Source organism: Mesorhizobium sp. M1050, assembly GCF_040318715.1.
Classification (GTDB): domain Bacteria; phylum Pseudomonadota; class Alphaproteobacteria; order Rhizobiales; family Rhizobiaceae; genus Mesorhizobium.
Map to the genome: position 1 here is coordinate 56306 of NZ_JAMYMV010000001.1, position 110014 is coordinate 166319.

At 62.8% G+C, this 110014-nt stretch carries 117 protein-coding genes and 2 pseudogenes (2 of these 119 cut by a window edge); 68 read left to right on the forward strand and 51 right to left on the reverse strand.

What is annotated here, in order from left to right:
- From NKH57_RS00280 to NKH57_RS00300, 5 genes are all read left to right on the forward strand, one after another.
- On the forward strand, positions 1-90 hold the end of the coding sequence (locus NKH57_RS00280; protein ID WP_352940792.1) for a hypothetical protein. It extends 888 nt beyond the left edge of the window; only the last 90 of its 978 coding nucleotides appear in the window; its start codon lies off the left edge, out of view; its stop codon occupies positions 88-90.
- Positions 91-484: 394 nt separating this feature from the next.
- Positions 485-919 (forward strand): CBS domain-containing protein, encoded by a 435-nt coding sequence (locus NKH57_RS00285; RefSeq protein ID WP_023761851.1) that lies wholly within the window; start codon positions 485-487, stop codon positions 917-919.
- A gap of 125 nt (positions 920-1044) precedes the next feature.
- On the forward strand, positions 1045-1956 hold the full coding sequence (locus tag NKH57_RS00290) for a hypothetical protein (RefSeq protein ID WP_023761852.1): 912 nt from the start codon (positions 1045-1047) through the stop codon (positions 1954-1956).
- Between the two features lie 200 nt (positions 1957-2156).
- Positions 2157-2513: an SPW repeat protein gene (locus NKH57_RS00295; RefSeq protein WP_023761853.1), complete on the forward strand. Its 357-nt coding sequence runs from the start codon at positions 2157-2159 to the stop codon at positions 2511-2513.
- A gap of 242 nt (positions 2514-2755) precedes the next feature.
- The gene (locus NKH57_RS00300; protein ID WP_352940794.1) at positions 2756-3673 is read left to right on the forward strand and encodes an NADP-dependent oxidoreductase; all 918 of its coding nucleotides are present in this window, start codon (positions 2756-2758) and stop codon (positions 3671-3673) included.
- Between the two features lie 56 nt (positions 3674-3729).
- On the opposite strand, the gene NKH57_RS00305 is transcribed toward NKH57_RS00300, so the two are convergent.
- Together NKH57_RS00305 and NKH57_RS00310 are read right to left on the reverse strand one after the other, a co-directional pair.
- Positions 3730-4023 carry a hypothetical protein gene (locus NKH57_RS00305; protein WP_352607870.1) on the reverse strand — a complete coding sequence of 98 codons (294 nt, stop codon included), beginning with the start codon at positions 4021-4023 and terminating at the stop codon, positions 3730-3732.
- Positions 4024-4302: 279 nt separating this feature from the next.
- Positions 4303-4752, reverse strand: coding sequence for a GatB/YqeY domain-containing protein (locus NKH57_RS00310; protein WP_352940796.1), 450 nt, complete (start codon positions 4750-4752; stop codon positions 4303-4305).
- Positions 4753-5030: 278 nt separating this feature from the next.
- On the opposite strand from NKH57_RS00310, the gene carA reads away from it, so the two are divergent.
- Positions 5031-6248 carry a glutamine-hydrolyzing carbamoyl-phosphate synthase small subunit gene (gene carA, locus NKH57_RS00315; RefSeq protein ID WP_352828838.1) on the forward strand — a complete coding sequence of 406 codons (1218 nt, stop codon included), beginning with the start codon at positions 5031-5033 and terminating at the stop codon, positions 6246-6248.
- 59 nt (positions 6249-6307) lie between these two features.
- Here carA and NKH57_RS00320 read toward each other — a convergent pair whose 3' ends face one another.
- Complete coding sequence (locus NKH57_RS00320; RefSeq protein ID WP_502905912.1) at positions 6308-7609, reverse strand: TCR/Tet family MFS transporter; 1302 nt, start codon at positions 7607-7609, stop codon at positions 6308-6310.
- A 119-nt stretch (positions 7610-7728) separates the two neighbouring features.
- A complete protein-coding gene (gene ypfJ, locus NKH57_RS00325) occupies positions 7729-8643 on the reverse strand; it encodes a KPN_02809 family neutral zinc metallopeptidase (protein WP_352607861.1) in 915 nt (304 codons plus the stop codon).
- A gap of 240 nt (positions 8644-8883) precedes the next feature.
- Between ypfJ and NKH57_RS00330 the strand changes: the two genes are divergently transcribed.
- Positions 8884-10953 carry a hypothetical protein gene (locus NKH57_RS00330; RefSeq protein WP_352940799.1) on the forward strand — a complete coding sequence of 690 codons (2070 nt, stop codon included), beginning with the start codon at positions 8884-8886 and terminating at the stop codon, positions 10951-10953.
- Positions 10954-11029: 76 nt separating this feature from the next.
- Here the strand turns inward: NKH57_RS00330 and mntR are convergent, their stop codons facing one another.
- Complete coding sequence (gene mntR, locus NKH57_RS00335) at positions 11030-11485, reverse strand: manganese-binding transcriptional regulator MntR (protein ID WP_023761861.1); 456 nt, start codon at positions 11483-11485, stop codon at positions 11030-11032.
- Between the two features lie 236 nt (positions 11486-11721).
- Here mntR and NKH57_RS00340 point away from each other — a divergent pair, with 236 nt between their 5' ends.
- From NKH57_RS00340 to NKH57_RS00350, 3 genes are all read left to right on the forward strand, one after another.
- Positions 11722-13086: an Nramp family divalent metal transporter gene (locus NKH57_RS00340; protein ID WP_023761862.1), complete on the forward strand. Its 1365-nt coding sequence runs from the start codon at positions 11722-11724 to the stop codon at positions 13084-13086.
- Between the two features lie 90 nt (positions 13087-13176).
- Positions 13177-14031: a protein-L-isoaspartate O-methyltransferase family protein gene (locus tag NKH57_RS00345; protein WP_352941021.1), complete on the forward strand. Its 855-nt coding sequence runs from the start codon at positions 13177-13179 to the stop codon at positions 14029-14031.
- 109 nt (positions 14032-14140) lie between these two features.
- Positions 14141-14791, forward strand: coding sequence for a dihydrofolate reductase family protein (locus NKH57_RS00350; protein WP_023761864.1), 651 nt, complete (start codon positions 14141-14143; stop codon positions 14789-14791).
- A 290-nt stretch (positions 14792-15081) separates the two neighbouring features.
- On the opposite strand, the gene NKH57_RS00355 is transcribed toward NKH57_RS00350, so the two are convergent.
- The gene (locus NKH57_RS00355; protein WP_023761865.1) at positions 15082-15951 is read right to left on the reverse strand and encodes a LysR substrate-binding domain-containing protein; all 870 of its coding nucleotides are present in this window, start codon (positions 15949-15951) and stop codon (positions 15082-15084) included.
- 96 nt (positions 15952-16047) lie between these two features.
- Here NKH57_RS00355 and NKH57_RS00360 point away from each other — a divergent pair, with 96 nt between their 5' ends.
- Positions 16048-16647: a LysE family translocator gene (locus tag NKH57_RS00360; RefSeq protein ID WP_023761866.1), complete on the forward strand. Its 600-nt coding sequence runs from the start codon at positions 16048-16050 to the stop codon at positions 16645-16647.
- A 216-nt stretch (positions 16648-16863) separates the two neighbouring features.
- Here NKH57_RS00360 and NKH57_RS00365 read toward each other — a convergent pair whose 3' ends face one another.
- Entirely contained in the window at positions 16864-17658 is a 795-nt protein-coding gene (locus tag NKH57_RS00365) for an SDR family NAD(P)-dependent oxidoreductase (protein ID WP_023761318.1), read from the reverse strand.
- A gap of 216 nt (positions 17659-17874) precedes the next feature.
- Between NKH57_RS00365 and NKH57_RS00370 the strand changes: the two genes are divergently transcribed.
- Positions 17875-18330 carry a MarR family winged helix-turn-helix transcriptional regulator gene (locus NKH57_RS00370; protein ID WP_023761317.1) on the forward strand — a complete coding sequence of 152 codons (456 nt, stop codon included), beginning with the start codon at positions 17875-17877 and terminating at the stop codon, positions 18328-18330.
- Between the two features lie 10 nt (positions 18331-18340).
- Here the strand turns inward: NKH57_RS00370 and NKH57_RS00375 are convergent, their stop codons facing one another.
- Positions 18341-19519, reverse strand: a complete 1179-nt coding sequence (locus tag NKH57_RS00375; protein WP_352940803.1) for an MFS transporter — start codon at positions 19517-19519, stop codon at positions 18341-18343.
- Between the two features lie 190 nt (positions 19520-19709).
- Between NKH57_RS00375 and NKH57_RS00380 the strand changes: the two genes are divergently transcribed.
- The 5 genes from NKH57_RS00380 (at position 19710) to NKH57_RS00400 (ending at position 27493) form a co-directional block, all read left to right on the forward strand.
- The gene (locus NKH57_RS00380; RefSeq protein ID WP_352940805.1) at positions 19710-20066 is read left to right on the forward strand and encodes an ArsR/SmtB family transcription factor; all 357 of its coding nucleotides are present in this window, start codon (positions 19710-19712) and stop codon (positions 20064-20066) included.
- A 66-nt stretch (positions 20067-20132) separates the two neighbouring features.
- Positions 20133-20891, forward strand: a complete 759-nt coding sequence (locus tag NKH57_RS00385) for a metallophosphoesterase family protein (RefSeq protein WP_352940808.1) — start codon at positions 20133-20135, stop codon at positions 20889-20891.
- Between the two features lie 245 nt (positions 20892-21136).
- Positions 21137-22027 (forward strand): SH3 domain-containing protein, encoded by an 891-nt coding sequence (locus NKH57_RS00390; RefSeq protein WP_352940810.1) that lies wholly within the window; start codon positions 21137-21139, stop codon positions 22025-22027.
- Between the two features lie 224 nt (positions 22028-22251).
- On the forward strand, positions 22252-25755 hold the full coding sequence (gene carB / locus NKH57_RS00395) for a carbamoyl-phosphate synthase large subunit (RefSeq protein ID WP_352940812.1): 3504 nt from the start codon (positions 22252-22254) through the stop codon (positions 25753-25755).
- A 184-nt stretch (positions 25756-25939) separates the two neighbouring features.
- Positions 25940-27493 (forward strand): hypothetical protein, encoded by a 1554-nt coding sequence (locus tag NKH57_RS00400; RefSeq protein ID WP_352940814.1) that lies wholly within the window; start codon positions 25940-25942, stop codon positions 27491-27493.
- A gap of 52 nt (positions 27494-27545) precedes the next feature.
- Here the strand turns inward: NKH57_RS00400 and NKH57_RS00405 are convergent, their stop codons facing one another.
- The 10 genes from NKH57_RS00405 to NKH57_RS00450 form a co-directional block, all read right to left on the reverse strand.
- Positions 27546-27938 (reverse strand): RidA family protein, encoded by a 393-nt coding sequence (locus NKH57_RS00405; protein WP_352940816.1) that lies wholly within the window; start codon positions 27936-27938, stop codon positions 27546-27548.
- Between the two features lie 291 nt (positions 27939-28229).
- A complete protein-coding gene (locus tag NKH57_RS00410; protein ID WP_352940818.1) occupies positions 28230-28691 on the reverse strand; it encodes a DUF6644 family protein in 462 nt (153 codons plus the stop codon).
- Positions 28692-29081 (reverse strand): DUF6152 family protein, encoded by a 390-nt coding sequence (locus NKH57_RS00415; RefSeq protein WP_352940820.1) that lies wholly within the window; start codon positions 29079-29081, stop codon positions 28692-28694. It lies immediately after the preceding gene.
- 183 nt (positions 29082-29264) lie between these two features.
- On the reverse strand, positions 29265-29801 hold the full coding sequence (locus NKH57_RS00420; protein ID WP_352608484.1) for a DUF4142 domain-containing protein: 537 nt from the start codon (positions 29799-29801) through the stop codon (positions 29265-29267).
- A 95-nt stretch (positions 29802-29896) separates the two neighbouring features.
- Positions 29897-30640 (reverse strand): DUF899 family protein, encoded by a 744-nt coding sequence (locus tag NKH57_RS00425; protein ID WP_352940822.1) that lies wholly within the window; start codon positions 30638-30640, stop codon positions 29897-29899.
- A 133-nt stretch (positions 30641-30773) separates the two neighbouring features.
- Complete coding sequence (locus NKH57_RS00430) at positions 30774-31199, reverse strand: lysozyme inhibitor LprI family protein (RefSeq protein WP_352940824.1); 426 nt, start codon at positions 31197-31199, stop codon at positions 30774-30776.
- Between the two features lie 152 nt (positions 31200-31351).
- Positions 31352-32176 carry a carbohydrate ABC transporter permease gene (locus tag NKH57_RS00435; protein ID WP_352940826.1) on the reverse strand — a complete coding sequence of 275 codons (825 nt, stop codon included), beginning with the start codon at positions 32174-32176 and terminating at the stop codon, positions 31352-31354.
- 1 nt (position 32177) lies between these two features.
- Positions 32178-33140 (reverse strand): carbohydrate ABC transporter permease, encoded by a 963-nt coding sequence (locus NKH57_RS00440; protein ID WP_352940828.1) that lies wholly within the window; start codon positions 33138-33140, stop codon positions 32178-32180.
- A gap of 52 nt (positions 33141-33192) precedes the next feature.
- On the reverse strand, positions 33193-34461 hold the full coding sequence (locus NKH57_RS00445; protein WP_502907253.1) for an ABC transporter substrate-binding protein: 1269 nt from the start codon (positions 34459-34461) through the stop codon (positions 33193-33195).
- A gap of 216 nt (positions 34462-34677) precedes the next feature.
- Entirely contained in the window at positions 34678-35580 is a 903-nt protein-coding gene (locus NKH57_RS00450) for a transglycosylase SLT domain-containing protein (RefSeq protein WP_352940830.1), read from the reverse strand.
- Positions 35581-35761: 181 nt separating this feature from the next.
- Here NKH57_RS00450 and NKH57_RS00455 point away from each other — a divergent pair, with 181 nt between their 5' ends.
- Positions 35762-36331, forward strand: a complete 570-nt coding sequence (locus tag NKH57_RS00455) for a methylated-DNA--[protein]-cysteine S-methyltransferase (protein ID WP_352940832.1) — start codon at positions 35762-35764, stop codon at positions 36329-36331.
- Positions 36332-36338: 7 nt separating this feature from the next.
- Here NKH57_RS00455 and NKH57_RS00460 read toward each other — a convergent pair whose 3' ends face one another.
- A complete protein-coding gene (locus NKH57_RS00460; protein ID WP_352608493.1) occupies positions 36339-36668 on the reverse strand; it encodes a hypothetical protein in 330 nt (109 codons plus the stop codon).
- Positions 36669-36945: 277 nt separating this feature from the next.
- On the opposite strand from NKH57_RS00460, the gene NKH57_RS00465 reads away from it, so the two are divergent.
- From NKH57_RS00465 to NKH57_RS00475, 3 genes are all read left to right on the forward strand, one after another.
- Entirely contained in the window at positions 36946-37158 is a 213-nt protein-coding gene (locus NKH57_RS00465) for a cold-shock protein (RefSeq protein WP_010910991.1), read from the forward strand.
- Between the two features lie 275 nt (positions 37159-37433).
- A complete protein-coding gene (locus NKH57_RS00470; protein WP_352940834.1) occupies positions 37434-37628 on the forward strand; it encodes a hypothetical protein in 195 nt (64 codons plus the stop codon).
- On the forward strand, positions 37625-37879 hold the full coding sequence (locus NKH57_RS00475; RefSeq protein WP_352940836.1) for a type II toxin-antitoxin system RelE family toxin: 255 nt from the start codon (positions 37625-37627) through the stop codon (positions 37877-37879). Before NKH57_RS00470 ends, NKH57_RS00475 begins: the two co-directional genes overlap by 4 nt.
- Before the next feature lie 92 nt (positions 37880-37971).
- On the opposite strand, the gene NKH57_RS00480 is transcribed toward NKH57_RS00475, so the two are convergent.
- From NKH57_RS00480 to NKH57_RS00490, 3 genes are all read right to left on the reverse strand, one after another.
- Positions 37972-38580 carry a glutathione S-transferase family protein gene (locus NKH57_RS00480; protein WP_352940838.1) on the reverse strand — a complete coding sequence of 203 codons (609 nt, stop codon included), beginning with the start codon at positions 38578-38580 and terminating at the stop codon, positions 37972-37974.
- Positions 38581-38687: 107 nt separating this feature from the next.
- Positions 38688-39536: an EAL domain-containing protein gene (locus tag NKH57_RS00485; RefSeq protein ID WP_352940840.1), complete on the reverse strand. Its 849-nt coding sequence runs from the start codon at positions 39534-39536 to the stop codon at positions 38688-38690.
- Positions 39533-40426: an EAL domain-containing protein gene (locus NKH57_RS00490; protein WP_352940842.1), complete on the reverse strand. Its 894-nt coding sequence runs from the start codon at positions 40424-40426 to the stop codon at positions 39533-39535. The genes NKH57_RS00485 and NKH57_RS00490 overlap by 4 nt, the downstream gene beginning before the upstream one ends.
- A gap of 219 nt (positions 40427-40645) precedes the next feature.
- Between NKH57_RS00490 and NKH57_RS00495 the strand changes: the two genes are divergently transcribed.
- Complete coding sequence (locus tag NKH57_RS00495; protein WP_352941027.1) at positions 40646-41848, forward strand: pyridoxal phosphate-dependent aminotransferase; 1203 nt, start codon at positions 40646-40648, stop codon at positions 41846-41848.
- Between the two features lie 176 nt (positions 41849-42024).
- Here NKH57_RS00495 and NKH57_RS00500 read toward each other — a convergent pair whose 3' ends face one another.
- A complete protein-coding gene (locus tag NKH57_RS00500; RefSeq protein ID WP_352730090.1) occupies positions 42025-42420 on the reverse strand; it encodes a (R)-mandelonitrile lyase in 396 nt (131 codons plus the stop codon).
- Positions 42421-42732: 312 nt separating this feature from the next.
- Between NKH57_RS00500 and NKH57_RS00505 the strand changes: the two genes are divergently transcribed.
- Positions 42733-44784, forward strand: a complete 2052-nt coding sequence (locus tag NKH57_RS00505) for an elongation factor G (protein WP_031260751.1) — start codon at positions 42733-42735, stop codon at positions 44782-44784.
- Between the two features lie 721 nt (positions 44785-45505).
- A pseudogene (locus tag NKH57_RS00510) lies at positions 45506-46002 on the forward strand (methyltransferase family protein).
- A gap of 166 nt (positions 46003-46168) precedes the next feature.
- Here the strand turns inward: NKH57_RS00510 and NKH57_RS00515 are convergent.
- Both NKH57_RS00515 and trxB read right to left on the reverse strand, forming a co-directional pair.
- Positions 46169-47065, reverse strand: a complete 897-nt coding sequence (locus NKH57_RS00515; protein ID WP_023761285.1) for a LysR family transcriptional regulator — start codon at positions 47063-47065, stop codon at positions 46169-46171.
- A 79-nt stretch (positions 47066-47144) separates the two neighbouring features.
- The gene (trxB, locus tag NKH57_RS00520) at positions 47145-48119 is read right to left on the reverse strand and encodes a thioredoxin-disulfide reductase (RefSeq protein ID WP_023761284.1); all 975 of its coding nucleotides are present in this window, start codon (positions 48117-48119) and stop codon (positions 47145-47147) included.
- 243 nt (positions 48120-48362) lie between these two features.
- Here trxB and NKH57_RS00525 point away from each other — a divergent pair, with 243 nt between their 5' ends.
- On the forward strand, positions 48363-48842 hold the full coding sequence (locus NKH57_RS00525) for an Lrp/AsnC family transcriptional regulator (protein WP_023761283.1): 480 nt from the start codon (positions 48363-48365) through the stop codon (positions 48840-48842).
- A gap of 223 nt (positions 48843-49065) precedes the next feature.
- Complete coding sequence (locus NKH57_RS00530) at positions 49066-49860, forward strand: glycosyltransferase family 2 protein (RefSeq protein ID WP_352940846.1); 795 nt, start codon at positions 49066-49068, stop codon at positions 49858-49860.
- A gap of 4 nt (positions 49861-49864) precedes the next feature.
- Here NKH57_RS00530 and NKH57_RS00535 read toward each other — a convergent pair whose 3' ends face one another.
- From NKH57_RS00535 to NKH57_RS00550, 4 genes are all read right to left on the reverse strand, one after another.
- A complete protein-coding gene (locus tag NKH57_RS00535) occupies positions 49865-50524 on the reverse strand; it encodes an HAD family hydrolase (protein WP_352940848.1) in 660 nt (219 codons plus the stop codon).
- Positions 50517-51089, reverse strand: a complete 573-nt coding sequence (locus tag NKH57_RS00540; RefSeq protein ID WP_352940850.1) for a D-sedoheptulose-7-phosphate isomerase — start codon at positions 51087-51089, stop codon at positions 50517-50519. The genes NKH57_RS00535 and NKH57_RS00540 overlap by 8 nt, the downstream gene beginning before the upstream one ends.
- Before the next feature lie 7 nt (positions 51090-51096).
- Entirely contained in the window at positions 51097-52590 is a 1494-nt protein-coding gene (rfaE1, locus tag NKH57_RS00545; RefSeq protein WP_352940852.1) for a D-glycero-beta-D-manno-heptose-7-phosphate kinase, read from the reverse strand.
- Positions 52591-52730: 140 nt separating this feature from the next.
- Complete coding sequence (locus tag NKH57_RS00550) at positions 52731-53363, reverse strand: LysE family translocator (protein WP_352603366.1); 633 nt, start codon at positions 53361-53363, stop codon at positions 52731-52733.
- 163 nt (positions 53364-53526) lie between these two features.
- On the opposite strand from NKH57_RS00550, the gene rfaD reads away from it, so the two are divergent.
- From rfaD to waaC, 3 genes are read left to right on the forward strand one after another with little or no spacing between them, the layout of a single operon-like run.
- Positions 53527-54495, forward strand: coding sequence for an ADP-glyceromanno-heptose 6-epimerase (rfaD, locus tag NKH57_RS00555; RefSeq protein WP_352940854.1), 969 nt, complete (start codon positions 53527-53529; stop codon positions 54493-54495).
- A complete protein-coding gene (gene waaF, locus NKH57_RS00560; protein WP_352940856.1) occupies positions 54468-55475 on the forward strand; it encodes a lipopolysaccharide heptosyltransferase II in 1008 nt (335 codons plus the stop codon). The genes rfaD and waaF overlap by 28 nt, the downstream gene beginning before the upstream one ends.
- Positions 55472-56446, forward strand: coding sequence for a lipopolysaccharide heptosyltransferase I (gene waaC, locus NKH57_RS00565; RefSeq protein WP_352940858.1), 975 nt, complete (start codon positions 55472-55474; stop codon positions 56444-56446). The genes waaF and waaC overlap by 4 nt, the downstream gene beginning before the upstream one ends.
- Before the next feature lie 137 nt (positions 56447-56583).
- Here the strand turns inward: waaC and greA are convergent, their stop codons facing one another.
- Together greA and NKH57_RS00575 are read right to left on the reverse strand one after the other, a co-directional pair.
- Complete coding sequence (gene greA / locus NKH57_RS00570) at positions 56584-57057, reverse strand: transcription elongation factor GreA (protein ID WP_013530066.1); 474 nt, start codon at positions 57055-57057, stop codon at positions 56584-56586.
- 273 nt (positions 57058-57330) lie between these two features.
- The gene (locus NKH57_RS00575; protein ID WP_352940860.1) at positions 57331-57864 is read right to left on the reverse strand and encodes a tetratricopeptide repeat protein; all 534 of its coding nucleotides are present in this window, start codon (positions 57862-57864) and stop codon (positions 57331-57333) included.
- A 146-nt stretch (positions 57865-58010) separates the two neighbouring features.
- Here NKH57_RS00575 and NKH57_RS00580 point away from each other — a divergent pair, with 146 nt between their 5' ends.
- The 6 genes from NKH57_RS00580 to NKH57_RS00605 all read left to right on the forward strand — a co-directional run bounded on the left by NKH57_RS00580 (position 58011) and on the right by NKH57_RS00605 (position 63007).
- A complete protein-coding gene (locus tag NKH57_RS00580) occupies positions 58011-58436 on the forward strand; it encodes a DUF3775 domain-containing protein (RefSeq protein WP_023761271.1) in 426 nt (141 codons plus the stop codon).
- A gap of 186 nt (positions 58437-58622) precedes the next feature.
- Positions 58623-59693, forward strand: coding sequence for an extensin-like domain-containing protein (locus NKH57_RS33805; RefSeq protein WP_502907256.1), 1071 nt, complete (start codon positions 58623-58625; stop codon positions 59691-59693).
- Between the two features lie 115 nt (positions 59694-59808).
- Positions 59809-60612 carry an extensin-like domain-containing protein gene (locus tag NKH57_RS00590; RefSeq protein WP_352940864.1) on the forward strand — a complete coding sequence of 268 codons (804 nt, stop codon included), beginning with the start codon at positions 59809-59811 and terminating at the stop codon, positions 60610-60612.
- Between the two features lie 72 nt (positions 60613-60684).
- A complete protein-coding gene (locus NKH57_RS00595) occupies positions 60685-61386 on the forward strand; it encodes an LssY C-terminal domain-containing protein (protein ID WP_352940866.1) in 702 nt (233 codons plus the stop codon).
- A 43-nt stretch (positions 61387-61429) separates the two neighbouring features.
- Complete coding sequence (locus NKH57_RS00600; RefSeq protein ID WP_352940868.1) at positions 61430-61621, forward strand: hypothetical protein; 192 nt, start codon at positions 61430-61432, stop codon at positions 61619-61621.
- A 75-nt stretch (positions 61622-61696) separates the two neighbouring features.
- Positions 61697-63007, forward strand: a complete 1311-nt coding sequence (locus tag NKH57_RS00605; RefSeq protein WP_352730114.1) for a hemolysin family protein — start codon at positions 61697-61699, stop codon at positions 63005-63007.
- A gap of 27 nt (positions 63008-63034) precedes the next feature.
- On the opposite strand, the gene NKH57_RS00610 is transcribed toward NKH57_RS00605, so the two are convergent.
- Positions 63035-63289 (reverse strand): DUF1127 domain-containing protein, encoded by a 255-nt coding sequence (locus NKH57_RS00610; protein WP_352940870.1) that lies wholly within the window; start codon positions 63287-63289, stop codon positions 63035-63037.
- Between the two features lie 127 nt (positions 63290-63416).
- Between NKH57_RS00610 and NKH57_RS00615 the strand changes: the two are divergent.
- Positions 63417-64933 (forward strand): annotated as a pseudogene (locus tag NKH57_RS00615) (winged helix-turn-helix domain-containing tetratricopeptide repeat protein).
- Positions 64934-64970: 37 nt separating this feature from the next.
- Here the strand turns inward: NKH57_RS00615 and NKH57_RS00620 are convergent.
- Positions 64971-65849 carry a DMT family transporter gene (locus tag NKH57_RS00620; RefSeq protein WP_352829036.1) on the reverse strand — a complete coding sequence of 293 codons (879 nt, stop codon included), beginning with the start codon at positions 65847-65849 and terminating at the stop codon, positions 64971-64973.
- Positions 65850-66403: 554 nt separating this feature from the next.
- A complete protein-coding gene (locus tag NKH57_RS00625; protein WP_352940872.1) occupies positions 66404-67009 on the reverse strand; it encodes an NADPH-dependent FMN reductase in 606 nt (201 codons plus the stop codon).
- An 89-nt stretch (positions 67010-67098) separates the two neighbouring features.
- Here NKH57_RS00625 and NKH57_RS00630 point away from each other — a divergent pair, with 89 nt between their 5' ends.
- The gene (locus NKH57_RS00630; protein WP_023761258.1) at positions 67099-67467 is read left to right on the forward strand and encodes a winged helix-turn-helix transcriptional regulator; all 369 of its coding nucleotides are present in this window, start codon (positions 67099-67101) and stop codon (positions 67465-67467) included.
- 34 nt (positions 67468-67501) lie between these two features.
- On the opposite strand, the gene NKH57_RS00635 is transcribed toward NKH57_RS00630, so the two are convergent.
- The gene (locus NKH57_RS00635) at positions 67502-67897 is read right to left on the reverse strand and encodes an acyl-CoA thioesterase (RefSeq protein WP_023761257.1); all 396 of its coding nucleotides are present in this window, start codon (positions 67895-67897) and stop codon (positions 67502-67504) included.
- 104 nt (positions 67898-68001) lie between these two features.
- Positions 68002-68943: a phosphoribosylaminoimidazolesuccinocarboxamide synthase gene (locus tag NKH57_RS00640; RefSeq protein ID WP_352940874.1), complete on the reverse strand. Its 942-nt coding sequence runs from the start codon at positions 68941-68943 to the stop codon at positions 68002-68004.
- 270 nt (positions 68944-69213) lie between these two features.
- Here NKH57_RS00640 and NKH57_RS00645 point away from each other — a divergent pair, with 270 nt between their 5' ends.
- Genes NKH57_RS00645 through NKH57_RS00655 form a run of 3 tightly spaced genes read left to right on the forward strand, consistent with a single transcriptional unit; the run spans position 69214 to position 72952 of the window.
- Positions 69214-70830 (forward strand): GMC family oxidoreductase, encoded by a 1617-nt coding sequence (locus NKH57_RS00645; protein ID WP_352940876.1) that lies wholly within the window; start codon positions 69214-69216, stop codon positions 70828-70830.
- Positions 70827-72038, forward strand: coding sequence for a mandelate racemase/muconate lactonizing enzyme family protein (locus NKH57_RS00650; RefSeq protein WP_023761254.1), 1212 nt, complete (start codon positions 70827-70829; stop codon positions 72036-72038). Before NKH57_RS00645 ends, NKH57_RS00650 begins: the two co-directional genes overlap by 4 nt.
- Complete coding sequence (locus NKH57_RS00655) at positions 72035-72952, forward strand: NAD(P)-dependent oxidoreductase (protein WP_352828926.1); 918 nt, start codon at positions 72035-72037, stop codon at positions 72950-72952. Before NKH57_RS00650 ends, NKH57_RS00655 begins: the two co-directional genes overlap by 4 nt.
- Positions 72953-73032: 80 nt before the next feature.
- Here the strand turns inward: NKH57_RS00655 and NKH57_RS00660 are convergent, their stop codons facing one another.
- Positions 73033-73971: a diacylglycerol/lipid kinase family protein gene (locus tag NKH57_RS00660; RefSeq protein ID WP_352603395.1), complete on the reverse strand. Its 939-nt coding sequence runs from the start codon at positions 73969-73971 to the stop codon at positions 73033-73035.
- A gap of 689 nt (positions 73972-74660) precedes the next feature.
- On the opposite strand from NKH57_RS00660, the gene NKH57_RS00665 reads away from it, so the two are divergent.
- The 3 genes from NKH57_RS00665 to NKH57_RS00675 all read left to right on the forward strand — a co-directional run bounded on the left by NKH57_RS00665 (position 74661) and on the right by NKH57_RS00675 (position 76946).
- Positions 74661-75095, forward strand: coding sequence for a DUF4383 domain-containing protein (locus NKH57_RS00665; RefSeq protein WP_352940879.1), 435 nt, complete (start codon positions 74661-74663; stop codon positions 75093-75095).
- A 6-nt stretch (positions 75096-75101) separates the two neighbouring features.
- Positions 75102-76232 (forward strand): hypothetical protein, encoded by a 1131-nt coding sequence (locus NKH57_RS00670; protein ID WP_352940881.1) that lies wholly within the window; start codon positions 75102-75104, stop codon positions 76230-76232.
- Between the two features lie 192 nt (positions 76233-76424).
- Positions 76425-76946 carry a hypothetical protein gene (locus NKH57_RS00675; RefSeq protein WP_352828931.1) on the forward strand — a complete coding sequence of 174 codons (522 nt, stop codon included), beginning with the start codon at positions 76425-76427 and terminating at the stop codon, positions 76944-76946.
- A 67-nt stretch (positions 76947-77013) separates the two neighbouring features.
- On the opposite strand, the gene NKH57_RS00680 is transcribed toward NKH57_RS00675, so the two are convergent.
- The 3 genes from NKH57_RS00680 to NKH57_RS00690 form a co-directional block, all read right to left on the reverse strand.
- On the reverse strand, positions 77014-77544 hold the full coding sequence (locus NKH57_RS00680) for a dihydrofolate reductase family protein (protein WP_352940883.1): 531 nt from the start codon (positions 77542-77544) through the stop codon (positions 77014-77016).
- Positions 77545-77639: 95 nt separating this feature from the next.
- Positions 77640-78272: a hypothetical protein gene (locus NKH57_RS00685; protein ID WP_352730135.1), complete on the reverse strand. Its 633-nt coding sequence runs from the start codon at positions 78270-78272 to the stop codon at positions 77640-77642.
- A gap of 18 nt (positions 78273-78290) precedes the next feature.
- The gene (locus tag NKH57_RS00690; protein WP_352730137.1) at positions 78291-79913 is read right to left on the reverse strand and encodes an FAD-binding oxidoreductase; all 1623 of its coding nucleotides are present in this window, start codon (positions 79911-79913) and stop codon (positions 78291-78293) included.
- Positions 79914-80110: 197 nt separating this feature from the next.
- On the opposite strand from NKH57_RS00690, the gene NKH57_RS00695 reads away from it, so the two are divergent.
- The gene (locus tag NKH57_RS00695) at positions 80111-80605 is read left to right on the forward strand and encodes a YegJ family protein (protein ID WP_352730139.1); all 495 of its coding nucleotides are present in this window, start codon (positions 80111-80113) and stop codon (positions 80603-80605) included.
- A 13-nt stretch (positions 80606-80618) separates the two neighbouring features.
- Here the strand turns inward: NKH57_RS00695 and NKH57_RS00700 are convergent, their stop codons facing one another.
- Entirely contained in the window at positions 80619-81587 is a 969-nt protein-coding gene (locus NKH57_RS00700) for a hypothetical protein (protein ID WP_352940886.1), read from the reverse strand.
- A 64-nt stretch (positions 81588-81651) separates the two neighbouring features.
- Positions 81652-82707 carry a CapA family protein gene (locus NKH57_RS00705; protein WP_352940888.1) on the reverse strand — a complete coding sequence of 352 codons (1056 nt, stop codon included), beginning with the start codon at positions 82705-82707 and terminating at the stop codon, positions 81652-81654.
- 107 nt (positions 82708-82814) lie between these two features.
- Between NKH57_RS00705 and NKH57_RS00710 the strand changes: the two genes are divergently transcribed.
- The 10 genes from NKH57_RS00710 to NKH57_RS00755 all read left to right on the forward strand — a co-directional run bounded on the left by NKH57_RS00710 (position 82815) and on the right by NKH57_RS00755 (position 94420).
- Positions 82815-84071: a hypothetical protein gene (locus tag NKH57_RS00710; RefSeq protein WP_352603412.1), complete on the forward strand. Its 1257-nt coding sequence runs from the start codon at positions 82815-82817 to the stop codon at positions 84069-84071.
- A gap of 434 nt (positions 84072-84505) precedes the next feature.
- Complete coding sequence (locus tag NKH57_RS00715; RefSeq protein ID WP_352940890.1) at positions 84506-86149, forward strand: DUF2778 domain-containing protein; 1644 nt, start codon at positions 84506-84508, stop codon at positions 86147-86149.
- A gap of 125 nt (positions 86150-86274) precedes the next feature.
- Positions 86275-89475, forward strand: coding sequence for an excinuclease ABC subunit UvrB (uvrB, locus tag NKH57_RS00720; RefSeq protein WP_352940892.1), 3201 nt, complete (start codon positions 86275-86277; stop codon positions 89473-89475).
- Positions 89476-89602: 127 nt separating this feature from the next.
- Positions 89603-90508: a DMT family transporter gene (locus NKH57_RS00725; RefSeq protein ID WP_352940893.1), complete on the forward strand. Its 906-nt coding sequence runs from the start codon at positions 89603-89605 to the stop codon at positions 90506-90508.
- Positions 90509-90812: 304 nt separating this feature from the next.
- Positions 90813-92339, forward strand: a complete 1527-nt coding sequence (locus NKH57_RS00730; RefSeq protein WP_352940895.1) for an ABC-F family ATP-binding cassette domain-containing protein — start codon at positions 90813-90815, stop codon at positions 92337-92339.
- 139 nt (positions 92340-92478) lie between these two features.
- The gene (locus NKH57_RS00735; RefSeq protein ID WP_352940897.1) at positions 92479-92760 is read left to right on the forward strand and encodes a type II toxin-antitoxin system RelE/ParE family toxin; all 282 of its coding nucleotides are present in this window, start codon (positions 92479-92481) and stop codon (positions 92758-92760) included.
- A gap of 9 nt (positions 92761-92769) precedes the next feature.
- Complete coding sequence (locus tag NKH57_RS00740) at positions 92770-93069, forward strand: HigA family addiction module antitoxin (protein ID WP_023761235.1); 300 nt, start codon at positions 92770-92772, stop codon at positions 93067-93069.
- 141 nt (positions 93070-93210) lie between these two features.
- The gene (locus NKH57_RS00745) at positions 93211-93384 is read left to right on the forward strand and encodes a hypothetical protein (RefSeq protein WP_352940899.1); all 174 of its coding nucleotides are present in this window, start codon (positions 93211-93213) and stop codon (positions 93382-93384) included.
- A gap of 162 nt (positions 93385-93546) precedes the next feature.
- The gene (locus NKH57_RS00750; RefSeq protein ID WP_352828951.1) at positions 93547-93969 is read left to right on the forward strand and encodes a VOC family protein; all 423 of its coding nucleotides are present in this window, start codon (positions 93547-93549) and stop codon (positions 93967-93969) included.
- Between the two features lie 97 nt (positions 93970-94066).
- On the forward strand, positions 94067-94420 hold the full coding sequence (locus tag NKH57_RS00755) for a DUF1428 domain-containing protein (RefSeq protein WP_352940902.1): 354 nt from the start codon (positions 94067-94069) through the stop codon (positions 94418-94420).
- Positions 94421-94429: 9 nt separating this feature from the next.
- Here NKH57_RS00755 and NKH57_RS00760 read toward each other — a convergent pair whose 3' ends face one another.
- Together NKH57_RS00760 and NKH57_RS00765 are read right to left on the reverse strand one after the other, a co-directional pair.
- A complete protein-coding gene (locus NKH57_RS00760; protein WP_352940904.1) occupies positions 94430-96082 on the reverse strand; it encodes a tetratricopeptide repeat-containing sulfotransferase family protein in 1653 nt (550 codons plus the stop codon).
- A gap of 170 nt (positions 96083-96252) precedes the next feature.
- Complete coding sequence (locus NKH57_RS00765) at positions 96253-96477, reverse strand: hypothetical protein (protein ID WP_352487115.1); 225 nt, start codon at positions 96475-96477, stop codon at positions 96253-96255.
- A gap of 327 nt (positions 96478-96804) precedes the next feature.
- Between NKH57_RS00765 and NKH57_RS00770 the strand changes: the two genes are divergently transcribed.
- From NKH57_RS00770 to NKH57_RS00790, 5 genes are all read left to right on the forward strand, one after another.
- Positions 96805-97011 (forward strand): cold-shock protein, encoded by a 207-nt coding sequence (locus NKH57_RS00770; RefSeq protein ID WP_352603432.1) that lies wholly within the window; start codon positions 96805-96807, stop codon positions 97009-97011.
- 144 nt (positions 97012-97155) lie between these two features.
- Positions 97156-97425, forward strand: coding sequence for a hypothetical protein (locus tag NKH57_RS00775; RefSeq protein WP_352603434.1), 270 nt, complete (start codon positions 97156-97158; stop codon positions 97423-97425).
- Entirely contained in the window at positions 97422-97688 is a 267-nt protein-coding gene (locus NKH57_RS00780; protein ID WP_352603436.1) for a hypothetical protein, read from the forward strand. The genes NKH57_RS00775 and NKH57_RS00780 overlap by 4 nt, the downstream gene beginning before the upstream one ends.
- Positions 97689-97729: 41 nt before the next feature.
- Positions 97730-97867: a hypothetical protein gene (locus tag NKH57_RS00785; protein ID WP_164482279.1), complete on the forward strand. Its 138-nt coding sequence runs from the start codon at positions 97730-97732 to the stop codon at positions 97865-97867.
- Between the two features lie 99 nt (positions 97868-97966).
- Positions 97967-98191 carry a hypothetical protein gene (locus NKH57_RS00790; RefSeq protein WP_352603438.1) on the forward strand — a complete coding sequence of 75 codons (225 nt, stop codon included), beginning with the start codon at positions 97967-97969 and terminating at the stop codon, positions 98189-98191.
- A gap of 187 nt (positions 98192-98378) precedes the next feature.
- Here NKH57_RS00790 and NKH57_RS00795 read toward each other — a convergent pair whose 3' ends face one another.
- Positions 98379-98777 carry a Kazal-type serine protease inhibitor family protein gene (locus NKH57_RS00795; protein WP_352940908.1) on the reverse strand — a complete coding sequence of 133 codons (399 nt, stop codon included), beginning with the start codon at positions 98775-98777 and terminating at the stop codon, positions 98379-98381.
- 502 nt (positions 98778-99279) lie between these two features.
- Here NKH57_RS00795 and NKH57_RS00800 point away from each other — a divergent pair.
- From NKH57_RS00800 to NKH57_RS00810, 3 genes are all read left to right on the forward strand, one after another.
- The gene (locus NKH57_RS00800; protein WP_006202520.1) at positions 99280-99492 is read left to right on the forward strand and encodes a cold-shock protein; all 213 of its coding nucleotides are present in this window, start codon (positions 99280-99282) and stop codon (positions 99490-99492) included.
- A 317-nt stretch (positions 99493-99809) separates the two neighbouring features.
- Positions 99810-100022 (forward strand): cold-shock protein, encoded by a 213-nt coding sequence (locus tag NKH57_RS00805; RefSeq protein WP_008877668.1) that lies wholly within the window; start codon positions 99810-99812, stop codon positions 100020-100022.
- A 184-nt stretch (positions 100023-100206) separates the two neighbouring features.
- Positions 100207-100638: a BA14K family protein gene (locus NKH57_RS00810; RefSeq protein WP_352940910.1), complete on the forward strand. Its 432-nt coding sequence runs from the start codon at positions 100207-100209 to the stop codon at positions 100636-100638.
- Between the two features lie 120 nt (positions 100639-100758).
- Here NKH57_RS00810 and NKH57_RS00815 read toward each other — a convergent pair whose 3' ends face one another.
- From NKH57_RS00815 to NKH57_RS00825, 3 genes are all read right to left on the reverse strand, one after another.
- A complete protein-coding gene (locus NKH57_RS00815; protein WP_352603444.1) occupies positions 100759-101397 on the reverse strand; it encodes an MBL fold metallo-hydrolase in 639 nt (212 codons plus the stop codon).
- A gap of 139 nt (positions 101398-101536) precedes the next feature.
- Positions 101537-101854: a hypothetical protein gene (locus NKH57_RS00820; RefSeq protein WP_023761220.1), complete on the reverse strand. Its 318-nt coding sequence runs from the start codon at positions 101852-101854 to the stop codon at positions 101537-101539.
- A gap of 145 nt (positions 101855-101999) precedes the next feature.
- Positions 102000-102893 (reverse strand): branched-chain amino acid aminotransferase, encoded by an 894-nt coding sequence (locus NKH57_RS00825; RefSeq protein ID WP_023761219.1) that lies wholly within the window; start codon positions 102891-102893, stop codon positions 102000-102002.
- A gap of 245 nt (positions 102894-103138) precedes the next feature.
- Here NKH57_RS00825 and NKH57_RS00830 point away from each other — a divergent pair, with 245 nt between their 5' ends.
- The 4 genes from NKH57_RS00830 (at position 103139) to NKH57_RS00845 (ending at position 107072) form a co-directional block, all read left to right on the forward strand.
- A complete protein-coding gene (locus NKH57_RS00830) occupies positions 103139-103672 on the forward strand; it encodes a MarR family winged helix-turn-helix transcriptional regulator (protein ID WP_352940913.1) in 534 nt (177 codons plus the stop codon).
- On the forward strand, positions 103659-104378 hold the full coding sequence (locus tag NKH57_RS00835; protein ID WP_352603446.1) for a response regulator: 720 nt from the start codon (positions 103659-103661) through the stop codon (positions 104376-104378). Before NKH57_RS00830 ends, NKH57_RS00835 begins: the two co-directional genes overlap by 14 nt.
- A 49-nt stretch (positions 104379-104427) precedes the next feature.
- Positions 104428-105843, forward strand: coding sequence for an ATP-binding protein (locus NKH57_RS00840; protein WP_352603448.1), 1416 nt, complete (start codon positions 104428-104430; stop codon positions 105841-105843).
- Between the two features lie 206 nt (positions 105844-106049).
- The gene (locus NKH57_RS00845) at positions 106050-107072 is read left to right on the forward strand and encodes a glycosyltransferase family 4 protein (protein WP_352940915.1); all 1023 of its coding nucleotides are present in this window, start codon (positions 106050-106052) and stop codon (positions 107070-107072) included.
- A 54-nt stretch (positions 107073-107126) separates the two neighbouring features.
- Here the strand turns inward: NKH57_RS00845 and NKH57_RS00850 are convergent, their stop codons facing one another.
- From NKH57_RS00850 to NKH57_RS00860, 3 genes are all read right to left on the reverse strand, one after another.
- Entirely contained in the window at positions 107127-107486 is a 360-nt protein-coding gene (locus NKH57_RS00850; protein WP_352940917.1) for a tRNA-binding protein, read from the reverse strand.
- A gap of 19 nt (positions 107487-107505) precedes the next feature.
- Positions 107506-108006, reverse strand: coding sequence for a type III secretion system chaperone family protein (locus NKH57_RS00855; protein WP_013893499.1), 501 nt, complete (start codon positions 108004-108006; stop codon positions 107506-107508).
- 344 nt (positions 108007-108350) lie between these two features.
- A complete protein-coding gene (locus NKH57_RS00860) occupies positions 108351-108653 on the reverse strand; it encodes an accessory factor UbiK family protein (protein ID WP_352940919.1) in 303 nt (100 codons plus the stop codon).
- A 169-nt stretch (positions 108654-108822) separates the two neighbouring features.
- Between NKH57_RS00860 and lgt the strand changes: the two genes are divergently transcribed.
- Complete coding sequence (gene lgt / locus NKH57_RS00865; protein WP_352603456.1) at positions 108823-109677, forward strand: prolipoprotein diacylglyceryl transferase; 855 nt, start codon at positions 108823-108825, stop codon at positions 109675-109677.
- Positions 109674-110014: the 5' end (the start) of a class I SAM-dependent methyltransferase gene (locus NKH57_RS00870; RefSeq protein ID WP_352940921.1), read on the forward strand. 760 nt of this gene lie beyond the right edge of the window; only the first 341 of its 1101 coding nucleotides appear in the window; the start codon lies at positions 109674-109676; its stop codon lies beyond the right edge, outside the window. The genes lgt and NKH57_RS00870 overlap by 4 nt, the downstream gene beginning before the upstream one ends.

Below are 110014 nucleotides of genomic sequence, written 5' to 3' on the forward strand. Positions count from 1 at the left end.
AGAAAGACCCTCGAGCCGATCATCGCTCAGTACAGCAAGGACCACCCGGCACCACCTCCGCAGCCGGTGCCGATTTGCAAAGGGCCATGAAGCTCACACCGTGCGGACTTCACTCAGCCATGCCGAGGCTCAGCGTAGAAAACCGAGCACGGCCCGCGTGAAATCGGCTGGATACTCCAGCCAGCAAGCGACCTCCACGACACCGGCGTGACGCTGCGGCTGCCTCGGTCGTGAATGGATCAGCCGCAATGTCGGCAGCCGGCGCTTGTCCTGCGCCTTCACAGCGCTCTTCAAGGTTCGGCGATTTTGCCGCGCATGGCGCATTCTCCTTCGACCGTCGCCGACGGTGGTTCGCACATGAAAAAGGGGACCAAAGGGGGCCGGCAGGCTATTTGCTCGTGCAGACCGAAACCATGGAACGTTTTCCAAGGGCGCTCATTCAAGCATCAGCTGGCGCGGGGCCGCGGAACTAGAGGAGGTTACGATGAGAATTGCCGATTGTATGACGAAAGACGTCCAGATCGCCAATCCGGAGCAAACCATACGCGAGGCCGCTCGAACCATGGGCCGTCTCGACGCCGGCGTCATGCCGGTGGGTGAGAACGACCGGCTCGTCGGCATGATAACGGACCGGGATATCGCGATCCGCGGCATCGCCCAAGGCAAAGGACCCGACGCCAAAATTCGCGAGGTGATGACCCCTGACGTCGAATATTGTTTCGGTGACGAAGACGCAGACGACGTCCTTCACAGAATGGGTGAGCTTCAAGTAAGGCGCCTGCCGGTGTTGAACCGCGACAAGCGGCTGATCGGCATTGTTTCGCTGGGCGACCTCGCCATGAATGGCGAATCGGCAGAAGCGGGTGAGGCATTGAGCGGCATCTCGCGGCATGGCGGACAGCATTCGCAGTTGCATTGAGGTCAGCGAACAAGGGCGGCGTTGGCTGCGGGCTGCCGACCAGATTGCGATAGCCAGCCCAAACAGAGGCGGATATCGCCCGGTATGCCGCAACCGCATGGCCTATCCGTTCGGGTTTGGTGCCAATGTTGCGTGACGTCGACTACGTGCTGCGAAAACTCGATTGGATGCGCGCCGAAGGCATCTGGCCTAACGGCTTGCGTTATCTCTGGACCGATGCGTTCGGGGTCGTGCTCTACGTCTCACTCTACACGGAAACCGGCGAGACGCGCTGGCTGGATGAGGCTGAGCGGCTGGTGGCCGATGTAGAGCGTGTGCTCGGCCGTCGGCGTGGATTGAGGATCGGGGAAGCGGCTGATCGTGACGGTCAGTACTTCCACTACCTGGCGATGTGGCTGTTTGCCTTGGCGCGTCTCGGGGATCTGAAACCGCGATACCGCGCGCGCGGTGTCGCGCTGGCGCGTGACATTCACCCGGCTTTTGTGATCCCCGGCCGCGGTGTGGTCTGGAAGATGCAGGAGGACTTGAGCAGTCCTTATCCCGGCTATGGCCTCGGCAGCATGGACGCTTATGACGGCTATGTCTCCTACCGGATTCTCGATGAAGACGAGCTGGCGCCCGAAATCGCGCAGATGCGTGACCTGATCGAGCACGATTGGCAAACGCTCGATATCGAACAGGATCTCGGTCTCGGCATGATGCTGTGGCTCGCCCACTTCTTCCCCGCTGAACCATGGGCCGAAGCCCAGACGAGGCGATCGCTTAGAACCCTGGAAACGATGTGGGTCGACCCGCCAGGTTATTTCAGCCGCACGCCGTGGCTGCGCGACACGAAGTTCGCTTTCACCAATTTTGGCGTGTCACTAGGGCTGCAGGCCAGCGACGTCTGGCCCGAGCGTGTCGGCACGTTGAACGCCTTCTTCGAGGACTGGCGCTCTGGTGACGAATATGATCGAGAGGCGATCACATGGGTGATGGCCTGCACCTCGCACCTTCCCGCTGCGTTTGTATCTCGCGGGCCGATCAAGAGTTGCTGAATGCTCCCAGCCGAGGAAAAAATGCCCGCCACCACGCTCAGCGGATGGTGCTCCAGATTTGTTGATTGGAACCAATGGCCTGCAATACAGTTACAGAGCCAGCAAGTCCGGTTGTAGCCATGCCGCCATATGGACCGGCGGTTTCAAGCCAGCCGACTGAGCTTCGGAAGCGTGGAAAGCACGCTTGATGGAGAAAAATCATGAACCAGTGGTCAAACGCCAAGCTTTGTGACGTGGCAAATCTAATCCTCGGAGCAGTTCTCTTCTTCTCTCCCTGGATATTCGCCTTCGCGGCGGGGACGCAGTCCCAGAATGCCATGGGCAGCGGCATCGTGATTTTCTTGCTTTCGGTTGCCGCCCTCTCCGCCTTTGCTATTTGGGAGGAATGGTTGAACCTCGTTGTGGGTCTTTGGGTAATCGTGTCTCCCTGGGTGCTTGGATTCCAGGCAACCACGGCCATGAGCGTGCATGTGGTAATCGGCGTTCTGGTCGCGGTCCTTGCTGCGATCGAGCTGTGGATGATGTACCAGAACCCTCCAACGCAATCTACGGCCTAGCAGGACTGGCGTCGCTGCGGCAGCGAGTGTGATGAAGCCGATTTGGCGGTCGAACCAAGAGGAAACAGATGCCTCTGACCGCCAGGCCTACGGCCTGCCCGTTCGAATGGCCGCCGCCAAATCCGGCGCTCTGTTCATCGCCGATGAACGCCCTCGGACGCCATAGCAACCGGAGCGGCTAGCGGCTATCGGCGACCCGCTGACCCCGTCGCCGACTGCCAGCGAAGAGGAGATATGTCGACATGAAAGCAGTCCGCATCCATGCTTTTGGCGGACCTGAGGTTCTTTCGATCGATCAAGTCCCCTTTCCTCAGCCCGTTGACGACGAGGTTGTGCTCAGGGTCCGCGCGGCGAGCGTCAATCCGGTTGACTACAAGACGCGCAAGGGTTCGGCGGGCCATGCATTGCCCGTTACATTGGGGCGTGACGTGTCCGGCGTGGTGGAGACATGCGGTACGCGGGCTCATACGTTGAAGAAGGGCGACCCGCTATTTGCCATGCTTGGTCATGATCGGGGCGGCAATGCCGAATATGTCGTGGTCAAGGCGACGGAGGCGGCTGCGAAGCCGGAACGTCTAAGCCACGTCGAAGCGGCTGCGGTGCCGCTTGCGGGCATCACTGCTTGGCAGGGCCTGTTTGAGCATGGCGGCCTCAAATCCGGGCAAAGGGTTCTCATCCATGGCGGAGCCGGCGGCGTTGGCCATCTGGCGATCCAACTGGCCAAGGCCGCCGGCGCGTTCGTCGCCACAACCGTCTCCGCCCAAGACTTCGTTTTTGTCCATGAGCTAGGTGCAGATCAGGCGATCGACTACAAGGGTCAGCGTTTCGAAGAGATTGTCGATGCGGTCGACCTGGTGTTCGACTTGGTAGCGGGTGACACCCAGGAACGCTCCTGGGACGTTCTCAAGCCAGGTGGGACGCTCGTTTCCACTCTTTCTCAACCCTCACAGGAAAAGGCACAGTTGCGTCGGGCACGTGGTGTCTCCTATATCGCCGAGCCGAATGCGGCGCACCTCGCGCAGATCGGCCGTCTCATCGACGCCGGCAAGGTCACCCCGTTCGTGCAAGCCGTCTATCCGCTTGGAGAGGTCGCCAAGGCGGAGGAACGGCTGGAAAACGAGCATGTGCGCGGCAAGATCGTGCTTGAGGTGTCCGCCTAAGCTTCCCGCCAATGGCCCGGTTCGGCCGAGCGCTCACTTGCTGAATTGGGTTCCCGTTACCGCCCGCTCTTCGGAGCCTTGGCATCCTTTGAACGACGCTCGGCGACCGCTGGACTGGCGCTGGACGCCCTTTGTGTCGCGGCACTCGGCGCGGCTCGCCTCGGCGGGTTTTGTCCCTCCGACTGGCGGGTTCGGTCTTCCACTTCGCCCATCCGGCGGGTGAGCCCCATTCCGCCGGCAGGCTTCTTGTTGCCGGCCGCGTCCTGGGAGAATTCATCGGAAGCGTCGGCACCGGTCTTTGCCGGATACTTCGTCGCGCCGGTTTCATAGCGGGTTTCGTTCTCAGTCATGACATCTCTCCAGTTGCATGACGGATAAACATCTCGGCGATATCCGAGTTCCAAATTTCAGGACTTGGATTCGCCAGGTGGGGCCAGAGATCACCGGCAGCACCATCCAAAAGGCAATCAGATGGGTTTCCGATTCCACATCCTGTTGCCCACGCATCTGGCGTGGCAGGTCTGAAGCAGCGTTTTTATGGCTTCCACATGCGGCGTGGAATATTGGATTCTAATGCTGCCTGTCGGCACGTCGGTCATGCTTTCCCGGCGACGAGACGAGCAGCACCCCTACTGCAGCAACCCCTTGACGATGCCGCTCGCCTTGCCGAAATCCATCTGGCCGGCATATTTCTGCTTCAGCGCAGCGATCACCTTGCCCATGTCCTTCTGGCTGGCCGCACCCGTCGCCGCGATCGCCTCGCGCGCCGCAGCCTGGATGGCGGCATCGTCAAGCTGCGTCGGCAGGAACGCGCGGATGATCTCCATCTCGCCGCGCTCCTGTGCGGCCAGTTCCGGCCGCTTGCCGTCATCGAATGCCCTAGCCGATTCCTCGCGCTGCTTCACCATCTTGGCCAGGATCTGCAGGATCTCCTCGTCGCTGGCCGGCTCCTTGCCCGAGCCGCGATTGGCGATATCGCGGTCGTGAATGGCGGCTTGAATCAGCCGCAATGTCGGCAGCCGGTGCTTGTCCTGCGCTTTCATCGCGCTCTTCAGGGATTCGGCGATTTTGCCGCGCATGGTGCATTCTCCTTCGATGGGCGCGGACAATAGCGCCGGGCGCGAGCCAACGCAAACCCTGAAATGGTAAGGCAAGCCTCTGATATTGCTAGATGAAATAAATCGGAATTGCATTTCGCATGGTCATTGACCGCCCTGCCCCCTTCCCCTATGTACTGGGCCTTGCATGAACTGAAGCTTGACTGCGTGGAAGCTGCGAAATCGCCGCTTGGCGCCGTTTGCTGCGCGGATGGCCCGCCGGGCCTATGGAAGCGCGCAGCCCCGATAGGAGTGCCGCCATGGCCGATATGACCGCCGCCTTGACGCCCGCCTGGGCAACAGAAAAGCCGACCGCCCTTCTGGTGCTGGCCGACGGCACCGTCATCGAGGGTCGCGGGTTGGGCGCCACCGGTTCCGCCGTCGCCGAAGTCTGCTTCAACACAGCACTCACCGGCTACCAGGAAATCCTCACCGACCCGTCCTATGCCGGCCAGATCGTCACCTTCACATTCCCGCATATCGGCAACATCGGCACAAATGACGAGGACATCGAGGACCTCAACCCGGTCGCCCGCGCCGGCGCCGTCGGCGCCGTGTTCAAGGCCGATGTCACCAACCCGTCCAACTACCGCGCCGGCACCGGTCTCGACCAGTGGCTGAAGAAGCGCGGCATCGTCGCCCTGTCGGGCATCGACACCCGCGCGCTGACCGCGCTGATCCGCGAAAAGGGCATGCCCAACGCCGTCATCGCGCATGCGCCCGATGGCGTGTTCGACCTCGACGACCTGAAGCGCCGCGCCGCGGCATGGTCCGGCCTGATCGGGCTCGATCTCGCCAAGGAGGTCACGTCAGGCCAGTCGTCGGCCTGGCGCGAGACGCCATGGGTGTGGAACGAAGGCTTTGGCGAACAGACCGAGCCTTCGATGCACGTCGTTGCCATCGACTACGGCGTCAAGCGCAACATCTTGCGCCTGCTCGCCGGCCTCGGCGCCAGGGTCACAGTGGTGCCAGCCAAGACCGGCGCCGAAGAAATCCTCGCCATGCAGCCGGACGGCATTTTTCTCTCCAACGGTCCCGGCGACCCGGAGGCCACCGGCGACTATGCCGTCCCGGTCATCCAGGACCTGTTGAAGACCGACATTCCGGTGTTCGGCATCTGCCTTGGCCACCAGATGCTGGCGCTGGCGCTGGGCGGCAAGACCGCCAAGATGCACCAGGGCCATCACGGCGCCAACCATCCGGTCAAGGACCACACCACCGGCAAGGTCGAGATCGTCTCGATGAACCACGGCTTTGCCGTCGATGCCGACTCGCTGCCATCAGGCGTCGAGGAAACCCACGTCTCGCTGTTCGACGGCTCGAACTGCGGCATCACGCTGACCGGCCGGCCGGTGTTCTCGGTCCAGCATCACCCCGAAGCCTCGCCCGGCCCGCAGGATTCGCACTATCTGTTCCGCCGCTTCGTCAACCTGATTCGCGAAAAGCGCGGCGAGGAATTGCTGGCCGAGCGGGCCTGACTCGACCCGTCAGCGCTGCCCCCAACGCCCTGCCGGGCACTTCTTTCTGAGACGGGGCCTCATATCTGTGCTCCATCTTCGGCGACGCCGGTAGTGACACTTGTGCGCGCCACCGGCCTCGCAACTTTCGTGACGAAGACGATGAGCGCCAGCGCCAGGAAGCACGCGCCGACCAGATAGGGCGCGCCGCCGAAGGTCACGGGAGCGCTCGGCCCGGTGAACCAGGAAAAGATCGCCGTATAGAGCAGTGGCGTGACGATCGAGGTGATCGAGAAGATCGAGGTCATCGCACCCTGCAGTTCGCCCTGCGCCGAAGGCGGCACCTTGGCGGCGGCGAGGCTCCTCAGCGGTGGATCGGCCAGCGCTTCCAGACAGCCGAAGACGATCACCGCATAGATCATCCAGCCTTGCGACGCGAACGCGTAGCCGAAGGCGCTGAGTGCCGTAAAGGCAAGACCGATGACCGCCGTCCTCCACTCGCCAAGCCGGGGGATCACCCGCGGCAGCACCGTCGCCATGACGATCGCGCCGCACAGGCCGAAGGCGCCGAGCGAGAAGCCGATCTGCTGCTCGCTCCAGCCATAACGGTAATTGGAAACGAACGACCAGACCGCCGGATACATCATGTGCCCGAGCGTCATCAGGAAGAAAACAAGTCCGATCCAGCCAATGCCCTTGTATTGGCGCATCTGGACGAGCGTGCCGACCGGATTGGCGCGCTTCCACTCGAAGCGGCGGCGATGCTTGTCGTCGAGTGTTTCCGGCAACAGGAACAGCGCGATCAGGAAATTCACCAAGGCGAGCCCGGCAGCGAAATAGAACGGCACGCGCGGCCCGAACGTGCCGAGCAACCCGCCCAGGACCGGCCCGATGACGAAGCCAACGCCAAAGGCGATGCCGAGCAGGCCGAAATTCTTCGCCCGGTTCTCGTCGTTCGAAATGTCGGCGATGAAGGCGGATGTCGTCGAATAGCTGGCGCCCGAAATGCCGGCCAGCACACGGCCGATGAACAGCATCGGGTAGGACCAGGCCACCGCGCAGATCAAATTGTCGACGGAAAAGGTCAGCACCGAGGCAAGCAGGATCGGCCGCCGCCCGAACCGGTCACTTAACCCGCCCATGATTGGCGCGAAGAAGAACTGCATGGCCGCATAGACGAAGAATAGCCAGCCGCCTTCGATCGCCGCTCCGCTGATACTGACCCCGGTCAATTCCCTGAGATAGGCCGGCAGCACCGGCATGATCATGCCGAAACCGATGATGTCGAGCAGCAGTGTGGTGAAGACGAGCGCAAGGCCCCGTCTGGCGGTTTTGGGGTCGATCATGGCGGGTCCGGCTCCTGTGGTCGCCCTGGGGCGCAGGCGGACGCACCTTATAGGCGAGTCCGCCGTAAGGAACAATGCGGGAACGGATCGGATTCTTTCATCCTGACAGCCCCTGACGGCGCCTTGGCGTCAGGTCAGCGCCCGGAAGCGGCTGTTCAAATTGGCCCGCTCAGCGTGTTGCAGTCCGAAAGCTTGCCGCTCTTGTAGCCGCGCGCCAGCCAGGTCTGCCGCTGCTGCGAGGTGCCGTGGTTGAAGCTTTCCGGCACGACATAGCCTTGCATCTTCTTCTGCAGCGTGTCGTCGCCGATCTGCTTGGCGGCGTTCAGCGCGCTTTCGATGTCTCCCTGCTCCAATATGCCTTTCTGGTCGGTGTAATGCGCCCACACGCCGGCAAAGCAGTCGGCCTGAAGCTCGATGCGCACCGACATCTGGTTGGCCTCGACCTCGCCCATGCTTTGCCGCATCTGGTTGAACTTGGACATGATGCCGGTTAGGTTCTGCACGTGATGGCCGATCTCATGCGCGATCACATAGGCGCGGGCGAATTCGCCCGAGGCGCCGAATTGCTGATCGAGCTCCTGGAAGAAGGTCATGTCGAGATAGACCTTGTGGTCGCCGGGGCAATAGAACGGTCCGGCCGCCGCGGAAGCAAAGCCGCAGGCCGAGCGGACCTGGCCGCTGAACAGCACCAGCTTCGGATCCTCGTAGGTCAGGCCCTGCGATTTGAAGATGCCGGTCCAGGTGTCCTCGGTCTCGGCCAGCACCGTCGCCACGAACTGCTTCATCTCGTCACTGGCGGGCGCACCCGCGCCGCTGCCCTGGCCACCGCCGCTGTTGTCGGTGATCTGGCCACCGCCGCCGTCGCCACCGCCCAGGATCGTCGATGGATCGAAGCCGAAATACCATCCGGCCAGCACCACCAGGATGACGAGGAAGATGCTGCCGCCGCCGCCGGCGCGACCGCCGATCGGAATGCGGAACTGGCCGGGGCTGCCGCTGCCGAGCCCGCCGCCACTGTCGCTGCGGTCGTCCTCGACATTGTCACTCTGACGACGGCCCTTCCAGAGCATGGCAACTCCTCGCGCTGCAAACTTCCCCCGTTGCCCGGTAAAGCCGGCTCAACCGAACAACAATTATCCCAACGGTTGCGGCAAGTCACAGCATTTTTCGACGGCCTCAAGGCCACATAGGGCGCCTGCGGCTACACCATCAGGCCCACAAGACGCTCTCCCGTTGGGCCGCTTTCGCCGGTTTCCCTGAAGCCGTGCGCGATATAGAATTCTCCGGTTCTCTATGGAAGCGAGGGGCGCTTGCGGACGATCGGCCAATTCCTGCTGTCGCTGACGGCACTGACCTGTTTTGGCATTGGGTCCGCCCACGCCGTCACGCTCGATTCCAGCGTCGCTGTCACCGATCCCGCCACCCTGCAGGCGCTCGAACGCGGCGGCCTGTCGATCAGCCGCCTGCTCGGACCCGCACTCGGCCTCACCCGCGAGGTCGACAATCGCGGCCTTTTTTCGGTGCCGGCACTGGCCACGGTGCGCGACACCGTCAAGCTTGAGATCGCCAACGAACCGAAGACCAGCCCGGACCCTTATGTTGCTGATATGGCGAAGTCGAAGGACACCAGCCAGAAATTCAATCCAAAATACATCGACGACGACGGCTCGACGCTCGACCTGACCGGCGTCGTCAACCGCATGGATCGCGGCTATCTCGGCCACACCGAATGCGGCGAGATCCGGCTGATCTACCGCTTCCACTATTCGGTCGCGGAAAAGCCGGCCAAGGGAAAGGCGGGCCAGCGCATTTCCTCGCGCCTGCCGCTGACCATGAGCCTGGTCTTCAACGCCAAGCCCCATCAAGCACAAGCCCGCGCCTCGAAGGACTTGCCAAGCGCCATTGATGTGTCCTGCGCCGATGTCGCCCAGCGCTGGCTGGCTGCCGGGAAACAGGACCTGCCGCCCGATCAGCTTGCCGCCTGGCTGCGCTCCGACGCGGGACCGCTGTCGGGTGCCATGCTGAATTCCTCGCAGATCATGCGGCTGGAACTCAACATGCAGGTGCTTCGGCTGTCGGCCTCGACGCGGCGCGATTTCGGCGGCCATGCCGAATATCTGCTGAAGATCTTCAAATGGGATCCGGCCAGCTCGACATTTTACGAATCGAAGATGGAGAACCAGATCGATCGGACCACGGTGCTGGCCGACAAGCCGTCCTTCGCCAAATGGCTGCTCACCGACCGCAACATCTACGACCTCGATCATGGCCGGCTGGTCATCGACGAAAAATTCCTGGCCAAGAGCGCCGTTTCCGTCGCACCCGGTGGCCTCAGCCGGTCGCAGAACAACATCGCCTACGGGCTAGTCGACGACGCCGACGTCGACAAGGCGTTGAAGGACTATGTCGCCAGGGGCAACACGCTCGCCTCCATCAGGTCTGTGGCCGGCTTCGAATTGCGCCTCAACGAGATGAGCTGCACCGGCTGCCATCAGACGCATGGCATTGCCGGGTTCCACTACACCGGCGCCGATCCGGCCAGCGAGCCGCGCCGCAACGCCGTCTTCGTGCCGGGCTCGGCCGTCTTCTTCGCCGACCTGCCGCGCCGCCGCGCTATCGTCGAGCAGTTCGCAGCCGGCGGGCATCCGGACTTTACGCGCGGCTTCGCCGCCCGTCCGGACCAGAAATATGCGGAGGCGCTGAAGGGCACCGACCTCTACAATGGGTGGGGCTCGATCTGCTATCGCGGCGAGGACCTGAGCTTCAAGCACTGGACCTGCGGCGCGGGCCTGCGCTGCGCCGGCGTCCATGAAAGCTCCATCCATCCAGGCTTCGGCACCTGCGTCAGCGAGGCCGGCACCGCGGTCGGTGATCCCGTCGAGTTCGGCGAGATCAAGATGTCGACCTGGGGCAACGACCAGTATTGCCGCCTGTCGCCAGCCACCGCCAAGACCTGTGCCATCAATCCGGCTCGTGACAAGAAACCACCGGTCAAGCTCGCCGGCTACGGTGCGGCGCGCCAGCGCTACGACAATCCCGAACAGAAGACCGGTGGCTTTCCCGGCGGTATGCTGCGCAAGGCGAGCTGCGACAAGCTGCCCGACGAGGCGACCTGTGGCCGGCTCGCCAAGACCGGTTTCAACGACTGCGTCGCCTCGGGCAAGGACCACAAATTCTGCACCAGGGAATTCACCAAGACCGCCGGCCTGCGCGCCTGCGACAAGGGGCATCCCTGCCGCGAGGATTATATCTGCACATCAGGCTACGACGATCTGGCGCAAGCAAAAGCCGGCAAGGGCACCTGCATTCCGCCCTATTTCATCTTCCAGTTCCGCGTCGACGGCCACCCGCGCAGTTGGGTGCAGGACGTCAGGGAATGAGAGAACGGTTTGCCGAAGGCGAATTGAAAGATCCGGTTCGGTTCCGGCGACTGGGAAATCCGGCGGCGGGTGCGGTTCAGCGCGCCGCCGTCATCGCCTTGCGAAACGCTTCCAGCGTCTCGGCGCTGACATGGTGCTCGATGCCCTCTGCGTCGATGCGCGCGGTTTCCGCACTGACGCCGAGCGAGCGCAAGAAAGCTTCCACCGTCTGGTGGCGGATGCGGCTTTCCTCCGCGACCTTGCGGCCGGCATCGGTCAGGAACACGCCGCGATAGGGCTTTCTCGACACCAGCCCGTCGGCGCACAGCCTGGTCAGCATCTTGGCCACCGTCGGCTGGGCAACGCCAAGCCGTGCGGCGATATCGACCTGGCGCGCCTCGTTGCCGTCCTCGATCAGGTCTGCGATCAGCTCGACATAATCCTCGACCAGCGCACTGCGGCGCGCTTCGCGCGTCTGCCGGAAGCCTTCCGAATGAACGTCGGCGTCAGGCAGCGGTTTTTCGCGCGGGACCGATCTGTTCTTCAGCGCCAATACGCGCTCCTCCCGAGGCTTTTGCTGTCCATGCATCCATAGCACGGGCTCTGATTCTTCAGGCCGTTTATTTGCATTCCGCCACCGGTGCAACCAGCGTCTCCAATTGCCCCTCTTCGTGCGCTAAGGGCTACCGCTCAAAAAGCACGAACAATGAAATATAGCATATTGCATAATGTTGAGCCATGGCATAGCTTTAGGGCAACATCGCCCAGTTTCGCGGAAAGCCCTCGTTCATGTCCGACGTCGAAGCCACAGTTTCCCGCTCCTCATGGCGCTTCGCCAGGCCGGAGGAGGACGAACAGCCCAGCCTGCGCGAAGTCAATTCTTCCATCGCCGTGCCAGGTTCGGGCGTCTGGTTCCGGCGCCTGGCCGCCTTCATGGGCCCGGGCTACATGGTCTCGGTCGGCTACATGGATCCGGGCAACTGGGCGACCGACCTCGCCGGCGGCGCCCAGTTCGGCTACACGCTGCTGTTCGTCATCATGCTGTCCAACCTTATGGCGATCCTGCTCCAGGCGCTGGCAGCACGGCTCGGCATCGCCACCGGCCGTGACCTCGCCCAGGCCTGCCGCGCCTATTATCCCCGTCCGGTCAATTTCGTGCTGTGGATCGCCTGCGAACTGGCCATCATCGCTTGTGACCTAGCCGAGGTCATCGGCACCGCGATCGCGCTGCAGCTTCTGTTCGGCATTCCGCTGATCGGCGGCGCCATGCTGACGGCGCTCGATGCCTTCCTCGTGCTTCTCTTGATGAACAAGGGCTTCCGCTATCTCGAAGCCTTCGTCATCGCGCTGCTGATCATCATCTTCGGCTGCTTTGCCATCCAGATCTTCGCCGCCGCCCCGCCGGCCGGCTCGATCCTGCATGCGATGTTCGTGCCGTCGTCGGCAATCGTCACCAATCCGGCGATGCTTTACATCGCCATCGGCATCATCGGCGCCACCGTCATGCCGCACAACCTCTATCTGCACTCCTCGATCGTGCAGACCCGCGCCTATGAACGCACCGACAAGGGCAAGCGCGACGCCATCAAATGGGCAACGACGGACTCGACTATCGCCCTGATGCTGGCCTTGTTCGTCAACGCCTCGATCCTGATCGTGTCTGCGGTCGCTTTCCATAACACTGGTCACCATGACGTCGCCGAGATCAGCCAAGCCTTCGAGCTGTTGTCGCCGCTGCTCGGCCTCGGCATAGCCTCGATCCTGTTTGCGGTGGCGCTGTTGGCTTCCGGCCTCAACTCGACGGTGACGGCGACGCTGGCTGGCCAGATCGTCATGGAAGGCTTCCTGCGCCTGCGCATTCCCAACTGGGCGCGCCGTCTTTTGACGCGCGGCCTCGCCATCGTCCCGGTGGTGGTCGTCACCGCGCTCTATGGCGAAAAGGGCACCGGCCAGCTGCTGGTGTTCAGCCAGGTGATCCTGTCGATGCAGCTGCCCTTCGCGGTCATCCCGCTGGTGCAGTTCGTCTCCGACAAGAAGAAGATGGGCAACCTCGCCATCCCGCGCGGCGTCGCTGCTCTTGCCTGGGTGGTGGCCGCGATCATCCTGGTGCTCAATTTCAAGCTGCTCTACGAGACCATGTTCGGGGTCGGCTGAACTCCGCCTCGCCGGGAAATCGAACTGCCCCTCCCCGCAGAGGCTAGCTTCCACGACAATTCGACGATCCGCGCTATGTTCTCCGGCATCATGCCCCGGATCGAAGACATCAGGAAGTTCTACGCGCGGCTGATGGCCGCCAATGCTGGCTCGCCCGACCCGCGCCTCGAGGCGGTTTTCGCCGAGGTGCCGCGCGAGGCGTTCCTCGGTCCCGGGCCGTGGACGATCATCGCTGGCAACGGCAAGATCACCACGCCGAGCGCCGATCCGGCGCACATCTACCAGAATGTTCTGGTAGCGCTCGACGCCGACAAGGGCATCAACAATGGCGAGCCGTTCCTGCACGCCATGTGGATCGGGAAGCTTGCGCCGAAACCCGGCGAAGCCGTTACTCATATCGGCGCCGGCACTGGCTACTACACCGCTGTGCTGGCCAGGCTGGTTTCACCAGGCGGCACCGCCACCGCTTTCGAACTCGATGAAGATCTAGCCAACCTCGCGCAACGAAATCTCGAAGCCTATGGCAATGTAACCGTCGTCCATGGCAATGCGGTGACGATGCCCTTGCCGCCATCCGACATCGTCTATGTCAATGCCGGCGTGGCCGCGCCGCCGGCCGGATGGCTGAAGGTGCTGCGACCAGGCGGCCGCATGATCTTTCCCTGGCGCCCGGCCGAGCGTGTCCCTCTCGCGGTGATGGTGACCCGCACCAAAAAGGGCTTCGCTTGCGATCCGTTCATGCGGTCGTGGTTCATTCCCTGTGTCGGCGCCTCGGTTGCGGGCCCCGCGGTTAGAATCCCGACACGCGAGCAGGCCGCGCGCAGCCGCTCGATCTGGCTGATGGAGGACAAGGCGCCGGACCGCACGGCCACCGCAGTCTTCGGCGATGTCTGGTTCTCATCGAAAGATCTCGATGCCGAACCGCGCACCAGGCCTCGCAAATGACGGTGGTTCGCAAAAATTTCATATGTCCTGTCGGACCGGCGAGCGGCCGCCCGTCCTTGGGTTGAAGTCCGGCCACGACGGCATGGAGCGAAGAAAAGGGAGCATTGAAATGAGAAAGATCATCGCTGCGACATTCGTCAGCCTCGACGGCGTCATGCAGGCACCTGGCGGTCCGGAAGAGGATCCTGTCGGGGGCTTCAAGTTCGGCGGCTGGACGTTTCATTACTTTGACGAGGTGGCGGGCGCGGCAATGGATGAACTCTTCTCCAAACCCTTTGCCCTGCTGCTTGGCCGCAGAACCTACGACATCTTCGCCGCGTACTGGCCGTATCAGAAAGATTCGATCGCGGATGCCTTCAATCCCGCGACCAAATACGTGGCGACGCATCGGCCTGACACCCTCACCTGGCAGAACACGCAATCGCTTGGGCCGGATATCGTCGCGACGTTGCGCCGCCTCAAGCAGGAGAATGGACCTGACCTGCTCATCCAGGGATCGGGCAATCTGATCCAGACCTTGCTCGCCAACGGGCTGATCGACGAGATCCGGCTGATGACCTTCCCGCTGTTGCTGGGCAAGGGCAAGCGGCTGTTCGGCGATGACGCGATGCCGGCCGCCTTCAGGCTTGCCAAGTCGCAGGTCTCCAGCACCGGCGTGATCATGGCGACCTACGAGCGCGCGGGCGAAATCAAGGTCGGCTCCTTTGTCACGGGAGAGCCATCGGAAGCCGAACTCGAGCGGCGCAAGAACTGGAAGTAGCTTTGCAGGGCCTGGGTTCCTCGCCCCCATGACATGGGGGAGAGGTGGCGGCGCCCCCGCCCGCGCGGGGGGGTCGGGGGGGGGGGGCGTTGTGTAAAAATTGCCCAGGGGCGCCCCACCCCCCCCCCGGGGGGGCGGGGGGGGCGGCCTCCGCGCCCGGAGCGGGGGCTTCGTAGGGCGGATGCTTTGTGAAAACTTGGCACTTCGGCGCCAATCCCCTCTCCGTCTCGGCTTCGCCGAGCCACCTCTCCCCACATTCGTGGGGCGAGGAACCCAAGTTCTTCCAGGCCTCAAGCCGCCACCAGCCGCCGTGCGAGTCCATCCCTGATATACCGCGCGAATTCCTGCGCCGCCGGCCCTACCCCATGCCTCGGCAAATGCAGATTGATCGAAAAATTCGGCAGCGGCGGCAGCCCGGACTCCGATGGCAATATGTCGAGATCGGCCGGCACCGTGGAGGCAAGCCAGGTAGTGACCGCAAGGTCGGAACGCACTGTCGCCGTCGTCGCGTCGATGTTGCCGTTTTCGAACACGGTGCGCCACTCCAGCCCATGCTCGCCGAGCGCCGCCAGCACCGCCGGACGGAAGGCGCAGGTATCGGCGACGATCGAGACCGGCAGCGGCCGCTTGGCACGGGCAACGCCGCCCTTGGCGCCGACCCAGACCAGCCGGTCGATGGCAAGGCATTCGCCCGCCGACGAACCGACGCGTTCCTCGATCACCGCGAGGTCGATGGTCCCGGCCGCAAGGGCAGCGGCCAACTCGGGCGACGAAGCGCAGACCAGCGATATTTCGACCTGCGGATAGGTCTCGGCATATGTCTTCAGCACCGGTGCAAGCAAGGTGCCGACAAGGTCGTAAGGCACGCCGAGCCGCACCTGGCCAGCAACCGGAGTGCCCGCCATTTCGGCCCAGATTTCGTCATTCAAGGCCAGCAGCCGCTTGCCCTTGCCGAACAGCTGTTCGCCGGCGCGCGTCAGCCGCAAGCCGCGCCTGTCGCGCTCGAACAGGCTTGAGCCGAGCGCCTCCTCCAACCGCTTGACCTGCTGGCTGACAGCACCTTGCGTCAGGTGCAGCGCGTTGGCAGCCGCCGTCATGCTGGCCTTGTCGGCGACGGTGATGAAGGTGCGGATCAGCGCCATGTCGAGATTTCGGATCATGGCATGCATTATGGCTGCTAATGCTAACCATGGCAAACATTGCATTTACTGACGCTAACTCTCCGCTACGATCGCTGCTCTCACAGAGGAAGCCACATGCTCGAGCCCGTCATCCCGCTCATCCTGTTTGCGATCGTTGCCACCACAACGCCCGGCATCGCCACGACCTTGTCGACGGCGTCCGGCGCGCAGTTCGGCTTTCGCCGTTCCGTGCCTTTGCTGGTCGGCAGCGCCGCCGGCCTCGCCACCGTGACCGGCGCGACCGCCGCCGGGCTCGCCGGGCTGCTGCTTGCCGTGCCCTCACTGCAACTGGCGATGAAGGTCATCGGCTCGCTTTATCTCGTCTGGCTGGCGATCAAGATCGGCCGCAGCGGACCGCCCAATCTGGATGTGACCATGGCCAGACCGAACAGCTTTCTTGGCGGCGCCGGCATTCAATGGATGAACCCGAAAGGCTGGGCGATGGGATTGGGTGCCGCAGCCTCGTTCGCAGCGCTGGCCAGCGGGCCGATGCAGCTCGCGCTGCTGCTCGGCGTCACCTTCGGCCTCGCCGCCGCCGCCTCGCTGTCGCTGTGGTGCGTGGCCGGCATGCTGCTTGCCCGGCTGCTCAAGACCGAGCGGCAATGGCGCGCGCTCAACATCGTGCTGGCGCTGGTGCTTGCCGCATCGATCATCCCGATGTGGCGGACGGCATAAAGCGCCCAAGCCAAAATCCGCGCCAGTACCCCCACCCGGACCTACGGTCCGACCTCCCCACAAGGGGGAGGTAGGGAGCGCAGCTTTTTCGCATCCCCACAAGACCATTGTCGCACGGGCGGACGAGGCGCTTCCTCACCCTCCCCCTTGTGGGGAGGGTCGCTGCGGAGCAGCGGGGTGGGGGACCTGGTTCGCAAGCGAACCAGCCTTGCCAGCTCAAGCCGCGTAGCGCGCGGCCGGCTTGTTGGCGTGCAGGCTGCCGAAGAAGACTTGCCGGGCGCCGAGGAAAGTGTCCAGCTTGGCCGGATCGGCAAGTCCCGGCACGGTGACGGCTTCGCCCCTGGCCAGGCCGACAAGTGCTGCATCGACCAGATTGTCGGCGCTCATGACGATCTCTTGCGGGACGCTGTCGATATCGCTGCCGGCAATCTCCCAGAAATCGGTCCGGGTCGCGCCCGGCAACACGACCTGCACCTTCACCTGGGTGTCAGCGACCTCACGCTGCAGGGCCTCGGTGAAGTTGACGACATACGCCTTGGTGCCACTGTAGATGCCGCCGAACGAGGTGTCATAGGCCAGCACCGATGCGATGTTGACGATGGCGCCGCGATTGCGTGCGATCAGGCCGGGCAACACGGCACGGGTCAGCCGCGTCAGGGCGACGACATTGACCTTGATCATGCGCTCGGCGACATCGGCGTCCGCCGTCGCCACCACTTGCGCACCGCCGAGGCCGGCATTGTTGACCAGCAGCGTCACGCTGTCATCGGCTGATATCGCCTGCTCGACGCGGCGCAGGTCATTGTCGTTGGCCAGATCCGCGCTGATCACGCTGACCTTGCGGTCATAGGCATTTCGTAGCTTCTCCGCCAGGTCCTCGAGCCGGTCTGCGCGCCGCGCCACCAGCACCAAGTCATAGCCCTGCCCCGCCAGCCGGTCCGCATAGACCGCGCCGATGCCCGCCGAAGCACCGGTGACGACCGCCGTGCCCTTGTTGCTCTGTCCACTCACTGTCTTGCTCCTTCTTCGAACTGCTTTGCTTCGTTTCGACCTCGCCGCCGGCCCCGAGAGATCACCCTCGCCTTGCAGGCAAAGCCATTTGATTCATTTAGTGGCATATGCCACCATCACGCAAATAGGCATATGCCACTATCTTGTCAATGATCGGAATGGGGATTATTTGAGACGTGGCGGCCGGGCATTATTCGCCGGCGCCAAGGACACAGTATGTCGAAGGATACCCTGCCCGGCCTGACGCTCTGCAACAACGCCGCGCTGCGCCGTGCGGCGCGCAAGCTCGGCCAGTTCTATGATGATGTGATGGCGCCTTCGGGCCTGAAGGCCACGCAGCAGGGCCTGCTCTACCAGATTCATATCGGCGATGAGCCGGCGATGGGCGCTATTGCGGCCTCGCTGATCATGGACTTGTCGGCACTCGGCCATACGCTGAAGCCGCTGATCCGCGACGGTTATGTCGAGACCTTCGCCGACCCGGCGGACCGCCGCATCAAGCGCGTACGGTTGACGCCAAAAGGCCTAGTCAAGCTGGATGAGGCGATGAAGCTGTGGCAAATTGCCCAGCAGCGTTTCGAGGACGTGGCCGGCAAGGACAAGGCGGAAAGGCTGCGCGCGGCTCTGGATGAGATCGCCGCGCTGGATTTCGATCTGCCGCCGGCCAGCTGAGCCGGCCGTACTACTCAGCCGGCATTGCGACCGTCCTGGCCGCCCAGTTGCCGGCCAGCAGGATGCCGAGCCCGACGATCGGGAAGGCTGCGGCGACAAGGCCGAGATCGGCCGGCGCGCCGTAGCGCAGCACGACGCCGCCGACCACGGCACCCAACGCGACGCCCAGGTAGAGCGCCGAGGCGTTAAGCGACAGCACGATCGGGGCGGCATCGGGCGCCAGCTTGATGATGCGGCTCGCCTGCGCCGGTGGGAACGCCCAGCCGACTATGCCCCACGGCACCATCATCGCCATCAGCGCCGGCCCGGCAAGATGGTGCGGCAGGAAGGTCGGGATGACCGACAGCAGGACCAGCATGCCGGCACTCAGCGCCAACGACCAACCGACGGTGCGGGTCGCGCCGAACCGGTCGGCTGCCTGGCCGCCGCCAATGTTGCCGATGACGGCGCCGACGCCGAAGGCGAGCAGCATGCCGGGCAGCGCGATCTGGCTGAGCCCGCCGCCCTCGATGGCGAGCGGCGCGACAAAGGCAAAGACGGTGAAGGCGCCGATCAGCGCCAGCACTGTCGTCAACAGGATCGGCATCACGCCGGGACGCAGCGCGGCAGCCAGCCTGCGCTTCAAGGGCAGCCTGGTGCCAACGATACCCTGCGGCAGCCGATACCACAGAATCGCGTCCGCAAGCGCGCCAAGGCCGGCGATGGCAAAGAAGGTGCCGCGCCAGCCGGCAATGGTGGCAACGAGCGCGCCGAGCGGCGCGCCGACGGCGACGGCCACCGTGGTGCCGCCGACGACGACGGCGATGGCACGCGCCCGGTGATGGTCATCGACCAACGCCACCGCCGTGCCTTGCGCGGTCGCCGCGAACAGGCCCGACGACAGCGCCATTACGACACGCGCGATCAACAGCAGTTCGAAGGAGGAGCTCAAGGCGGCGGCAATGTTGCCGAGCACGAAGAACACCAGCGTCCACAGGATGACGCGGCGCCGGTCCCATTCGCCGGTCAGCGTCGCCAGGATCGGCGTGCCGACCGCATAGGCGAGTGCGAAGGCGGTGATCAGCGTGCCGGCCAGCGGGATGGAGATGCCGGCGTCCGCCGCGATATCGGGCAGAAGGCTGGAGATGACGAAGCCTTCGGTCGAGATGGTGAACGATCCGAGTGCAAGCCAGAAGAGGCGCTTGTCCATGGGGCGATGTCCTTAGTTCAACAGTTATTGAACAATTGGACGGGAAAGGGCATGATGTCAATGAAGCGAGGGAAAATTAGCTGACCCCTCCTGACAGCCCTGTGTCAGCATGGATTACGCATAACAGTGTGGACTGCTACGGCGGGATGGATGCGTTGAAATCGGCCGAAACTGCGCTTAGTTTCCAGCCATGACCTTGCCACACCCCAATACGGACCAGATCAGCCTGCCTATCGTGCTCGGCGTGCTCGGCGACCCGACCCGGCTCGCCATTGTGCGCTATCTCGCCAGCAAGGAAGGCGTGCCGCTGAACTGCAGCCGGTTCCTCGATCTCGGTTCGAAGACCAATCTGAGCTACCACCTGGCCAAACTGCGCGAGGCCGGCGTCACCCGCGCCGAAGTGGTCGGCACCAATCGCATGATCACGCTGCGCCGCGCCGATCTCGACGCCCGCTTCCCCGGCCTGCTCGACAGCGTCATCGCTGCGGCCGGCGACGATCCGGCGCTGCCGGTGGTTGGTGGCCACGACATCGACGTGCCGGCCTGAGCCTCCAAAGCTCGGTTGTTCTGCAAGGCCTGCCTTCCCGCTCGTCAACCCACGGAGCCGCCAAAAATGCGCATTGCCGTCCTCGCCGATATCCATGGCAATGTGCTGGCATTGGACGCCGTGCTTGAGGATCTGCGCCAGCGCGGCGGCGCGGACCTGACCGTCAATCTCGGCGACAGCGTTTCTGGCCCGCTATGGCCGCGCGAGACGTTTGCGCGGCTGGAGGCGCTCAACCTGCCGACGGTGCGCGGCAACCACGATCGCCGCGTCGCCGCCGACCCGGCCGATGAGACCATGTGGGCCTCCGATGTCTATGCGCAGCAGCGGCTGACACAGGCGCAGCGCGAAGTCCTCTTCAAACAGCCGCTGACGCTGGAGATCGCGCCCGGCGTGATCGCCTTCCACGCCCGCCCGGACCACGACGAGAAATATCTCGCCGATACGATCGTCAATGGCCAGCTGGTGCGCGCTCCGCTGGCGGCGATCCGGCGCCGGCTGAAGCCGCTCGATCCCGGCTGCCGCATCGCACTGTGCGGCCACAGCCACCGGGCGGAGCTGATCCGCATCCCCGATGGTCCGGTCATCTTCAATCCCGGAAGCATCGGCTGCCCCGCCTATGATGATGCGACACCGCCGGCGCATGTCTCCGAGCAAGGCTCGCCGCACGCCCGCTACGGCATCGTGACCTTGGGTGACGCAGGCCAGCCCGACCGTTTCGAAAACATTGCGGTCAGCTACGACCATGAGGCAGCGGCGCGCCAAGCCGAACAGGCCAACCGGCCGGAATGGGCCCACGCGCTCAGGACGGGGTTCATGCCAGACTGAGCGAAGCTCATGTCTGGCTGAACGCACTTGCGTTCATGCCACCAGACTGAGCGAAGCTCATGCTCAGGCTGAATGCACTTGCGTTCATGCCACCAGGCTGGACTGGTCGGGCTGGACCTCTGCCGGCACGCCAGAACGCGATCGAATTTTCGGGCTTACATGGCGGCGCCTCGTCCCTTATAAAACCGGCCGGGTGCGCGGCGGGCTCGACCCGTCGCGGTATGATATCAGCGCACGGCCAAACGATGAGGCGCACAGTTACGCTCCGAACAACCCTGCATGCGCTGATTGCCGCTCCGCTGCTGATGGCGTCATGGCCTGTCCTCGGCCCCACCATGGCCGAAGAAGCGCCGGATCTCGTCTTTTCCATCGTCACAGGCCTGGCGCCGGACGATCTGCTCAATCTCCGCACCAAGCCATCGCCGGTCGGCAAGACCGAGACACGCCTGGCCAGTGGCGCACGTGTGAAAAATCTCGGTTGCAACGACATTGACGGCCATCAGTGGTGCAAGGTTGAAACCGACGATGCGAAGGCCAGCGGCTGGGCGCCGGCGCGCTACCTCGTCCCCCTCAATCCGGCCCCCTATGTCGAAGGCGAGACAAAACCGGCGGATGCGCCAGTGGTTGCCTCCACTGGCGACGCGGCGGGCAAGCCGGACGCCGGAGCCGCCGCTGAGGCTGCGGCCCAGCCGCCGCCCGACCTGGCGGCGCGGCTTGGCGGCACCGGCCCGGCAACTGAAAGCATGCCGAAAACCGCCACCGAAATCGGCCGCGCCGCGATGCAGGATGCCTATGGCCTGGCAATGGCGGCGGCCGAAACCTCGCCGGCAGGAGATGTCCAGGACGCCGCGGCACAGCCGCCGGCTGCTGCCGCCAACGAGATCCCCTGCGCCCGCTATGTCGGCCAGCCGATGCAGCGCTGCACGGTCAGCGCCGTGCGCACCGCCGACAAGGCCGACATCACGGTCACCTGGCCCGATGGCGGCACGCGCATCATCTCCTTCGTCGCTGGCAAGCCGGCCAGCTCCGACGCGCCCGGTGACTTCCGCTTCACCCGCGAAGGCAGCCTCAACATGATCCGCGTCGGGGTGTCGGAACGCTTCGAGATCACGGATCAGTTGGCGCTAGGGGATTAGGGATCAGGGATTGGGCAGTAGGGTATAGGCATTAGGCGCTTGAACGTCCCGTACTGCCTACTCCCCAATCCCTACTCCCTGCTCACTCGCATTTTCGGGGTTACATCAGTCAAAACTCTTCCCTATAAGGCCCTCCTAGCCTGATACCAGAATCGCGAGCACAACCGGCCGGGTCTTCCCGTCCCGGTTTTTTGTGCAAGCCGCCCGCCGAACGGACCTATGACATGCCAAGACGCACCGACATCAAGTCGATCCTGATCATCGGGGCCGGCCCCATCGTCATCGGCCAGGCCTGCGAGTTCGACTATTCCGGCACCCAGGCCTGCAAGGCGCTGAAGGAAGAAGGCTTCCGCGTCATCCTGGTCAATTCCAACCCGGCCACCATCATGACCGACCCGGAATTGGCCGACGCCACCTATATCGAGCCAATCACGCCTGAAGTGGTGGCCAAGATCATCGCCAAGGAGCGGCCGGACGCGCTGCTGCCGACCATGGGCGGCCAGACCGCGCTCAACACCGCTCTGTCGCTGCGCCGCATGGGTGTGCTGGAGCGCTACAATGTCGAGATGATCGGCGCCGACGCCACGGCCATCGACAAGGCCGAGGACCGCGCGTTGTTTCGCGAGGCGATGAAGAAGATCGGCCTGGAAACGCCGAAGTCGATGCTGGCCAACGCCACCGACGTCAAGAACACCGACCGCAAGACGCACGAGGCCGAGCGCGCCGCGCTGAAAGCCGAGAAGCCGGCCGATCTCGACGCCGCGCTCGATGCGCTGGAAACCCGCTGGAACCTCGGCGAAGGCGACCGCAAGCAGCGCTACATCAGCCATGGCATGGCGATTGCAGCCCAGGCGCTCGACCATGTCGGCCTGCCCGCCATCATCCGCCCATCCTTCACCATGGGCGGCACCGGCGGCGGCATCGCCTACAACCGCGCCGAATTCTACGAGATCGTCCAGTCCGGCCTCGACGCCTCGCCGACCACCGAAGTGCTGATCGAGGAAAGCGTGCTCGGCTGGAAGGAGTATGAGATGGAGGTCGTCCGCGACAAGGCGGACAATTGCATCATCGTCTGCTCGATCGAGAACATCGACCCGATGGGCGTGCATACGGGCGATTCGATCACCGTCGCCCCGGCGCTGACGCTGACCGACAAGGAATACCAGATGATGCGCAACGCCTCGATCGCGGTGCTGCGCGAGATCGGCGTCGAGACCGGCGGCTCCAACGTCCAGTTCGCCGTCAATCCTGCGGACGGAAGGCTCGTCGTCATCGAGATGAACCCGCGCGTCTCGCGCAGCTCCGCCTTGGCTTCGAAGGCAACCGGTTTCCCGATCGCCAAGATCGCCGCCAAGCTCGCCGTCGGCTACACGCTGGACGAGCTGGAGAACGACATCACCGGCGGCGCGACGCCAGCCTCGTTCGAACCCAGCATCGACTATGTCGTGACGAAAATCCCGCGCTTTGCGTTTGAAAAGTTCCCCGGCGCCGAGCCGGTGCTGACCACCGCGATGAAGTCGGTCGGCGAGGTCATGGCCATCGGCCGCACCTTCCAGGAATCGCTGCAGAAAGCTCTGCGTGGCCTCGAAACCGGCCTCACCGGCCTCGACGAGATCGAGATCCCCGGCCTCGGCTACGGTGCGGCGACCGCCAACCATGCCGACGACCACAACGCCATCCGCGCCGCACTCGGCACGCCGACGCCCGACCGGCTGCGCATGGTGGCGCAGGCGATCCGCATGGGCACCTCGCTGGAAGACGTGCACGCCATGTGCAAGATCGACCCGTGGTTCCTCGGGCAGATCGCCGGCATCCTCGACACGGAAGCCCGCATCCGCGAGCACGGCATCCCGCAGGATGCCGTCAACCTGCGCATGCTGAAAGCGATGGGTTTCTCGGACGCCCGCCTCGCCTCGCTGACCAGAACCGACATCGAGGTGATCGAGAAGGCGCGTGAAAAGCTCGACGTCCATCCGGTCTACAAGCGCATCGACACCTGCGCCGCCGAATTCGCCTCGCCCACCGCCTACATGTACTCGACCTATGAAGTGCCGTTTGCCGGCGCGCTCGCCAACGAGGCGCAGGTCTCGTCGCGCAAGAAAGTCGTGATCCTCGGCGGCGGACCCAACCGCATCGGCCAGGGCATCGAGTTCGACTATTGCTGCTGCCACGCGGCCTTCGCGCTGCGTGACGCCGGCTATGAAGCGATCATGATCAACTGCAACCCCGAGACCGTGTCGACCGACTACGACACCTCCGACCGGCTCTATTTCGAGCCGCTGACGGCGGAGGACGTGCTGGAGATCCTGCGCGCCGAACAGGCGTCGGGCGAGCTGGTCGGCGTCATCGTTCAGTTCGGCGGCCAGACGCCGCTGAAGCTGGCGGATGCGCTGGAGAAGGCCGGCATCCCGATCCTCGGTACCTCGCCCGACATGATCGATCTCGCCGAAGACCGCGACCGCTTCCAGAAGCTGCTGCACAAGCTCGGCCTCAGCCAGCCGAAGAACGGCATCGCCTATTCGGTCGAGCAGGCCCGCCTCGTCGCCGGCGAGCTCGGCTTCCCCTTGGTGGTGCGCCCCTCCTATGTGCTTGGCGGCCGCGCCATGCAGATCATCCACAGCGAAGGCATGCTGCAAACCTATTTGCTCGACACCGTGCCCGGCCTGGTGCCGGAAGACATCAAGCAGAAATACCCCAACGACAAGACCGGCCAGATCAACACGCTGCTGGGCAAGAACCCGCTGCTGTTCGATACCTATCTCTCGGGTGCCATCGAGGTCGATGTCGACTGCCTGTGCGACGGCAAGGACACCTTCGTCTCCGGCATATTGGAACACATCGAGGAAGCCGGCATCCATTCGGGCGACAGTGCCTGCTCGCTGCCGGTGCACTCGCTGCCTTCGGAGCTGGTCGACGAACTGGAGCGCCAGACGGCGGCCCTTGCCCGCGCGCTCAATGTCGGCGGGTTGATGAACGTGCAGTACGCGATCAAGGACGGCACGGTCTATGTGCTGGAGGTCAACCCGCGCGCGTCGCGAACTGTGCCCTTCGTTGCCAAGACCATCGGCCGGCCCATCGCGAAAATCGCGGCCCGCATCATGGCCGGCGAGAAACTGGAAGACGCCTTCGCCCATTACGGCGCCATGCCCGACCCCAGGAACCCCGGTCACATCGCGGTCAAGGAAGCGGTGTTCCCCTTCGCCCGCTTCCCCGGCGTCGACATTTTGCTCGGGCCGGAAATGCGCTCGACCGGCGAAGTCATGGGCCTCGACCGCGATTTTGCGTTGGCCTTCGCCAAGAGCCAGCTCGGCGCGGGTGTCGACCTGCCACGCTCAGGCACGCTGTTCGTCTCGGTGCGCGACGAGGACAAGAAAGGCATCCTGCCGGCAGTCAAGCGCCTCGCCGGCCTCGGCTTCAAGGTCATGGCGACCTCCGGCACCGCCCGCTTCCTCGCCGAAAACGGCGTCGTCGCCGAGAAAATAAACAAGGTGCTGGAAGGCCGCCCCCACATCGAAGACGCCATCCGCAACCGCCAGGTTCAGATCGTCTTCAACACGACTGATGGCCAGAAGGCGGTGTCGGACTCCAAGTCGCTCCGCCGCGCCACGCTGATGCAGAAGGTGCCGTATTATACGACGCTGTCGGGCGCGGCCGCGGTGGCGGAGGCGATTGCGGCGCTGAAGGCGGGGAGCCTGGAGGTCAGGCCGCTGCAGGAGTATTTTGCGTGAGCGATTAGCTTTCTTCTCCCCATTAAACGGGGAGAAGATGCCGGCAGGCAGATGAGGGCCAGCGCCGTCCGCTCAATTTTATGCGCTACGCATCCCAAATAATTCAGATATTCTTGCGCTTTGGGACGAGTCGGGCGGTCTTTAAATGCTAACCAATATTCAACCAACGCGGTCGCGTTTGGTAATGGCTTCTAGCGGAAGTATCTCAATTGATGCAAATCAAGAAGAGCGCCTTTTAGCGATCAAAGGCTCCGTAATTTCGTACATTACGCAGAAATTAGGGCACCTCCCTACAGATATTATATCTGCAGATCAGTATGAAAGCCTTGATGGGGCTCTATCTATCGAAACCCTGAAAATCGATTCTGGCAGTATTTGGGCTATACGATTTTCCGAGCCAGACGATCAAACACCAGGTCGTTCCTGGAGCGTCGAAATAAGCGTTGGAAAATTTAATGGAGAAATACTTGTTGGATTCAGGCTAAATTGTTTTTCCAGAAACTATGACTTCGACTTCAACAACAGCGTTCCAAGGATACTTAGGTCTCTTGTAAATAACTTCTCTTGTAGTGACTATGGATATAAACTATCCCAGAAACCAATTACGATACAGAGCAATTCTGATTCCGAATTCCTTTATAAATTGATAAATAATGGAAAGAGGTGGAGAAATATAGTCGTGGTTTCCTGCGATGACAATTTCGACTCTCTGGTTAATTATACCGGATTGGCGTACAAATTAAGTGGCGCCGCACACGTCGCGGCAATTACCCCCTCTGCGTCTTTTCACCTATCTTCGCTGATTGGCAAAGAGCTTTCCGTTTTCGATCGTGCCGTCAGGCTATACAGACCAAATTTCTCTGAAGAAGATCAGCTCACGCGCCATCCTCTCATACTTAGGAGGCAAATAGACAAAGTCCCCATAATCATAAGAAGGAAATTTGAGGAGGCGATACAGCGCGATTGCTTTAGGATGTCAATCGAGCGAGACGGCTTAGCTAAGGTAGTACCGAGCTTCGTGGACATACGATTAGCTGCATCAAAGGCTAGATTGACTGCTTTGGATCGCCATAGATCTTCAAACGACGACCTACTGACAGCTGAGATAGAAGCGAGAAAGGCTGCGGAGTCGCAATCTGAATCAGCTATGTCAATGGCAATTCAGGAGGAAGAACTTAGGAAAGAAGTCGAGTCCGAGAGAGACAACTATCGAGCGCAGCTTTATTCGATGCGTAATCGCGCTGAAGTATTAGAACATCGCTTGTCTATGGCCGGCGAACAGGTTGAGACCGGCACTCGCCCTACAACTTACGACGACGTTTCGCCTTGGGTCGAGGAGAACTTTTCGGGCAAGTTGGTACTGCATCCTAGGGCAAAGAAGGCATTGAAAAATGCAGCCTACGAAGACGTCGGAGTCGTTTGCGAGACCCTGTCCCTTCTGGCTAACGAATATAGAAAAGTTTGCCTTGGCGAAATGCGCAAGGAAGAATTTGACGGGATAATTTCAAATAAGCATCTCGATATGAGTGGATCAATAAGCGAAGAAAGAGCCAGAGAGTTCGGCGAAGAATATTTCATAAGTTGGAGAGGGAAGAAAATATTCTTGCACGGACACATTGAAAAAGGGAAATCCAGAGATGAAAGGTATTGCCTTAGGGTTTATTTCCTTTGGGAGCCGGAAGACAGCTTGATCGTAGTTGGTTGGTTGCCGTCTCACTTAACCAATCGTTTGACTTGAATCTGCATCGATCGTGGTTTTTTGCGCCTAGTCGATGTCAATTGCCTTTCCCTCAAGCCACCGCCACGCACTCAATCTCGATATCGAACTCCATCGGCCATGACGCCACCGGCACGAAGGTCCGCGATGGCGGGTTTTCGGGAAAATGCCTGGCATAGACCCGGTTGATGGCGTTGTAGAAGCCGGAATTGACGGCGTAGATGCGCACCATCACCACATTGTCCAGCGAAGTGCCGGCCGCTTCCAGGCAGTATTTCAGCGCCTTCAGCGACGCTTCGGTCTGCGTTTCGATGTCGCCCTTGACCAGCCTGCCGGTCGCGATGTCGAGCGGCGGGGTGCCGGACACGAAGACCAGCCCTGCGGCCCTGGTCACCAGCGACAGCGGCACGCCCAGCGTGCGCACCGCCGCCGACAGCACCGGCACTTCGATGATTTCCTTCTTCATGGCAATCCTCCCTGGGTTTGCAGCAGGCTGCCGCTTTAGTTCTCATGAAGAGGACCCCCACCCCCAACCCCTCCCCACAAGGGGGAGGGGAATGCCGCCTGCGCCGACACCCGCAAATTGCCGACGGTTCGGCATTGAGTTCGGGTCTGCGCAGCCTTGTCACCCTCCCCCTTGTGGGGAGGGGTTAGGGGTGGGGGTCCTCTTCGCAAAAAAACTATAGGTGACAACCCTGTGGTTGATGGAGAGATTATCCTGCCACCCGGCGAACACCAGCGCCGACGCTCGGTTTGCTTAGAGAAAACCGATGAACCGTCCGGCGAAAAGCACGGAAGTCCACAGCAGAATCGAGAGCACGGCCAGGGTGGTCCCACCTGCCGGTTCGTCGCTGCCTGTTGCGCGGCAAAAGCGTAGGAAGGCGAGCAGGTTGACGCCGGCAACAAGGATGAGTGTCATCTTGGCGAGGAAGATCGGCATCGCCGCATAGGTGCTCGCCCTTACTGAAAACAGCAGCAAGCCTGTGACAAGCGCGCCCGCGAACGCCGCCAATGCAATGCGGCGCAGCAGCGCGACGAACGCCGCATACGGCAGCGAGCGGAAGGCGCCGCAGATCCTGAGGTCCATGAGAACGACGCTGGTCAGCAGCGCGCCGATCGACATGATGTGGAGCGCATTGACCACGGGGTAGGCAACGAAGGACGCCTTCAGCCAACGCGCGAAGGCAAGTTGCTCGATACCGGCGAGGAACTCCGACATCTACGCCGGTGGCACACGCTCGGGATGGACATCGTATGTCTCGCCATTGACGATGATGCGCACCGCCTTCATGCGCTTTTCGGTCGCCTCGAGCGAGCGGTTGCCGATCGCGGTCACCTCGTCGCCGACCTTGGCAACGTCCTCCGTGAAGCCGGCGGCGATCGTGCGGGATGCCGGCGCCAACTCCACCCGCCAGGCCTGTCCCTCGGCGTCGACATCCAGCGTGGCATGCGGATTGCCGATATAGATGGCCGTGATCTTGCCCCTGAGTTCGAAAAATCCGTCCTGCGTCCACGACCAGCCGTGATGGGCATAGGCCGCGGTGCCGGCGACGAGGATCACGGCCGCCGTCAGCGCGACGCCGCGAATTGCGTTGAAAGGTGACTGCATCGCTGGTCTCCTCGGTTCATTCAGCAGGCAATCGAGAGTAGGACACGGCACGGCAAGGTCAAATCACATCGGGCGAAAGACCGGTGCCGCCAGGGCCAGCTTGGGGTGCTTGGTTTTGCCAAACGGGCTGGCATCCACCGCAGCACTCTACGGCTCCGCCGTAGAGCGCGGACTTGAACGCCTTCAACCCTGGTGCGCGACCGCCAGCTCCTTCACGTGCCTTTCGTGCATCTTCAGCGTCGGCAGCGTCTTCTTGGCGAATTCCTTCATCGCCGGCTCGTCGCCCGACTTTGCATAGGCGCTGAACAGCGCGACGGCTTCCTTGTGGGCGTTGGTCTGCATCTCGATGTATTTCGCCTGGAACTGACCGCCGCTGGCGCCCTTCAGCTCATCGAGCATCTTCTGCTCCTTGGGCTGCAGTGCCGGACCGGAAGGCGCCGTGGCCGAGGTTGTCTGGCCCAGGCTGAGAGCCGTCTTGAAATCCTCGCCGGCCTTGGTGTGATCGGCGATCATCTGCTTGGCGAACGCCTTGACATCGGCGTCAGTCGCCTGCTGCTCGGCGAGCTTGCTGGACTGGATCTCGAACTCATTGGCGCTTGGCACCATTTTGATGAAGGTCGAAGTGTCGACCTTGGTCGTGGCGACAAGCGGCGTCGACTGGGCAAAGGCGGGCGCGCCGCCCAGCAATGCCGCGGCGGTAAGGACAAGAAGGGTCTTCATGGCATGTCTCCGGGTTTGAACTATCCCTCGGACATTCCAACGCGGTAAAAGCGACGAGGTTGCGCGAACATCTTTTCTCGCCAAACGACGGCACCTCAATGGCAGCACGCCTCGCCATATTGCAGCTGTTCGTGCCAGTTCGGCCGGCCTTCCGGCGTGAAATCCATCAGGTTCCACAGGATCTCGCAGGTGCCGATGGCGCGTGGGTCCTTGCCGGGCTCCGGTGCCGCGAAGCCCAGCTCGGAAGACCAGAAATGGCGGATGCCATCCGCGTCGCGATGGAACACCGACAGCAGCGGGATCTGCGCACCGTCGGCATCCTCGGCATTGTAGTCGCGCTTGAAGCTGTTGTTGGCCGAGGACACCAGCCGCATGTTGCGCCAGCCCCTGTCGCGGCCGAGCGTGATCAGGTTGTCGAGCGCGGTCTTTGCGACCACCGCGAAATTGAAGCCGGCCGCCTCGAGATGCCCGACCGCGCCGTCGAACTGGTCGAGCAGCGCCGTGCAGGACGGACATGGCTGGTCCGGGCGGGCAAGCTTCGCCGTGCCGCCGCTGGTTGCCACGTCGCGCTTTTCCTGCGGATGGCGCGGAAACATCATGTTGTAGAGGATCAGGCTGTCCTTGCCCGGCGCGAACAGCTCCGAAAGTTTCATCTTCGCGGGCCTGCCTTCGGCGTCCAGCCCGTCGAACTCATAGTCCTGGCGGATCAGTCCGCCCGGCGGCAGCGCCCGCCGGGCCTCGGCCACGGTCTCCATGGCGCGGCGCAGCTCGATTTCCTTTCGCAGCAGTTTTTCACGCGCGGTGCGGTATCTGGCGGATTCGTTGGGAAAGGTGATCATGACAGTCTCCTTGGGTCGTCGCGCCGGCGTCCCGGCACGGTTGCCTCTGCGACCCAAGGACGTTTCGCGGCGGCCGGTTCCGACATTTGCGTGAGCGCGGCGGCGGAGCCTTCCCGAAAAGGTTGGACGGACGCTACCGCGCTGCCGGCACCGGGCAGTCGGTGTCGGCATCCTTGCAATTGAGGTAGCCTTGCAGGTCCTTCAGCCTGTTGTTGGTGAGGGATGCCTGGCAGGAGGCAACGACCATCGGATACATGCTGCCCGCATCGGCAGGCGGACCGCCCTGGAAATTGCATTCGGCGTCGCGGAAAGCGACCCAGGCGCGCTGCGCATTGACCAGCAGCTTCTTCGACGCCGCATTGTCCTTCAGCCTGCCCTCGATCTGCCTGTAGGCGTCGTTGAGCTTCTTGTCGGCCGCGTCGAATGCCTTGCCGGCGCACGCGTTCATGGTCGCCTGGTCCTGGGCGTTGGCGCAGTCGTCGGCGGCCCGCGCGGTGCCGGCATAGAGCGGAACGGCAAGTATCAGGGTGGCAAGGCTGGAGAGCAGAAACCGCATCATGTTTCCTCCGGTTCAGCAACGCCCCACGCCGGCGAAGCTTAGCAACCGGCCGAGTGCAGGCAAGATGCGGCCTGCCGCGTTGGTGGACAGCTCCTTTACTTGCCCGGTTCTCGCGGCAGCTCGGCAAGACGCGCCGCAGGATGACAGCGGCCTCACCCCTTGACGCCACCGGCGGTGAGACCGGAGACGATCTTGCGCTGGAAGATCAGGACCAGCACCACCAGCGGCACCGTGACGATCACCGAAGCTGCCATGATGTTGCCCCATGGGATCTCGAACTGCGAGTTGCCGGAGAGCAGCGCGATCGCCACCGGCACGGTCCGCTGCGCGTTGTTGGAGGTGAATGTCAGGGCAAAGAGGAATTCGTTCCACGCACCGATGAAGGCCAGCAGCCCGGTGGTCGCCAGCGCCGGCCACATCAGCGGCAGGAAGACTTGCGTGACGATGATCCACGGCGTCGCGCCGTCGAGGATCGCCGCCTCCTCGATCTCGACAGGCAGGTCGCGAACGAAGGTGGTGAGCACCCAGACGGTGAAGGGCAAGGTGAAGATCATGTAGGAGAAGATCAGCGCGAACAGCGAATTGTAGAGGCCGAACATGCGGACCAGTTCGAACAGCCCGGCCAGCAGCGCCACCTGCGGGAACATCGAGACCGACAGGATGGTGAACAGCAGGGCCGAGCGGCCGGGAAAGCGGATGCGTGCCAGCGCATAGGCTGATGTGACGCCGAGCAACAGCGACAGCGCAACGACCGCGCCCGAGACGAACAGCGAATTAATGAGATTGCGCACGAAGCTGCCCTCGGTCAGCACATTCCGGTAGTTGGCAAGACTGACCGTCGTCGGCCACAGATCGGCTCGGAACAGATCGGTGCCCGATTTCAGGCTGGTGACGATGGCGTAGTAGAACGGGAACACCGCGACGAAGACGATTGCGCCGACCAGCAGGTAAAACGCCGTGCGCTTCAGGATCCACATGTCAGCGGCCTCCGTCCAGGCTGATCCGGCCGACCCGGATGGTGACGATGGTGAGCAGAGCAAGGATCAGGAAGAGCAAGGTCGAGGCGGCGGAGCCATAGGCGAACTTGTCGAACTCGAACAGGTTCTCGCGGGCGAACACCGACATCGACTTGGTGTGCACATTGTTGGGCGTCAGCACATAGATCAAGTCGAAGATGCGCAGCGCGTCGAGCGCGCGGAAGATCACCGCCACCATCACCGCCGGACGGATCAGCGGCAACGTCACCCACCAGAAGATCTGCCACGGGTTGGCGCCGTCGAGTCTGGCCACCTCGATGATCTCCCTCGGCAGCATCTGCAGCGCGGCCAGGATCAGCAACGCCATGAATGGTGTCGTTTTCCAGATATCGACGATGAGGATCGCCGCCATCGCCGTGTCGGCGTTGGCCGTCCAGGCGATCTTGGCGCTGGTCAGGCCGAGGTTGAGCAACACGACGTTGATGATGCCGAACTGGTCATTGAGCATCCACTGCCACATCTTCGCCGAGACGATCGTCGGGATGGCCCAGGGGATCAGGATCGCCGCCCTGACGATGCCGCGGCCTGGGAATTTGGCATTGAGAACCAGCGCAACGATCGTGCCGAGGATCGTCTCGCAGGTAACCGAGATCACCGCGAAGCGCACCGTATTCCAGACGGCACGCCACCAGACCGGATCAACGAGCAGACCATCGTAGAGGACCCGCCCGCTCGGCATGCTGAACACCGAGAAATAATTGCCGAAGCCGACCCATCGGCGCGCGTCGAGGTCGGCCAGCGAGGCGTCGGTGAAGCTGAAATAGACCGTGCGGACGAGCGGCCAACCGGCCGCCGCGGCGAGCACCAGAAGCATTGGCGCCAGGAAAAGCCAGGCCGAGCGAACGCGCTGAGCCGTCAACGACGAGTGCGCAGCCCTGGCTGTTTCAGGTTCCATTCTTATCATCTCGCACTCGCTCGTTGCGGCTCCGCCAGGCGGATGCCCCAGCATCGTCGCGTCACCAGCCTCGGCCCTTCAGCTTGGTCAGCATCGCTTCGAGGTCGGCCAGATTGTCGGTGGCAGTGCCGTCGCCCGAGAGCGTGTTGTGAACGGCGTTCCAGAACTGGCTCGACGCCTCGTTGTATTTGATCCTGGTCGCGGCCGAGGGGCGCGGCATCGCGTTGAGAAAGATCTGCTTCCAGCGCGGAACGATCGGCTGTTGCCGGGCGATGTCAGCATCGTCATACAGCGCCTGGATGGTCGGCAGGTTGGACGTCTTCAGCGTGCGGTATTTCTGCATCGCGGGCGAGGCGATGAACTTGACCAGCTCGATCGCGGCATCCTGATGCTTCGAATATTTGGAGACGGCGAGGTTCCAGCCGCCCAGCGTCGCGATCGGCCGGGCGCCTTCGCCCGTGCCGGCCGGCAGCGGCGCCACGTCGAATTTGCCCTTGATCGGCGAGCCCCCGCCGTTGCCGAGCGCGTAGGCATAGGGCCAGTTGCGCATGAACACCGCGTTGCCTGTCTGCCACACGCCGCGCGATTCCTCTTCCTGGTAGGCAAGCACGCCGGGCGGCGCGATGGTCCCGACCCAGCCCTTGGCCATATCGAGCACCGCCGCCGCATTTGGGTTGTTGATGGAGATGGAGCCGTCCGGCTCGATGATCTGGCCGCCGCCACTCGACATCACCCATTCGAGCGCATTGCAGGTCAGGCCCTCATAGGCGTTGCCCTGGAAGACGAAGCCCCAGATATCCCGATTGCCCGCCGCACGCTCCCCGTCCATGACCAGCTTGGCGGTGCCTGCCAGCTCCTTCCAGGTCGCCGGCACCTTGGCGCCGTACTTGTCGAGGAGATCCTTGCGGTAGTAGAGCGCCGGCGCATCGGTGAAGATCGGCAGCGCGACGAGCTTGCCGTTGACCGTCTGCGACTGGATGATCGACGGGAAATGGGCGCCGACGACATCCTTGGTCGCGGCGGTCAGATCGACGAGCTGGCTGGCGAGCTGCGGCGCCCAGATCACGTCCGTCTGATAGACGTCGATGTCGCTGTTTCCCGCGGCGAGCCAAAGCCGGTATTGGCCGAACTGGTCGGTCCCGGACGTCGGCATGACGACGATGCCGACTTTGTTGCCGCTGTCCTTCTCGTAACGGTCGAGGATCTCGCGCAGCACCTTGATGCCGTCGCCCGTATCGCCCGAGACGATCGACAGCTCGACGGCCTGCACGGGCGTGCCGACCAGCATGGCGGCCGTGCCGAGCGCCAGAAATGCGTGAAAAAGCTTCATGATGGTGGATGTCCCTCCGCAGCCGTGCGGCGGAAAATCCTCCCACGCACCGGCAGCTTGTCAGACCCCACCCTGCAATGAATGCGGAGCGACGCTTTGGGTTCCCAAATCACGCGGCTGGAACGGTTTCAGCCGTGCGGCGGAACCAACGTCTCGTCGAGGATCTTGCGCAGCCGGATGTCGTTCAAACCCGCGGACGCGTTTCAGGCATCGCGCTCAGGCGTCGGGCTGCAGGCGGCGTCGCTGACGGTCGACACCAAGGCCGGTCGCCTCGAGCAGGCCCTTGCGCTTGGCGTCGAAATAATAGCCGGTCTGATAGAGCCAGTCGGCCTTCTTGGCGTTGCCGCCGGCCACCAGCCAGGCGCCGCGCAGATATTTGACCGCGTATTTCAGATTGGTCTCGGCGTCGAACAGGCCCTTGGCCGGTCCGTCATAGCCCATGCCGCGCGCCGTCGCGTGCTTGATCTGCATCAGCCCCCAATGGCCATTGTTGTAGGCTTTCGGGTTGAAGGTGCTCTCGCGGTTGACGACGTGGCGCACCAGGTCCACCGGCACCTGATAGAGGGCGGCATATTTCTCGATCAGCCGTTCGACATCGCCACGCACGCCCGTCGAGCGTTCTTCGGTCGGCCCGAACGGACCCTGCACCAGGGCGGCCGGGTTCTGCGGCACGATATAGGCGACCTGCTGGACGCCGGACATCCGGTCGCCCTTGGCGGTCGCCGGCATCACCAGCCCCGCGGTCGTATAGGTCTCGGCAGCCCGGATCGGCTCGCCCGCACTGGCCGGCGCAGGCGCCTGCCAGGCATTGGCGGTCATCACGGCAGGCACGGCTGGTGCCGCCGGCGTCGAACCGGCAAAGGCGGCGGTCACTGCCGCCGGTTGCGCTGCGGGATCGAGCGGCAGCTCGGCCGTCTGAACGGGCGCGATACCGGAGGATTCCGGCAGCACAAAAACCGTTTCCGGCAGCGGCACGGTGAAGCCGGCGTCAGTGCCGGCGACGGTCGCGGTTTCGGTAAGAGCCGGCGCGGACTTCATCTGCGAGGTCGACGTGCAACCGCTGATGCCGGCGGCGGCCAGGATCACGCCGATCGCGATAAGGTTGAATTTTGCTGGCAAGCCGAGCTCGGGTCCGATTTGTCGGGGTGTTAAGAAATCCCTTACACCAGCGACTCATGACCGGCAATCGGGGCCACCGGCTGGTTTTCGGGTGGCGAGACTTGGCCCCCGATGCCATATTGTTCTGGATATGTACTGGGGCGAATCCCGGTTTTCGCCACTTTGCGGAAAGGAACGCATCATGGACACGACCTCTTCGATCACGGCCGGCCACGCAGTGTTAGAAACAGTGATCGGTTTCATGGGCATTGCCTGGAGTGAGAAGGGCCTGATCCGGCTCTGTCTACCCGAACGCAGCCGCGAAGCGGTGCAGCGGCGCTTGCTGCGCCATGGCGGCGTTTCCGCCTCCACCGCCCAGCCGCCATGGGTGGTCGAGCTGATCGCCTCGATCAGGGCCTACGCGGCGGGCGAGGACGTCGATTTCTCCGGCGTGCCGGTCGATCTCGACGGCGTCGACGATTTCCGCCTCGCCATCTACGACGCGGCGCGAAAACTCTCCTTCGGCGAAACCACCACCTATGGCGAGTTGGCCAAGGCGGCTGGCCATGCCGGGCTGGCTCGCGAAACCGGGGCCGCCCTCGGCGCCAATCCGGTGCCGCTGGTCATTCCTTGCCACCGCATCCTAGCGGCCGGCGGCAAGATCGGCGGCTTCTCGGCGCCGGGCGGTTCGGTCACCAAGGAGAAGATGCTGGCCATGGAAGGCGTGCGGGTCGGCCCGCCGCCACCGGCGCAGGTTTCCTTCGGGTTCTGACGCGGTTCTAGTTGTTGTGGAAGAACCGCCTGCGGAAATGCCGGTCGTTGTCCGGACGCTTGCAGTTATAGACGGGACAGGACTTGGTGTCGGCGCTCGGCACGTAGGCGCGCGTCCTCACCTCGCCCATGGTGCAGAATTGCTGGCTCTGCACATAGCGGTCGTAGAGCGGCAATCCCGGCACCCGCGTCGACTGGTAGCGCAGGATGACGGCGCCTTGCCGGGCTATCGTCGTCTGAACCTTGCCGCAGCTCATATGCGTCGGATCGTAGCGCGAGATCGCCTGCGCCTCGGCCGCCACCAGCGTCAGGCAGGCGGCAAGCAGAATGGTTTTCATGGTCCTCTCCCCTGATCCGCCGCTCGAGGACAGCGTGACCTGCCGCAACGTTTTCAGCAGATTGGGGCAGCCGTTGGGCAGCCCCTCGATCACGGCTTTCTCACGCAGTCTTGTATTTTATGCGAAACCAGCCTATATGCCTTCCATTGATATTTCGGCCGATCGATCCGGGCCTCGCGATCTTCGCGTTTGCTGACGTCTATCTCCAAAATCTCGATGCACACCGGCTGGACTTCGGTCTGGTCAAACTAAAGCAAATGTTGAAGGACTATTAAAAATGGCAACTGGAACGGTCAAGTGGTTCAACGCCACCAAGGGCTTCGGCTTCATTCAGCCTGACGCAGGCGGCGCGGACGTTTTCGTCCATATCTCCGCTGTCGAGCGTGCTGGACTGTCGACCTTGGTCGAAGGCCAGAAGATCAACTTCGAGATCGAGCAGGACCGCCGCACTGGCAAGTCGTCCGCTGGATCTCTGAGCAAGGCAGCCTGATTTTGCGATAGCGCGCGCCGGGCGAGAGCCCGGGGCGCGCGGCAAGTCACGGATGTACTGATAGTCGCGCGAGAAGCGCGCCGGAGCGGAAAGACCCGACAAGCTGGATCAGCAGATAGCTGCCAGCCCGGACCGGACGCTCCCGATCAGGCTACCAAGCATGGAAGGCGGGATTTTTCCCGCCTTTTTGCTGCCTGGGGTTTAACGCCGACGGCCAGGAGCTATAGTCCCACCTCTGGTGACACTTTTGACCCAATTTGTGGTACTATTCAGCCATGACCAAGCTTGAGCAAATCGAAAAATCCGTCGCCGAACTGAGCGCCGAGGAACTGAAGGCCTTTGCCGCCTGGTTCGAAGCGCTTCGGGCGGACATGTGGGATCGGCAGATCGAGGCCGACTCGGGCCGATTGGACAAGCTTGCCGAACAGGCACTGGCTGACCATCGCGCTGGCTGGACCCGGCCACTGTGAATCACGTCGCCTCCCCATCGTTCTGGGAGGCTTATGAAAAACTGCCATTGTCCATCAGGGCAAAGGCTGACAGACGTTTTGCAAGCCTGCGTTCTGATCCCTTTCATCCATCACTGCGTTTCAAACAAGTTGGACGATATTGGTGGGCGCGAGTTGACGACAATTACCGAGCTGTTGCCATCCGCATCAATGATGACGTGATCTGGTTCTGGATCGGCACCCATGCTGATTACGATCATCTCCTGAAGTAACCAATACTCCTGGCCAAGGCCGCAAGCCCGATCAGGCGTCGCGCATATCTCTGCGCCCAATCGGAGCAATGGCGATGGCGTAAGGACAAAAACTACCCCAGCCACTCGATCGGCACATGCCCCGGATCCGCCTCCACTCGGGCAAGCCAGGCGGCGACCGCCGGATAGGCGTCGAGCTGGAAGCCGCCCTGCTCCGCCGTATGGGTATAGGCATAGAGCGCGATATCAGCGACGCTGACCGCGCCGCCGGCGAAGAAGGCATTGTCTTCCAAATGCCTGTTCATCACGCCGAGCGCCTTGTTGCCGCGCTCCAGCGTCACCGCCAGCCGCTCCGGCGTCGCATCCGCGGCTCTTTCAGGGAAAGTCAGAAGCGCCTTGCGCACGGCGATGTAAGGTTCGTGGCTGTACTGCTCGAAAAACAGCCATTGATAGGCGAGTCCCCGCTCATATCTGTCGACCGGCAAAAAACGCGTTCCTTCGGCGAGGTAAAGCAGGATAGCGTTGGATTCGGCCAGGCGACGGCCGTCGTCGAGTTCGAGCAGCGGCACCATGGCGTTCGGGTTCTTGGCGACAAAGTCTGCTTTCCGGGTGTCGCCGGTGTGCGAACTCACCTCGACATTGGTGAAAGCAAGGCCAAGCTTGGCCATCAGCAGGCGCGGCTTATAGCAATTGCCGCTGTCGATCATGCCGTAAAGTATCATGGCTGTTCCCCGGAGCGCTGTCTCTGCTGTCGCGATTATCGCAGCGGCGGCGCCCTCAACCAATGATTTGTTTTGGTACGACGATCAGCGCCGCTGATACCGGCGACCTAGCCAAACAACGGGATGACATTGCCGACATTGCCGAGCAGCGTATCGATATGCAGCGGCTCTTCATCAAATATCGTGCCGGCAAGCGCCGGGCGGGCGAGAAAAAAACCCTGCAGAAGATCGACGCCGCCTTCGAGCGCGACGCGAAGATGGGTGGGTTGCTCGATGCCTTCGACCAGCACCTTGGCGCCGCGGTCATGCAGGCTGGAAACCAGCGGGCGGAAAAAGCGTTCGGCGGCTGCGTGGCGGCAGAACTCCGCGAACCAGATGCCGTCGATCTTGACGATGTCGGGCTTGAGCAGGTTCACCCGCTCTTCGGTCGAGTGCCCGGTGCCGAAATCGTCGATGGCGATGCGGATGCCGTCGCGCCGCATTTCGCGCGCCAACCGGGCAAGAAGCGTGTCATCGGCCGCCTGTTCGGTGATCTCGCAGACCAGCATGGCTGGCGCGAGGCCGAACTCGTTGAGATGCCTGGTCATCAGCCGGATCTCGGCCAGCGCCCGCCCGGGATGGTCGTTGATCAGCGGATTGTAGTTGAAGAACAGGTCGAGCCCGTCGACGCCGATATTGGAAAAATTCCTGAGGTGCAGCGCCCGGCACATGGTCTCCACAAACAGGCGATCCGAGGCGGCAATACTGTCGAAGAAAACCCGTGGCGCACCGGGTCGCCCGCCGCGGTGCGGCTCGATCAGGGCTTCGACGGCGACCGCGTGAAGGAACCGGCCACGCGGCGCGAAAATCGGCTGATAGGCGCTGCGCAGCCGGAACTCGCCATGGACGCCATATACGATGCCGACTTCGTCGACCCAGATCGCATCGCCGACATTGCGCCGCCTCTCAAGCCTCATGGCACCACCCTGCGTCCGAACGCCTTCACCTGCCGCGCCGAATGCGGTGCCGGGGCGGCAGCAGGCGCGTCGGCGGCGGCGGCGGCGGGGGCCTGCCTGTTCTTGTCGAAGACGCGAAAGCTGGTCGGCGCCAGTTCGGGCCGCGCCAGCACGAAACCCTGCACCATCGATGCTCCCGATTTCTCGGCGAGCTCCAATTGCCAGCTCTCCTCGATACCTTCGAACACCGTCCGGATGCCTTGCGCCTCGAAGCTTCTCACCATGGTGGTCAAAAGCGCGAAGCCGGCGCCGGATTCCATCAGCTGCGTTATCCAATAGGCATCGAACTTGACGATATCCGGCTTCAACTCCCTGACGCGGTTGATGTCGGAATCGTCGGCGCCATAATCGTCGACGGCGATGCGAAAGCCGTTGGCTTTCAGTGCCGCGACGAAACTGTGCAGGGTTGCCTGCGATGCCGAGCGCTGCTCGGTCACTTCGCAGACGACCCGGCGTGGATCGATGCCGGCCTCATGCAGCACCAGCCGCATTTCGCGCAAGGCGGCGTCGGCAACGGGGCGTTCGGTGAACACCGACGGGTCGAAATTGATGAAAATCGACGCCTCTTGTGGCAGGCAGGCGCCGGCGTTCAGAAGATGCAGCGTCCTCGTCAGCGCCTCGATATGCAAACGGTCGGCGGCTGGGCAGGTCGAGAAGAAATTCATCGGCGATTGCGGCTCGCCGTCGCGGAACGGCCGGATCAGCCCTTCGAACGCGACCACCGACAGTTTGCCTTCGTTGAAGGCGAAGATCGGCTGGAAGGCGCTCTGCAGCGTGTAGATGCCCCAGACACCGGTGGAGGTGCCGTCGTCCTGACGGATGATGTGGGCAAGCCCGATGCTGCGCGACACTGTTCCTCGCTCCGCGAACCGGCGGAATTGGTCTGCGATCCTGTCACTCAAGCCTCTACCGCTCGTTAATGAATTTATTGTTGCCGATCACCGGTCCCGATCACGGGTCATTGACGGCTGGATCAGCCGACAATGCTTGCACTGCGCGAAATCATGCGACATGAGAAGCGCCGCGGCCGCTCCTGGTCGCACCGATCTTCCATGGAGACGTTCAAGGTCATGGCTTTTCTTGCCGACACCCTTTCCCGCGTAAAGCCTTCGGCCACCATCGCGGTGACGCAGAAAGCGCGCGAGCTGAAAAATGCCGGCCGTGACATTATCGGCCTCGGCGCCGGCGAGCCGGATTTCGATACGCCTGACAACATCAAGAATGCGGCGATCGAGGCGATCCGCCGGGGCGAGACCAAGTATCCGCCGGTTTCGGGCATCGTGCCGCTGCGCGAGGCGATCTCGAAGAAATTCAAGCGCGAGAACAATCTCGACTACAAGCCCGAGCAGACCATCGTCGGCACCGGCGGCAAGCAGATCCTGTTCAACGCCTTCATGGCGACCCTGAATCCGGGCGACGAGGTCATCATTCCGCGTCCCTACTGGGTCAGCTATCCCGAGATGGTGGCGATCTGCGGCGGCACCTCGGTGTTTGCCGACACCTCGATCGACAACGGCTTCAAGCTGACCGCTTCTGTGCTGGAAAAGGCGATCACGCCGCGCACAAAGTGGCTGCTGATGAACTCGCCGTCGAACCCGTCGGGCGCCGCCTACACCGAGGCTGAACTGCGCGCGCTCGCCGACGTGCTGTTGAAGCACCCGCATGTCTGGACGCTGACCGACGACATGTACGAGCACCTGACCTATGGCGATTTTGTCTTCAAGACCATCGCCGAGGTCGAGCCGAAACTCTACGACCGCACGCTGACCATGAATGGCGTGTCGAAAGCCTATGCCATGACCGGCTGGCGCATCGGCTATGCGGCCGGTCCCGTCCAGTTGATCAAGGCGATGGATATGATCCAGGGCCAGCAGACATCAGGTGCCTGCACCATCGCGCAATGGGCCTCCGTCGAGGCGCTCAACGGCCCCCAGGACTTCATCGCCAGGAACAAGGCGATATTTCAAGGCAGGCGCGATCTCGTCGTCTCGATGCTCAACCAGGCGCGCGGCATCACCTGTCCGTCTCCGGAGGGTGCCTTCTATGTCTATCCGTCCTGCGCCCAGCTGATCGGCAAGAAGACAAAAGCCGGCAAGCTGATCGACACCGACGAGACCTTCTGCTCGGAACTGCTCGAGGCCGAGGGTGTCGCCGTAGTGTTCGGCTCGGCTTTCGGACTTGGCCCCAACTTCCGCATCTCCTACGCCACCTCGGAGACACTGCTGGAAGAAGCCTGCACGCGCATCCAGCGTTTCACGGCATCACTGACCTGACTAGGCCGGCACTTAAACAGTAAACCCGGCTTCACCGCCGGGTTTCTGATCGGGCCGTCAGCCCTGCTTCGCCTCTTTGGCCGAGCGCGCCTCGGACGGCGACCAGCAGCGATGGTGGGGAACGCTGCAATCGCCGCCGTCAGCGTCGCGGCGTTGGAGCCCGCCGGGCTCGGCTCTCAGCCGCCATATTGCTCCGAGGTCACCGCCTCCAGCCAATCGGCATGGACGCCGTCAAGGGCTTCCTGCATGGCGATATGCGTCATCTCCGATGTCGACGACGCGCCATGCCAATGCTTTTCACCGGGGGCGAACGAGATGACGTCGCCCGCCCTGATCTCCTGGACCGGTTCGCCCCATGTCTGCGCGAGACCGGCGCCCACGGTAACATAGAGTGTCTGACCAAGCGGATGCGTGTGCCAGTGCGTGCGCGCGCCCGGCTCGAAGCTGACCAGCGTGGCCCGCAGCCGCGCCGGCGGCTCTTTCTCGATGATCGGCGTCTGCAACACCCGGCCGGTGAAATACTTGTCTGGCGCTATGATGGTCGGCACGCTACCGCAGGCAATGATCTTCATGGTCGATGGTTCCTTGAAACGGAGGGCGACGGGTCGCCTATCCCAGTTTCGGCCGATCTGGAACAACGTGCAACAGCGTTCGACCGCCAGACGCCCAGCGTCCGAGCAGCGCGTGTCCGCGGCCGAGTGCCGGATTTCTATTTTTCTTGCCCTGCCGGCAAACAAGTGGGACGATGGCTTTGGGCAGGTAGCGAAACGAAAAGAACCGCCCGCGACGGTCGAACAGGCCGGCCGCCGCTCAGGACCGATTGACCACGCCTGAACCATGCATGCCAGTCGGTCCTACGGGAAACGCCTGAGTGGAGGTCAGTCATGGGTACTCGCGCCGGAGGACGACGCACGGGACCGAAATGCATTGCCATAGTCGGTCCCTTCGCAAGCGGTAAGACGACACTTCTCGAAGCCATTTTGGCCCGTACCGGCTCAATTCCCCGACAAAATCCCGTTTCATCAGGCAATACCGTTTCAGATTATTCGCCCGAGGCACGGGCTCATGCCATGAGCGTCGAGGCGACGATCGCCACCACCGAATTCATGGGCGAGCAGATCACCTTCGTCGATTGTCCCGGCTCCATCGAATTCTCCTTCGAGGCCGAGCCGGTGCTGGCAGCCTGCGACCTTGCCGTGGTCGTTGCCGAGGCCGACGAAAAGAAGATCCCCGCCCTGCAGCTGATCATGCGCAAGCTCGACGATCTCGGCGTGCCGCGCATCCTGTTTCTCAACAAGGTCGACAAGGCAATCACCGGTGTGCGCGACACGCTGAAGATGCTGCAGCCGGCAAGCTCGGTGCCGTTGCTGCTGCGCCAGATTCCGTTGCGCAAGGACGGCGTCGTCATCGGTTCGATCGACCTGGCGCTGGAGCGTGCCTACATCTATCGCGAATATGCCGAGAGCGAAGTGGCTCAAATTCCGGGCGACGAAAAGGCGCGCGAGCTCGAGGCACGCTTCTCCATGCTGGAGACGCTGGCCGACCACGATGACCAGTTGATGGAACAGCTGCTCGAAGAGATCGAGCCGCCCAAGGACGCCATCTTTGATGATCTTGCCGCCGATCTGCGCGATGGCGCGGTGACGCCGGTGCTGATCGGCACCGCCGAGAAAGGCAACGGCGTGCTGCGCCTCCTGAAGGCGATCCGCCACGACGCACCCGACATCGACGCGACACGCAAGCGGCTCGGCGCACCGGATGGCGCGGCCACCCTGGTCCAGGTGATCAAGACCATCCACACGCCGCATGGCGGCAAACTGTCGGTGTCGCGCATCCTCTCCGGCCAGGTCGTCGATGGCTCCGAACTCTGGCTGCCCGGCGGCGATACGGCCAAGGTCTCCGGCATCTACCGGATGCTTGGCAAGGATCAATCCAAGCTCACCATCGCCAAGGCCGGCGACACGGTGGCGCTCGGCAAACTGGACGAGGTCAAGACCGGCCAGACGCTGAGCTCGGTCAAGGGCGGCATCAAGCCGCTCATCGAGCTCGAGCCGCCGCAGCCGGTCTTCGCCTTCGCGCTGCGCCCCAAGGAACGCAAGGACGAAGTGAAGATGTCGGCCGCCATCCAGCGGCTGGCCGAGGAAGATCCCTCGCTTAGCCTGCGCCACAACCAGGACTCGGCCGAGACCGTGCTATCCGGCCATGGCGAGATGCATCTGCGCGTGGTGCGCGAGCGGCTGGAAGGCAAGAACCAGATACCGGTCGAAGGCCATGCGCCTGCGGTGCCCTATCGCGAGACGATCCGCAAGCCGGCGCAGCAGCGCGGCCGTCACAAGAAACAGTCCGGCGGTCATGGCCAGTTCGGCGACGTGGTGATCGAGATCAAGCCGCTGCCGCGCGGCTCCGGCTTCCAGTTCACCGACACCATTACCGGCGGCGTCGTGCCGAAGACCTACATCCAGTCGGTCGAAACCGGTGTGCGCGACTATCTGAAGTCCGGGCCGCTCGGCTTTCCCGTCGTCGATGTCGCCGTCAACCTGTCGGACGGCTCGTACCACGCGGTGGATTCCTCCGACATGGCCTTCCAGATGGCGGCCAGGCTGGCAATGAAGGAAGGCATGGCCGCCTGCTCGCCGGTGCTGCTGGAACCGGTGATGAAGGTTGAGATCGTCACGCCGTCCGATGCCACCTCGAAGATCATTGCGCTCATCCCGCAGCGGCGCGGCCAGATCCTTGGTTACGATGCGAGGCCCGGCTGGCCGGGTTGGGATGTCGTCGAGGCCACCATGCCGCAGGCCGAGATCGGCGACCTGATCATCGAACTGCGCTCTGCCACCTCGGGCGTCGCCAGCTACCGTGCCGTCTTCGACCACATGGCCGAACTCACGGGTCGCCTAGCTGACGAGGCAATGAACACCAACGGCAAGGCTGCCTGACCTGCAGCATCGTCAAACGCCTCGGTTCGAGGGGCAAAAAAGAAACGACGCCCAGCGGGGACCGGGCGTCGTTTTGTTTGCGGACCGTTTCCTTGGGAGGTAAAACGGCAGGTCCGCCGCATTGTGTATCGCCGAACTTCGGCGGATGAAACGGTTCGGACGCGGTAGCCGCCTGAGCCCGGGCCGAACGAGTGATGCCCCCATCTCCCGTCCGAACCACACCGCGTCCTATGGTCGGCGTAGCAGGCCGCGGACGTCCGCGATATGTTACCAGAGGTTACATGTCACTGTTACGCGGCAATTGTGATGGATTTTTTGGCCGACCCAGCAGGGCACAGGCAACAAAAAAGCCGGATCAATGAAGATCCGGCTGAGTTTGATTGGAAGTGCCTGTTAAGGCTAACCTCCAGAGGGGAACACTCGAGGGCGCTAATGGGAGGAGAACGCGCCCAGGAGATGATCTATATATGTGCTCATCATGCCCAAGAAACAAGCATCTATTTTGCAACACTCGCATGCAAAAAGACGCAGGCTGTGGTCTACCCCATTCCAAGAGCCAATAGGACCAGAAAAATCGTCAAAATGGAGCGCTGCACTGGGCAATTTCCACTACAGATTCGCCAATCGTCGCTGGTTCTCGGCTCGAGATGCCAAAACTGCGCAGTGACGTGGAAGCGGGCAGCAGGCGTTCATTTCTAAGGCAATCGGGAGGAAAGCTGCCATGCGGACGTTTTCGGCGATCGCCGGCAGTGCGGCCTTCTTCATTGCAGCCCCGGGCGTGATTGCCGGGCTGGTGCCTTGGCTGTTGACCGACCGCTGGGGCTTGCCGTGGTCGAACCTGCCGGGCTTTGTCCCTGCTGGCGGGCTCTTGATCGTCGCTGCGGTCGCTGCGTTGCTGCATGCCTTCGGCCGCTTTGCGCTCGAAGGGCTGGGCACGCCGCTCCGGTCGCGCCGACCGAGAGACTGGTGATCGGCGGCATCTACCGCCATGTCCGCAACCCGATGTATGTCGCCGTGCTTTCGATCATCCTCGGCCAGGCGCTGCTGTTCTCGAGCTGGACGCTGGTCGCCTATGCCGTCATCGGCGCGATCGCCATGGGCTCCTTCGTGCGGCTCTACGAGGAGCCGACATTGGCCCGCCGCTACGGCGCCGAATACGAGACCTACCGTCGCAATGTGCCTGGCTGGCTGACTCGCCTGACGCCTTGGCGGGGCTAGATTAGGTCAAGCAGAGCCACATGGGGTATGTTGAGATTCAGGTCAGGCCGAGCCGAGAGCGTGAGATTCCGAGAACCGGAACGGAGCGGACATTGGATCCGTGAGTACCGGAAGCGCAGGAAGCCCTCGTTCGCAGGCCCTCATCACCTGAATATCGATATGCCCCTCAGAAGGACCAGCTGCGCGCCTTGGCAATGATGAAATCGCGAAAGACGTGCAGCTTGGCCTGGTTCTTCATCGCGTCCGGATAGGCGAAATAGGTGTCGAAGGATGGCACTTCGGTTTCCGGCAGCAACTGCACCAGGTCGGAGTCCTTGCTGATCACGTAGTCGGGCAGCATCGCAATGCCGGCACCGCCTTGCACCGCGCGCTTGATCGACAATATGTCGTTGATCTGCAGCGTCGGCACCCTTTGTCCGCCTTCGAAATCGCCGACCGTTTCCAGCCAGTTCAGCTCCGACAGATGCGAAGGCACCGGCACGCCGAAGGTGACGATGCGATGAGCCTTCAGCTCGGCGACCGAAGCCGGCTTGCCGTACTTGGCGACATAGGAAGGCGCCGCGTAGAGGTGGAAGTGCACGGTGAACAGCCGGCGCTGGATCAGGTCCGGTTGCTGCGGCTGGCGCAGCCTGATGGCGCAATCGGCCTGGCGCATGGTGAGGTCGAGTTCCTCGTTGGCGAGGATCAGCTGCAGGCTGATTTCGGGATAGAGCTCGATGAACTCCTGCACCCGTTCAGTCAGCCAGCCGGCGCCGAGACCGACCGTCGTCGTCACCCTGAGCACGCCGGAAGGGCGGTCCTTGGTCTCGGTCAGCCGTGACTTGATGGTTTCCAGCTTCATCAGCACGTCATGCGCCGTGCGGAACAGCATCTCGCCCTGCTCGGTCAGCACCAGCCCGCGGGCGTGGCGGTTGAACAGCGGCACGCCGACATCATGCTCGAGCGCGCTGACCTGCCGCGAGATCGCCGATTGCGACAGATGCAATGTCTCGGCCGCATGGGTAAACGACCCCGCCTCCGCCGCAGCGTGAAACACGCGTAGCTTGTCCCAGTCCAACGCCATGATTCCCCTCGTTCTGTTTTGGCGTCTGAATGAAAAATCAGGCTTTTACACGGCATTTCTAAGCCGTTATCTGAACTCTCTACTCGGCCGCTTCGCGGTGCACCTCAATGCCGGCCAGATATTTCTCCGCCTCGAGTGCGGCCATGCAGCCGAGTCCCGCCGCCGTCACCGCCTGGCGGTAGATATCGTCGGTCACATCGCCGGCCGCGAACACGCCGGGCACGTCGGTGCGGGTCGAATCCGGCGCCGTCCACAGATAGCCGTTCGGCTTCTGCTTCAGCTTCCCGGCGAACAGTTCTACTGCCGGTGCGTGGCCGATGGCCACGAATACGCCATCGACCTTGAGGTGCGACACCTCGCCGGTCACCGCATGCTTGAGCTTCAGCCCTTCGACCGAGGGCGGCAACGGTGTCTTGCCGGGACGGCCGGTGATCTCGTCGACGATCGTGTCCCAGATGACGCGGACATTGTCCTTCTTCAAGAGCCGCTCACGCAGGATGCGTTCGGCGCGAAAATCGCTGCGCCTGTGGACGACCGTCACGCTCTTGGCGAGGTTGGACAGATAGAGCGCCTCTTCCACCGCCGAATTGCCACCGCCGATCACCGCGACATCTTTGCCGCGATAGAAGAAACCATCGCAGGTGGCGCAGGCCGAGACGCCAAAACCCATGAAGGTCTGTTCGGTCGGGATGCCCAGCCATTTGGCCTGCGCGCCGGTGGCGATGATCAGCGCGTCGGCGGTGTAGGTGGTTCCGGAATCGCCCTTGGCACGGAACGGCCGCACGTTGAGATCGACCTCGGTGATGATGTCGTTGATGATGTCGGTGCCGACATGCTCGGCCTGCTTCAGCATCTGCTCCATCAGCCACGGCCCCTGGATCGGGTCGGCGAAGCCGGGATAGTTCTCGACATCGGTGGTGATCATCAGCTGGCCACCCTGCTGCAGGCCGGCGACCAGCATCGGCTTCAGCATGGCGCGGGCGGCGTAGACGGCCGCGGTATAGCCGGCCGGGCCGGAACCGATAATGAGAACAGGCGCGTGCTTGGTGGTCATTCAAAGCCTCTGCGGAGGGTTGCCGGCGATTGCGGCATGGAAAACTCGTCGCGCGTAATGTAAGTGTTGCCCACGACGCCAGCAAGGCAAGTTGGCGTTCGTCCCCGGAAAGCTTTGTCGCACCCTTGCGCCGTCTGAACCTGCGAAATATTCCGGGCAAGGGATGGAATGGACAGCGAAGTCGTTTAATTACGAAATCACGCAAGATCCTTGCGTCTTGCCACTGACTTCTCGAGAGCCCTCATGCCGCTCAAGGCCGACCTCGACGCCATCGACTGGAAGATCCTGCGCGAGCTGCAAGGCGACGGCCGCATGACCAATGTCGAACTATCGAGCCGCGTCGGTATTTCGGCACCGCCATGCCTGCGCCGCGTGAAGCGGCTGGAGGAAGCCGGCATCATCCGTGGCTACCGCGCTTTGCTCAACGCGCCGGCGCTCGGTCTCGATGTCGTCGCCTTTTGCCTGATCGGCCTTCATCATCAGGCCGACGCCGAGCTGCGCATCTTTGCCGAGCGCACCCGAGGCTGGCCGATCGTGCGCGACGCCTGGATGGTGTCGGGCGAATCCGATTTCCTGCTGCATTGCGTGGCGAGCGACCTCGGCGCCTTCCAGACCTTCGTCATCGAGGAGCTGACCTCTGCCCCCAATGTCGACACGGTGCGCACCGCGCTCACCATCCGCCGGGTCAAGGACGAAGGGCTGGTCTCGTTCGCACAGCCTTGAGTCGGTCGAACGGCGATGCGAATTCTCGGCTTCGCCACACCAGGGCCGCTTTGGCGTTCGATAGCCTCTCGTGTAGAAACCGGATCGTTTTGCCGTGCCCGCTCTGGTGGGTTTCCTGGAGCAATTCCGGGAAAAATGTGTAACGGTTTCCGTCCGGGATTGCTAAAAAAGAGATGGCGCAAGCAGCGCAATTTCCGAGAACAGGGTGCCGCGGGGTGAGATCATGACTCGATTTGCTAGCCCCGTTTCGGCGCTCATCATCTGCATGAACGAAGCCGACATGATCGGCCAGTGCCTGGAAAGCGTCGACTTCTGCGCCGAGATCATCGTCGTCGATTCAGGCTCGACGGACGGCACCCTGGATGTTGTTCAGGAGTTCATCGCCAAGGGCTACCCTATAAGGCTGTTTCACAATGATTGGCCGGGCTTTCCACGCCAGCGGCAATTCGCGCTCGATCAGGCCACGCAGCCATGGTGCATTTCGATTGAAGCCGATGAGGCCATCGACGACCTGCTCAGGCAGTCGATCATCGACGTGACGCAGCCTCGCAATGACGCCTTCGACGGATGGTACATAAGACGCCGCGACAAGCTGAAGGGCTATGGCTACGCGCACCGCTGGGTACTGCACAACAGGCTGCTGCGTCTTTTCCGCCGCGACAAGGCCACCATGGACCTCAACTTGCGGGTCCATGAATCGTTCGAGGTGCCGGGCGAAACCGGCACGATTGAAAATGGCGTGCTGCTGCATCGCCGCGAAATGACCGTCGCGGAGGACCTGGCAAGGGCCAACACCTATTCCGGCCTCAAGGTTGCCACGCTGGTCGAAAAAGGCAAGAAGCCTGGCCTCGTAAAACTTGTGCTGTCGCCGTTCGGCAACTTCCTGAAGTTCTATCTGGCCAAGCGCTACTTCCTGTGCGGCCGGCACGGCTTCGTCTATTCGATGATGGTGATGGTGTATTCGTTCGCCACCGAGGCCAAGCTTTACGAAGCGTCGCGAGACAACGATCCGGTGTGAGCCGTCACGGCTCGCCCGAAACGGCGCCGAGTGCCGCAATCGCGGCGAGCAGTCCGTCGAAATCCCCATGATCGCGCCAGGACCTGACGGTGAAATCCGGTTGAACAGCCGCTTGCCCGTCGACCAACCAGCCCTGCGACAGCCCGGCGCGCTGTCCCGCTTCCATGTCGGCCGGCTTGTCGCCCACGATCAGCGAACGTTGCAGATCGAGCCCGAGATGCTTGGCCGCTTCCAGCAGCATGCCCGGATTGGGCTTGCGCATAGGATGATCTGACATCGCGAGCCGGCCGGAACCCGCCTCGTGATAGGCGCAGGCGAGGACCATATCCACGAATGCATTTTCGGCACCCAGCAGTTCGAGCACGCGGCCATTGACGGCGGCAAAATCGGCCCAACCGTAATAGCCGCGCGCGATGCCCGACTGGTTGGTCACGATGACGACTGGGATGCCGGCCCGGTTGGCAGCGGCGATCACTGCGGCGATATCCTCGCGCAGTACTATTTCGCCCGGATCATCAGGATAACCGGTGTCGAGATTGATGGTGCCATCGCGGTCGAGGAACAGCGCCGGCGTGCCTGCGGAGAAGACCCTCGATCCGACCCGCTCGACCCATAGGCCGGGCTCCGCCAGCGGATAGCGGCCGGACGTCGCGGGGTCAGCCATTGCTGAGGCGCGCTTCGACGACCTCGCACAGATGGTGATAGAGGCACAGATGCCCCTGCTGGATGATCGGCGTCGAGGTCGACGGCACGTTGAGCAGGATGTCCGTCAGCGACTTCAGCTTGCCGCCGGTGTCGCCGGTCAGGCTGATCACCGTCATATCCATCATCCGCGCCTGTTCGGCTGCGGCGAGGATGCTCGGCGAGTTGCCACTGGTCGAGATTGCCAGAAGCACACCGCCGGCCGCGCCATGCGCCTCGACCTGGCGCGCAAACACCGTGTCGAAGCCATAGTCATTGCCCCAGGCGGTCAGCACGGCGGCATTGGCCGGCAGTGCTATGACATTGTAGGCCTTGCGCTCCTTGAGAAAGCGGCCGACCAGTTCACCGGCGATGTGGATGGCGTCGCTCGCCGAGCCGCCATTGCCGGCAATCAGCAAAGCTTTTCCAGAGGAAAGCGCCGTCACCACGGCGCTCGCCGCACGCTCCATCTCGCTGGTCAGGTCGCGCTCGACCATAGCGGAGATCGCAGCCGCGGAACGGACCAGGTAGTCGTTCAGATCAGACATGAAAACCTCAGTTGGTGATGCCGCCGGCACGCAATTTGCCAATGGTGCCGGTGGTGCTCTTGCCAGCGACGAGATCGACCAGCACGACCCGTCCGCCGGCCTTCTGCACCACATCGGCGCCGACGACGGTGTCGACCGTGTAATCGGCGCCCTTGACCAGAATGTCGGGCAGCAGCGCTTCGATCAGCGCTAAAGGCGTATCCTCTTCGAACACCACGACCGCGTCGACCGAAGCCAAGGCGGCGAGCACGCAGGCGCGGTCGTGCTGGTCGTTGACCGGGCGCCCGGCGCCTTTCAGGCGCCGCACCGAGGCATCGCTGTTGAGACCGAGCACCAGCCGGTCGCACTGGCTGCGCGCGGCGTGCAAGAGGCTGACATGGCCGGCATGCAGGATGTCGAAGCAGCCATTGGTGAAGCCGACGCTCAAGCCCTCATCCTTCCACGCCGCAACCATCCGTGCGGCCGATGTGGCATCGAGGATGGCGTCCTTGTGGGCGGTCGGCCCATGCGAGCGGAACAGTGCGCCGGTGAGTTCCTCGACCGTCAGTCGCGCGGTGCCGCGTTTTCCGACCACGACGCCGCCCGCGGCATTGGCGATCGAGGCTGCCATGACGGTGTCGGCGCCTGCGGCCAACGCCAGCGCAAAGCTGGCGATCACCGTGTCGCCGGCGCCCGAGACGTCGAACACTTCCCGCGCCTGGGTCGCGATGTGGCGCGCCTCGGTCGGACCGACGACGCTCATGCCCTTTTCGCTGCGCGTCGCGACGACGAAGTCGAAGCCGTGCGCCGAAATCAGCTGACGTGCCGCGCCGACGATCTCGTCATCGGCGAACACCGCGTGGCCGACAGCTTCGCCAAGCTCCTTACGGTTGGGGGTAATGGCGGTCGCCCCGGCATAGCGCGCATAATCACGCCCCTTCGGGTCGACTAGCACCGGCTTTCCCGCCTCGCGGCAGATGGCGATCAGGTCGGCGGCGACGCCGTCGAGCAGGATGCCCTTGCCGTAATCGGACAGGATGACGATGTCGGCGCGCGTCAGTGCGGCGCGGAAATGCCGTATCAGGCCGGCGCGCTCCGCAGCATCCAGCGGCTTGACCTCCTCCTCGTCGAAGCGCAACACCTGCTGGTTGAGCGCGCTGAAGCGGCTCTTCGACGATGTCATGCGGCCGCGCTCCTGCGCCAGGCCGGTCGTGTCGGCGCCAAGCTCGCCAAGCATCCGCAGCAGGCTGTCGCCTGCCACATCGGTGCCGATTACCGAGACGGGAACAGCGGTAGCACCGAGCGAAACGATGTTGGCCACGACATTGCCGGCACCGCCCATCGTCGAGGTCTCGCCGCGCCCGTGCAGCACTGGGATCGGCGCTTCCGGCGAGATCCGCTCAATGACGCCGTTGACGAAACGGTCGAGGATGAAGTCGCCGACCACCAGCACGGTGGCCTGGCCGAACCGCGCAATGGCGCGGTGCAGGGGCTCGGGAGAAGGCGGATTGTGCTTGATCATGTCATTTGCGGCGCGCGGGAAAAGTCGATCTCAGATAGGTCATAGTGCTCGGATTGCGAGGTCGGTCGGTCACGGCGAAGCCGATATACCGCAATTCCATGCAGCGCAACGGCAGGACATGATCGCAGCGGCCCAGGCGGTCAGCTCTTCTGCAGGGCGACATGGACGCCCAGCCCCACCAGCACCGCGCCGCCGGCCCGCTGCATCAACCGCTGTGCGCGGCTCGAACGTCGCAAGCGACCGATCACGGCACCGGCCAGGAACACGCAGACGACATCGGCCGACGAGAACATCAAATTGACTGTCGTGCCCAGCACGATGAATTGCAGCCAGACCGGAAACGCCGCCGAGGCATCGATGAACTGCGGCAGGAATGCCATGAAGAAGATCGCCGTCTTGGGATTGAGCACCTCGACGGTGATGCTCTCGAAAAAGGCACGTCGTGCCGATTTGCGCTCGATAGCGGGCAGCGCCGTATCGCCCTCAACACGCTTGCGAAACAGCGAGACGCCGAGCCAGATCAGATAGAGCGCGCCGACCAGCTTGACCGCCATGTAGAGCGTCGGCACGGCGTGAAACAGCACCGACAGACCCGCGGCTGCGGCGAAAACATGCACGTAGCCGCCCAGATGGATGCCAAGGGCTGCAGTGAGGCCGGACCAGCGGCCACGCGCCATCGTCTGCGCCGCGGCATAGAGCATGGCGGGGCCGGGGATGTAGGCGAAGATCGCGGTGGTGACGAAAAACGCCATGAGCAGTTCGGTCGACGGCATTTCCTTGTCCCTCACGATCATGCCGAGCGGCACAGACCGACTGAAGCGGAAGCTTTGCGGCACCACTGTGACGTCCGCTCCACCGCCTGCTTTATCGACAGCCCACCCTGCCTCCCCTATAAGGGCCGGAATCGGCAAGTGAAACGCGTATAGGGCCAGCAACATGATCATCGTCACGGGCGGCGCCGGCATGATCGGCTCCAACATCGTTGCAGCTCTGAATGCCGAAGGCCATGACGACATCCTTATCGTCGACGACCTCACCGACGGCCACAAGATCGCCAATCTCGCCGACTTGCAGATCGCCGACTATCTAGACAAGGATGATTTCCTGCCCCGCATGGAGGCAGGTTCACTCGGCCGCATCGAGGCCGTCTTCCACCAGGGCGCCTGCTCGACCACCACCGAGTGGAACGGCAAGTTCATGATGGAGGTGAATTATGCCTTTTCCAAGCGACTGCTGCATGCAAGCCAGGCACTGCGCGTGCCCTTCCTCTACGCCTCCTCGGCTTCCGTCTACGGCGGCGGCGCGGAGTTTCGCGAGGACCCGGCGCTCGAGCGGCCACTCAACGTCTACGCCTATTCCAAGAAGCTGTTCGACGACTATGTCAGGCGAACAGTGTTCGCCGGGCGAACAGTGTTCGATACCGACCATTCGCAGGTCGCGGGCCTGCGCTATTTCAACGTCTATGGGCCGCGCGAAGCGCACAAGGGCGCCATGGCGTCGGTCGCTTTCCACCTGGTCAACCAGGTCGAACGGGGCGAAAACCCGAAACTGTTCGGCGCCTATGACGGCTTCGGGCCTGGCGAACAAAGCCGTGATTTCATCCATGTCGGCGATGTCGCCGACGTCAATCTGTGGCTGTGGAAGCGGGATCTGAGCGGCATCTTCAATTGCGGCACCGGCCGCGCCCAGCCTTTCCGCGCCATCGCCGAAACGGTGATCGACACGCTGGGCAAGGGCGAGATCGAGTTCATCGAATTCCCCGACCATCTCAAGGGCAGCTACCAGAGCTTCACGCAAGCTGATATGTCACGTTTGCGCGCGGCCGGTTACAATGGCCAATTCCGGACAGTGGAAACCGGCGTCAGAGACTATGTCGAATGGCTGAGAGCCCAACGATCCTCGTGATCGGTCCACGCTGGGTGGGCGACATGGTGATGGCGCAGTGCCTGTTTTCGGCGCTGAAGGAGCTGCATCCCAACGCCGCCATCGATGTGCTGGCGCCGGCATGGGCCGCACCGCTGGTCAAGCGCATGCCCGAAATCCGCCAGCAGATCGACTTTCCGCTCAAACCCGGTGCGCTCGAATTCACGCATCGTCGCCGCTTCGGCCGCCTGCTGCAGGGCCGCTATGACATGGCTTTTGTCCTGCCGGGAAGCTGGAAATCGGCGCTGATCCCGTTCTTTGCCCGCATTCCGCGCCGTGTCGGTCATCTGCGCGAAATGCGCTATGGCCTGTTGACCGACATCGTACCGCTGCCCGACAGCGTCAAACGACGTACCGCACAGGCCTATTTCGGCCTCGCCCAAGGCGGTAGTTTCCGGGCGCCTCGACTGAGCGTGGACACGAAAAACCAGGTTGACCTGCTCGATCGCTTCGGGCTGACGCCGCAAAAATTCGCAGCACTGACGCCTGGTGCCGAATTCGGCCCGGCCAAGCGCTGGCCGAGTGAAAGCTATGCCGGCCTTGCCCGCGACTTCATGGGCAAGGGCCTGAAGGTCGCGCTGTTCGGTTCTAAAAACGACCGCGACGTGACGGCGGAGATCGCTGCACTCGCCCCTGGCGTCGTCGATCTCGCCGGCCAGACGCGCCTGGAGGACGCCATCGACCTGATTGCTGCCGCGAGGCTCGCGGTGTCCAACGACAGCGGGCTGATGCATGTCGCCGCTGCCGTCGGCACGCCGATCGTGGCCGTCTATGGCTCGACCTCGCCTGGGAACACGCCGCCGCTGGCCGACCACCGGGAACTTGTCTGGCTTGGCCTGTCATGCTCGCCCTGCCATCAGAAAATCTGCCCGCTCGGCCACCTCAACTGCCTGAAGACGCTTGAAGTCGGCCAGGTCGCGGCGGCGGCGGGCCGCCTGCTGGAAATCCCGGCCGCGGCATGAAGGTGCTGATCGTCAAGACATCCTCGATGGGCGATGTCATCCATACTTTTCCGGCTGTCGAGGATACCAGCCTTAACCGGCCGGACATAAGCTTCGATTGGTGCGTCGAAGAGGCGTTCGCCGGCATCGTGGCGCTGCACCCGGCGATCGACAGAATTCACACGGTGGCGATCCGGCGCTGGCGAAAGGCGCCGTTCGACGGTGGCACCTGGCGCGAGGCCGCCGCCTTGCGCCGAACCTTGCGCGAGTGCCGCTACGATCTCGTCATCGACGCACAAGGCCTGCTGAAATCGGCCCTGGTTGCAAGACAAGCCGGCGCTCCAATTGCCGGCTTCGACCGCTCCAGCGCGCGCGAACCGTCGGCAACTCTGTTCTACGACGTCGCCTATCCCGTGTCGCGCAACCTGCACGCCATCGAACGGACGCGGCAACTGTTCGGGCTGGCGCTCGGCTATCGGCCCGATCTTTCGACGCTGGATTCCGGAATTGTGCCGCCGGCCGGCACTCTGGCCGGCATCGCCGGGAAAACCGCCTTCCTGCTGCACGGCACCAGCCGAGAAGACAAGAAATGGCCCGTCCAGGACTGGATCGAGACCGCCCGGCTGCTGGTTGAAAGGGGAATGACGCCGGTCACCACCTGGTCGAACGAGCGCGAGATGGCCGTGGCCGAAGCGATCGCGAAAGCCGTGCCGTCAACGGTCGTGGTGCCGAAATCGCCACTGGCCGAGATCGCCGCCATCATTGGCCGCTCGACGCTGGTGATTGGCGCCGACACCGGGCTGACCCACCTCGCCAGCGCTTTCGGCCTGCCGACGGTTGCGGTGTTCCTGGCAACCGAGCCAGGTCTCACCGGCCCGCGCGGGCCCTATGCATCGACGCTTTTGGCAGCGCCTGGGGAGAGTGTGATTCCGGCGGAGGTGGTGGCGGAGGCAGAGAGGCTAACGGCACTTAAATCACAAGCGCCGGCATAGGACCTTGCAGAATTCGCTCTGGCGAGTCGAATAGCGTGGTTCTTCGAGAACCGGAGCGGAGCGTACTTAAAGTACGTGAGCACCGGAAGCGCAGAAAACCGCGCTAGTCGGCCGCCAGAGTAGAATTATCAAAGGTCTTAGATGAACTGCACCTGGACGATCTCATAGCCCCTGGCACCGCCAGGCGCGTTGACCTCGATGGCGTCGCCGACTTCCTTGCCGATCAGCGCGCGGGCGATCGGCGACGAGATCGAGATACGCCCGGACTTCACATCCGCTTCCTGGTCGCCGACGATCCGGTAGGTCTTCTTTTCCTCGGTGTCCTCGTCGACCAGCACCACGGTGGCGCCGAACTTGATCTTGTCGCCGCTGAGCTTGCTCACGTCGATCACCTCGGCGCGCGCGATATAATCTTCAAGCTCGTTGACACGGCCCTCATTGAGGCTCTGCGCCTCTTTGGCGGCATGATATTCGGCATTCTCGGACAGGTCGCCATGCGAGCGCGCTTCGGAGATCGCCTCGATGATGCGCGGCCGCTCTTCCTGCTGGCGCCAGCGCAGTTCTTCCTTCAATGACGCGAAACCCTCGCCTGTCATCGGGACCTTGTTCATAATGCCTGCCTTTCCTGCTGCCACCTCCGCATTTCGGGGGAAGCCTCGTCGATGAGTACAAAAAGAAAACGGTCCGGCAGCCTCGAGCCAACGGAACCGTGTCACCGCAATTTCCCTGAATATAGCAATATTCGCGCGTTTTTCACGCCCAAAAATTGGTTTTGCAAAAATCATCCCCGCTTTCATCAGTCGGGGGGCAGCCAGCGGGAGTGAGGGCCACGAAAAAGCGACCGCGATTGCTCGCGGTCGCTTCGAAGAGCCCTTGAGGCCGTCTCAACTCCTCATGAAATGGTCGATCTGCTCGGCCAGCATGCCGTATTCGCGCGAACCTTTGCCGGTCCGCTTCTCGATTTCCATCAGCTGCTGCTGGGCGCCGGCCAGATCGCCGATCTGCAGATGCGCTTCGCCGAGATATTCGCGCACCAGTGTATAGTTGGGATCGATGCGCAGCGCTTCCTCGTAATAGCCGAGGCCGACGGTGACGCGGCCGGAGTGGCGGTGCGAATAGCCGAGATAGTTGAGGATGCGCGGATCCTGCTTGTTGGCCGCGAGGCTGAGCACGGCAATCGCCTCATCATAACGCCCGGCCATCGCCAGCGCGTGGCCTGCATCATAGATGCTGTCGTCGTCGAGCATGCCTTCCTGGGGTGCGACGCACTTTTTCTTCTTCTTGTCCCAGACTTGGCCCTTCTTGCACTGAGTGACGGTCTCATCGCTGCCACCGCTGCCGGCAGCAAACGCCGGAACGGCAAGGAACTGCAGCGCGACAAGGGCAGTCGCAGCCTGGATCAGCATTCTTTTATGCATCGAAGCCTCCTGGAGGGGTGAGAATGCAACACTAACGCCGGACGGTTCGCATTTCATCCCGGAAAAATGCGTGCCGGAGAACATCAGGTGACGGATGCCGCAAATCCGCTATCATCAGCCAGAGTTTCGGCACTGGGAGACTGCTCGTGCAGCGGCGGCTTGAAAAGGACTGGGAGCTTTCGATCGGCCCCGACACCGTGCGCCTGTTCATTCTCAAGGCCAAGGCGCTGAGTGCCGCCGTCAATGAAGACTATGCCGATGGCGCCGAACACGAGGTCGAACTCGATGGCGAGTCCCATGCCAGCCATCATCATGACGGCCTTGCCGAGGAAAGCTCCGAAGACCTCACCGAGGAAGAGCTGCGCGAGCTGATCAACGACCTCAATGTCGATGAAGCCGCCGAACTGATTGCACTGGCCTGGGTCGGTCGCGGCGACTACGACGCCACGGAATGGGCGGACGCGCTTGCCACGGCGCGAGAGCGCGCCAACAAGCGCACCGCAAAATACCTGCTTGGTATGCCGCTTCTCGCCGACTGGCTGGAGGAAGGGCTGGAAGCGATCGGCGCGTAACGAGGTGGTTACCGTTCGTGATGCGGCGCAAGCAACCTCCTTGCGTCGGCGCCGTTGATGGTTATGGGGTCGCCTGTCTTTTCCCGAACATGCAAAATTGCGTTGATCATGGCCGTCACGGCCTTGCCGGTGGTGTCGGCAGACGCCCGGCATCGCCATCGACCTGCCAAGCCGCTGACGCCGCGGGTGGAGCAGCCGCTGACACAGCGGGTCGATCAGCCCTTGAAGCCGCGGGGCGGACTGCGCCTGAAACCGCGACGCCACCGGCACCACACACCGAACCAGACACAACAGGAGACTCAGGCTCCGCGGCCCTCGCCTGCCGATGTTCCGGTGCTGCCCGGGCCAGGTACTCCAGTGCCAAGTCCCATTCCGGTGCCCGAACCACGCCCGGCGGACACTGAGGCGCCGGAAAAGCAAAAGACGGAAGGGCCGAAAACCACCGGAGCATCCGACCGGTTCGATGACGAACAATCCCATCAGAAAAAGCAGGCACGCCCAGAGCCGTCGGCCACAGAGCCGTCAACCGATAAGGAAGGCGAGCCGGAGCTGCCAGCCGTTGCGCCGACGCCGACACAGAAACCTGACACCGAAAAAGCGCCCGATGTTGAGCCCCCAACAGTCGCCCCGCAGCCGCCGCAAAAGCCGGCCGATGCAGGCGACAACAAGATGCTGCCCGACCCTCGCTCGGCCGATCTGCCCGACGCCAAGATGCCCGCCGAGGAAGTCGCCTGCCGCGATCGGCTGAAGACACTTGGCGTCGAATTCGAGGAGCGCAAGGCGGAAAGCAACCCCGAAATCGGCTGCTCGATTCCGTATCCGATCGTGCTGAAGACGCTTGGAAAGTCCGTCGATATCGGCCCCGACCCCGAACTGAACTGCAAGATGGCCGAGGCGGCTGCCCGTTTTGCCGCCGACGTGATCCAGCCGACCGCGAAAGCCGAATTCGGTGCCGACCTGAAATCGATCGACCAGGCATCGGCCTTTGTCTGCCGGCCACGCAACGGCACACAAAAATTGTCCGAACATGCCTTCGGCAACGCGCTCGATATCGCCAGCTTCACGCTGTCGGATGGCAAGAAGATCGAAGTCGGTCCGGCGCCACCCGAGAAGGACGCCAAATTCCTCGACGCCGTGCGTAAGGCGGCCTGCGGACCGTTCAAGACCGTGCTCGGACCGGGCAGCGATGCCGATCATTCCTTGCATTTCCATCTCGATCTCGAGCCTAGACAGCATGGCGGAACGTTCTGTCAGTGAGCGTGGTTGGCCGGACCGCGTGCCCCAATTCGGCCGCAGGCATGAACGCAGGCGCTGAGTTTTCCTTTACCCTTGATGGTTAATATGCCGGACATCTGGGACAGGGATTCCGCTGATGGTCGGGATATTTGCCGCCGTGCGGCAGTCGAGACGCATGTGCGCGGCAGCCGGCAGGCTGGCCGGCGGCCTTGCCCTCGTGGCGGTTTCCGCCTGCAACACCGGCAGCGTGCTATCGCTTGAACCGGCTGTCGACGTCGGCTCCCAGACTTCAACCGTGCCGCAATACACCGGCATGCAGAAGCTCGTTCCCTCCAATCCCTATATGACGCAGGCCGCTTATCCGCGCATGGACGAGCCGATGTCGCCGGCCGAGCAGATGCCGGCCAGTGAAACCGACTGCCGCCAGCAATTGAAGCGCCTCGACGTCGCCTTCACCGACCTGGCGCCGATCCATGAAGGCCAGTGCGGCATCGACTATCCCGTAAAGGTCTCGGCCATCGGCAACATCCAGATGAAACCAGCCGCGACGCTGACCTGCGACATGGCCGCCACCTTCGCCGGCTGGACAAAGAATGAGCTCGTCCCCTCCGCCCGATGGCGCTATTTCTCGGGCGTCAAGACCATCCACCAGGGCTCCAGCTATTCCTGCCGCAACATCGCGGGTGAAGGCGTGTTGTCGGAACATGGCAAGGGCAACGCGCTCGACGTCATGAGCATCGAGCTCAACAACGGCGACGACATCGACGTGCGCAAGCCCGGCCTGTTTGCCTTCCGCACCCGCGGCTTCCTGAACAATGTGCGCGCCGACGGCTGCCAGTACTTCACCACCGTGCTCGGCCCCGGCTACAATTACGACCACCGCAACCATTTTCATTTCGACATCAAGAACCGCAAGAACGGTTATCGCGCCTGCCGGTAGATCGATGCCGGGTATCCTTTGCGGGAGTGCCACGCACCGCCTAATGTGATGCCGGACGTTTGAGCCTCCTTCATGAGCCAACGAAGTCTTCGGCGACGCATCACGATCTGGATGGTGGCCTTGCTGGCCGGCTATCTGGCGCTCGCCTATTTCGCGGCGCCCGAGTTCTGGACGTTCCGCGATCGCGGCTTTCGCACCGAGCGTTTCGAGATGGTGACGCACACTCCGCAAGGTATTCCTGGCGACCCGATCAATGTCGGCCTTGTCGGCACGCGGAAGGAGGTGGTCCATGCCTTCGCCGTCGCCGGTTGGGACACCGCTGACGCCGTGACCCTGAAGACTGCAATCGAGATCGGCGAGAGCGTTTTGTTCGACCACCCCTACCCCGATGCGCCGGTCAGCCGGCTGCTGTTAGACGGCCGCGCCCAGGATCTCGCCTTCGAAAAGCCGGTTGGCGGCAGCGCCGATCGCCGGCATCATGTCCGCTTCTGGCAGACCGATGCTGCAGGCGATGATGGCCGGCCGCTGTGGCTGGGATCGGCCAGCTTCGATCGCGGCGTTGGCCTCAGCCGCGATACCGGCGCCGTCATCCACCATATCGGCCCCGACATCGATGCCGAGCGCGATTTCCTGATGCGCGACCTGGCCACCGCCGGCACACTGGTCTCGACCAGTGACATATCTGGCATGGGCGCGACAGCCACCGGACGCAATGGCGGCGGCGATCCCTATTTCACGGACGGCGAGGCGATCGTCGGCATACTCAAACAGTAGATCGCGCGGCCTGGTTCGATCCGGCGCCTAAAGAGCGTCGCTGTTGTTCGCCTCATTCGAACAGGAAGGCACATACATCGGGCCCACGGTCCATATCTCGGGAGCCGAGGCACTGCTCCATCACATCGATCAGGTCCTGAAAACTCGCCCGGGCTTCTGGCGCGAACGGACGACCTTGGTCTATGTCCATCATGACTGCCTGCGTTTTGGCTGGCTGCGAGGCGCCGACGCCTGACCGAAATACCGGTCATTCCTCAAAAACCACGCCGGACTATTTTCGAACACCGCGCCGCAATGCTATTGACCGGTCATGCTATACGTCGAAATCGCTACCGTGTTCGTCCTCATCTGCGTAAACGGCCTTTTGTCGATGTCAGAACTTGCCATCGTCTCGTCGCGGCCGGCTCGGCTGAAAGCGATGATCGACCGCGGCATCAATGGCGCCGGCCGCGCTCTCGAGCTTGGCTCGAATCCCGGCAAGTTCCTGTCCTCGGTGCAGATCGGCATCACCCTGGTCGGCGTCCTCTCCGGCGCCTTTTCCGGCGCCACGCTTGGCGAGCGGCTGGCGCAGTTCCTGGCCACGACCGGCATACGTGAGGCCGTTGCCGATCCGCTCGGCGTCGGCATCGTCGTCGCCATCATCACCTATTTCTCACTGATCGTCGGCGAGCTGGTTCCCAAGCAGATTGCGTTGCGTGACCCTGAACGGGTGGCCGCAAGAGCGGCGCCCGCCATGACCATCCTCGCCACAGTCTCGGCGCCGCTGGTCTTCCTGCTCGATTTTTCCGGCCGCGCCATCCTGTGGCTGCTCGGCCAGCGCGGCGAAAGCGAGGAGAAGGTCACCGACGAGGAGATCAAGATGCTGGTTGCCGAGGCCGAGCATCACGGCACCATTGAATCCGACGAGCGGCGCATGATCGCCGGCGTCATGCGGCTTGGCGACCGCGCCGTGCGCGCAGTGATGACGCCGCGCACCGAGGTCGACTGGATCAATTTGCAATCCGACGAGGCGGCCATCCGCAAGCTTTTGATGGAAACCCAGCATTCGCGCCTGCCCGCCGGCGACGGCGGCGTCGATGTCATGGTCGGCGTCGTCCAGACGCGAGACGTGCTGGCGGCGCTGCTTGCCGGCCTCGTGCTCGACCCGCGCAGGCATGTGCAAGCCGCACCCATCGTCTATGACCAGGCCGACGCACTGGATGTGCTGCAGAAGCTCAAGGAATCCGACGTGCCGATGGCGCTGGTGCATGACGAATACGGCCATTTCGAAGGCATCGTCACCCCGGCTGACATCCTTGAAGCCATCACCGGCGTGTTCCGGGCGGACACCGATGCCGGCGACGAGGAAAATGCCGTCAAGCGCGAGGACGGCTCATGGCTGCTCGCCGGCTACATGCAGGCCGACGAGATGGCCGACATTCTCGGCATCGACCTGCCGGAAAACCGCGACTACGAGACGGTCGCCGGGTATGTGCTGGCGCACATGCACCACCTTCCGGCGACCGGCGAATGCGTCGATGCGCAGGGCTGGCGTTTCGAGGTGGTCGACCTCGACGGCCGCCGCATCGACAAGCTGATCGCCACCCGGCTGCCCGGCGCTCAGCGCGAGGCGGTGCGCTGACGGTCAAGACGATGTGCGGCCTTCGCTTTATGGTCGCCAGAAGGGCTTGGCGATCTCTTCCTCGACCTCCCGTTTCGTCAGACCGATATCGTCGATAAGATAGGGATTGTCGTTCGACATTTGCCTGAGTTGCCAGCGAAAGCGTATCCGCTCGCGCCAGCTCCGCTCGCGCAGGGTCGTGATAATACTTCGCAAGGTCGTCAGGAGCCGGCGCGACGCCGGCCCCACGGACGTTCCCAGCCGCGCTGTGCGATGCGGGGCCGAGGCACGGATATTGGTCATCGCAACCTCCATGTGATTTGAGCGCCCAGGGGTTCTCGATCGAAATGAGGTTGAATTCTGCGCGATACGGACAGCGCCGTAATTAAGCCCTCCCAAATAGTTCTCAAAACTTCCAAACCGGCTATAGATGCGCCCTATGCAGGGATCGCGTTTTGCCTTTGGTCCGTTCGTGCTTGATCCGGGTGCGGGTACGCTGCTTCGGAGCGATGTTCCCGTTGCCATTGGCTACCGCGGGCTAAGCCTGCTTGCGGCACTCGTTGGACGGCCCGGCCAAGTCCTGGGCAAAGCCGAGTTGATGGACGCGGCGTGGCCGGGGATGGCCGTCGAGGAAGGCAATCTCACCGTTCAGGTCGCACAACTGCGCAAGCTGCTTGGTCCGGCAGCCGATGGCGGCGAATGGATATCCACCGTTCCGCGCGTCGGCTACCGCTTCACGGGCGCCGTCGAACAGCTCGGCAGTACGCAACGAAAACCTCTGCCGCTGCCCGACAAACCGTCGATAGCCGTGCTGCCCTTCGTCAATTTCAGCAACGATCCCGAGCAGGATTCCTTCGCGGATGGGTTGACCGAGGACCTGATCACCGACCTTTCAAGGATCTCCGGCCTGTTCGTCATCGCGCGCAACTCGACCTTTGCCTACAAGGGAAAGGCGATGGACGTGCGTGAGATCGCCGGGGACCTTGGCGTGCGCTACCTGCTGGAAGGCAGCGCAAGACGCGCCGCGGATCGCGTGCGCATCAACGCCCAGTTGGTCGATGCGGTGAGCGGCGAACATCTATGGGCGGAACGCTTCGATCGGAGCCTGGAGGATATCTTTGCCGTTCAGGACGAGGTCACCGCCAAGATCGTCGAGGCGTTGCTTGGCCGGCTGCGCGCACCGCTGCCGCGCAACCGGCCCCAAAATCTCGAGGCCTACGACCTCTGCGTGCGGGCGCGCAAGCTGATCGATGATTCGCCGCAGACGGCGCGGGAAGCGCACCTCATGCTCACCGTGCGGTATCCCTCGATCCGGACTACGCCGAGGCCTATCGCTGGCTTGCCATGAACCACTGGATGGGATGGGTGCATTGGGGCGAACCCATCGAGCCCAACCGTACTGTTGCTTTGGAGCTGGCGCGCAAGGCCGTGGCGATCGATCCCTACGATGCCGGCTGCCGCTGGGTCCTTGCCAACCTGCTCGCCTATGAACGCCGCATCGCCGAGGCGGATGCGGAATTCGCCAAGGCATTCGAGCTAGACCCGAACGAGGCCGACGCCTGGGCGACACTATCCGACATCGCGGTGCTCGCCGGGCGGGTCCAGGAGGGCCTGGAGCACATTCGCAAGGCGTTCCGGCTGAACCCGTTCCCCGCAAGCTGGTATTATCTGACGCTCGGCGCGGCGCAATATGCGGCGCGTGAATACGAAGCCGCTGTCGAGACACTGCGCCGGGACGAAACCTATCGCACAAGCTCGCGCCGCTTCCTTGCGGCAAGCCTTGCGCAACTGGGCCGGTTCGACGAGGCGCGCGCGGAGGTCGAAATGTTCCTCATCAGCAACCCGCATTTTACGACCCGCCACTGGGTCATGACGGAACCGTTTCGCGACGCCGCCATTCAGGAGCATTTCGTTGATGGCTTCCGCAAGGCTGGTCTTCCGGAATGACGCGCAGGCGGAGTCCCGAGCGGACGGACATGCGTCCTCAAACCGCCGCTTCGATTGGTTCGGCAAGCCGGGGATTTGCCCGCGCGGCGATCAGGCAGCCGGCGACGATCAGGCATGCTCCGGTCAGCGTGGGCCAGGTCGCCTCCTCGCCGAAGAAGAACCAGCCAAGCGCGACCGCCCAGATAAAGGCCGAGTATTCGGTCGGGATCAGATATTGCGCTTCGGCGCGGGCGTAGGCCCAGCTCATCAGGAATTGCCCTGCAAGTGACAGCCCCGTCACCCCGGCCAGCGGCAGCCAAAGATTAGTCGGCAGGGCGACGGCGAGCCAAGGTGCCGCGAGACCGAGGATGATTGCAACGCAAAGGTTCTGGAACAACATGATCTCGATAGGCTTGGCCAACTGCGCCTGTTGCCGGGCGAGGATCAGATTGTAGCCGTAGAACACCGTCGATACGAGCACCGCCGCCGTGCCAAGCACGGCATCCTGCGTAGTGCTTGCATGCCCGAACTGACCGGCCATGATGATCGCGACGCCGGCGATGCCGGCAAGTGATGCCCAGATTGCCTGGCGCCGGATTCGTTCGCCCAGCAGCAGCGCAGCGAGGAAAAGGGCGAACAAGGGCGCCACGAAGCTGAGCCCGATCGCCTCCGCCAGCGGCAACCTGGCAAGACCCCAGAAGAAGGATATCAAAACGATGCCGACAATTGCGGCACGCAGCGCATGCAGCCTCAGCACCGGAAAGGTTGGCTTTGAGCGCGGCCCTGTCGACCAGGCAGCACCCGCGACCACGGTCGCCAGCATGCTGCGCCACAGCACCGTGTTGTAGACGCCCACTGCAATGACCAGCGTCTTCATCGCCGCATCCATCCCCGACAGCAGGAAGATGCCGAGCGCGCAGACGAGCACCGGGATCATCGGGGAAACGGCGCCGGTCAGGCTGGATGTCTTCACGGCTTCAACTCATGTGACGGATTGCAGCCGGATATCTCAAGGCAAAGGGCGGGACCAGATGGCAGGACCGCGCATATGGAGGTCCAATCCCGATTGACGTCATGTCCGCCGCGGCGCCAAGGCACCAGCACCACTTTCCCCGTCTAGCGGCGCTCCTCAAGCAGCCGGTGCGCTTCACTGGCCCGGGTAGAGCCGGAAGCAGCCGCCGATCGCTGCCCGAAGCCGGCCGCTGACCGCCAGTTGGAACAGCTCGGACAGGCTGGTTCTCAGCACGTCGGAGACAGCAACGGCAGCAGTGCGAAGCCTTTCAGCGACTGGTTGCGGCCGATCATCGCCTTCAGGTCCTGCTGGCGCTCTGCCAATGGGGTCGGCACCATGCGGACGAACTCAACGAGGCGGATCGCTCACCGATGGCATCATCGGGTCAAGACAGGCGCGGGAGGCGCACGCCTCTGACAATTGAAAAGAGCGGCGCAAGCGCCGCCCCGGATCCTTGGGAGGACAATTCGAACCGGCGGTCAGGCCGCCTTGACTTCCTCGGCGACGGCGTCGGCCTGACGCGCTGCCTTGAGTACCTTGGCCCACCACGCAACGTCGTTGACCAGCGCGGTCGCGGCTTGATTCAGATGCTCGAGATCTTCCAGCTTCTTCTCGCCCTGGCGGACGGCAAGGAAATCGCCCCAGGCGATATGGACGGCGGACTTGACCGGCGCCATCTGCAATTCGACCGCATGAAGGCGGAGCTGCTCGACGGCGCGGGAACCGCCGACGCTGCCATAGCCGACAAACCCGGCCGGCTTCTTGTTCCATTCGTTGGCCGCGTAATCGATGGCGTTCTTCAGCACGGCCGTCGGACCATGATTGTATTCGGCGGCCGTGAAGATGAAGCCATCGAATTCGGCGACCTTCTTTTGCCAGCGCTGTGCCACTTCATTCGTCGACGGCACCCAGGCAGAGGATGCGACCTCGTCGAAGAAGGGCAGCGGGAAGTCGCGCAGGTCGACGATCTCGACGTTGATGTCGGCATGTGACTTGGCGATCTTGGCGATCCATTCGGTCGGCACGTCGGCGAAACGCGCGGCGCGTGTCGAACCGATGACGATGGCGATTTTGGGTTTTGACATGGGGGCTCTCCATTCAGTAAAAGCTGGTATCATTTAGATACCGGCGCTATATGAGATACTGTCAACTCCCGACGCAAGGAGGCACCTTTTTGTTACTGAGGCACCCGCACCGCACCGAGGATTGTCGCGCCATCTCTGAAATCCTGCAGCGCGTCGGCGACAAATGGACCGTTTTGGTGGTTGGCAAGCTGGGCGACGGACCGCTGCGCTTCAACGAATTGCGCGCAGCCGTCGGCGGCATTTCACAGAAGATGCTGACCACGACCTTGCGTGGGTTGGAGCGCGACGGCTTCGTCACCCGCACCGTCTACCCGACCATCCCGCCGCGTGTCGACTACGAACTGACCGAGCTCGGTCACGAGTTGCTGATCCCGGTCAGCGCGCTTGGTGAATGGGCGCGCAGGAACACCGCGCGCGTGCGGGCCGCACGTGAAAAATTCGACGGCATGCATGCCTGAAATCCTTGCCTGAGCGTGGGAGGACCGGCTTCCGTCAGCCTTCGGCAGGAACCGCTTTCGGCTTGCCTTCGCCGTCCAACGCCACCATGACGAAATCGGCATGAGTGACCTTTTCCATCAGATCGGAGAGATAGCGCTGCGCCCAGGCTTCGACCTTGAGCGTCATCGAGGTGCGGCCGACGCGTTCGACATGGGTGTAGATGCACAGCGTGTCGCCGATCTTCATCGCCTTGGCGAAAGACATTTCCTTGACCGCCGCCGTCACCACCCGGCCCTTGGCGCGCTCGGCAGCGCGGATGCCGCAGGCCAGGTCCATCTGCGCCATCACCCAGCCGCCGAAGATGTCGCCGGCTGCATTGGCATCCGAAGGCATGGCCAGCGTGCGCAACGTCAGGTCTCCGATCGGCCGTCCATCCGCATAGTGCACCATGGGGAAAATCCTTCGAGACCGGTTGCCCTCGATCCCGTAACGTCATGGCGCCGACAGGTCAACGCGCCTCTGCCGACTGCCCCCGGCGAAGGCTCACGTGACTGCTAAAAATAACGCTCAAGGTTCGAGCGAATGCGATCGAGCACGCTGTCCCCGGAAAGGTCGGGAGAGAATTCCTTGCCCGTGATTGCCTCATAAGCCTGCGCGTAGACCCGCGAAGCTTGTTCGACGATCTCGTCCGGTATTTCAGGTATGGGGTCCTTGTAAGGATCGCACCGGGCCGAGACCCACGAGCGGATGAAATCCTTGTCGAAGCTCTCCGGCCGGCTGCCGCTGGCGAGCGCCTGTTCGTAGCTCGCCGCAATCCAGTACCGGCTGCTGTCCGGCGTGTGGATTTCGTCGGCGAGAATGATGGTCCCGTTCTTGTCGGTGCCGAATTCGTATTTGGTATCGGCGAGGATGAGGCCTCGCTCGGCGGCGCGCTGCTGGCCGCGAGCGAACAGCTGTAAGGCATAGCCCGATACGATATCCCACTGCGCCTTCGTGAGCAGGCCCTGTTCAAGGATCTCGGCTTTGGACAGGGGCTCGTCATGACCACCCTGCGAAGCCTTGCTGGTCGGCGTGATGATCGGCTCCGCCAGTTTTTCATTGTCGCGCAGCCCGTCCGGCAGGCGCATCCCGTACATCTCCCGTTCGCCGCGACGATAGCGGGTCAGGATCGAGGTGCTGGTGGTTCCCGCCAGATAACCACGCACGACGATCTCGACCGGCAGGATGTCGAGCCTTGTGCCGACGACGACGTTCGGGTCGGGATATTCCAGGACATGGTTCGGGCAGATATCGGCTGTTTCCTCGAACCAGTACCGAGCCGTCTGGGTGAGGATCTCTCCCTTGTATGGGATCGAAGTTAGGATGGTGTCGAAGGCGCTGAGGCGATCGGTTGCGATGATGATGCGCCTGCCATCCGCCAAATCGTAGTTTTCGCGGACCTTGCCGCTGTAGTGGCCCGGCAGTTCGGGAATGAACGCGTCAGGAAGGGTCCGCATATGATTTCCTGCCTTCCGCAGATTGGCCAGAGCATGATTCCGAAAAGTTGCAGACTTTTCGGAAAAAATCATGCGCCAAAGTAATGCCATCGCATAGGCCGTCGAGCCGGTGCATATCAAGCACGATTGTCCGGAATCCCCTCGAACCCGACCATTTCGACGGTCGCTTTTTTCACAACTGATGCCGGAAGGCACGGCGACGCGGTGAACCCATGGCGTCTAGGCTGCGCCAGATTTCCGGCGCCGCCCAAACCAATCGTGCAGACCATCATGCAGACCTATGATTTCATTATCGTCGGCTCCGGCTCGGCCGGCTCGGTCCTGGCCGACAAACTCTCGGCCTCCGGGCGCTTTTCGGTGCTGGTGCTGGAGGCCGGCGGCACCGACCGCCGCTTCTACGTGCAGATGCCGCTCGGCTACCGCAAGACCTTCTTCGATCCTGATGTCAACTGGAACTATAAGGCCGAGCCGGACCCGGGCCTTGCCGGCAATGCCGACCACTGGCCGCGCGGCAAGCTGCTCGGCGGTTCGAGCTCGATCAACGCCATGGTCTGGATCAGGGGCGCGCGCGAGGATTTCGACGCCTGGCGCGACGCCGGCAATCCCGGCTGGGGTTATGACGACCTGTTGCCCGCCTTCAAGGCGCTCGAGGACAACCAGGCCGGCGCCGACCAATGGCGCGGCATCGGCGGCCCGCTGCACATCACCGACTGTGCCGATGCCGTCCATCCGCTGACCAGGCGCTATCTCGCTGCCGGCCAGCAGGCCGGCCTGGCGCTCAACCCGGATTTCAACGGTGCCGTCCAGGAAGGCGTCGGCGTCTACCAGATCTCGACCCGCAACGGCCGCCGCATGTCGGCGGCGCGCGCCTTCCTGCGTCCGGCAATGAGACGCGCCAATGTCCGCGTCGAGATGAACGCGCTGGCGACCAGGGTCCTGTTCGAGGGCAAGCGCGCCGTTGGCGTCGAATATCTGCAGAACGGCGAGACGAAGACGGCGCGTGCCGGCCGCGAGGTCATATTGTCGGGCGGTTCGGTCAACTCGCCGCAATTGCTGCAGCTGTCCGGCGTCGGCCCGTCCGCTCTGCTTGGGGGGCTGGGCATTCCCGTCGTTCACGCCAACGAAAATGTCGGTGCGCATCTGCAGGATCATGTCGGCATCAACTATACCTTCAAGGGCCGGCTGCCGACGCTCAATCAGATCCTGCGTCCGTGGTGGGGCAAGCTCTTGGTCGGCATGCAATACATCCTGACGCGTTCGGGCCCGCTGTCGCTGTCGATGAACAATGCCGGCGGCTTCTTCCGCACCGACCCGGCGGCCAGCCGGCCCAACATGCAGCTCTATTTCCAGGCCTTCTCAACCGTCATTCCCAAGAGCGGCGAGCGCCCGATCCTGACGCCGGATCCATGGCCGGGCTTTTCCATCGGCCTGTCCAATTGCCGCCCGTCCAGCCGTGGCGAGATCATGATCCGCTCCAGCAATCCACGCGACTACCCCAAAATTGTCGCCAATGCCTACTCCACCAATGCCGATGTCGAGGAGATGCTGGCAGCGGTGAAATTCGTGCGCAAGATCGCCTCGATGCCCGCCATGGCCGAGATCATCGAGCAAGAGGTCCTGCCCGGTCCGTCGATCACCTCCGACGCCGATCTGATCCAGGATTTCCGAAAGCGCTCGGGGACCGTCTATCACCCGGTGTCGACCTGCCGCATGGGGCCGGATCCCGCGCGCGCCGTCGTCGATCCGCGCCTCAAGGTGCACGGCATCGAAGGCTTGCGCGTCATCGACGCCTCGATCTTTCCCGACAACATCACCGGCAACACCAACGCCGCCTCGATCATGACCGGTTGGAAGGGCGCCGAGTTGGTTCTGGAGGACCAAAAATGAAGATCACCGACGTCAAGACCTGGGTTGTCGGCAACCCGCCGCCCGGCATCGGCGGCAAGTATTTCATCTTCGTCAAGCTCACCACAGACGGCGGCGTGGTCGGCTATGGCGAGGCCTATAACGCCACCTTCTCGGCCCATGTCACGGCAAGGATGGTCGAAGACATGGCCGAACGCTACCTCGTCGGCCGCGATCCGCACGACATCGAGAACTTCTTCCGCCGCGCCTATTCCTCGGGTTTCACCCAGCGCCCCGATGTGTCCGGCATGGGTTGCTTCTCGGCGCTGGAGATGGCCTGCTGGGACATTATCGGCAAGGAGGCCGACAAGCCGGTCTACAAACTGCTCGGTGGCCAGGTGCACGAGACGCTGCGCTCCTACACCTATCTCTACCCGCACACCGGCAGCGTCCATTCCGAGGACGCGCACGGCAAGAACGTCTACAACGATCCCGATCTCGCCGCCGCCTGCGCGCTCGAATATGTCGAGCAGGGGTTCAACGCCGTCAAGCTCGATCCAGCCGGCCCCTACACCGCCTTTGACGGCCACCAGCCGCGGCTTGTCGACATCGACCTGTCCACCCGTATGGTCAAGGCGATCCGCGAGGCGGTCGGCACGCGCGCCGACATATTGTTCGGCACACACGGCCAGTTCACCGCCTCCGGCGCGCTACGCATGGCGCGCGCCATCGAGCCTTATGATCCGCTTTGGTTCGAAGAGCCGGTGCCGCCTGACATGCCAGAGGTCATGGCCCAAGTGGCCCGCGCGACCTCGATCCCGATCGCCACCGGCGAACGGCTGACGACTAAATTCGAGTTCGCTCGCGTCATCGAGAACCGCGCCGCGACCATCCTGCAGCCGGACCTCGGCCGCTCGGGCGGCATCCTGGAAACCAAGAAGATCGCCGCCATGGCGGAGGCCTACCACATCCAGATCGCCCCGCATTGCTACTGCGGACCGATCGTCGGTGCCGCCAACATCCAGTTGGCGGTGACGCTGCCCAATTTCCTCATCCTCGAATCGCTGAAGCAGTGGGACGGGTTTCACGCCACGCTGCTGAAGAAGAAGATCGAGTGGCAGGACGGCAACGTCATCCCGTCGAAGGAGCCCGGCCTCGGCGTCGAACTCGACGAGGCGGTCTGCGACGCGCATCCCTACACGGGCAAGGAACTGCATCTGCAGATGATGCAGACGCCGCTGATGCCATGAGCGAAAGCTACGCCTTCATCGGCCTTGGCCATCTCGGCGGCAACCTTGCCGCCAGCCTGATCCGCAACGGCTTTTCCGTGACCGTCTTCGACCGTGATCCCGCCGCTGTCGAGTGCCTCGTTGCACTCGGCGCCTCCGCTGCGAACAGCCCCGCCGACGCCGCCGCACGGGCCGGCAACGCGATCACGTGCCTGCCGTCGCCGAAGGTCAGCGAAGCGGTGCTGGCCGGCCCCGGTGGATTGCTCGAAGGCCTGCCGAAGGGTGGCACCTGGATCGAGATGTCCACCAATGGCCGCGACGAGATTCTTCGCCTCGCTGCCCTCGCTTCGGCCAAGGGCGTCGAGACGCTGGAATGCCCGGTCACCGGCGGCGTGCACCTGGCGGCGGCCGGAAAGATCACCGCGCTGGTCGGCGGCGATGCGGCGCTCCACGAGCGTCATCGCCCGGCGATCGAAGCGATGTGCGCGAAGTCCTTCCTGATGGGACCAATCGGGTCGGCGGCGGTGATCAAGGTCATCACCAACATGCTCGCCTTCATCCACCTTGTCGCCGCCGGCGAAGCGCTGATGCTGGCCAAACAAGGCGGTCTCGACCTCGCCCAATCCTACCACGCCATCGTGGCCTCCTCCGGCAACAGCTTCGTTCACGAGACCGAAAGCCAGCTCATTCTCAACGGCTCCTACGACATCGGCTTCACCATGGATCTGGCACTGAAGGACCTTGGCTTCGCTCTCGCCATGGGCGAACTGTCAGGCGTGCCACTCGACCTCGCCACGCGCGTCAATACGATTTTCGAACAGGGCAAGGCTGCCTATGGCGGCAGCGCCTGGTCGACCCAGATCGTCAAGTTGCTGGAAGATGCCGTCGGCACCGACCTCCGTGCCCCTGGCTTTCCGGCCAAACTAGCGATCTGACGCCGGGCATGAAACCACGCGATTTCAATAGGTTGGATGGGCGGGCGAATCCATCTGAATCAACCCGTTAACGACTTGATTCAGTATCTGAGCGTCAGAGCGCCGGGCAAGATCTCGAAGGTCGCGGGTATGCGTCCGGGCGACTCGCCGTCTATGTCGACCAGCGCGCCGTTCTTCTCCACATCGCCGAGCGGCTCGACCACCACTTTCCTGCCGCGCAGGATGGTGATCGCTGGATGATTGCGGTGCCGGCCGCCATAGAGCAGGCGGATGTCCCAGATCAGCTTCAGCTTGCCGGCGGCGCGCAAGATAACGATGTCGAACTGCCCGTCGGTCAAATCGGCATCTGGGGCGATCATCATGCCGCCGCCGAAGAATTTGCCATTGGCCACCGCCACCAGCGCCATGCGCGCCTCGACCGGGGCGCCGTCATCGACGGTGATCCTGACGTCCTGGAAGCGGTAGCGGATGAATTCGACCACGGTGCGCCACAGGAACAGCGCCTTGGCCGACATCCTGCCCTTGCGCTTGTCGGCGTTGACGGCACGGTCGGTGGCGCCGGACAGGCCCAGGCTGGCGATGTTGATGAAGTGGCGGCTGGCCAGCGCGCCATGGTCGTCGATGTAGCAGATGCGGCCGGCATCGACCTTGCGCGCCTTGGCTTCAGCGATCCGCTTCAGCACCGCGTCCACCTCTTTCGGCAGGCCGAGGCCGCGCGCGAAATCGATGCCGGCGCCGCACGGCAACAGACCGAGTTCGGTCGTCCTGCCGCCCTCCTGGATCGCCTGCAGCAGCCCGTCGGCCACTTCGCTGGCGGTGCCGTCACCGCCGGCCGCGATCACCAGATTGAAACCTTCAGCCGCAAGATCGAGCGCCAGCCTTTCTGCATCGCCTTCGGCCTGCGTTTCGCGCAGTTCGAATTCGCCGAAATGACTTTTCAGCGATGCCGCGACATCGGGCCAATGCCGTTTCAGCCGGCCGCCGCCGGCAATCGGATTGAGAACCACCCCGACTTTCAAAAGCACCCTCCCGCAAAGACATCGAAGCGCTCGGCACCTCGAATCCTTTGCCGGCATTGAAGCCCGCACCGGTCGGCAGGGCAAGGCCGAATGTCTACCGATGCCGCCCACCCTATGACGGATCGGAAAATCGCATTCTCCTTGGTTGGTCCCCGATAATCCCGCTATCCACAGGCCCTTGGCCATTTCGCAAAGCCCTTACCCGGCATAAGTTAAACCCATCTCAGGCGGCTACCGATCGCCCAGCCGAAAGGCGAAGTGAAAGGCGGATTTCCTGAGGCCCGTACGGACCGAAGCGAGAGCAGGCTTGCCTGTTTCGAGGGTCGGAGCCGAGACCTACGGGGCCGCGGAAAGCGTGCTAACGCCGACGGCGGACCGATGCTGCCATGAAGGACGGCAAAAACCTTCGATGGTGCGCAGGGCAAAGCTCGCAAGGGTGGCGACCGGCGTGGTCCCGAACGGACGCTGCTTTCGGGTGGCGGACTGGCAGGACCGTCAAAATCAAGACCGGCAAGGCGCGACGACTTTACGGAAGTTGCTGCCGCGACCGTGTCCTGATCTGACAGGGAGGCGCTGGGAGAAATCCCGGCGCCGACTGTCTTTTCCACATTTTTACGGTGTTTTCGGTTGGGGCTGCAACCGGCGGTAAAATCGGCTAACGTTCGGCGTCACTCGGAGGGGGATACTTCATGACGCTGATCCAGAAGCTTGCCGTTGCCTATGCCTTCCTGTTCTTCGGCGTCGTCGCCATCGGCTACATACCGCCGTTCAACGATGCTGACGGCAATCTGTTCGGCCTATTCTCCCTGCAATGGTATGATGATCTGCTGCACGCCTTCTCCGGCGTCTGGGCGCTGGCCGCAGCCTTCATCTCGCACCGCCAGGCCGTGTTCTATTTCAAGCTGTTCGGTTCAGTCTACCTGTTCGACGGCGTGCTCGGGCTGATTACCGGTTCCGGCTGCCTCGATGCCGGCATCTTCATCAACGGCTTCCGCTCCCTCAACGACATCGAGTTCCCGGCCCGCTTCTTCGCCAACCTGCCGCACATCGTCATTGGCGGCTTCGCCGTCTATGTCGGCTTCTGGCTGGCAAAGCGCATACACGATCATCTTGCCACGGCCTGATCGGCCATGTTCTTGTTTCGCTGGCTGAGGCGCATCATCAAGACGATCCTCTGGCTGATCGTCATCGTCATCCTCATCCCGATCGTCGGGCTGAGCTATGGCTTCCTGACGACGTCGTCGCTCGATAAGACGCCGTTGCCCGGCATTGCCGACGGCGCTCCGTCCAAGACGCTGGCCGACAAGGTCCGCGCCGAGATTCCCGGCTACCAGCGGCCGGAGGAATCGACCTTCCTCACCTACCCGGAATGGGCGATCGTCTACGCCGCGCGCGAATATGCCGGCTTCGTCGCCAAGGACCAGCCGAGCGGCTTCCCCTACTGGTCTTATGTCGGCCGCTTCTGGCAGGACTACGCCATGGTGATCCGCGCCAGTTCTCCCTACAAGTTCAACTACGCCAACCACCAGATGCTGGTCATCATCGGCACCAGCCACTCGATCGAGCATATCCTGCAATGGGCCTATGAGAACACTGTCGGCCGTATCACCGAGGCGACAGCAGGCAAGCGAACCGCCGTCGACATCTATCAGGCCAAGGTGGCGGCCGATTATGCAGGATTTCTCGACCAGGTGCCGTGGTACCAGTTCCCCTACGCCGAGAAACGCGCGGGCCTGTTTGCCGTGCAGCCGGCGCCGGGCGACAGTTCCATCCGCACCAGCGAACGCAAGCTGGCATTCGGCCTCGCCGACACCATCAAGCAGGCCTATGCCGACCTGATCAAAAAGGCGCTTGCCGCCACGACGAACCCGGCCTTTCTCGATATCCATGTCTGGGCCAAGGGGCCGGTCGGTGAAGCCACGCGCGACGAGCCGGACACCTTGCTCGAACGCGACCTGGGAGCCGATGGCACCATTTTCGTCACCAAGCGCTATCAGGTGTTCACCGAAATGATTCCCCGCCTGATCGACAAGGGCGTGTCGTTCGTTGAGATCGGCGGCAACGACGAGATCATGGTCACCATGCTCTTCGCCGACTCGATCGCCATCCCCGAAGGCGTGCGCATCCTGTTCAGCTATCCTCTGCCGGCAGATCCGGCAACGCGCCGCACCGGCATGGTCGTCGCCGTACGCAAGCTGCATCTCGTGCTGCCGGCGCTGATCAAGTCGGGCGCCAGGCTCGAACATGCCTATGACTACTGAGACGATCCGGCCACGTTCAGAAAAGATCGGCTATCGCGAGCGCCCCGCCACGCTCATTCCACAATCGCGGCCAAATCCCGCCTTGTTCGCACGCGATGGAATGTTGCATGTCGCCCAAAAGCGGAAACCGGTTTTGGGATCATGATATGCACCTGAATGGGCTGCCAGGGGGCATCTCGAAGGGACGAGACCGTGATCAAGACCGCCCTTGTCGCCATGACCATCGTCGGCTGCGACTGCGATGCCAAGCTTTGCGAATATATCGGCGAGACGCCGGCCAAGTGGTCGACCGTCGCCGAGTGCGAAGCGGCGATGAAAAGCCAGATGCTGCACGAGCGGAATTTCAACTATCCGCTCGTTTCCGGCATCTGCCGCACCAAGGGCTCGTCGTCCTCCTCGCAGCTGGCCGCGACCGCGTCGCGCCCTGAACTGAAGCCCGCCAGCCGAATTGTCAGAACCGAAAGCCCGTTGCCGCCTGAACTGAGCCATCGGCCGAGCGTCTCGGTCGGTTCGCCGACGACAGCCATGGAAGCGGACGCCGCCCGGCCCGTCGCCTATGAACAAGTGGTCGATGGCGGAACCGGCGTGCTCTATCGCACGAAGAACGGCTACGCCGTGGTCAAGACCGATCTCGGCCGCGCCGCCTCGGCGACCGCCGACGCCGCGAAACGCTCTGTGAACTGGCTGGCCGGACTGGTGCCGAAGGGCCTGTAATCCCGCAAGCGTCTCTGTTTGACGACCGCAACATGCGGCATCCTATCGTCGCACCGGGTGTCCGTGATTAGGCAGGCACATAGGTCAACCTGATCACGTCATCGCCAACCAGGTCGCTGGCCACAAAACGAAGCGGCGGCCGGGGGCCGGCGAAGAATGGCTTACCATGACCAAGCACGAACGGATGGAGGTAGAGTTGGTACGCATCGATAAGACCAAGGTCGGTCAGGCTTCGTGCCAGGTTTGGTCCAGAAACTGAAATCTCCCCAGCGAGTTGGGCCTTAAGCCCACGTATCACCGCCTCGACGTCATCCGCGACAAGTGTGGCGTTGGGGCCGACCGACTTCAGCGAGCGTGACACAACCCATTTCGGTTGGCTCCGCCACGCCGCCGCGAATTCACGCGCCTCCGCGCTCCACTCTGGACTGTCTTCGTCCCAATAGCGCATCACCTCGTACATGCCGCGACCGTACACGCTGCCGCTCAGGTTGCGCACTTGCTCTATCCAGTGACGAAAGATCGTGGGCCCTGACGGCATTTTCTGGTGGTCGACATAGCCGTCGAGGGACTGGTTCATTCTGGAAATGAGCTTCGCCATGCTGTAAGACCTCCAATTCAGGATCGTCAGAATACCTTCGGGCGCCGTTACGCAAAAGTGTGGACCCCAGCCGAGATCCAAACTGAGAGGCGATCCTAGCCCCCCTGCAATTTAACTTTCAGGCTCTGCCAGAACTTGTCGATCAGCGGCTTTTCGGTCGCCACGTCCTCTTCGGCAATGCGGGTGATGAACAACAGCCCATGTTCGGCAACGCCGAAGCCGACGATCTCGAAATCGGCCGTGTCAGTGCGTGTCTTCACCTGAGCGCGAATGCCGGTCAATTCCTTGCCGTCGGCGAGCTTGCGCGTCGTCGGCTGCTGCGTCAACTCAGCACCGGCCTGCACCGATTCCTTGGTCATCTCCTGCAGCATCAGCTGGTTGAGCGACACCGGATTCATCTTGCCGTATTCCTGGACGATGACGATGGTACCCAGCGCCGAGGCCATCAGATACTGCGTGATATTCTCGCCGAGGTCGGACTTGGTCACCGAAATGTCGCTCGGATGGACAAAGGAGAAATCGCTGCCGGAAAAGGTGGCGAAGTCGTTGCGCTCGAGCGTCACCTTGCTCTTTCTGCCGCCGGGCAGCGTCATGCTTGTGCTCTCGCCGGGATCGATATCGACGGTCACGCCGTCGATGGTCAGCTTGAAAGCCTTGATATCCTCGGCCTGGACCGGTCCAGCGCACAGCGCAATGAGGGTGAGTGCCGCCGCCGATACCATCCGCATGGGTTGTTCTCCTGCTTTTTATGCCACCCCGCTCAGCGCCTTGATGGCACGGTAGAAGGTCGAGGAAAACAGTTCCGTCGGGTCATATTGCCGCTTTGTCGCCAGGAAGGCCGGCAGTTCAGGATAGGAAGCCAGCAACTCCTTGGCCGTATAATGCAGCTGGTAGGGCAGGAAGAACCGGCCGCCATATTTGATCGTCACATCGATCAGCGCCCGGGTCAGCGCCCGCATCTGCGCATTGCCGTCGGCATCGGTCGGCTGGTTGATGTAGAGCACCAGCGAATAGGCCGGCTCCGGCGCATAGGTCAGCGCCACATCCTCCTTGTGGACGACGCGCACCGAGGCGTTGAGCACCGGCAGCGACTGGTTGCGCAGGATCTCGCGGGCTTCCGTGATGAATGGATTATACGCGGCGCGTGGAATAAAATATTCGTGCAGAATGTCGGTCTCATCCAAAAGATCGTTGAACAGATACGGTACTGAATCGTGCATCGGGTTGTTGCGGGTGACGAGGCAGGCCTCGCCTTCGGCCATGGCCGAGGTGCGCGCCACCGTGCAGCTTTCGAATTTCGGCTCCAGCGTCTTTTCGGTGAACCACTTCAGTTCCTGAAACAGGCTGCCCCATTTCGCCATGTTGATGATCACGCGCTTCAGCCCGACCGAACCCGGCTCGCCGATCGCGGGCTGATCCGCCGGCGGCTGCTCGGCCACCTTGTCATAGCGGTAGACGATCATGTCCTCGAGGAAATTGCCCGGCGCCGTCGACAGATGGCCGTAAAACAGGCCGATCGCCCTGTTCGGCTCCAGCACCTCGGCAAAAAATCTTGGGAAATCGTCCGATTTGATGATTTCACGCGAGGTACGGTAGACGGCATTGTCGACGATATCGAGCGTGGCTTCCAGTACCACGCCGAACAGGCCGTAGCCGCCGACGACGTGGCGGAACAGGTCGGTGTTCTCGCTCAGCGAGCAGGTGGTCACCGAGCCGTCGGCCAGCATCACCCGCATCGAGCGGATCGAACTCGCCACCGAACCCGCTTGATGGTCCATGCCGTGCGCGTTGACCGACAGCGAGCCGCCGACCGAGAAGATGTCGGTGGACTGCATCGCCTTCACCGCGAAGCGCGGATGCAAGAGGTTCTGGATGTCGTGCCAGCGCGCGCCCGGCTGCAGCGTCATGGTCTTCGCCGCGGCGTCGACGGTCACTTTGTTGAATTTTCTGAGGTCGAGTACCAGCGCATTGTCGTCGAAGGCATGCCCGCCCATCGAATGGCGGATGGCCGCCAGCGAGACCTTCAAGCCATTGGCGCGCGCGAAGGCCAGCGCCTTGGCGATGTGCTCTTCCTCGCTGACTTCCACCACGCCATAGACCGGCGTCTGCGACAGGCCGCTGGCATCGTTGATGTCGCCGCCCTTTGCCGACCAGGGCAGCGATGCGTCAAAGGCCGGCGCATTCTCCAGCGACTTCAGCGGCAGCGCGATGCCGTCGATATCGGCGATGCGGCCTGCGTTCTTCGGTCCCAAAGGCCCGCGCGCCAGCCGTGCCACGGTGTTGCCGCCCCACAGCACCGCGCCGCCAACGACAGCCGCACCGAGTAGCAATCGCCGCGACAGCCGAAACCCTTTTTGTTGCCCAGCCATGGATATCCCCCATTGGCCAAGGGATAGCGCGGCCTCCTGGCAAAAACCATAGCGGTCGGTCGGAAGAGCGTTCCGCCAGAAAATCGATATGAATTATGGTCGGCCCAATTACGCCAAAAACCGATGAAACTCGCGCCTGGGTTGCAAATCCGGAATGAATGCACCATGGTGGCCGCGACTACGGTGAGGGGCCTTCCATGAAGCTTGCAATCCGGACCATGATGTCCCTGATGCTGGCGCTTGCTACGGGATCGGCCGGTGCACAAGGCGCGGACCCAGGCGACGACAAGACGATTATCTTTACCCCGGGTGATCCCGACATGGCGGCGGCGACCGCCCAGGCACTCGCCAGCCTGGATGAATTCCTGGCACTGTCCGAGGCTCCTCCCTCCGGAACAGACAGGTTCAAGCTCAAGGTCAAGGTGCGGGACGGGAATGTCACCGAACATTTCTGGGTCATACCGTTCCGCCGCACCGAGACCGGATTTGCCGGCATATTGGCGAACCAGCCTGAGGAAGTGCACAACGTCGTCCTCGGCCAGAACATAGAATTCTCCAGGGACGAAATTTCCGACTGGGGATACACAAGCGACGGGCATCAGGTCGGCAGCTTCACCGTCTGCGTGATGTTCAAGAAAATGTCGAAAGAAGAGGCAGACTACATGCGCGACAAATATGGCTTCGACTGCTGACGGCGAGGCCCGATTAACTGATCTCGTCCTTCGCGCCGATTTTTCGCACCAGCGCCGCCGTCGCCAGCATCGCGCCCATGTCTGATATCATCGGCGCGACATGCGTGGTGTAGTCGAGCGGCACTGAAATATCCGGCAGTTCGAAGAAGTTCTTCGTCTGCGGCAACAGCAGGAAGCCGTCGCTGCCGTTGAGCGCGACGCGGGCCGGGTCGTCCGGCCAGGTTTCGCCAAGCCATTTCAGGGCCTGCGCCAGCCGGCCGGTCACCAGCGGCCGCGCCGCCTCGACGTTGTCGCTGCGGAATTCATAGGCGGCGTCGAGTTCGGGCACACCGGACGACAAATCCTGCATCTTGCCGGCGAACATGCCGCGGAAGAAGCCGACGACCGCATTGGTCCGGCGCGTCGCCACCAATACCCCCGGGAACGGCTCGATCGCTTCGAAAGCGACAATGACACCCTTGAAGACTGTCGATGAATCCTTGCGCGACCCTACTCGCAGTTCTGCTTCGTAAAGCTCGAACGGAAACTCTTCGTAACGGCCCGAAACGACATCGTCGAACGACTGCTTGTTGAAGGCGCCAACCGCCTCGCGCGGCAGCCGGTCGAAAGAGTTCGGCCTCCCTCCATGCTGGTAACGCATATCCGCGATGAAGCCGAAGATGATTGGCAGCAGCGTCTCGCGGAAAGATTGCTGCAGCCGCGTCGCCGGTTTCATGGCCTGGAAGTAGAGCACGCTCGAAGCCACCAAGCCGATGCCATAGAGAAACACATGTGGCGTCGAGAACCATTGCTCGTTGGGGTCGGCGACCTTGTTGAACAGCCAGGCGACCAGCATCACGAACACCAGCACCAGCCCGACGAACACCGGCGCCCGCCAGCGCACCTGGCGGACCGCCGAGGCCCTCGCTGCCTCATAGGCCTCGATATCCTTCCGGATGCTGGCAATCACCGCCTCGCTCGGCATGAAATCCGACGTTTCCACCGCCGCCCCCGCAACCTGCCTCTGCCGTCGCATGATAATCGGTTTTGCAGGGGCCGCCAGACGGCTAAGCAGTGACGCTCTCTTCGCTTGAAGAGGCAGGAAAGATCGCTCTCAGCCGACCCTCGGCCTTGCCGCGCATTTGCCCCACCAGTGCCTCCACCGGTACCAGCCGCTCATGGTCGCCGGCGCGCAGGCGCATGAAGGGATGCAGCCGGTATGACGCAATGGCGCCGCGTGTGTCGGCATCGGCACTGACTTCCACAACGAAAATCCCGCCAATACGACCCGGCCATGGCTGGCAGGCAAAGGCGGTGCTGAGGAAATCGCCGAGCCCATAGGCAACGATCGTCCCGTCGATCCGCTCAACCGGCTGCACGACATGGGCGTGGTGGCCGGCGATCAGCCCGACGCCTTGCCCGGCCAGTCGCCTGGCCAACGCTCGTGTTTCAGTGCGCGGAAAATGCCTGAACTCCCAGTCCCAATGCGGCACGGCGCAAAGAAGATCGACACCGTCACGCCGCCGGCGGACCTCGTCACTGTCCATCGATACGCGCCCGGCGAACAGATTTTCATCGGCGTTGCGCCACAGCGTGAAGGCGGCGAAGCCGATATCAAGCGGTCCGACCTGGACAGGCACCACCGGGCCATTGGCGGCCAGGCCGACCGTGCGGATCCCAAGCCGCTGCAACGCCGCGACCGTCTCGTCGAAACCGGCGACGCCCTGGTCGAACACATGGTTGTTGGCCAGCGACAGCACGAGCTTTTCGCGCGCAATGCCGACCGCCGCGAGCGCCTCGGCCAGGAAGAGTTCGCTCATCGCATGATGCGTGCCGAGCCTCGTCCCCAGCACCGCGCTTGGTCTGTCCACAACAGGGCTTTCGCAATTGCCTATCACCAGATCGGCAGCGCCGAGCAACGCCTTGATCTCCCGATCGCAGTCCGGCGCGCTGCGGTTGGCCACCGCCGAGATGTCGCCGACGAAGGCAAGCCGCACCGCCCGCTTCGGCGGGTCCATCAGCATTCCCGCCATCGGCGCAAAGTCTCGTGCGTCGCCGGCCAGCGAGGGCTTCAGGAAACGCGGCAGCCAGGACAGCTTGTAGGAAAGCGGATAATTCGACACGCGGCGCCCATTTGTTTGCCTTGTGTAGACCGTCCTCGGGACGGGTTGAAGCGCGACGCTCCAAATGGTGTATATTTGCTCTGCGCGACAAAATATTGGGGGGAAAGATGACACGACTGGCAAGCCTGCTGACATCCGCTTTCATGCTGATTGTGCCGCTGTCTTCCGCATCGGCGGCAATGCCCGAAGCGGCATCCGCTCTGTTCGAGGCGAAAACGGTGGCCGGGCGCGACAGCGCGCTGTCGACGCTGGAGGCCGCCGCGCCAAAAGACCCGGCATCAGCCTATGCCGCCGGCGCCGGCGAGTTCTTCACTGCGCTGGAAATCCTGGCCAGCGGCCTCCATCGCCATGGCTTCGAGAGCCCGCAATCCTTCATGCTGCCGCTGATGCGGCTGCCGGTGCCGGACAATCCCAACCCCGAGCGGCTGACCTATGAGCAATTCCGTGACATCCTGGTCGCCTTCCGCGACCGGTTGGAAAAATCCGCCGCAACGTTTGCGGCGGTGCCGGCGGACGCCGATATCGGCATGGCAATCGACCTCACCCACACCGGCATCGACCTCAACGAGGACGGCACGATCGCACCTGATGAAAGCATGGCGGCGATCATTGCCTCACTGTCACACGGCGGCATCTCGTCGGACGCCGCCGCCCCCATCCTCACATTCCGCTTCGACCGCGCCGACGGTTTCTGGCTGCAGGGCTATGCGGAGTTCCTGATGGCGCAGACCGATTTCTGGCTGGCGCATGATTTCAGGAGCACTTTCGACGGCTCGTTCCACATGCTGTTCCCGCGCGCCAAGCTGCCGTTGCAGGACATTCTCGTACCGCCGGCCGGTGATATGGGCAGCAGCATCTTCTCCTCGGAGTGGCGCATCGCTGATTTCATCTCGCTGGTGCATCTCGTCAACTGGCCAGTGATCGAGCCGGAGCGTCGGCAAGCGGCGCGCCGGCATCTGCTGGAAATGATCCGGCTGTCCCGCGAGGACTGGAAGGCGATCCGCGCCGAAACCGACAATGACCGTGAGTGGCTGCCGGGTCCGCAGCAGAAAGGCGAGAACCCGCTCACCGGCCTCGACGTCGGCGAGGAGCAGGTCCAGGCCTGGCTCGCCACCTTGACCATGGCCGAGGACCTCCTGGAAGGCCGCGTGCTGCTGCCGCATTTCCGCATTGCCGATAAGGGCATCAACATGAAGCGCTTCTTCGACGAGCCCAAAAACTTCGACCTGGTCCTGTCAATCACCGGCCCGGCCATCGCGCCCTATCTCGAAAGCGGCAGGATCCTGACCAGCGACGATTTCGACCAGATCCAGCGCCAATTCGGCGGCGGTGGTTTTCTGACCTTTGCGCTGTGGTTCAATTGAGGTGCCACTCAAGGCGGCCGTCCAGGCGAAGAAATTGTGACAGGCAGGCAACAGTTTTACCTGAGACAGGCGCCTATTTGGCCAATTTTCACCGGCAGCCGCTTCGTTCCATTTATCGCTGACCGCGCCGCGAAAAAATTTAGAAACGGCTGTTTTGCTTGACTCGGCGATCAAAAGCAGGCAGCAAAACTGCGTCGGAAGGGCGACAACACCACTTTCCTGGCCGTGGACGAAGCCTTATTTGGCCTAAATCCACATCTCGTCGTTGGTTTTGAGAGGGATTGATTAACCAACTTTGTCCATATTTTGAAGCAATCGGCAACCAATGACAGACGCGGCAAACGCGTCGGGGACCACCTGGGATCACTCACAGAATGGTCGTCGCGGCTATCACAGCCGCGGACGTGGGAGCCGCTTGGAGCAAGATTGGTTGCATGGCGTTGTTGAGTAAAAAAATTGTCGGGGACGAGCGTTGGGACGGCGAGAACGCCTGTGACGCGCCACGTGCCTCTTCCTTCACCCCTGAACGGATCGTCCGCTGGGTCGCAGTGCCCGGCGCCAGTGCTGCCGTTGGCCTGTGGTTGATCGGCACCATGGCTGGCCTCAGTTCCGTCGGCGCCTCGCTGTCGGCGACATCGGGTGGCCTACCGCAGGCCCTGTCGATGCCGGGATCGCTCGCCCTCGCCGATCCGCTCAAGCAGCATTTTCTGAGAGCACCCTTCGTGCTTGCCAATGCCCATGGCGGCACGCAAGCCCTTCAAGACCATGCCGTGCAGTGCGGCGCCAGCTGCTTCAAGCTTGCCAGGTTGAGCCCGCGGGCGGAGAAGTCCGCGCGCCTCGTGGCGCAGGCAAAGCCCGTACCCACCGTTGCAAAGTCGAAGTCGCAGGAGCGTTTCGAGCGCATCGAAGCATCGCTTTCGCCGATGAAGCTCGCCGCTGCCTTTGCCGGCGCTGGAAAGCCCGTGGTCGTGGCCAACGCGCCGGTGCACCCTGTTATTTCCACCGTCGCGCCGCAAATTGCCGAAGCGTCGCTTGTGCCATCCGTCAAGGTTATGGCCAGCCTCTCGGAAGACATGCCCGCTCCGGCGGCCGAACGCTTCGCGCGGCTGGATAACGGCTCGGACGTCGTGCAGACCGCGCCGCAACCGATGGGCTTTGCCCAGTCGGACACGCAGACGCCAGACAATTCGCAGTTGGCGCTGGCCCTCGTGCAGTCGCTGCCGGTTGACGACGAGGCGTTCGCCTCGCCGCTGCCGATCGAGGAATCCCCGGCCGACGTCGCGGTTTCGCCTGTCGAAACCCAGCAGGACCAACCAGGCGACGCCGCCTCGCTGCCGGACGCGCTCACCGACGACGTGCCGTTGCCGACCCGTCGCCCGCAGTTCGACGCCCCGCAGCCCAAGGACACCCCGCAGCCCAAGATTGTACAGCAGTCCAAACCTGTTCAGCAGACGAAGCCTGATCAGCAACCGAAGCCGGCTCGCGAGACCGTCCAGCAAGCCCAGACTGCCCGACCGGCCAAACCGGACCGGCAAGGACGGCCGGCCGATGGCAGCGGTGTGCTGGCCTATGCCAAGCCGGACACGCCGTCGGGTGGCCTCGGCAAGGCTTTCAGGAACCTGTTCAACTCGCCGGGGTCCAGGAGCGGAGCCGGCAATGGCGTCGCCGTCTACGACATCAGCGCCGGGACCGTCTATATGCCTGACGGTTCGAGGCTCGAGGCGCATTCGGGCATCGGCGCCATGACGGACCAGCCGCGCTATGCCGACCAGAAGAACCGCGGACCGACACCGCCCAATACCTACAATCTGTCGCTGCGCGAGACGCGCTTTCATGGTGTGGAGGCCTTGCGCCTGACACCGGCCGATGGCCGCAACAAATACAATCGCGACGGCTTTCTGGCCCATACCTACCTGCTTCGGGGCCGCTACGGCCAGTCGAGCGGTTGCGTCGCCTTCAAGGACTATGCGCGCTTCCTCGCCGCCTACAAGAAGGGCAAGATCAACCGCCTCGTCGTGGTGCCGCGCCTGAACGGATCGCCGACCCGCGTTGCGGCGGATAACGCGCGCGGCGCCTGATCCTTCCGGACAGGCACGCGGCCGCCGTTTCCTCCTGACAGCCTACTGTCAGGAGCCGCATCTGGCGAAGCGCCTCATCTCATCCCACTCTTTCCATTTTGGCCAGGAAATCCCATATTCGGGTCATGGCCAAATCTCCCGATAAGAAAGCGCCGCCGACGGCGAATGACGATCGCGCTTCGCCGAAGCGGCGCAGTCCGCTGACCGATTTCCTCGACGCCTCGGAGCCCTTGCACAGAGGCGGTTTCGCCGAGATGCCGCAGCCGGAGCTCTCGGGCACGCCGCTGACCAGTTCAATTGCGGATTGGGCCGAGCAGATCGAGGAGGAAGCCGAAAAGGAAGGACGTCGCCAGATCTCCCCCCTCGAGGGGGAGATGTCGCCGAAGACGACAGAGGGGGTCGTCACAGAAGGCACCGCCGGGACGTCGAACCCGGTCGAACCGACCCCACCCGGCGGCTCCGCCGCCACCCTCCCCTCGAGGGGGAGGGAAAGCGCCAAGTCGAAGAAGATACCCGAGCGCTCGAGCTCGCCGGGGCGCAGCGCGCGCGGCACCTCGATGGGTGGCGCGGCATCAGCCAGGGAGCGCACGGCAGCCGGCCTCAATCCGGTCGCCGGTCTCGACATTTCGTTGGAAGACGCCGAGACGATGGCCTCGGGCAGCGTCACCGCCACCGTCGCCGCGCTGTCGGCGCTGATCGAGTCCGGCAATCCGCTGCACAAGGACGGCGTGCTGTGGACGCCGCACCGCCCTGCCCGCCCGGAAAAGTCCGAAGGCGGCATCGCCATCAAGATGGTGTCGGATTTCGAGCCGGCCGGCGACCAGCCGACGGCGATCAAGGATCTGGTCGAAGGCGTCGCCAACAACGACCGCACCCAGGTGCTGCTCGGCGTCACCGGCTCCGGAAAAACGTTCACAATGGCCAAGGTGATCGAGGAGACGCAGCGCCCCGCCCTGATCCTGGCGCCGAACAAGACGCTGGCAGCCCAGCTTTATTCCGAGTTCAAGAAATTCTTCCCCGAAAACGCCGTCGAGTATTTCGTCTCCTATTACGACTATTACCAGCCGGAAGCCTACGTCCCGCGCACCGACACTTTCATCGAGAAGGAATCCTCGATCAACGAGCAGATCGACCGCATGCGCCATTCGGCGACGCGCTCGCTGCTCGAGCGCGACGACGTCATCATCGTCGCCTCGGTGTCCTGCATCTACGGTATCGGCTCGGTCGAAACCTACACGGCGATGACCTTTCAGATGCAGATCGGCGACCGGCTCGACCAGCGCGCTTTGCTCGCCGATCTCGTTGCCCAGCAGTACAAGCGACAGGATGTCAATTTCGTTCGCGGCTCGTTCCGCGTGCGCGGCGACACGATCGAGATCTTCCCGGCCCACTTGGAAGATCGTGCATGGCGCATTTCGATGTTCGGCGACGAGATCGAGCAGATCACCGAGTTCGACCCGCTGACCGGCCAGAAGACCGGCGAGCTGAAGAGCGTCAAGATCTACGCCAATTCGCACTATGTGACGCCACGCCCGACGCTGAACCAGGCGATCAAGTCGATCAAGGAAGAGCTCAAGCACAGGCTGGGGGAACTGGAGCGCGCCGGCCGCCTGCTGGAGGCGCAGCGGCTGGAACAGCGCTGCCGCTTCGACCTGGAGATGCTGGAGGCCACCGGCTCCTGCGCCGGCATCGAGAACTATTCGCGCTATCTCACCGGCCGCCAGCCGGGCGATCCGCCGCCGACGCTGTTCGAGTACATTCCCGACAATGCGCTGGTCTTCATCGACGAAAGCCACGTCACCGTGCCGCAGATCGGCGGCATGTATCGCGGCGACTTCCGACGCAAGGCGACGCTGGCCGAGTACGGTTTCCGCCTGCCGTCCTGCATGGACAACCGGCCCTTGCGCTTCGAGGAATGGGACGCCATGCGCCCGCTCTCCGTCGCCGTTTCGGCAACCCCGGGCGCTTGGGAGATGGAACAGGCCGGCGGTGTCTTCGCCGAACAGGTCATCCGCCCGACCGGGCTGATCGACCCGCCGGTCGAGGTGCGCCCGGCCAAGAGCCAAGTCGACGATGTCGTCGGCGAAATCCGTGACACCACCAAGGCTGGCTATCGCACGCTGGTGACGGTGCTGACCAAACGCATGGCCGAGGACCTGACCGAGTATCTGCACGAACAAGGCATCCGCGTCCGCTACATGCACTCCGACATCGACACGCTGGAACGCATCGAGATCCTGCGCGATTTGCGCCTCGGCGCCTTCGACGTGCTGGTCGGCATCAACCTTTTGCGCGAAGGCCTCGACATTCCCGAATGCGGCTTCGTCGCCATTCTCGATGCCGACAAGGAAGGTTTCCTGCGTTCCGAGACCTCGCTCATTCAGACCATCGGCCGCGCCGCCCGCAACGTCGACGGCAAGGTCATCCTCTATGCCGACCAGGTCACCGGCTCAATGGAACGGGCGATGGCCGAGACCAACCGCCGCCGCGAGAAGCAGATGGAGTGGAACGCCGCCAACGGCATCACTCCGGAATCGGTCAAGTCGCGCATCTCGGACATTCTGGACTCGGTCTATGAGAAGGATCACGTCCGCGCCGACATCTCGCAGTTCACCGACAGCGCTGGCGCCATGATGGGCAACAATCTAAAGGCCCATCTCGATGCGATGGAGAAGCAGATGCGCGACGCCGCAGCCAATCTCGACTTCGAGAAGGCGGCCCGCATCCGCGACGAGATCAAGCGGCTGCGTGAGATGGAACTGTCCATCTCCGATGACCCGCTGGCCAAATACGCCGACATGGAAAGCCCGGTCTCTGGCCGCGAAAAGGGCAAGCACAACAAGGGCGTAGCCAAGCATCGCACGGCCGAGGAACAGGAGCGTTTTCGCAGGCTCGACGAAGTGCGTGCCGCCGAAGAGGCGGCCAAGGCTGCCCGCCCCAACCTCTTCCGCAAGCCGGCGCTTGACGAGATGGGCGCCGATGGCGCCGTGCCGGCGAAGAAGCCGCTATTCGCCAAACCTTCGATTGACGACATGGGTCCAGGCACGGACATGCCGACCCCGTCAGGCGCCGTGTCGCGTTCGCTGTTCAAGAAGCAATCGGCGCAAGAGGCGCACGGTTCCGACTTCGGCATTCCCGGCGAAACCACCAAGCCGCTGTTCAAGAAGAACTCGCTTGACGAGATGACCGTGCGACGAACCGAGACGCCGATCGAGGGTGACAAGCCGGTCAAGCGTGAGCGCGCCGGCATTGGTTCGTATGAGGATCCTGGCGACGCCCGCCGTGAAAAGCGCCGGCCGGGGAAGACAGGCAGACCGGGACGGTAGGGCCTGGAGGCACACTGTCGACTGGCTGGACCACGCCCCCAGCCTTGTCAGTTGCCAGTCGAAGCGATACGGGCCACGGCAGCTTCTCCGCTCCCAACCGCAAGAAACTCCCACGGCCGCCCGCAGAATGAAACCCAAGGACATCGCCGCCTATATCTTCCTGGCCATCACCTGGGGCTTGTCGTTCCTTGTGCTGCTCAAGGTGGTGCACGCCTTCGGCTGGGTCGGCGCGGTCACATTGCGCTCGCTGATCGCCGGCATCACGCTCCTGCTGCTTGCCGCCGCGACCCGGCGCCGGCTCGATTTCAGCGCCGGCTGGCGGCGCTTCGCCGTTGTCGGCGCGACGACGGTTGCCGCGCAGCTTATCGGCCTATCCTATGCCACCCCGCGCATTGGCACGGCGGTGGCGGCCATTCTTGTTGCCGCGATCCCACTGTTCTCGATGATCCTCGGCCAGCTGTGGGGGCTTGAGCGCATCACCATTCGCGGGCTGGCCGGACTGCTGCTCGGCGCCTTCGGCATCATCGTCCTGGTCGGTTTTCCCGCGGTGCCGATCACAGCATCCTTCGCTTTCGGCTGCGCCGCCTCGCTGTTCAGTTCCTTCTCGGCCGCTTTCGGCAGCAATTATGCAAACCGACATCTGCGCTCGGCCGGCTCGTGGGAACTCACCAGTGCCGCCTTCCTGTTAGGCGGCCTGATGACGCTGCCACTGCTTCTCGCCGTACCGGTGCCGGCGATGCCGCGCGCCACCGACTTCCTCTATCTCGCCGTCCTCGCCTGCATGATGAGCGCGTTGACCTACATCGTCTATTTTCGGCTGATTGCCAGTATCGGCGCGACCAGGACGATCAGCGTCGAATTCGCCGTGACCGTGATCGCGGTGCTGGTCGGCACCAGCATGCTTGGGGAGTCGCTGACCGTAATCCAGGGCTTCGGCGCTGTCGCGATCATCGGCGGCTGCATACTGGTGCTCGATCCGTTCCCGCGCCGGGTGAAAGCGGTAGCCTTGCCATCCGCCACGCCCTTGGTGTAGTCAGTCCGCACACTCGAACGTCTTGAAAGGAGGGCTGCGTGTTCGATTTTTCTCGTCACCATCGTCAGCGTGGCCCGATTTCTGCCCTGCGAGCTTGCTTGCAGGGCTGACCAGGGACGGTCCGGGTTTTCCCGCTTCGATTTTTTGGTCTGCCCTTCGTGGTGCCGCAACGCCGAACCTGATGGCCGGTGGGCGCACCGTCAAAGTGCATTGAGCCGCTAGAGCATGATCCCGAAAAGTGGGAACCGGTTTTCGGAAAAGATCATGCTCCGACAAAGAGGCGGCCAAGACCAGAGAAATCAAAATGGCCCTGATCAGCCTCAAATCCCTCGGCGTCACCATGAGTGCGCCGCTGTTCTCCAAGCTCGACCTCACCATCGGCGGCGGCGACCGGCTCGGCATCGTCGCAGCCAACGGCCGCGGCAAGTCGACCTTGCTCAAATGTCTGACCGGCGCGATGGAGCCGACCTCGGGCGACATCACCCGCACGCGCGGCCTGCGCGTCGGCCATGTCGAACAGTCCGTCGCTCCAGCCCTTCTCAGCCATACCTTCCATCAGGTGGTGGCCGACGCCCTGCCGCCGGAGCAGGCCGACAGCGAGACGTGGCGCGTCGATGTGGTTTTGGATTCGCTCGATGTGCCGGAGCCGATGCGCGAACGGCCGATGCAGGCGCTGAGCGGCGGCTGGCAGCGGCTGGCACTGATCGCTCGCGTCTGGGTCACCGATCCGGATGTGCTGCTGCTCGACGAGCCGACCAACCATCTCGACCTTGCCCGCATCAGCCAGCTCGAGACCTGGCTGAACACGCTGCCGCGCGAGGTGCCCGTCGTCATCGCCAGCCACGACCGGGCCTTTCTCGACGCCACCACCAACCGGACGCTGTTCCTGCGCCCTGAACGGTCGTCGGTGTTTGCCTTGCCCTATTCCCGCGCCAGGCAGGCGCTCGACGACGTCGACGCCTCGACGGAGCGCAAGTTCCAGCGCGACATGAAGGTGGCGCAGCAATTGCGCCGGCAGGCGGCCAAGCTCAACAACATCGGCATCAATTCGGGTAGCGACCTGCTGACGGTCAAGACCAAGCAGCTCAACCAGCGCGCGGAAAGACTGGAAGAGGCGGCAGCTCCGGCGCACCGCGAAAAGTCGGCCGGTGCCATAAAACTGGCCAATCGCGGCACGCACGCCAAGGTGCTGATCACGCTCGACGACGCAGCTGTCGAAACACCCGACGGCACGCTGCTGTTCAGGACTGGCAAGCGCCACATCTGCCAGGGCGACCGCATCGTCCTGCTCGGCCGCAATGGCGTCGGCAAGTCGCGCTTCGTCACCCTGATCCGCAACGCCATTGTCGAACCGGACACGGTGCGGAATGTGAAGGTGACGCCGTCGACGGTGCTCGGCTACAGCGATCAGGCGCTGTCCGGCATCAGCGGCGACGACACGCCGCTGGGGCTGGTCTCGCGCCGCTACGATGTCGGCGAGCAGCGCGCCCGCTCGTTGCTGGCCGGCGCCGGCGTGGTCATCGAGATGCAGGAGAAAAAGATCGGCGTGCTGTCCGGCGGCCAGAAGGCGCGGCTGATGATGCTGGCGCTCAGGCTCGCCAACCCCAACTTCTATCTGCTTGACGAGCCAACCAACCATCTCGACATCGACGGCCAGGAAGCGCTGGAAGCGGAGCTGCTGGCGCATCAGGCAAGCTGCCTGCTCGCCTCGCACGATCGCTCCTTCATCCGCGCCATCGGCAACCGCTTCTGGCTGATCGAGAAGCGGCGGCTGATAGAAGTCGAGGACCCGGAGGATTTCTTCCGCTCGGTGGCTGAGGCGGCGGGGTGACGATTTTGGCGGCGTGACGGCATCCATGTCTGTGAAATTTCGCCCGTCGACAACAGGCCAAAATTTCGTATCACGATATGAGACGTCTTCTTGACTTACGAAGCGTATCATGTGAAGGTACGCTGCTCGGATACGGCAGATGATACGCTCGTTCAAGGACAAGACCAGCGAGGCCGTTTCGAACGGCAAGGCTCCGAAGGGGTTCCCGTCGGACCTTGTCCGGTCAGCCCAGCGAAAGCTGTTCATGATCGACAATGCCACCGAACTATCGGACCTGAAGACGCCTCCCGGCAACCGACTTGAGCCGCTGAAAGGCAACCGTGCCGGTCAGCATTCGATCCGCATCAACGATCAGTTTCGCATTTGCTTTCGCTGGGTGGATGGACAAGCCGAGAATGTCGAAATAACCGACTACCATTGAGGTTTTCAAATGCTGAACATCAACCCACCTATTCATCCGGGAGAAATCCTCCGCGAGGAATATCTCATGCCGCTTGGCCTGAAACCTTACACGCTGGCCAAGAAGCTGCATGTGCCGCGCACACGCATCGAGCGCCTCGCCAGCGAGACAACTCCGGTGACGCCCGACACAGCGCTACGCCTTGCGAAATTCTTCGGAACCACGCCGCAGTTCTGGATGAACATGCAGGCGAGCTACGACCTGGCTATCGAGGGAGAGGCCAAGAAGGCCGATCTAGAAACGATCGAACGTTTGGAAACGGCTGCCTGAAGTAAACCGCGTTGGTAACACCTGCCTTGAGCCGACTACGGAGGCAGCTAAAAAAATCGACCGTCTGTCGGATGACCACCACGCGCCACGTCCTTGGAATGCCGACACGATGATGCCGGCTTCAACCGAGGACAAAGCATCATGTTCACCCTGTCATCCATAGGCCGCATCACCACCCGATACATGGAAGCTCGCGCCCGCTATCGCAGCGAGCGCGCTCTTCTTTCACTGCCGATCGAATTGCGCAAGGACATCGGCTGGCCGGAAATCGTGATCGACGCCCAAAATGGCCCCTGTATCCGCAGAGAATCCTGACCGAAGCGACCGTCTAAAGCGGTGTCGCCTGCATCGACATGCGCATTCGAATGCCTGGCCTATCCAGGGCCGGTCCGCCGAAAAAATTTGGCGGCCATGTAGGATTGCCGCCGCCTCATCCGTCCTATGGCTCGCAAGGCCAAACGCAAAGAGGAGCAAGACATGACTGATCAGACCCCCGTTCAGCCCGCCGCTAAAGTGCTCGGCGGATTGACCCCTTATCTGCAACTGGATGGCGCCTTCAAGGCTGCCGAATTCTACAAGAAGGCCTTTGGCGCGGAGCAGGTGTTTGCCTATCCGCCGGACGAAAAAGGCCGCACGATGCACATCCATCTACACGTCAACGGCTCGACGTTGATGCTTGGCGATGCCTATCCCGAGCACGGCCATCCGCACAAGGATGCGCAAGGTTATACGCTGCAGCTGCACCTCCAGGACGACACCATTGAGACCTGGTGGCAGCGCGCGATCGATGCAGGCTGCGAGGAAGTGGTGCCGCTGCAGGTCATGTTCTGGGGCGACCGTTGGGGTCAGGTTAAGGACCCGTTCGGCGTGGCCTGGGCGATGAACGCACCGGTCAAGTAAGATTTAGCGAGCAGCAACGCCCTACCCCACGGGGTGATGCGCTCATCTGCGCCGGGCTGCCGGCCTGGCGCCCGATTCCAGCAACAGGAGACCAACAATGTCCTATGTCGATGGCTTCGTGCTTGCCGTGCCCAAGGCAAGACTCGACGACTACAAGAAGCTGGCCAACACCGCCGGCGTTGTCTGGAAGGAGCATGGCGCGCTCGCCTATGTCGAATGCGTCGGCGACGACGTGCCCTACGGCGAGGTCACGTCCTTCCCGCGTGCCGTGCAGGCGAAGGACGACGAGATCGTCGTCTTCTCCTGGGTCGTCTATGAATCGCGTAGGAGCCGCGACGAAATCATGGCCAAGGTGATGGCCGATCCGCGCATGAAGCCGGACTGGTCGAACATGCCGTTCGACGGCAAACGCATGATCTTCGGCGGCTTCGAAACGTTCATGGAGCTGTAGGATTCCGCGTCAGGTCAGCCTATCCAGCAGCGGCTTCAGCCTGTCGCCATAACGTTTCCACAGATCGACCGAGCCCTGGTACATCGGCTGGCGCACTTGTGCGGCGGAAGCCGTGCGCACCGGCCGGTCGGTCTTGTGGAAGGATAGCGCCGCATCGTCCCAAGGCAGGCCGAGATGGGCGATCAGCGCCCGCGTCTGGCCTTCCTGGTCGGCGACGAAATCCTCGTAGCGCACATCATGCACAACACCTGGCAGCACCGTGTGCCAATGCGCCATGATGTCGGTATACAGATTGTGGAAATCGGCCAGTTCGCCGAGATCGTAGCCATAGCGGTGACTGTCGCCGCGGAAATGCACCTTGTAGATCGACAGGCAGGTGGCCGCCGCATCGCGCGCGCAATGGACGATCTTGGCCTTCGGCAGCATCAGATGCAGGAAGCCGATCAGCAGGAAATTGCCCGGCATCTTGTCGGTGACATGCTCGAAGCCGGGATAGCGGGCGTGCAGCATGTCGAGATAGGCCTCGCCGGCCTCGGCGAAAGCCTTGTCGGGCATGTCGGCGATCCCTGCCGGGAAGCCGCCCTTCATTGTCAACGGAAACTGCTTGCCGACCGCCGTCTTCAGGATGCTGAGCTCGCCGGCACCGTGGACCTGGGGATGGCTGGCGATGATCTGCTCGACCAGCGTCGTGCCCGAGCGCGGCATGCCGACGACGAAGATCGGCGTGTCGTCGCTGATCGTGCTCGGCTTGTGCCTCTCGAGGAAGCCGGCGGTGAAGGTTGCCTTCATCGCCTCGAATTCGGCTCGCGTCTTGGCCGCATCGTAGTCGATGCCCTTGCGGCGGATCGCATTGCCTTCGGCGAAATAGTCGAAGGCTCGGCCATAATCCTTCAGATCGTCATTGGCCTTGCCGAGACCGAAGGAGAGCTGCATGCGCGCCAGGCTGTTTTGCGGCGCCTTGGCATGCTGAGCCTCCATGCTGGCGAGTTCGCTGTCGCGCTCCTTCTGGCGCTTGACCTGCGTCAACATCAGCCAGGCTCTCGCCATGGCGGGGTCGACCGCCAGCGCCTGCCGGAACAGGTCGGCTGCTTCATCGAGCTTGCCCTTTTCCATCAGCCCGACGCCGAGCCCGTGCAGCAGGTCGCCATCCTTGGGCCGGATCGCCAGCGCCTCGCGGAAGACGGCAAGCGCCTCGTCCAGGCGTCCCGCTTCCTGCAGCGTTTCGGCAAGACCGATGCGGGCGCGGACATGGAAGGGGTTGCGCCCGACCGTGCCGCGATAGATCTCTTCGGCGCCCTCGAACTGGCCGAGCTGCTTCAGTGACGAACCGAGATTGTCGCGCGCCGCCAGTTGATCGGGCCGCAGCGCCACCGCCTTGCGGAAGCAGTCGACGGCAGCGGCGACCCGACCGAGGTCGCGCAGCACCGTGCCGAGATTGTTTTGAAAATCCGGATTGCCGGGCTGCAAGCGCACCGACTGTTCGATCAGGTCCAGCCCTTCGGCGCTGCGCCCGGTCTGGTGCAGCAGCAGCCCCAGGAAATGCGCCGCGGCGGCGTGATTGGCCTTCTGCGCCAGGACCTGCCGGTAGATCGCTTCGGCCTCTTGCCGACGCCCGGCCTGATGCAGCTGCAGCGCCTGCTGGACACGCTGGTCGAGCCCCAATGGCGGTTGTCCTCCAGCGCCAGATCTGGCTGCCGCGCCCGCCGCTCGTCTCTGATCTCTGTTGATGGGAAACCTGCCGTGTTTTGTACGCCTGTGGCGATCTAGGCCATCGGCGCGGCAGGTTCAAGGCTTCGCTTGGTGTCTCGCTCGTTGCAACGGCGTGGAAGGGATCAAATTAGCCGGTTGGTCTCGGCGACCTGCCTGGCACGCCGAACTGTTCCATCGGTGTCGGCGATCCTTCGCCTTGCAGCCTCGTCGCTCCTGATGGTCAGTCGTGCCGACTTGACGATCATCGGCTTGCCGGCCGGGTCAGCGGCGATGGTGTGCATGACGGCTGGCTTGATGATCGGGTTGATCGCTACGGTCATGCCTCTAGGGGTTCTGACGGAAATCATGGTTTTCATCCTTCCAGAAATAAATAAAATGCAAGTTCCTGGACAATCGGCCCAGCGTGAATTTAAGCAATTTTTGAAAGTCGCCGACCCATATCAGACTTTTTCAAATAGTTACAGCGATCTATTTTTTTGCCATCGTCGGTGTTTTTCATAAATCTTCTTGAATAACGGGCCCTATCGGCCTATGTTAGCGATATCGTTTTGGGCCAGAATTGGCATCTCGCGGCGTCGGAGGTTCTCGACCCGCCATTCTTATTCCAATCATCGATATCGGGCGCGCGGTCCGTTTTGCTCCGCGGCCATGTCTCATTCTTTCGAAAGATCCATATGAACACCGGAACCGTAAAGTTCTACAATGGCCAGAAGGGCTTTGGCTTCATTCAGCCGACCGAAGGCGGGAAGGACGTTTTCGTCCATGTCAGCGCGCTGGAGCGCGCCGGCTTCCCCGGCCTCGCCGAAGGCCAGAAGCTGCGGTTCGAGTTGGAGCGCGACACCAAGGGCCGCGAGTCGGCCGCCAATTTGCAATCGATCTGATCCGGCCGAATTCGATGAACGCTGACCACGGATGTACTGGCAGCTCTCGAAAGCGGCTTATTTCCAGCGACTGCCGGAAATAGGAAAGCGGGGTTCGTCCCCGCTTTTTTGCTTTCAGGACCGCTGCTTTGCATAGGTAAGACAATGCCGGACCGCACCACCCACTCCATCGCGCATTTCGCGACGCCCTTTGTGCTCGGCGGGCTGGAAGGGATACTGCCGGCCGGCGACTACGACATCGATCACGACGAAGAGCTGTTCGAGGGCATGTCGCGGCTTGCCTGGCGCCGCGTCGCCACTTTCATCCATCTGCCGGCAAGGGCAGTGAAAAACCCGCCCACCCGCCAGCTTGTCGCCATCGATTACCTCGAACTCGAAACAGCGCTGAAGCGCGACAGGGAGAATGCAGCATGATCCGTTTCCAGCAGAATGCGCGCCCGCGCACCGACACGCCCGCGCACCAGTTTGCGATCGGTCAGACAGTGCGCATGAAGAGCCGTATCGGCCTCGTCCAGAAGACCGCCGAACTGTTCCAGATCAAGAGCAGGCTGCCGGTCAAGGACGGCTCGCCGCAATACCGCATCCGCAGCGAGCAGGAGACCCATGAGCGGGTCACCACCGAAGACAATCTCGAACCGGCCGACAACCCGGTCGTTGCCAACGACCCGGTTGTCTGAGACCCCAGCAAAGCCAAGTCAGCACGCAACAGGAGCACGATATGTCCAAGGGTCAACAGCGAAGCAACCGCGAAACGCGCAAGCCGAAGAAGGACAAGGTCGTGGCCAAGCCCGCCTCCCCGTTCGGCTCGTCGGTCAAGCAGGCCGAGAGCAGCCTGAAGCCAAAGTCGAAGGGCTGACACAACTGGAGGGCGCCTCAAGCGCCTTCACCGTCGTCCCTGTGCGAGGCGGCGAATTGACTGAACAGGCCCGCGCAACGCTCTGCCACGGAGGCTTCCTTGAACTTCTTCATCGAGTTCTACCGGTCGCGCAACGCGGACGAAGCCACACTCGACAAGGTGTCACTAGAAGCTCCGAACCTGCGTGCCGCCCTGCAGGGCGCCACCGCGCTGTTCCACACACTGGCCATGCCGCAAATCCCCGATCGCCTGCGCATTTCCGACGACAATGGCAGCGAGCTTTACGCCGGCCCGGCTGATGGAGCCTATCCGACGGGAATTTGACCGAACGCCTCGGTTTTTCATTCTCCCCTTGGGGGGCCCGAAGGGCCGGCGAGGCTCCCGCCCCGCCCAAGCGGTGAATTGGCGCGCGGCACCGAGACGGTTGAGGCCGGCCCAACTCATAGGACCGAGCTTCGCTCGGCCACTTTCTCCAACAAAAAGGTGAGAAGGCAAGACACGCCTTGGCTTCTCAGCACGGCCCGTCGTCAACGACGCGGTAGTCCGCAGCCCGAGCCTCGCAAGCGTTGGGGAAGGTACGCATCTCGCCGTGCCGGCGAGCGCACACCGGCGCATATTCGCGGGTGCAGAACGTCTGTTCTTCGCCGCCGCCGCCTCCGTCGCGACACGGACCGTCGCGGACGATGCGATAGCCGGCCCGGTCGGCAAGGCAGGCGTTGGCGAAGGTCTGGCGGTCGCCGCCGCGGCGGGCGCAGACCGGCTCGTACTGCCGGCTGCAATATTGCGGTTCGGGACGTGGCGGACGCGGCCCCGGTCCATCATCGACGACGACGGTGCAGGCGGCAAGAATTGTCGACAGCAACAGGATGGCAAAACCCTGTCGCGAAAAGATTGCCGCCAGAAATTTCATGTTGATCTCCCACGATCGCGTCCCCGGTTGCCGATCCTTGCCATTACGTTGCCAAATGCAACCCCTGTTTGCAGTCCCCTTAGACGGAAACGGCGTCTCGACCATGGCCGGCGTCGGCTTGCCCAGCCACCTCGACATCTGGCCTATTCGTGCCCCGGCTCTGGCCGATGACCCAACCGGTAAGCCAGCCTATGCCGAGCCGATCGATGTTCAGGTCAGTCGATCCATGCGTCGGGATGCGCCAATGCGGCGGCCCGCGGCGCTATCTTGCAACCATCACGTTTCCGTGCGATAAATTCCGTGTTCGGGCATTTGCGACCCGGAGAGCGGAACGTTTTGGACGACCTTTCCCCGATACTGTGAATCTCTGACGGCCCCGTTTTCGGCGGGGGGTTTGACCATGCGCCAATGCATGACTGCCGAAGCAACCACCGGGAACTGCCCTTTGCGCCAGGCGGCGGGCAGGACCACCAAAGACTGAACGGGTGAAGGAGTTTCCCCAATGGCCCAGACCGGCACCGTTAAATTCTTCAACGCGACCAAAGGCTTCGGTTTCATCACGCCCGACGGCGGCGCCAAGGATGTGTTCGTCCATATTTCCGCGATCGAGGCCTCAGGCCTGCGCACGCTCGTCGACGGCCAGAAGGTCACCTTCGACGTCGAGCCGGACCGCATGGGCAAGGGACCCAAGGCCGTCAACCTCCGCGCTGCCTGAGCCATTCGGGCGTCTCTCGGACGCGCGACGGAGGCTCCAACGCCTGAACCTGGCTTGGAGAGGGATCTGGATTTTTGAAAGGCGCGGCGATCTTCGTCGCGCCTTTTTCGTGCCGAAGGTGCAGACCAATGCTTGTCGCCCAAAAATGGCTGGTTCGGGGGACCGATATGCATGAAAGCAAGGACCTGAGGCGCGCCGCGACGCCCTTTGGCCGCCTGCAAAACTTTCTCTTGCCGATGACGCTAAAATAAAGGACAAATTTCCATTCGGGCATTTGCCGGCCCGAGACTGGAATTTATGGGACAAAGGAGCTTCCCATGCCGCAGACCGGCACCGTGAAATTCTTCAACCATGCCAAAGGCTTCGGCTTCATCACGCCCGACGATGGCGCGAAGGATGTTTTCGTCCATATTTCAGCCGTGCAGGCGTCAGGTCTTCCCGGTCTCGAGGATGGGCAGAAAGTGACATTCGACACCGAGCCGGACAAGCGTGGCAAGGGTCCGAAGGCCGTCAACCTGTCGGTCGGCTGAGCCGCCTCAGACCGTCGACGGCAAGCAGTTTCGCCCCGTTGAGAGCGTGTGACCATTTACGCCTTTTTTGAATTAACACATCGAAATCCGTTCAGCCCCTGTTCAGCCACGGTCGCATATTAGTCTTTGGTAAAGCCGGACCGCATCCCCCGAAACTGCACGGGCCGGTACGAAGGAGACCAAGATGAACCGAGTTTTCAAGATCGCCACCCTGTCCGCAGCCGTGGTCGCCACCACACTCGCGACCTTGCCCGCTGCTAATGCAGGTGACTGGCGCCACCATCATGGCCATCACGGCAACGGCGATGCCATTGCCGCCGGCGTCCTCGGCCTCGCGGCGGGCGCCCTGATCGGTGGCGCGTTGGCCAACGACCAGCCCCCGCCCTACGCTGACCGCTACTACGACGACAGTTACTACGATCGTGACGTAGTGGTGCGCCCGGCCCCGGTCCGCCGCTACTATGCGGAGCCGAGGGTCGTTTACAATGAAGGCTACGCCGAGCCGTGGACCCGCGGTTGGTACGAGTATTGCTCGGACCGCTACCGCACGTTCAACACCCGCACCGGCACGTTCACCGGCAGTGACGGCGAACAGCATTTCTGCACGGCAAACTAAACTATAGGGCTTCCCTGCCCCAAACAAAAAGCGCCGGCCGCGAGGTCGGCGCTTTTTGCTTTTCAGGATCGCGCTTGCAGCTGTCCGGCATTCGCAGCCGGCGCTCAATATCGCTCCACCTTAAACCAGAAAAGGATTGGTGCGCCGCTCCTCGCCGAAGCGTCCGCCAGGACCGTGGCCGCAGATGAAGCCGATGTCGTCGCCGAGAGGCAGCAGCTTGTCCTTGATCGACGCGATGAGCGCCGCGTGGTCGCCGCCCGGCAGGTCGGTGCGGCCGACAGAACCGCGAAACAGCACGTCGCCGACATGGGCGAATTTGGCCGCGCGGTTGTAGTAAACGACATGGCCAGGCGCGTGGCCGGGGCAGTGCAACACCTCGAAAACATGGCCGCCGAACGAGACGGTCTCGCCTTCAGTCAGGAACCGGTCGGGCACGCAGTTGCGCGCACCGGCAATGCCGTAGCGCCTGCCCTGGTTTTCCAGATTGTCGAGCAGCGGCTTGTCGGCCTCATGCGGTCCGACGATCTCGACGCCGAGCGCTTCCTTCAACTCCATGGCGCCGCCGGCATGGTCGATATGGCCGTGCGTTATCCAGATCGCACCGGCTGATATCGCATTGTCCTTCAGCGCCGCCAGCACCTTGTCGATGTCACCGCCTGGATCGACGACGACACCGTGCTTGTCGTCCATGTCGAACAGGATGGTGCAATTCTGCTGGAACGGTGTGACCGGCACGATGCCGGCATTGAGCTGACCCATGATCGTCCTTTCGCTATGCCAGCCGTGATTTAGAGACGCTGGTGAAGGGCGTCCACCCCTCGAAAGACGAACAGTCAGTAGCTCCAAAACGGAAATGGGCGACCGAAGCCGCCCATTTGAAAGACCGAATGGCCGCAGCTTACTTCTTCATCGCGCCCATGACCGCGCCGAGAATGCCGGTCAGGATCGCGCCGCCGCCGGCGCCGCCGATGATATTCTGCAGATTCAGCGCGCTGCCGAGACCGCTCGTTGCTGCTGCCGCAGCCGCCGTATCAACCGCGCCGCCGCCAAGCAGGCTGCCGAGGATCGCCGCGCCGCCGACGCCGCCAATGGCTCCACCCAGGATTTTGGGAAGCTGACCCATCGCCGCCGTCTTGAGCGCCGCACCGACCGCCTGACCACCGATGATGCCTGTAATCACCTGCACAATGATCGGAAGAAGCGTGTTCATGTCCATATGATTAGTCCCTCCATAACTGCCAGCCTCCCGGGCCGACAGCATCATGAGACGCCGAATTGGACGAAAGTCAAATGCAAGAATGCTTAAATAGAAGGGGCGGCGCTAAAACTGCCCCTGCTTGCTAAAAAAGCTGTGACTATCGTTATTCTGCAGCGATCGCGTGCTTGGGTTGAACGGCGGCAGAATAGTCATCCATAAGGTTCTTGGCGATTTCACCAACCTCGAATCGGTAAGGTCCGATCTCCGACACCGGCGTTACTTCCGCTGCGGTGCCGGTCAGGAAGCACTGCTGGAAGCCTTCCAACTCTTCCGGCAGGATTGCACGCTCGATCACCTCCAGACCGCGATCCTTGGCCAACCCAATGACCGTGCGGCGGGTGATGCCGTCAAGGAAGCAGTCGGGCATGGGCGTGTGGATCTTGCCGTCCTCGACGAAGAAGATGTTGGCGCCGGTCGCTTCAGCGACCTGGCCGCGCCAGTCGAGCATCATGGCGTCGGCATAGCCCTTGGCCTCGGCGGCGTGCTTGGACATGGTGCAGATCATGTAGAGGCCGGCGGCCTTCGATTTGGACGGTGCGGTGCGCGGGTCGGGCCGGCGCCATTCCGCCACGTCGAGGCGGATGCCTTTCAGCTTCTGCGCCGGATCGAAATAGCTCGGCCACTGCCAGATGGCGATTGCGCAGTTGATGCGGTTGTTCTGCGCCGAAACGCCCATCTGTTCGCTGCCGCGCCAGGCGATCGGCCGGACATAGGCGTCCTGGAAACCCTGCTTCTTCAAAAGCGTGGTGGAGGCGTCGTTGAGCTCGGCCACCGAATAGGGAATCTTGAAGCCGAGCATGCGCGCCGATTCATGTAGGCGCTCGGTGTGTTCGTTGAGCTTGAATATCTCGCCGCCATAGGCGCGCTCGCCCTCGAAGACGGCGCTGGCGTAATGCAGACCATGGGTCAGCACATGGATCTTGGCGTCACCCCACTGGACGAATTCGCCGTTCATCCAGATGAAGCCTTCCAGTTGATCGAAGGGAACGGATGCCATGGTAACCTCCCGCGGGCGGCAGCCCGCATAGCGTTGTGTCGTTGTGTGTTCTTGTCGCCTATCGAAGGCGGCTTTTTCAGGAGCGTAGGCGGATAATTGCGCTCTGGCAAACTAAGGAAGTTCCGGAAAAGCCGGCTTGGCTTGCCTTTTCGTTCGCAATTCGCCCAAAAGCTTGTCAAAAATTATCATTGCAGGGAAATTACGTCAATAGTACTGACATAATCTCTCTTTCCCACGGAGAAATGATGACGGATCGTAGCCACACAGCCGGGAAACCGATCAGGACCGCGATGTCAGACGAGGACGGCATCGACTTCGCCATCATCGAATTGCTCTTCTATGCCTATCGTGACTTCACCTCCGATCCGGATCAGATCCTGGCCGACTACGGCTTCGGCCGTGCCCACCACCGGGTGCTGCATTTCGTCAACCGCAGGCCGGGCCTGACGGTCGCCGAACTGCTCGACGTGCTGAAGATCACCAAGCAGAGTCTGGCTCGCGTGCTCAAGCAATTGATCGACACCGACCATGTCGTGCAGTTGCAAGGTCCACGCGACCGCCGCCAGCGCGAGCTTTATCCGACGGCCAGGGGCCGTGCGTTGGCGTTGGCGCTGGCGCGGCCACAGTCGCGCCGCATCCATGCTGCATTGGAAGATTCCGGAATAACCGAACGGACCTTGGTGGAACGGTTCCTCGAAGCGATGGTCGATCCGGAACTGAGGGCGCAAATCGACCTGGGGTCCGCAAAAATGTCAGGGAAAAACCATGGAGAGCACTGAACGGGTAGATCACGCGGCCGCACCGGACGACGACGCACCGCATTTGCTTGTGGTCGACGACGACACCCGCATCCGAAATCTTCTCAAGCAGTATCTGACCGAAAACGGCTTTCGCGTTACCGTCGCCGGCAATGCCGGCGAAGCCAGGCGCAAACTTGCCGGCCTCGACTTCGACCTTCTGGTGCTAGACGTCATGATGCCCGGCGAGACGGGCGTCGACCTGACCAAGTCGCTGCGCGCCGAAAAGAACGTACCGATCCTGATGCTGACGGCGCTGTCGGAGACCGATAGCCGCATCAGCGGGTTGGAGGCCGGCGCCGACGACTATCTGCCAAAACCTTTCGATCCGCGCGAGCTGATCCTGCGCATCAACAATATCCTGCGCCGCGGCGGCCCGACGACCACGCCGAAGGTCGAGCAGTTGGTTTTCGGCCCCTACACCTTCCAGATCGCCAGGCGCGAATTGAAGCGTGGCGGCGAGGCGCTGAAGCTGACCGACCGCGAGCAGGAGATCCTGGCGATCTTTGCCGCGCGGGCAGGTGAGACCATACCCCGCCACGAGCTTGTCGGCGACGATTCGGAAGTCGGCGAGCGCACCATCGACGTCCAGATCAACCGGCTGCGTCGCAAGATCGAGCGCGATCCGTCCAATCCGGTCTGGCTGCAGACCGTGCGCGGTATTGGGTATCGGCTCAGCGTGGAATAGAATGCCGCCTGCGGCCGGCTGAACGGCCGCGGGCGAGCGAAAAGAGCGAATGGCAACCACGGAACTGGAACAGCCGGGCAATGGCGGCTTGAGCGCACGCGCCACGCGGACGCTGAAGGCCGTGCCGCGCGCTTGGAACCGCTTCTGGCGCCTCGTGTCGCTCTATATGCCAAAGCGGCTCTATGCCCGCTCGCTGATCATCGTCATCGCGCCGATGATCCTGCTGCAATCGGTCGTTGCCTTCGTCTTCATGGAGCGCCATTGGGCAACCGTGACGCAGCGCCTGTCGCAGGCCACCGTACGCGACATCGCCGCAATCATCGACCTGATCGAGACCTATCCGCACGACGCCGACTACACCAATATCATCCGCATCGCCCAGGATCGCATGCAGTTGAAGGTCGACCTGCTGCCGCCCGATCCGTTGCCGCCGCCTGGACCCAAACCTTTCTTCTCTATCCTCGACGATGTTCTCTCGTCCGAAATCACCCGCCAGATCAACCGCCCGTTCTGGATCGACACGGTCGGCAATTCCAACATCGTCGAGGTGCGCGTCCAGCTCGAGAACAAGGTGCTGCGCGTCTTCGTGCGCCGCAGCCAGGCCTACGCCTCGAACACCCACATCTTCCTGATCTGGATGGTCGGCACCTCGCTCGTGCTCCTGACGATCGCCATCCCCTTCCTGCGCAACCAGATCCGGCCGATCCTGATGCTTGCCGAAGCTGCCGAAAGCTTCGGCAAGGGCCGGCCGATGCCGCGCGACTTCCGGCCGCGCGGCGCCGAGGAGGTTCGCCGCGCCGGCTTTGCCTTCATGCAGATGCGCGAGCGCATCGAACGCCAGATCGAGCAACGCACCGCCATGCTGACCGGCGTCAGCCATGATCTGCGAACCATCCTCACTCGTTTCAAGCTGCAGCTGGCGTTGGCCGGCGGCAAGGCCGAGACCAAGGCGGCGCTCGACCAGGACATCGACGACATGCAGTCGATGCTGGAAGGCTATCTCGCCTTTGCCCGTGGCGAAGCTTCGGAAGACGCCGGGCGGTTCGATCTCGAAGCCTATTTCGAGAAGCTCGGCGAGGAAGCCAGGCTGCGCAAGCGCAAGCTGTCGACGACGCTTGCCGGCGACCCCGATGTGCATGTGCGGCCGAACGCCTTCGCCCGATTGATGTCAAACGTCATCGGCAACGCCTTCCGCTATGCCAAGACGGTGGAGGTCAACGCCACCCATGGCCGCGGCTCGCTGCTGGTCACCATCGACGATGACGGCCCAGGCATTCCGGCCGACCGGCGCGAAGAGGTGTTCAAGCCCTTCGTGCGGCTCGACGAGGCGCGCAACCTCGACGCCAGCGGCACCGGGCTCGGCCTGTCGATTGCCCGCGACATCGCTCGCAGCCATGGCGGCGATATCACCCTGGACGACAGCCCGCTCGGCGGCCTGCGCGCCGTCATCAAGGTTCCAGCATAGTCGGCGGAACACGGGCTTCATCCGCCCGTCATGAAACCGTGGTCAAGGACGCCCATGAAGCGCGCGACCTCAGTCGATTCGGCCCTGCCGCCTCACTTCGACCCCGTGCCCGCCCGGGTGCGCTGGAGCGAAGCGAGAGCAGCCGGCTGGTCGCCGTTCAGGCATCGTCTCAAAGCAACCGTCGACCTTTCCTGCAAAGGGCCGCCATGCGCATATTGATGGTCACCGACGCCTGGCGCCCGCAGGTCAATGGCGTCGTCCACACGCTGGAGCGGCTCACCGAGACGCTGAAATCCTTCGATGTCGCGGTGGATTTCCTGACGCCCAACATCTTTCGCACGCTACCCTTGCCGACCTACCCCGACATAAGGCTGGCACTGACCACCCCCGGCCATGTCGCGCGCCTGATCGAAGCCGGCAAGGCGGATCACATCCACATCGTCACCGAGGGTCCGCTGGGCATCATGGCGCGGCGCTATTGCCGCAATGCCGGCCGGCCGTTCACCACCAGCTATCACACGCGCTTTCCCGAATATCTCAGCGCCCGCCTGCCGGTGCCGGAGAGCTGGACCTATCGTTGGCTGCGCGATTTCCACAATTCCGGGCAGGGCACGCTCGTCGCCACCCAGTCGCTCGCCGACGACCTCTCGGCGCGCGGCTTCAACAAGCTGCGGCCGTGGACGCGCGGCGTCGACACCGACCATTTCCGGCCGGACAAGAAGAAGGACCTCGGCTTCCCCGGGCCGGTCTTCCTCTGCGTCGGCCGCGTCGCCATCGAAAAGAACCTGGGTGCATTCCTCGAACTCAATCTGCCCGGCAGCAAGGTGGTCGTCGGTGAGGGTCCGGAGCTTGCCAGGCTGAAGGCGAAATTCCCACGAGCGCATTTCCTGGGCCACCGCCCCAATGACGAACTGGCCGAGATCTATGCCTCGGCCGACGTCTTCGTCTTCCCCAGCCGCACCGACACGTTCGGCAACGTCATCATCGAGGCACTGGCCAGCGGCACCCCAGTCGCCGCCTATCCGGTGACCGGGCCAATCGACATCGTCGGCGACGGTTTTGGCGGCGCGGTGTCGAACGATCTGCGCGAGGCAGCGCTTGCCGCCCTCAGCGTAGATCGCGCGCAAGCACGCGAACGCGCCATGCGCTACAGCTGGAAAGCCTGCGCCGAAATGTTTCTCGACACGGTCGAAGAGGCGCTCGGCACGACGCGGAAGCTGGCGGCCTGACGCAGGCGCAACCGCAATGAATGCTCGGAACCGACGCGAAGGGAACGCAACGGTCTAAAACAATCTGCCGCCGTCCGGCACCTTGCGCTCGATTGCGCCGAGCACCACGGCACCCTCCTCGTCGGGAAAGCCGAGCGTCAGCACTTCCGACATGAACGGGCCGATCTGGCGCGGCGGGAAATTGACCACCGCGAACACTTGCCGGCCGACCAGCGTCTCCGGCGTATAATATTTGGTGATCTGCGCCGACGACTTCTTGATACCGATGCCGGCGCCGAAATCGATCTTCAGCTTGAATGCCGGCTTGCGCGCCTCGGGGAACGGTTCGACCTCGACGATGGTGCCGGCGCGGATGTCGACACGATCGAAATCGGCAAAACTGATCTCGGGCTTAAGCGCGCTGCTCGAACTCATCTTCCGTTTCTGCCTTGGTTCAGGCGTTGCCGTAGGTCTCGAACAGCACGCCGGCCAGCGCGTCCTTGGCCGAGGTCCCCGACCAGACGACGAACTGGAACGCCTGGAAATAGCATTCGCAGGCTTCCAGCGCAGACGACAGCAAGACTTCGACCTGCTGGCTCGACGGCTCGACCCCGCCGGCCAACAGCAGCGACTGACGGAACATGATCGCGCCCTCCTGCTCCCAGAGGTCGAAATGGCCAAACAGCATCTGTTCGTTGATGAGCGACAAGAGCCGCATCACTTCCAGCGCGCGGGTCTCCGGCACCTTGATGTCGAAGGCGCAGGCCAGGTGCAGCGCCTCGAAATCCTCCATCCATGAGAAGGAAACGTGATAGTCGGTCCAGCTTCCGGCAACCGAAATCGAAATTTCGTCGTCGCCGGCCCGCTCAAAGGACCAGTCGTTGTTGTGGGCCACCTGCTCGATAACATCCACCGGATGGATTTCGCGGGAGAATTCGAGTTCGAGAAGTTCCATGGAATGCTTCCTGTCGTTCTGTACGAGCGCCGCCACACGCTCCGCGGGAGGGCACACACAACGAACAATCTTGTCTAGAACTCGGACGGCCAGGACTTTCTTCGCGCAAAGACCACTTCTCGACACAAAGACCCCGGACCGGACCCCACCGCCCGGCCACATGACCCTGCTCCGAATCATGCAACAAATTCAGTCTATTGATCGGGAGTCGCGTGAACAGCCCAATTTTTCCCACTGCGTCATTCGCATGTGGAAAGCCGCTGTCACAAAGATTCATGCAATGCCGTTAAGCGATTCACGGCAAAGCGCTTTTCAGGATCGGGCTATGTGGAAAAGTTTAACGATTATTTTTTTGCGCGGGGCTTGGCCGCCGCCGCCGGTGCGGCGTCACCGCTCAGTTCGGCAAGCTTGGTCTCGAGCGCCTCGATGCGGGCGGCGAGCCGGCTGTTTTCTTCCCGGGCCTTGGCGGCCATCTCGCGCGCGGCTTCGAACTCTTCGCGCTGCACCACGTCCATTGTGTTGAGAATGCGCTCGGCCTGGCCCTTGAAGGCGGTCTCCACCTCACGGCGCACGCCCTGGGCGGCGCCGGCGGCATCGGTCATCAGCTTGGCGAATTCATCGAGAATGCGGTTCGGTCCGGTAGACATGGCAAATCCTCGCGCTTGCACAAATTGACGTAGTGGCGCTGCGCGTCGAATGCAAGCATGTTGCGCCGCGTTGCGGCATCAAGTCGAGAGCGCCCACCTTGCCTTGACCGTGCCAAAAGCCTGCCGCATGGTCCGCGCGAAAACGCGTTTTGCAACCGAGAGTTCCCCGTTGAACGAATATTTCCTGCTGCCGCTGGCCTCCCTGCCCTTCCCCAACATCAACCCGATCCTCATCCAGATCGGGCCGCTGGCGGTGCATTGGTACGGCGTCGGTTACATCGTCGGCATCCTGTTTGCCTGGTGGTATGCCAAGCGGCTTGCCGCCAGTGCCAAGCTGTGGCCGAACGGCGTCCTGCCGATGAAGCCGGTGGACCTCGACGATTTCATCGTCTGGGCGGCCATCGGCGTCGTGCTGGGCGGCCGCACGGGCTATGTGCTGTTCTATGATCTGCCGCGCTACATTGCGCACCCGCTCGATATCTTCGCGGTCTGGCAAGGCGGCATGTCGTTCCATGGCGGCCTGCTTGGCGTTATCCTCGCCATGACGCTGTTTTCGATCAAGCGCGGCATCCGCACATGGTCATTGTTCGATGTCGTGGCCGCCGGCGTGCCGGTTGGCCTTGGCCTGGTGCGCGTAGCCAACTTCATCAATTCCGAGCTGTGGGGCCGGCCGACGGACGTGCCCTGGGCGTTCGAATTCCCCAATGGCGGGCCGTTTGCCCGTCACCCCAGCCAGCTCTACGAGGCGCTGCTCGAGGGTGTGGTGCTGTTCCTCGTGCTGCGCATCCTCACCCATTGGCGCCTCAAGCTGAAGACGCCGCGCTTCGTCGGCGGCGCCTTCATCTGCGGCTACGGCCTGTCGCGCATCTTCGTCGAGTTCTTCCGCGAGCCCGACCAGCAGCTCGGCTATCTCCTCGGCACCAACTGGCTGACCATGGGCATGATCCTGTCGACGCCGATGGTGCTGGCCGGCATCTGGGCGATGCTGACCGCCAAGCCGGTGGCACAGCCGCAGCCGATATGACCCGGCTGAAGACCCGCATCGTCGACCTGATCGAGGCATTGGGGCCGCTTCCCATCAACGAATACATGGCGCTTTGCCTCTTCGACCCGCAGGACGGTTATTACATGACGCGCGAGCCCTTCGGTGCGGCCGGCGACTTCATCACCGCGCCCGAGATCAGCCAGATGTTCGGCGAACTGGTCGCTGTGTGGGTGTACCAGGCCTGGCTGGCGAGCGGCCGGCCACTGCCGGCCACCATCGCCGAGATCGGCCCCGGCCGCGGTACGCTGATGAAGGACATGCTGCGAACGCTGTCGCGGCTAGATCCAGAACTCGCCAACGGCGCCACCTTCGCCAT

What these genes read in the sequence shown, in the direction of transcription:
- NKH57_RS00745 (WP_352940899.1), top strand. Translation starts at nt 93,211, where the DNA reads ATGTTCACCCTGTCATCCATAGGCCGCATCACCACCCGATACATGGAA.
- NKH57_RS00610 (WP_352940870.1), bottom strand. Translation starts at nt 63,289, where the DNA reads ATGACCAATATCCGTGCCTCGGCCCCGCATCGCACAGCGCGGCTGGGA.
- NKH57_RS00860 (WP_352940919.1), bottom strand. Translation starts at nt 108,653, where the DNA reads ATGTCTACCGGACCGAACCGCATTCTCGATGAATTCGCCAAGCTGATG.
- waaC (WP_352940858.1), top strand. Translation starts at nt 55,472, where the DNA reads ATGAAGGTGCTGATCGTCAAGACATCCTCGATGGGCGATGTCATCCAT.
- NKH57_RS00670 (WP_352940881.1), top strand. Translation starts at nt 75,102, where the DNA reads ATGTTCTTGTTTCGCTGGCTGAGGCGCATCATCAAGACGATCCTCTGG.
- NKH57_RS00435 (WP_352940826.1), bottom strand. Translation starts at nt 32,176, where the DNA reads ATGTGGATCCTGAAGCGCACGGCGTTTTACCTGCTGGTCGGCGCAATC.
- NKH57_RS00470 (WP_352940834.1), top strand. Translation starts at nt 37,434, where the DNA reads ATGACCAAGCTTGAGCAAATCGAAAAATCCGTCGCCGAACTGAGCGCC.
- NKH57_RS00345 (WP_352941021.1), top strand. Translation starts at nt 13,177, where the DNA reads ATGCCCCGGATCGAAGACATCAGGAAGTTCTACGCGCGGCTGATGGCC.
- trxB (WP_023761284.1), bottom strand. Translation starts at nt 48,119, where the DNA reads ATGACCACCAAGCACGCGCCTGTTCTCATTATCGGTTCCGGCCCGGCC.
- NKH57_RS00505 (WP_031260751.1), top strand. Translation starts at nt 42,733, where the DNA reads ATGGGTACTCGCGCCGGAGGACGACGCACGGGACCGAAATGCATTGCC.
- NKH57_RS00755 (WP_352940902.1), top strand. Translation starts at nt 94,067, where the DNA reads ATGTCCTATGTCGATGGCTTCGTGCTTGCCGTGCCCAAGGCAAGACTC.
- NKH57_RS00405 (WP_352940816.1), bottom strand. Translation starts at nt 27,938, where the DNA reads ATGAAGAAGGAAATCATCGAAGTGCCGGTGCTGTCGGCGGCGGTGCGC.
- NKH57_RS00820 (WP_023761220.1), bottom strand. Translation starts at nt 101,854, where the DNA reads ATGGACATGAACACGCTTCTTCCGATCATTGTGCAGGTGATTACAGGC.
- NKH57_RS00495 (WP_352941027.1), top strand. Translation starts at nt 40,646, where the DNA reads ATGGCTTTTCTTGCCGACACCCTTTCCCGCGTAAAGCCTTCGGCCACC.
- NKH57_RS00845 (WP_352940915.1), top strand. Translation starts at nt 106,050, where the DNA reads ATGCGCATATTGATGGTCACCGACGCCTGGCGCCCGCAGGTCAATGGC.
- NKH57_RS00855 (WP_013893499.1), bottom strand. Translation starts at nt 108,006, where the DNA reads ATGGAACTTCTCGAACTCGAATTCTCCCGCGAAATCCATCCGGTGGAT.
- NKH57_RS00350 (WP_023761864.1), top strand. Translation starts at nt 14,141, where the DNA reads ATGAGAAAGATCATCGCTGCGACATTCGTCAGCCTCGACGGCGTCATG.
- NKH57_RS00430 (WP_352940824.1), bottom strand. Translation starts at nt 31,199, where the DNA reads ATGATGCGGTTTCTGCTCTCCAGCCTTGCCACCCTGATACTTGCCGTT.
- NKH57_RS00425 (WP_352940822.1), bottom strand. Translation starts at nt 30,640, where the DNA reads ATGATCACCTTTCCCAACGAATCCGCCAGATACCGCACCGCGCGTGAA.
- NKH57_RS00740 (WP_023761235.1), top strand. Translation starts at nt 92,770, where the DNA reads ATGCTGAACATCAACCCACCTATTCATCCGGGAGAAATCCTCCGCGAG.
- NKH57_RS00410 (WP_352940818.1), bottom strand. Translation starts at nt 28,691, where the DNA reads ATGTCGGAGTTCCTCGCCGGTATCGAGCAACTTGCCTTCGCGCGTTGG.
- carA (WP_352828838.1), top strand. Translation starts at nt 5,031, where the DNA reads ATGGCCGATATGACCGCCGCCTTGACGCCCGCCTGGGCAACAGAAAAG.
- NKH57_RS00525 (WP_023761283.1), top strand. Translation starts at nt 48,363, where the DNA reads ATGCCGCTCAAGGCCGACCTCGACGCCATCGACTGGAAGATCCTGCGC.
- NKH57_RS00835 (WP_352603446.1), top strand. Translation starts at nt 103,659, where the DNA reads ATGGAGAGCACTGAACGGGTAGATCACGCGGCCGCACCGGACGACGAC.
- NKH57_RS00530 (WP_352940846.1), top strand. Translation starts at nt 49,066, where the DNA reads ATGACTCGATTTGCTAGCCCCGTTTCGGCGCTCATCATCTGCATGAAC.
- NKH57_RS00650 (WP_023761254.1), top strand. Translation starts at nt 70,827, where the DNA reads ATGAAGATCACCGACGTCAAGACCTGGGTTGTCGGCAACCCGCCGCCC.
- NKH57_RS00455 (WP_352940832.1), top strand. Translation starts at nt 35,762, where the DNA reads ATGGACACGACCTCTTCGATCACGGCCGGCCACGCAGTGTTAGAAACA.
- NKH57_RS00375 (WP_352940803.1), bottom strand. Translation starts at nt 19,519, where the DNA reads ATGGACAAGCGCCTCTTCTGGCTTGCACTCGGATCGTTCACCATCTCG.
- NKH57_RS00830 (WP_352940913.1), top strand. Translation starts at nt 103,139, where the DNA reads ATGACGGATCGTAGCCACACAGCCGGGAAACCGATCAGGACCGCGATG.
- uvrB (WP_352940892.1), top strand. Translation starts at nt 86,275, where the DNA reads ATGGCCAAATCTCCCGATAAGAAAGCGCCGCCGACGGCGAATGACGAT.
- NKH57_RS00685 (WP_352730135.1), bottom strand. Translation starts at nt 78,272, where the DNA reads ATGCGGATGGTATCGGCGGCGGCACTCACCCTCATTGCGCTGTGCGCT.
- NKH57_RS00485 (WP_352940840.1), bottom strand. Translation starts at nt 39,536, where the DNA reads ATGAGGCTTGAGAGGCGGCGCAATGTCGGCGATGCGATCTGGGTCGAC.
- NKH57_RS00400 (WP_352940814.1), top strand. Translation starts at nt 25,940, where the DNA reads ATGGCTTCTAGCGGAAGTATCTCAATTGATGCAAATCAAGAAGAGCGC.
- NKH57_RS00540 (WP_352940850.1), bottom strand. Translation starts at nt 51,089, where the DNA reads ATGTCTGATCTGAACGACTACCTGGTCCGTTCCGCGGCTGCGATCTCC.
- NKH57_RS00780 (WP_352603436.1), top strand. Translation starts at nt 97,422, where the DNA reads ATGATCCGTTTCCAGCAGAATGCGCGCCCGCGCACCGACACGCCCGCG.
- NKH57_RS00445 (WP_502907253.1), bottom strand. Translation starts at nt 34,461, where the DNA reads ATGAAGCTTTTTCACGCATTTCTGGCGCTCGGCACGGCCGCCATGCTG.
- NKH57_RS00355 (WP_023761865.1), bottom strand. Translation starts at nt 15,951, where the DNA reads ATGATCCGAAATCTCGACATGGCGCTGATCCGCACCTTCATCACCGTC.
- NKH57_RS00815 (WP_352603444.1), bottom strand. Translation starts at nt 101,397, where the DNA reads ATGGGTCAGCTCAATGCCGGCATCGTGCCGGTCACACCGTTCCAGCAG.
- NKH57_RS00360 (WP_023761866.1), top strand. Translation starts at nt 16,048, where the DNA reads ATGCTCGAGCCCGTCATCCCGCTCATCCTGTTTGCGATCGTTGCCACC.
- NKH57_RS00465 (WP_010910991.1), top strand. Translation starts at nt 36,946, where the DNA reads ATGGCAACTGGAACGGTCAAGTGGTTCAACGCCACCAAGGGCTTCGGC.
- ypfJ (WP_352607861.1), bottom strand. Translation starts at nt 8,643, where the DNA reads ATGCTCTGGAAGGGCCGTCGTCAGAGTGACAATGTCGAGGACGACCGC.
- NKH57_RS00850 (WP_352940917.1), bottom strand. Translation starts at nt 107,486, where the DNA reads ATGAGTTCGAGCAGCGCGCTTAAGCCCGAGATCAGTTTTGCCGATTTC.
- NKH57_RS00370 (WP_023761317.1), top strand. Translation starts at nt 17,875, where the DNA reads ATGTCGAAGGATACCCTGCCCGGCCTGACGCTCTGCAACAACGCCGCG.
- NKH57_RS00805 (WP_008877668.1), top strand. Translation starts at nt 99,810, where the DNA reads ATGCCGCAGACCGGCACCGTGAAATTCTTCAACCATGCCAAAGGCTTC.
- NKH57_RS00295 (WP_023761853.1), top strand. Translation starts at nt 2,157, where the DNA reads ATGAACCAGTGGTCAAACGCCAAGCTTTGTGACGTGGCAAATCTAATC.
- NKH57_RS00775 (WP_352603434.1), top strand. Translation starts at nt 97,156, where the DNA reads ATGCCGGACCGCACCACCCACTCCATCGCGCATTTCGCGACGCCCTTT.
- NKH57_RS00635 (WP_023761257.1), bottom strand. Translation starts at nt 67,897, where the DNA reads ATGGTGCACTATGCGGATGGACGGCCGATCGGAGACCTGACGTTGCGC.
- NKH57_RS00770 (WP_352603432.1), top strand. Translation starts at nt 96,805, where the DNA reads ATGAACACCGGAACCGTAAAGTTCTACAATGGCCAGAAGGGCTTTGGC.
- rfaE1 (WP_352940852.1), bottom strand. Translation starts at nt 52,590, where the DNA reads ATGATCAAGCACAATCCGCCTTCTCCCGAGCCCCTGCACCGCGCCATT.
- rfaD (WP_352940854.1), top strand. Translation starts at nt 53,527, where the DNA reads ATGATCATCGTCACGGGCGGCGCCGGCATGATCGGCTCCAACATCGTT.
- NKH57_RS00825 (WP_023761219.1), bottom strand. Translation starts at nt 102,893, where the DNA reads ATGGCATCCGTTCCCTTCGATCAACTGGAAGGCTTCATCTGGATGAAC.
- NKH57_RS00620 (WP_352829036.1), bottom strand. Translation starts at nt 65,849, where the DNA reads ATGATCCCGGTGCTCGTCTGCGCGCTCGGCATCTTCCTGCTGTCGGGG.
- NKH57_RS00645 (WP_352940876.1), top strand. Translation starts at nt 69,214, where the DNA reads ATGCAGACCTATGATTTCATTATCGTCGGCTCCGGCTCGGCCGGCTCG.
- NKH57_RS00735 (WP_352940897.1), top strand. Translation starts at nt 92,479, where the DNA reads ATGATACGCTCGTTCAAGGACAAGACCAGCGAGGCCGTTTCGAACGGC.
- NKH57_RS00655 (WP_352828926.1), top strand. Translation starts at nt 72,035, where the DNA reads ATGAGCGAAAGCTACGCCTTCATCGGCCTTGGCCATCTCGGCGGCAAC.
- NKH57_RS00340 (WP_023761862.1), top strand. Translation starts at nt 11,722, where the DNA reads ATGTCCGACGTCGAAGCCACAGTTTCCCGCTCCTCATGGCGCTTCGCC.
- NKH57_RS00695 (WP_352730139.1), top strand. Translation starts at nt 80,111, where the DNA reads ATGAAGCTTGCAATCCGGACCATGATGTCCCTGATGCTGGCGCTTGCT.
- NKH57_RS00285 (WP_023761851.1), top strand. Translation starts at nt 485, where the DNA reads ATGAGAATTGCCGATTGTATGACGAAAGACGTCCAGATCGCCAATCCG.
- NKH57_RS00300 (WP_352940794.1), top strand. Translation starts at nt 2,756, where the DNA reads ATGAAAGCAGTCCGCATCCATGCTTTTGGCGGACCTGAGGTTCTTTCG.
- NKH57_RS00380 (WP_352940805.1), top strand. Translation starts at nt 19,710, where the DNA reads ATGACCTTGCCACACCCCAATACGGACCAGATCAGCCTGCCTATCGTG.
- NKH57_RS00515 (WP_023761285.1), bottom strand. Translation starts at nt 47,065, where the DNA reads ATGGCGTTGGACTGGGACAAGCTACGCGTGTTTCACGCTGCGGCGGAG.
- NKH57_RS00550 (WP_352603366.1), bottom strand. Translation starts at nt 53,363, where the DNA reads ATGCCGTCGACCGAACTGCTCATGGCGTTTTTCGTCACCACCGCGATC.
- NKH57_RS00305 (WP_352607870.1), bottom strand. Translation starts at nt 4,023, where the DNA reads ATGACTGAGAACGAAACCCGCTATGAAACCGGCGCGACGAAGTATCCG.
- NKH57_RS00750 (WP_352828951.1), top strand. Translation starts at nt 93,547, where the DNA reads ATGACTGATCAGACCCCCGTTCAGCCCGCCGCTAAAGTGCTCGGCGGA.
- NKH57_RS00595 (WP_352940866.1), top strand. Translation starts at nt 60,685, where the DNA reads ATGAGCCAACGAAGTCTTCGGCGACGCATCACGATCTGGATGGTGGCC.
- NKH57_RS00440 (WP_352940828.1), bottom strand. Translation starts at nt 33,140, where the DNA reads ATGATAAGAATGGAACCTGAAACAGCCAGGGCTGCGCACTCGTCGTTG.
- NKH57_RS00800 (WP_006202520.1), top strand. Translation starts at nt 99,280, where the DNA reads ATGGCCCAGACCGGCACCGTTAAATTCTTCAACGCGACCAAAGGCTTC.
- NKH57_RS00765 (WP_352487115.1), bottom strand. Translation starts at nt 96,477, where the DNA reads ATGATTTCCGTCAGAACCCCTAGAGGCATGACCGTAGCGATCAACCCG.
- NKH57_RS00575 (WP_352940860.1), bottom strand. Translation starts at nt 57,864, where the DNA reads ATGCATAAAAGAATGCTGATCCAGGCTGCGACTGCCCTTGTCGCGCTG.
- NKH57_RS00840 (WP_352603448.1), top strand. Translation starts at nt 104,428, where the DNA reads ATGGCAACCACGGAACTGGAACAGCCGGGCAATGGCGGCTTGAGCGCA.
- NKH57_RS00290 (WP_023761852.1), top strand. Translation starts at nt 1,045, where the DNA reads ATGTTGCGTGACGTCGACTACGTGCTGCGAAAACTCGATTGGATGCGC.
- NKH57_RS00625 (WP_352940872.1), bottom strand. Translation starts at nt 67,009, where the DNA reads ATGTCAAAACCCAAAATCGCCATCGTCATCGGTTCGACACGCGCCGCG.
- NKH57_RS00500 (WP_352730090.1), bottom strand. Translation starts at nt 42,420, where the DNA reads ATGAAGATCATTGCCTGCGGTAGCGTGCCGACCATCATAGCGCCAGAC.
- NKH57_RS00460 (WP_352608493.1), bottom strand. Translation starts at nt 36,668, where the DNA reads ATGAAAACCATTCTGCTTGCCGCCTGCCTGACGCTGGTGGCGGCCGAG.
- NKH57_RS00810 (WP_352940910.1), top strand. Translation starts at nt 100,207, where the DNA reads ATGAACCGAGTTTTCAAGATCGCCACCCTGTCCGCAGCCGTGGTCGCC.
- greA (WP_013530066.1), bottom strand. Translation starts at nt 57,057, where the DNA reads ATGAACAAGGTCCCGATGACAGGCGAGGGTTTCGCGTCATTGAAGGAA.
- NKH57_RS00725 (WP_352940893.1), top strand. Translation starts at nt 89,603, where the DNA reads ATGAAACCCAAGGACATCGCCGCCTATATCTTCCTGGCCATCACCTGG.
- NKH57_RS00680 (WP_352940883.1), bottom strand. Translation starts at nt 77,544, where the DNA reads ATGGCGAAGCTCATTTCCAGAATGAACCAGTCCCTCGACGGCTATGTC.
- NKH57_RS00665 (WP_352940879.1), top strand. Translation starts at nt 74,661, where the DNA reads ATGACGCTGATCCAGAAGCTTGCCGTTGCCTATGCCTTCCTGTTCTTC.
- NKH57_RS00605 (WP_352730114.1), top strand. Translation starts at nt 61,697, where the DNA reads ATGCTATACGTCGAAATCGCTACCGTGTTCGTCCTCATCTGCGTAAAC.
- NKH57_RS00390 (WP_352940810.1), top strand. Translation starts at nt 21,137, where the DNA reads ATGAGGCGCACAGTTACGCTCCGAACAACCCTGCATGCGCTGATTGCC.
- NKH57_RS00795 (WP_352940908.1), bottom strand. Translation starts at nt 98,777, where the DNA reads ATGAAATTTCTGGCGGCAATCTTTTCGCGACAGGGTTTTGCCATCCTG.
- NKH57_RS00785 (WP_164482279.1), top strand. Translation starts at nt 97,730, where the DNA reads ATGTCCAAGGGTCAACAGCGAAGCAACCGCGAAACGCGCAAGCCGAAG.
- NKH57_RS00730 (WP_352940895.1), top strand. Translation starts at nt 90,813, where the DNA reads ATGGCCCTGATCAGCCTCAAATCCCTCGGCGTCACCATGAGTGCGCCG.
- carB (WP_352940812.1), top strand. Translation starts at nt 22,252, where the DNA reads ATGCCAAGACGCACCGACATCAAGTCGATCCTGATCATCGGGGCCGGC.
- NKH57_RS00715 (WP_352940890.1), top strand. Translation starts at nt 84,506, where the DNA reads ATGGCGTTGTTGAGTAAAAAAATTGTCGGGGACGAGCGTTGGGACGGC.
- NKH57_RS00710 (WP_352603412.1), top strand. Translation starts at nt 82,815, where the DNA reads ATGACACGACTGGCAAGCCTGCTGACATCCGCTTTCATGCTGATTGTG.
- NKH57_RS00480 (WP_352940838.1), bottom strand. Translation starts at nt 38,580, where the DNA reads ATGATACTTTACGGCATGATCGACAGCGGCAATTGCTATAAGCCGCGC.
- NKH57_RS00415 (WP_352940820.1), bottom strand. Translation starts at nt 29,081, where the DNA reads ATGCAGTCACCTTTCAACGCAATTCGCGGCGTCGCGCTGACGGCGGCC.
- NKH57_RS00385 (WP_352940808.1), top strand. Translation starts at nt 20,133, where the DNA reads ATGCGCATTGCCGTCCTCGCCGATATCCATGGCAATGTGCTGGCATTG.
- waaF (WP_352940856.1), top strand. Translation starts at nt 54,468, where the DNA reads ATGGCTGAGAGCCCAACGATCCTCGTGATCGGTCCACGCTGGGTGGGC.
- NKH57_RS00535 (WP_352940848.1), bottom strand. Translation starts at nt 50,524, where the DNA reads ATGGCTGACCCCGCGACGTCCGGCCGCTATCCGCTGGCGGAGCCCGGC.
- NKH57_RS00590 (WP_352940864.1), top strand. Translation starts at nt 59,809, where the DNA reads ATGGTCGGGATATTTGCCGCCGTGCGGCAGTCGAGACGCATGTGCGCG.
- NKH57_RS00310 (WP_352940796.1), bottom strand. Translation starts at nt 4,752, where the DNA reads ATGCGCGGCAAAATCGCCGAATCCCTGAAGAGCGCGATGAAAGCGCAG.
- NKH57_RS00420 (WP_352608484.1), bottom strand. Translation starts at nt 29,801, where the DNA reads ATGAAGACCCTTCTTGTCCTTACCGCCGCGGCATTGCTGGGCGGCGCG.
- NKH57_RS00640 (WP_352940874.1), bottom strand. Translation starts at nt 68,943, where the DNA reads ATGCGGACCCTTCCTGACGCGTTCATTCCCGAACTGCCGGGCCACTAC.
- NKH57_RS00690 (WP_352730137.1), bottom strand. Translation starts at nt 79,913, where the DNA reads ATGGCTGGGCAACAAAAAGGGTTTCGGCTGTCGCGGCGATTGCTACTC.